Consider the following 113,715-nt stretch of genomic DNA (forward strand, 5'->3'; position numbering starts at 1 on the left):
GACTCCGGCCGACTTACCGGCCCGACCCGCCGACCTGAGCGACTCTCACCGGCGCGTCGAACCGGGTAGTGGGAATCGGCCGGCGGGTCGAGCCGGGAAGTTGCGGCCGCACCGGTGGGTCGGGCAGGGCAGCCGCACCGGCGAGTCGAGCAGGGCACTGGCAGCCGTACCGGCGAGTCGAGCAGGGAAGTGGCAGCGCGCACCGGCCAGTCGACCAGGGCACTCGCAGCAGCATCGGCGGGTCGAGGAGGGTAGTCGTTTTTGCGGCCGGCTAGGCAAGCACTACTAAGCCGGTTCTGCCTCGCGGATGCGTTGGGAGATGACCGCCGAGACGCCGTCGCCGCGCATGGTCACGCCGTACAGGGCGTCGGCGACCTCCATCGTGCGCTTCTGGTGGGTGATCACCAGCAGTTGGCTGTTCTCGCGCAGCTCCTCGTAGATCTCCAGCAGGCGGCCGAGGTTGGTGTCGTCCAGCGCGGCCTCGACCTCGTCGAGGATGTAGAACGGCGACGGGCGGGCCTTGAAGAGTGCGACCAGGAACGCCACCGCGACCAGCGACCGCTCGCCACCGGACAGCAGGGACAGCCGCTTGACCTTCTTGCCCGGCGGCCGGGCCTCCACGTCGATGCCCGTGCTCAGCATGTCGTCCGGGTCGGTCAGCACCAGCCGGCCCTCACCGCCCGGGAACAGCCGGCTGAACACGTGCTCGAAGGCGACCTCGACATCTCGGTAAGCCTCGGTGAACACCTGCTCGACCCGGTCGTCGACCTCCTTGACGATGTCCATCAGGTCGCGACGGGACTTCTTCAGGTCGTCGAGCTGCTCGGACAGGAAGCGGTGCCGCTCCTCCATCGCGTCGAACTCCTCCAGCGCGAGCGGGTTGATACGCCCCAGCTGGTTCAGCGCGCGCTCGGCGGTCTTCAGCCGCTTCTGCACCTTGGCCCGGTCGAACGGCTCGCCCTCGGGCTCCGGGCCGGGCTGGTCGGGAGCGGCGTCCAGCGAGGGCAGCGGCGGCACCGGTTGGTCCGGCCCGTACTCCGCGATCAGCGCGTCCACCTCGGTGCCGAGCTCGCCCAGCGCCTTCTCGTAGAGCGCCTCGAGCCGCATCTTCTGCTCGGCCCGGGCCAGCGCGTCCCGGTGCACGGTGTTGGTCAGCTGCTCCAACTCGCTGCTCAGGTTGCGGGTCGCGGATCGTGCCTGGGCCAGCGCCTGCTCGCGTTCCGCCCGCTCGGCCTGGATGGCCGCACGTTCAGACGCAGCCAACTGCAGGGAGTGCTCCAAGCGAGCCAGCACGTGGCCGGCCGCCAGATGCACGGCCTGCGCCGCCTCCGACTGACGTGCTCGCCGAGCCGCTCGCGCGATCGCCCTGGCGCGTGCCTCTCGCTCCTGCCGGACCGCACGCTCCAGCGAATCCGCCCGGCCGGACAGGGCGCGGGCGCGCTCCTCGGTGGTCCGCAGCGCCAGCCGCGCTTCCATCTCGGCGGCCCGTCCGCCCTTGGCCGCCTCGCCGAGCCGGTCGCGCTCCGTGGGGTCAGGCTCGTCGCCCTCGTCGTCGCCGTACTGCTCGACGTCGCTCAGGCGCTGCTCGAGGTCGGCGAGGCCGGAGAGGTTCCGGTCGCGCTCCTCCTCGGCCGCGGCGATCGCCTCGGCCATCCGCTGGGCCTCGCCCCGGGACGCCTTTGCCAGCGACCCGAACTGCGCCAACTGCTCGGCCACGGCCGCCATCGCCGCGTCCGACTCGTGCAGCCGGGCCAGGGTGATCTCGACGGACTGCTTCTGCTGCTCCCGCTCGCGCTCCATCGCCGCGAGCTCGAACCGCAGCCGCTCGCTCCGCGTGGTGGCTTCCGTGAGCTTCTCGGCGGCGTCGTCGACCGCGGACTGCACCTCGATGAGGCTTGGCGTCGCGTCCGACCCGCCGTACGCGAAATGGGCACCCAGTACGTCGCCGGCGCGGGTCGTCGCGGTCACGTCGGGCAGATGCTGCACCAGCGACTGCGCCGCGGGGACGTCGTCGACCACGGCGACCTTGCGAAGCAGGCGGCGGAGCGCCGGGCGAAGGGTCTCCGGGCACTCGACGACCTCGACCGCGTACGTCGCGCCGTACGGAAGCTGGGGCCACGAACCGAAGTCCTCCGCCGGGGCATCCCCCAGCAGCATTCCGGCGCGGCCGAGATCGTGCTCCTTCAGGTGCCCGACTGCCTCGACGGCGGCGGCGGTGTGCGTCACGGCGACGGCATCGGCGACCTCGCCCAGGGCAGCGGCGATGGCGGTCTCGTAGCCGACCCGGACGCTCAGCAGGGCGGCAACCGAGCCCATCAGGCCGTTCACCTGCTCGGAGGCGGCCAGCAGTGCGCCGGCGCCGTCCTTGCGATTCAGGCCGATCTCCAGGGCTTCCTTGCGGGCCGCCAGGCCGGTCCGCTCCCGCTCGGCGTCGCGCTCCTCCGCGCGGAGCTTCGCGAGCCGCTCCTCCAGCTCCTCGAAGACGCTCTGGGCTGCCTCGTACTCCTCGTCCAACCCCCGCTCGCCGGCGTCGAGGCCGGCCACCTGGGTCTCCAGCGCGGTGAAGTCGTGCTGCGCCTTCGCGGCCCTGGCCTCTGCTTCCCGCTGGTTCGCGGCGAGACGGCCGATCTCGGACTCGGCGGCGGACGCGCGGCTCTTCAGCGCGTTCACCTGACCGGTCAGCCGGGCCAGACCCTCACGACGGTCCGCGGCCGCCCGGATCAGGGCCGCGATCCGGCGCTCCTCCTCGGCGTGCTGCGCCTCCAACTGCTGGCGGTGCTCGACGGCGTCCGCGAGCAGCTCGGAGTGAGCCTCCACCTCGGCCTCGATCTGCGCCTCGGTCTCGCGGACCCGGGCGGCCTCCAGCTCGAGCTCCTCCGGGTCGCGCCCGGCGCGTGGCTCCTCGGCCTCGTCGTTCAGCGAGCGGATCCGGTCCGCGGCGATCCGGGCGGTGCCCTTGATCTTCTCGCTGAAGCCGGACAGCTGGTACCAGGTGTCCTGGGCGGCCTGCAGCGCCGGGGCGTCCGTGCGCAGGGCGTCCTCGAGGTCGGCCTCGAGGTCGCGCGCCTCCCGCAGCGCGGCCTCGATCTGGGCGCGCTTCTCGGTCAGTGCGGCCTCGTCCTTGAGCTCCGCCTCTAGCGCGGACTGGGCCTGGACGATGTCGTCGGCAAGCAGCCGGGACCGGCCGTCGCGGACCTCCGCCTGGATGGTCACCGCCCGGCGCGCCACCTCCGCCTGGCGGCCGAGCGGCTTCAACTGGCGACGGATCTCGGTGATCAGGTCCCCGAGCCGGTGCAGGTTGCCCTCGGTGGCCTCCAGCTTCCGGATCGCCTTTTCTCTGCGTTTGCGGTGCTTGAGGACTCCGGCGGCCTCCTCGACGAAGCCGCGGCGGCCCTCGGGGGTCGCGCGCAGGATCGAGTCGAGCTGGCCCTGGCCGACGATGACGTGCATCTCGCGACCGATACCGGAGTCGCTGAGCAGTTCCTGGACGTCGAGCAGCCGGCAGTTCTGGCCGTTGATCTGGTAGTCGGAGCCGCCGTTGCGGAACATCGTCCGCGAGATGGTGACCTCGGCGTAGTCGATCGGGAGCGCGCCGTCGGTGTTGTCGATGGTCAGCACCACCTCGGCGCGGCCCAGCGGGGCCCGGCCGGAGGTGCCGGCGAAGATGACGTCCTCCATCTTGCCGCCGCGCAGGGACTTGACCCCCTGCTCGCCCATCACCCAGGCGAGACCGTCGACGACGTTGGACTTTCCGGAGCCGTTCGGCCCGACGATGCAGGTGATGCCCGGTTCGAAATTCATCGTCGTGGCCGACGCGAAGGACTTGAAACCTCGGAGCGTCATGCTCTTCAGGTACAAAGCGAAGCTCCCAACCCGTGAAAGGACAGACGATACCGAAGGGAACCGTCGTAACTGCTCGTGACGCTGCCGCTACCCGGGGGAAGTAGTTCCAGTTCGCAGTCTACCGACTGCAGCCGGAGAACCGGCGGAGGACTACGGACATCCGCCGGGCTCCGCACGCAGGCTGTGCTGGACAATAGACGCGGCGGAGGCCCGGACGGGGGCCGCCGCCGTGGGTGGTGCGGACGGTGAATACCGCGGTGGTGAATACCGCGGTGGTGCTACCTCGGTGGTCAGACCGAAGCGGGGGCGCGCAGAGCCTCGTCTACGGTGAGCAGACGGCCGTCGTGTACGGCTGCGACCAGATGGTCATTCTCTGCCTGCAGGCGCATCACGTGCGCCTCCAGATCGGCGACACGCCGGTTGAGCAGACGAACCTGCTCGAGCATGCGCGGGTCAGTGCCTCCAAGGTGCCCTAAAAGAGCCTTGGCCATTGTGCTGTCCTCCGGAAGGGTTCTGGCAGGTAGCGCTCCTGGTCCGCGGAGCGCATGAAATGTGTGCCGTCTTTCAGGGTGACACCGGCTAAGCCAAGGGTCAACCTGGGGTCCGTCAATTAACAATATCTCGCTCACCACCGGGCGTGTCGTGGCACGGGCTGACACTTCGGGCAGCGATACGACGAACGGTTCATGAACGCTTCGCGCCGGATCGGCCGGCCGCAGCGCGGACAGGGCGAATTCTCTTGCCCATAAGTCGCCAGCCCTCGCTCGAAGTAACCGGATTCCCCGTTCACGTTGACATACAGCGCATCGAAGCTGGTCCCGCCGACCTCGAGCGCGGCCGCCATCACCTCACGGGCATGACGGAGAATCTCCCTTATCTGCAAGGGTTTCATGGTGTCAGTGGCACGAGCGTAGTGCAGCTTGGCGCGCCACAAAGCCTCATCGGCATAGATATTTCCGACTCCGCTGACCAGCGACTGATCGAGCAGCGCCCGCTTCAACCCCGTCTTGCGACGCCGTACGGCGGCCACGAAGAGGTCCTCGTCGAACAGAGGATCGAACGGGTCCCGGGCGATGTGAGCGATCTCGCCGGGTAACTCTGCGCCACCTTCGGAGTACGACAGACCACCGAACATCCGCTGGTCCACAAAACGGACCTCTCCGCCGTCGTCGGCGAACCGGAACCGGACCCGCAGGTGCTTCTCGTCCGGCGCCCCCACCGGCTGGACCCGGAACTGCCCGCTCATCCCAAGGTGGGTCAGGACGGCATCCCCGGACTCCAGCGGGAGCCAGAGGTACTTGCCCCGGCGAGCGGGCGTCGCGAAGACCTGGCCCTTGAGCCGGGCGACGAAATCGTCCGGCCCGGCGAGGTGGCGTCGTACCGGCCTGGGGTGCAGGACCTCGACCGCGTCGATCGTCCGCCCGGTGGTGAAATCCGTGAGCCCACGGCGTACGACCTCTACCTCGGGGAGCTCAGGCACCTCAGGACTGGGACGGGTCGGTGCTGTCCGGGTGAGCCGCGCGAAGGGCCTTCCAGGCCGTTTCGGCGGCCTGTTGCTCGGCTTCCTTCTTGCTCCGGCCGATGCCGTGCCCGTAGGTGTCCGACCCGATCCGCACCCGCGCCTCGAAAGTCTTGGCGTGGTCCGGTCCGGACTCGGCGATCACGTACTCCGGGACGCCGACGCCCAGTTGCGCCACCAGTTCCTGCAGGCTGGTCTTCCAGTCGAGGCCGGCGCCCAGTCGCGCGGACGACTCCATCAGTTCGTCGAACAACGTGTGCACCACCCGGCCAGCGACCTCGAAGCCGCGATCCAGGTAAACGGCACCGATCAGCGCCTCGACACAGTCCGCCAGGATCGACGACTTGTCCCGCCCGCCGGTCGCTTCCTCGCCCCGGCCCAGCCGCAGGTACTTACCGAGCTTGAGGTCGCGCGCAACTCCCGCCAAGGCGCGCATGTTGACCACAGCGGCGCGCAGCTTGGCGAGACGGCCCTCGGACAGCGCCGGATGGTTGCGGAACAGCGACTCCGTGACGATGACGCCCAGCACGGAGTCGCCGAGGAACTCGAGCCGCTCGTTGGTCGGCAGCCCACCGTTCTCGTACGCGTACGAACGGTGGGTGAAGGCGTGCTCCAGTAGTTCGTCAGCCAGCGATACGCCGAGCCGCTGGTTCAGCTCGGCGTAGAGCCCCCCGCCCTCTGGTGAAATCACTGAGCGTTGACCGAAATCACTGGGTGAACCGTTAGCTCTCGACGACCTGGCGACGCTCACCCTTGGCGCCGTACTGGCCGCACGTCGGGCAAACGGTGTGCTGCAGGTGCTTCGCGCGGCAGGCGGGGTTCACGCAGGTGACGAGCGACGGCGCAGTGGCCTTCCACTGGGCCCGACGGCTCCGGGTGTTGCTGCGCGACATCTTCCGCTTCGGAACGGCCACGGTTATGACTCCTCGGTTCGGCCGGGGGCTTGCGACCCGGCCGGCTGGCTGGCGTATGTGCAGTGCTGGATCAGTGCTGGTGGTGCGGTGCAGCTAGTTGTTGCGGCCCTGCTGGTTGTTGCGGTCCTGCTGTCCTGCTTCGTCCTGCTGGAGCAGGCCGGTCAGAGCGGTCCAGCGCGGGTCGACGCCGTCCTCGTGCTTGTGGCCGGGTTCGTCCGCCAGGCGTGTCCCGCAATCGGGGCACAGACCCGGACAGTCGTCCGTACACAAGGGCTGGAACGGCAGCGCGAGCACCACCTGGTCCCTCAATGCCGGCTCGAGGTCGATCAGATCGCCCTCCATCCGGCTGGCCTCGTCCGGCTCGGCTTCACTCTCCGGGTAGACGTACAGCTCCTGGACGTCAGCGAGGAAGTCCTCCTCGACATCGACCAGGCACCGCGCGCACTCCCCGACCAGACGGCCACTGGCCGTTCCGGTGACGAGCACCCCTTCGACAACCGACTCCAGCCGCAGATCGAACTGGATCAGGTCGCCCTCGGGGACGCCGATCACGTCGATACCGAGATCGGCCGGTGCCGGTGCCGTGAAGGAGACTTCGCGTTGGGACCCGGCGCGGCGGTTCAGCTCGTGCGTGTCGATGACGAGTGGGGACCGCGGGTCCAAGACGCTCAGGACATCCCTTTCAGGCGTGGGCAGGCAGAATCTCGGTCTCGTTGAGACCGGGGATCAACACTACCAACTCCCCGGCATTCAGCCCAATCCGGGGCTGCGTTACAGCTTTCTGAGCAACCGGTCGTGCACGCCGGCTGGGAGGAAGTCTGCCACCTCACCGCCGAGTCTGGCGATTTCTTTGACCAGACTGGAGGAGATGTAACCGTTTTCCGGCGCGGTCGGCAGGAAAAGGGTGTCGACCCCGGACATCTTCCGGTTCATCTGGGCCATCTGCAGCTCGTAGTCGTAGTCGCCGCCGGATCGCAGGCCCTTGACGATCACCCTGGCGCCCTCGGCCCGGCAGTAGTCGACCAGCAGCCCTTCGAAGGTCCCGATCCGGACGTTGCCGAACGGCGCGGCGATCTCGGTCAGCATCTCCACCCGTTCCTCGATGCTGAACAGGCGCTGTTTGGACTGGTTCACCCCGGCCGCGACGATCACCTCGTCGAAGGCTGCGGCCGCCCGGGTGATGACGTCGAGATGCCCGTTCGTCGGCGGGTCGAAGGTGCCCGGGAACACGGCCCTGCTCATCCGGCCTCGCTCATCCGGCCGCGGCTGCTCATCCGATCGGCCCGTTCACGTCCGTGCCCTGCTCATGGCGGTGACCGTACCAAAGCCGGGCCTCGCCGTACTTGCGATCGCGCAGCGCGGCGAACCCCGCCGGCCACTCCCACGGCTCCCGCTTGCCCCGCTCGATCACCACCAGCGCGTCGTCCGCGAGCCAGCCGCGCTCCTTGAGGTCGGCGAGAACCCCTTGCAGCTCAGCGGTTTCGAGCTTGTACGGCGGGTCGGCGAAGACCAGGTCGAACGGACCGGCAGGATTGTCGCCTGAGGCAACCTTCTCGGCCGGCCTGGTCAGCAGCGTCGCGCCGGGGAGCCCGACCGCCTTGATGTTGGCCGCGATCACGTCGGCGGCCTTACGATCCGCCTCCACCAGCACGGCTCGCGCCGCTCCCCTGGACAGCGCCTCCAGCCCGATCGCGCCCGACCCGGAGTACAGGTCCAGAACGGCCAGGCCCTGGAAGCCGCCGAACTCCGCCTCCAGCGACGAGAACAACGCCTCGCGGACGCGATCCGCCGTCGGTCTGGTCCCACTGCCGGCCGGTACTGCGATCCGCCGGCCGCCGGCTGCTCCCCCGACGATCCGGGTCACGTCTTCTCCAGGTAGTCGGTCGCCTCGGACTCCAGCGTGCTGCGGACGTACGACCTGAGCACCGGGTAGTCGGCCAGCTCGGAATCCACCGAGATCAGCGAGTTCGCCACGTGCCGGGCGGTCAGGATGATCTCCTCATCGCGCAGCACACTGAGCAGCTTGAGGCTGCTCCGGCGGCCCGACTGGGCGACGCCCAGGACATCGCCTTCGCGTCTGGTCTCCAGGTCGATCCGGGACAGCTCGAACCCGTCCGTGGTCGCGGCGACCGCCTCCAGCCGTTGGCGGGACTTCGAATCCGGCCAGCTGTCCGTGACGAGCAGGCAAAGGCCGGGCACCTTGCCGCGGCCGACCCGACCGCGCAACTGGTGCAACTGGGAGATGCCGAACCGGTCGGCATCCACGATCACCATGGTCGAGGCGTTCGGCACGTCCACACCGACCTCGATCACCGTGGTGGCGATCAGCACATCGATCTCGCCCGCGGCGAACCGGCTCATCACCGAGTCCTTCACGTCGGCCGGTAGCCGCCCGTGCAGGATCTCCACCCGCAATCCGGCGAGGATCTCGGCAAGCTTGTCGGCGATGAACACCACCGAGAGCGGCGGCCGCTGTTCCTTCCTCCCCGGCTTCCCGTTGTTGTCCGAGTCCATTTCCGCGAACTCGGCCTCCTCGTCCGCCGCGCCCTTCACCTCGTCACCGATCCGCGGGCACACGACGTACGCCTGGTGGCCCTTCTCGACCTCCTCGCGGACCCGCTGCCAGGCTCGTTCCAGCCAGGACGGCTTTTCCGCGGCGGGCACCACCGAGCTCGTGATCGGCGACCGGCCGGCAGGCAGTTCGGTCAACGTAGATACCGACAGGTCGCCGAACACGGTCATGGCCACGGTCCGGGGAATCGGCGTCGCCGTCATCACCAGCACGTGCGGTGTGTTTTCACCGGACTTCTGACTGAGCACCGCCCGCTGCTCGACGCCGAACCGGTGCTGCTCGTCGACGACCACCAGACCTAGGTCGGCGAACTGCACCTTGTCCTCTAGTAGGGCGTGTGTGCCGACCACGATGCCGGCCGACCCACTTGCCGCGTCCAACATCGCAGTACGACGGGACGCCGCGTTGAGGGAGCCCGTCAGCAGACCCACCCTGGTGGCCCGTTCGGCGCCGCCGAGCATGCCCTGCTCCGCGAGCTCGCCGAGCATTTTCGTCAGTGTTTTGTGGTGCTGGGTGGCGAGCACCTCGGTCGGGGCCAGCAGGACCGCCTGGCCGCCGGCGTCGACCACCGAGAGCATCGCCCGGAGCGCGACCACGGTCTTGCCGGAGCCGACCTCACCCTGGAGCAGCCGGTGCATCGGATGCGGCCGGGCCAGATCGGCGAAGATCTCGTCGCAGACCTCCTCCTGGCCATCGGTCAACTTGAACGGCAACCGGGCATCGAAGGCGTCCAGCAGACCGCCTGCCTGCTTTTGCCGTGGCACCGCCTTCAGGGCATCGGTGACGGCTCGCCGCTGGGCGAGGATTGTCTGCATCACCAGCGCCTCTTCGAACCGGAACCGCTTCTGCGCGATCTCCCAGTCCTGGGGCGATTCGGGCAGGTGCACCTTCTGCAGCGCATCCCGCAGGCCGGTCAGCCGCTCCTTGCGCAGGATCAGCTCTGGGATCGGGTCCTCGAGGTCTTCGAGGTTGTCCAGCACGATCTTGATGCTGCGCTCGATCGTCGCGGTCGTGAGCTTCGCGGTCGCCGGGTAGAGCGGGCGGAACGGGCGCGCCCGGCGCTCGATCTCCTCCTCGCTCAGGTCCTCCTCTTCGAGGATCTCGGTGCCCGGACCCTTCAGCTGCATGATGTCGCGGAACCTGGTCACCTCACCCCAGAACAGCGCCGCCGTTCCGGGTTGGAGCTTGTTCGCCAGCCAGGGCTGGTTGAAGAAGGCGAGCTCCAGGTCGTTCTGCCCGTCGGTGACGACGACCTTGGTGAGGGTCTTGCGCCGGGCCCACTTCTGCACTTCGGCGAGCGGGATCTCGAGCTTGGTGTCCAGCGACCGCACGTTGACCCGCTTCACCCGGCCGCTGACCGTGGCCTGGTCGCCGACCTCCAGCTCGTCGAACGGGGTCAGCTCGCCCTTCTTCAGGTAGCGCCGCGGGTAGTGCCGCAGCAACTCCCCCACGGTCTCGATCCCGAGCACGTCGGCGAAGGTCTTGGCCGTCTTCGCGCCGAGGAAGTCGCGAAGCTTGCGGTCGATGTCGGTCTTCATTCCACCCCGATCAGCAACGGGTACCTCTCCTGACCACCGTCGTACACCACGACATCGACATCTTTCCGGTTCCGCCGCACGTGCCGCACCAGCGCCTCGACCAGTTCGGGCGTCGCCTGCTCGCCACGAACCACCGTCATCAGCTCACCACCGCCGCCGAGCAGCCGGTCGACCACCCCGGTCGCGGCCGTCTCCAGATCGTCGGTGATCAAGGCGAAATCCCCGTCGACCACGCCCAGCGCGTCGCCGATCCGGCAGGTGCCGGCCATCGTCCACGCGTCCTTGACCGCGATCGTCACGGCCCCGTGACGAGTCTGCCCGGCCGCCGCGGACAGATGCACCACGTCGTCGTCGAAGCTCTGCGCCGGATCGTGTACCGCGATCGCCGCGAGCCCCTGCACCTGAGCCCTGGTCGGAATCACGGCCACCCTGATGCCGTCCTGCCGTGCCGCCGTCGCCGCGGCCTCGGCGACCGCGATGGAGTCCTTGTCGTTCGGCAGTATGACGATCTCCGGCGCGCCCGACCGCTCGATCGCCTTCAGCAGTTCACCGGTCGAGCACCGTCGGCCCGGGCCACCCTTCACAACCAGCGCGCCGGCCTCCGCGAACAGCTTCGCGAGCCCCTCTCCTGCCGCGACAGCGATCACGGCCCGACCCGGTATCGGCGCGTGCGGGACCATGTCGGCGAAATGGGTCACCCGGATCCGGTGCGGACGCCCTATGTCGATGCCGAGCTCGATCGCCGCGCCCACGTCATCCGTGTGGACATGCACGTTCCAGAGCTCGTCGCCGCCGACCACCACGACCGAGTCCCCGAGCTCCGCGAGCTGCCGGCGGTAGTCGCCGATCTTGTCGTCCGGCGCGTCCAGCAGATACATCACCTCGTACGCCGGGCCGCCGGGCTCCAGGTCGATCCCCGCGCCCGGCCCTGCCTGTCCCGCCTGTCCGCCCAGCCCGGCTTGTCCCGCCTGGCCGGCGTCCGCTTCTGCCTGATGGTCGGTCGGCGGCGGGAGCGGGATCCGGGCCGGGACACCGGTGGTCGCCGCGGGTCCTCGGCCCGAGAGCACCGACTCCATCGCACCAAGAATCACCACCAGCCCCGCGCCACCTGCATCCACGACTCCGGCCCGGCGGAGCGGTTCCAGCTGCTCGGTCGTCCTGGTCAACGCCTCCCGCGCGGCGGCCACCGCTGCCAGGCAGACCCCGGCGAGGGTCTCCCCGTCGTTGGCGGCATCCATCGCGGCGTTCGCGGCTTCCAGGGCGACCGTCAACATGGTCCCCTCAACCGGTTGCGCCACAGCGCCATACGCGGCATCAGCAGCGAACACCAGCGCATCCGCAAACGCCGCCGCCTCACTCATCCGCGGATCCGCCAAAACCGCCCGCCGCCCGCCTCCGTCGGCACCGCCCGCCTCGCCGCCAGGCTCAGCGCCCTGACCACCTGCCGGCACGCCTTCGACCTCGCGTCCGGAGACACCCTCCGGCACGCTCTCAAGCTCGCCTCTGGCGGCAGCTTCCGGAACGCTGTCAAGCGCGCCTCCGCCGGCACCTCCCGGAACGCTGTCAAGCGCGCCTCCGCCGCCACCTTCCGGCACGCTGTCCCCGGCGCCGCTCTGATACCGGGGCAGGTTCTCCGCGAGCCGCAGACCGCAGGCGCGGACCAGCTGCGACGCAATCACCCCGGAGTTGCCGCGAGCACCCAGCAGCGCACCCCGCCCGAACGCCTGAACAGCCTCCGCGAAAGTCAGCTCCCCCTCGGGCAGCGCATCACACGCCGCCTCCCAGGTCAGGTACAGGTTGGTCCCGGTATCCCCGTCCGGAACCGGATACACGTTGAGCTCATCGATCTCCAGGCGAGCCCGCCCCAGCTCGGCCAACGCCGTCCGAGCCCAGCTCCGCAACACCCCAACCGTCAGCTCTTCCACGCCCGGAAGGCTAACCGCTCCACCCCCGAACCGCCCCAACCCCCGGTACGCCGACCCACCCCGCGGGCCCCTCCGTCGGCCCTCGTACCCACGCCCGCGCCAGCGCCGAATCGTGGATCAACGTGCGCGGCAACCGATTTCCATGCACCAAGATCACGACCCGGGGGGCGTGGGGCTGGCGCGGGGCGGCGGGTTGCGCTGGGCGCGGACTTAGGATGCGGTGTGCGTGCTTTGTTGTTCTCGGTGGCTACCGACAGTTATGACCTGGCGGTTCGGGAGCTCCGGGACGTGTTCGGGACACGGGTACGGGTCGAGCGGGTCAGCGGGGATCTGGGCCGGATCACGGAGAACGCGCCCTCGGTTGAGGAGTTCGCCGAGGCCTGCGGGAGCGGGCGGATCATCTTCGTGCGGCATCTGACGATGGAGCTCGCGTCCTTCAAGCCGAACGAGGTGCCTGAGCCGCACGAGTTGGCCGAGCTGATTCTGGATGAGCTGCCGCGTCATCCGAAGGGGTTGTCGGTGCAAACCTGGACGGACGGCGCGGGGACCGGCGGGTCCTACTACCACCTGCTCGAGGAGGCCCTGGGCGCTCGCGGGATCGCGGTGAGCCGGGCTGGGCAGGACGTGGTGGTTTCGTGTTTCGTGTCGGCGAAGTCGGTGATCCTCGGGCTGAATCGGCTCGAGGACAGCTTGTCCGACTGGCCGGGTGGGCGGATGCGGCTGGCGCGGTCCGACGATCGGGTCTCGCGGTCGGAGTTCAAGCTGGAGGAGGCGATCCAGACGTTTGGGCTCGAGCTGCCTCACGGCGGCAAGGCGCTTGATCTGGGCGCGAGCCCGGGTGGATGGACGCGCATTCTGCGGCAGCAGGGCCTGGAGGTCTGGTCGGTCGATCCGGGCGATCTGGATCCGCGGGTGGCGGCCGACCGGCGAGTGCATCACGTCAAGGCGACGGCCGGGAACTTCTTCCGGACCAACCAGGTGAAGTTCGACGTGGTGGTGAACGACATGCGGATGGACCAGGTGATGAGCGCCCGGGTGATGCTCGACGCGGTGCCGCAGCTGCGCCGCGGAGCGCTCGCGATCGTGACGCTCAAAGGCGGCGGGAGGAACCCGCTGGACTCGGCCCGGCGTGGGCTGGAGGTGCTGAGCAAGGAGTACGACGTACTCCACGCCCGCCAACTCCACCACAACCGCCGCGAGATCACCGTCATCGCCAAGTGCCCGTAGATCCGCCCTGAGCTCAGGCGTCGAGCGCCCGGGCGGCCGAACGGCCGGGCGGCCGGGCGGCCGGGCGGCCGGGCGGCCGGGCGGCCGGGCGGCCGGGCGGCCGGGCGCGGCCGGCGGCCGAAGATGCTCCCCGGTCGGGACGTGCGCAAGCACCACTGCGGCCGGAAACGTCCCCGGTCGGGCGGGTGCCCGGAACGTCCGGACCGCCGACACTCACCAACCCCGGCGGCCTTGGCCTGGTCACGCCTGGACTGCCGGCCATCGACACCGGCAGCGCGACTTGGTGAGTGCGGGCGGTCCGCCCCACGCCTGTAATCCGGCAACACCCGCTCGACAGCGCCGGCATCTCGGAGGTCCTCAATGGGTGTTCGTACCAGCGCTCAGCCTATGAACACCAGTAGGCGCCCGGGATAGTCCCGGGCGCCTAGTGAGGCCCTACACGGAGTTGAGGCCCTGGGGGCCTGAGGGGTCCTAGCCGACGACGCGCTGAACCTTGCCTGCCTTGATGCAGGAGGTGCAGACCTTCATCTTGGTGGGCGTGCCCTTGATGATCGCGCGGATCGGCTGGATGTTGGGGTTGAACCGCCGCGGCGTACGAGCCTTGACCCGACGGATCATCGCGCCCTTACCCAGCCGCGCAACACTGTTGCCGAACGTCGGCTGCTTGCCACAAACATCGCACTTCTTAGACATGATTCTCCGTGTTTAGGGTCGAGACACCGACAGACCATGTTACACAGCGGTCAGAGCCTCCACCAATTCGGTCCGACGCCGCTCAGCCTTGCGTGAGCCACGCCACTTCGTCGTCCGTCAGCGATACCGACAGCCCCGGCAGCGAGGTCCTCGTCTCCGAGATGTGCCGCGGCCCGATCAAGGGGAACACCGGATACGGCTGGTGCAGCAACCACGCCAGCGCGATCGCCGTCGGTTCCACGCCACGAGCCGAGGCCAGTTCCCGGGCCCGACGCAGCCGCTCGAAGTTCTCGTCCGAGTAGAAGCAGCGAACCAGTTCCTCATCGGACCGGTCCTCGGGCCTGGCCCGACCGGTGAAGAACCCGCGCGCCTGGCTGGACCACGGGAAGAGCGCGACCTGCCGCTCCCGCAACCACGCCTGGGACTCGTCGTCGCTGACGTGCCGACAACCCTTCCACGGTACGTCGTACGCCCGCGCCAGGCTGAGGTGGTTGCTGAGCAGCGTGAGCGGCTGCTTCCCCTTCGCGGCGGCATAAGAGTTCGCCTCGTCGAACCGCTCGATCGACCAGTTCGACCCCCCGTACGCCTTGATCCGCCCGGCGCGGAAATGCTCGTCCATCACGTCGACGAACTCCCCGACCGGGATCTCCTCGTTGTCCCGGTGCATCAGGTAGAGATCGACGTGACCCGTCTGCAACCGATCCAGGCTCTCGCCCAACTGCCGGGTGATCGACTCCGGGTCACAGTGCGGCGTGTGCGCACCCTTGCCGATGACAACGACCTCGTCCCGGTTGCCGCGCGAGGTCATCCACTGGCCGAGCAGCTTCTCGCCGCGTCCACCGCCATAGATGTAGGCCGTGTCGAAGGTGGTTCCGCCGCGCTCGACGAAATCGTCGAACATGGTCGCGGCGTGCGTCAGCGTCTCCTGGTTGTCCACGCCCATCACGAGGCGGGAGACCTGCTTGTCCAGCCCGGGGACCTCGCCGTAGGTCATCGGAGCATCCGTACGACGCGTCAGCGGGCGGCCGGTCGCCGTCGGGATGATCGCGTCCTCCCGCTCACTTGCGTACTGCTGGCCGATCGCGTTGCGCCAGGCGTCCTGGACCTCGAGATTGCCCAGGGTGTCGGCCCACGACATCTCCGGCGCCTGCCGGGCTTCGATCGAGGCCGCGACGGCATCCGCCTCGGCCGCATAGATGAAGGCGGGCTCCGCGGAGACGTCCCGTGGCTCCTCCCCCACCTTGTGCACGGTGACGTGGGTCGGCTTGCCGTCGCCGCCGAACCACGGGTCGTCGATGACGAGGTATCCCTCGCTGCCGAGGACGCGGACCCGGTTCTCGTCGCTGAGCCGTACGCCGGTGCTGACCTGGGCGGTCATTCCGCTGTCGAAGAACAGCGTGGCCACCGCCCATTCGTCCGCGCCGGTCTCCCCGACCTGACCGACCGCGGTCACCGCCGCCGGATCGGCGTACGGGGCTCCGATCGCAGCGCCGGCGATCAGGCGGGCCATCGAGACCGGGTAGCCGCCGACGTCGAGGATGCCGCCGCCGGCCAGCTCGTCCGCGAAGATGCGGCTGTCCGCGCGGAAGGAGGCCTGGAAGGCGAACGACGCCTGGATCTGATGGACGGTGCCGATCGCGCCGTCGCGGATCAGCTGGGTGATCAGCTTCGTCTGCGGGAGGCAGCGGTACATGTACGCCTCCATCAGGAAGACGTCGTTGCGCACCGCCGCCTCGATCATCGCCTCGGCCAAGGCACGGTTGATCGCGAGCGGCTTCTCACAGAGGACGTGCTTGCCGGCCTCCGCGGCCTTGATCGCCCACTCCGGGTGCAGCGGGTGCGGAGTGGCGATGTAGACCGCGTCGACGGTCTCGTCGGCGAGGAGATCGGCGTACGACGCGTGCCGGTTCGGGATGGCGAACCGGTCCGCGAACTCGTTGGCCGAGTCGATGCTGCGACTGCCGACCGCGGCGAGTTCGCCGGTGGTGGAGGACGGAAGCTGGCCGGCGAACCGGGAGGCGATGTTGCCGGTGCCGAGAATTCCCCAGCGGAGCTTGCTTGATGGCACAGAGGTTCCCCTCGTCGAAGCGTGCGGGTCAGAACTTCATGGCGCCGGCGGCGATGTCGGCGATGAAGTGGCGGCCACCGATGATGAAGACACCGATCAAGGGGATCACGCTCATCAGCGCGCCCGCCATCACCATGCTGTAGTCGGTGCCGTACACACCGTTCAGCTGGTCCAGGGCGACCTGCAGGGTGAGCCTGTTCGGGTCTGTCATCACGATCAATGGCCACAGATAGTCGTTCCAGACATTGATGAAGGTGAAGATTCCCAGGAACGCCAGCCCGGGTCGCAGTACCGGCAGGCCGACGGAGAAGTACTGCCGGAAGAAGCCGGCACCGTCGACCTTGGCGGCGGAGATGAGCTCGTCTGGGATCGCGCCCCGCGCGTACTGGCGCATCCAGAAGATGCCGAACGCGTTCGCCGCCCCGGGGATGACCAGGGCCTTCAGCGAGCCGATCCAGCCGAACTCGGCCAACGTCACGAACTGCGGCACCAGCGACAACTGCGACGGGATCATGAAGGTTGCCAGCAGCACCCCGAAGAGCAGGTTGCGGCCCGGGAACTCGTACTTGGCGAACGCGAAGGCCGCCAGCGAGTCGAAGAACAACACCAGCACGGTGACGCTGAGGGACGCGATCAGGGTGAGCAGCATCGCGCCGAAGAAGTCGATGTTGTCCAGCACCTTGCCCATGTTCTCGAACAGGTGCGAGCCGACCAGCAGCTTGGGCGGGTAGGTGAAGATGTCCGGCGTGGTGTTCGAGGCCATCACCAGCATCCAGTAGAACGGGAAGATCGACAGCACGACGCCCAGCATCAGGACGACGTGACCGATCACGGTGCGGATCTGTTCAGTGCGCATCGGTTCAGTGCGGATCTGTTCAGTGCGCATCGGCGTGCTCCTTCCCAGCGCTGCTGGTTTCGCCGGTACTACGGTCGCCGGCGCTGCGGCTGCCTGCCCGGACGGCTCTGCGAGCGACCCGTTCGTCGCCACCGCCGATCAGCCGCCAGTTGATGATGGAGAACAGCACGATCAGGATGAACAGCGCCCAGCCGATCGCGGCGCCGTATCCGAACTGGTTGTTGATGAAGGCGCTCTGGTAGAGGTACGAGACGATCGTGGTGCCGGCACCGCCGGGCCCGCCGATGTTGTCGGTGTTGCCGAACAGGACTCGTGACTCGGTGAAGATCTGCAGTCCACCGATCGTCGACGTGACGGCGGTGAAGAGGATCACCGGCCGGAGCAGCGGCACCGTGATTCGCCAGAAGGTCTGCGACGGCGAGGCGCCGTCCACCTTTGCGGCCTCGTAGATGTCGGCGGAGATCGCCTGCAGGCCGGCCAGGAAGATGATCGCGTTGTAGCCGACCCAGCGCCAGGTGACGATGCTGGCGATCGCGATCTTGATTCCCCACGGCTGGCTGAGCCACTCGATCTTGGACAACCCGATCGACTGCAGGAAGGCGTTCAGCAGGCCGAAGTTGTTGCTGAAGATCGAGCCGAACACCATCGTGACGGCCACCAGCGAGGTGATGTTCGGGATGAAGTACGCGATCCGGTAGAAGCTGCGGAACCGGGTCGCGGTGTGCAGCGCGTTGGCGATCACCAGCGCGAGCAGCAGCATCGGCACGGTCGACAGCACCCAGATGATCAGGGTGTTGCTGATCGCGGTCCAGAACTGCGGATCCGTGAGCAGGTAGCTGTACTGCTCGAGCCCGACCCACTTCATCTGCCCGATCCCGTCCCAGGAGTGGAACGAGATGTAGATCGAGAACAGCACCGGGAACGCGCCGAACACCGCGAACAGGATGAAGAACGGCGAGACCGCTGCGTACTGCGGCAACGCCTGGCGGTACTTGCTCGGGGGTTTGTCCGGCGCCGGGTCCCTGGTGGTGGAGACCGACCTGCGGAGGGTGTCGCTGACTGCCATCTCAGATCGCCCCCACCCTGGTGAGTTCGCGCTTGATCTGTTGCTGGGCATCCTTCCAAGCCTGGTCGGACGACTTGCTGCCGACCTCCACGTTGACCAGCTCGGCCCCGAGCGGCGTACCGATGATCGTGTCGTACGGGCTGAAGTAGGCACCCGGGTACTTCTTCGCGGACTCGGCGAAGACGTCAACGATGCGCTGGCCGCCGAAGAACGGATCCGGCGCCGTCAGCCTGGAGTCCGTGTAGCTCGCGGGGGTGGACGGGAAGAGCACGGGGTCGAGGAAGGCCTCGGCCTGGTTCTTGGCGGACTCAAGCCAGGTGATGAACGCGAACGCGGCCTCCGGGTCCTTGCAGTACTTCGTGATCGCGAGGAAGGAGCCGCCGCGGTTGCCGGCGCCCCCGGGTGCTGTGGTGACCCGCCATTTGCCCTTGGTCCCCGGGGCGGCGTTCTTCGGTCCGAGCTGCGCCCACCAGACCGCAGCTACATACGCGACGAGACGACCGTTCGTGACCACCGCGTTCGCATCGGTCGTGCCTGCCTGCGCGTTGGCCGACAGGCCTTCCTTCACGACCCGGACGGACAGGTCCCAGACCTGGCGGACGTGGTCCTGGTCGCCGATGTAGGCGCCGTCGGCAGTCATGTAGCGCTTGGACTGCTGAGCCAGGCCGTAGCCGAAGATCCCGGTGATGTTGTCGGTGATCGCCGAGCCGGGGACCGCTTGGCGGACCTTCTTGCCGAGCTGGATGAAGCTGTCCCAGTCCGGGACGGCGGCCGCCACCTGGGCCGGGTCGATCTCGACGCCGGCCTTCTCGAAGATGTCCCGCCGGTAGAACAGTGCGGTGGGGCCGGTGTCCATCGGGAACGCGATCATCCGGTTCTCGGGCGTGATGCCGAGCTTCCACTTCCAGGGCAGGTAGTCGCCGGACACCTTGTCGGCGCCGAGCGCCTTCAGATCGTGGAACTGGTCCGCGTTCGGGAAGTAGGTGGCGACGTCGTCGTTGATCGCGACGATGTCGGGGACCAGCGACTTGCCGGCCAGGGCGGTCAGCACCTTGGTCTTGTAGTTGCTGCCGATCCGGGTCATCGAGAGCTTCTTGGCCGTTGCCCCGGGAATGGCCTTCTCGGCCGCACCGATCAGCGAGTCGTTCACCGAGCCGGTCCAGGACCACATACTCAGCTCGTCGGACGCCCCGAGCGAACCTCGCGACCCGCAGCCGGTGAGACCGGCCGCCGCGGCCGCACCTCCTGCCCCGAGAGCCAGAAAATTCCGTCTGGTCACTGACATGGCCTCACCCACACCTTCGCGTCGCTACCGGAGAAGTGGCATTTTCGATGGCATTTCGATGTTCATTTCCGCGAGAAGTTGTCTACAAATGTTCAGACATGGCTAAGGTAAGCGCATACCAACTGAACCGGTCAAGGGGTCGACCTGCCTCCTCGCATTCAGCCCTGCCCGCTCTGTGAGCAACCCACAGGCCGACCACAAGGTGCCGACCCGGGGCTGCGGACAGCGGGGAGCCGACGGGTCGGACCGACTGATTGGATGGTGGCATGACGATCGCTGCGATTCTCTTCGATGCCGATGGTGTGATCCAGCGGCCCACCATCGACTGGCGTGGCGCGCTGGCGACCTTCGTGCGGCCGGACCAGGCCGCCGATGAGTTCGTGCTCGACCTGATGGCCGCCGAGCAACCGTCGCTGGTAGGCAAGGGCGACTTCCGCGACGCCATCGCCGAAGTACTGGATCGCTGGGATTCGACGACGCCGGTCGACGGCGTGATGGAACTGTGGCGTCACTTCGAGGCGGAGCCGGAGGTGGTCGAGCTGATCCAGGATCTCCGCGCGGCCGGCATCGCGTGCCACCTGGCCACCAACCAGCAGTCGTACCGGCGCGCGATCATGCACGACGAGCGGCACTACGGCGACTGGTTCGACCAGACCTTCTACTCGTGCGACCTCGGCGTCGCCAAGCCGGACGGGGCGTACTTCACCTCAATCCTGCAGACGATCGACCAGCCTGCCTCGTCGGTGCTCTTCATCGACGACAACGAGAACAACGTGAAAGGCGCCCGCGGCGTCGGTCTGCACGCCGAGCTGTACGACCTGGTGGACGGCACGGATGCGCTCCGCTCACTGCTGAAGCGCTACGAACTGCCTACTTCCAACTGAGCTACCGCCCCTCATCCAGCTGATCTCCTGCCTTCTTCCAGCCGATCTCCTGCCTTCTTCCAGCTGATGTGCGGCCTTCTTCCAGCTGATGTGCGGCCTTTTCGAGTTGATCTGGAGGCGATCCGGGCCGAGGTCTTGTCGGCTGGTACCCACTTCCCGGATCGACGCGCCGCCACCTGTGCACTTACCGGCTCGACCCGCCCACTGACCCGATTCCCGCCAGCGCGTCGAGCCGGGTAGTGGCCCCCTGGCGGCGGGTCGGGCCGGGAAGTCGGGATCACGCAGGCGGGTCGAGCCGGGAAGTCGGGATCAAGTCGGCGGGTCAAGCCGGGAAGTCGGGATCAAGCAGACGGGTCGAGCCGGTAAGTCGGACGTGGTCACCCCTGTCAAGCCCTGCGAAGTTCCCGGGGGCGACTTGCCGTCACGTGTGCACTTGCCGGGGCGACTTGCCGTCACGTGTGCACTTGCCGGGGCGACTTGCCGTCACGCGTGCACTTACCGGGGCGACTTGCCGTCACGCGTGCACTTACCGGATCGAAGCGCCGCCACCTGTGCACTTACCGGCTCGACCCGCCCGCCGGGTCGATTCCCGCCAGCGCGTCGAGCCGGGTAGTGGCCCCCTGGCGGCGGGTCGGGCCGGGAAGTCGGGATCAAGTAGGCGGGTCGAGCCGGGAAGTCGGGATCAAGCAGACGGGTCGAGCCGGTAAGTCGGACGTGGTCGCCCCTGTCAAGCCCTGCGAAGTTCCCGGGGGCGACTTGCCGTCACGTGTGCACTTACCGGATCGAAGCGCCGTTACCTGTGCACTTACCGGATCGACCCGCCCGCCGGGTCGACTCCCGCCAGCGCGTCGAGCCGGGTAGTGGCCCACCAGCGGCGAGTCGGGCCGGGTAGTGGGCTTCTGGCGGCGGGTCGGGCCGGGTAGTGGGCTTCTGGCGGCGGGTCGGGCCGGGTAGTCGGGAGCTAGCAGGCGTGGCTGTACGCCCACCTGTAATCCCGCCTCAGGACGCGTGCGAGCGGGCTGAGGTGAGGGGACGGCTGATCGCGAAGAGGGCCATCAGCAGCGGAAGGGGAATGAGGAAGGCGGTTCTGAGCTCGACGACCGTGGCGAGCCCTGCCAAGACAGCCGGCGCCAGAAGAATCGCAGTACCGGATGCGAGGGCGCCTAGGGCAGCCAGTCGCGTCGGGCTGAGGCCGGGCGTCGCGACTAGTTCCGCGATGGTGATCGGGTAAAGCGGTGCGACACCCACGCCCGCCAACGTAAGTCCCGCGACCACCAGCACCGGTGTGCCCGACAAGCTCACCAGCAAGGTCCCGGCAGCTGCGAGTGCCCCGGCCGGCACCACCGGCGACCAGCCGCGAACCCGCAACGGCCCGATCGCCCGACCCACAGCCATCCCGATCGGAAACGCGCTTCCCAGCAAGGCCGCCGACGCAGTCGGCAATCCAGTTGCCTGCAGCCGCGCCACTGCCCAGACCACAAAACAAAACTCCACCGCCACCGCCAACACCACCCGGAACCACCCCCGCACAACTGCCCTGACGCCTTTAGCCCCCGCCCCCGCGGCACCCCCACCGGCAGACTCGCCGGCGGCTGAGCCCGCAGCGGGCAACAGCACCACACCGCTGTCCCCGGGCATCCCGATAACAGCCGAGCCCACAGCAGGCAGGGACGCGACAGCTGGGTCGAGGGCTCGCGTCTGGGCCGGGTGGGTGGCGGCCGGGCGGGCGAAGGCAGACAGGAGTAGGAGGGGTGGAATGGGCGCTAGGAGGGCGAGGCGGCCGGTGGGGCCGAGGGAGTCGATGCCGCCGATGGCCAGTGGGGCGAAGATTCCGGTGGCGCTCGCGACCGCGTTGACTCTCGTGAGCCGGGTCGCGGCTGCGGGGCCGTCCAGGAGGAGCGGCGCGATCAGTACGAGCAAGGCCCCACCGAGACCGACGAGCAGACCTCCGGCGACGGCGACCACGAAACTCGGCGCCAATGCGAGCAGCAGTGCCCCGACCGCACAGACGAATGCACCACCCCGAAGCACCTTGGTGATCGACCCGAGCCGCAGCAGGAGCGGTCCGATGGCGGCGACCACCAGCAGACCCACGGCGAACGCAGATGACAACACGGCCAACCGGTCGGGTGATTCGTGCAGATCCCTCACCAGCAACGCGATACAGGCCCCGAGCCCAGCCAGCAGGAAACCCATCGCCGACAGCGCCACACAGATCTGCAGGTCGGCCCGGCGCGAAGCGGATGCCGTTCCAGCCGTCGCCGACTGAGAATCACTCCGCGCCCCCGCCTGAGAACCCCTCTGCCCACCCACCGACTGAGAACCCCTCCGCGCATCGGCCGACTGAGACATCGCCGGCACACCCGCCGAGCGAGAACCTCTCCGCGCATCGGCCGACTGAGACTTCCCCGGCACACCCGCCGAGCGAGAACCTCTCCGCGCATCGGTCGACTGAGATCTCGTCCGCGCATCCGCCGGCTGAGAACCCCTCCGCAGGGCCGCTGACCGAGCACCTCCCCGCGCGACGGCTGACCGAATGCTCATCCGTGCGGCTGCAAAGCGAGCACTCAGTCGTGCGGCCGGGGACCAGCCAATGGTCCGTGAAGTCCTGGATCGAGGTTTCATTCCCGCGGCCGTGGGGCGATCAGCTCAGCCAACTGATGGAGGTCGGTCAGTTCGAGGTCACCTGACAATCCCTTGAGGGCTGCTGTTATCGCGCCGGCGGCGTGACCTGCCTGGATGCCGACGGAGGCGTCCTCAACGACGACGCACTGCTCGGGCGCGGTCTCCAGGAGTTCGGCGGCCCGCAGGTATCCCTGCGGGTCAGGCTTCCCGCGAGTGATGTCCTCGATGGTCACCAGCACGGGTGCGTCGATCCCCGCGGCACCGAGGCGCGCCTTCGCCAGTTGGCGGTCCGCGCTCGTCACCACTGCCCAGCGGATTCCCAAGCGCTCGATCACGGCGATCACCTCAGCCGCTCCCGGAGCCGCCTCGACGTCCGACAGATCGTCGTACTGGAGTTGTAGTTGGCGTGCGGCGGCGTTCGCCCGGGCGAGTTCGTCCAGGTGCGGCAGCACGCGATCGACGGTGGATTCGGCCGGGCTGCCGTGCGCGATGGCGAGCACCTCCGCGACGTCCACGCAGTACTCGTCGGACCAGGTTGCCCAGGCGCGCTCGACAGCGGCGTCCGACGTGACCAGGGTGCCGTCCATGTCGAACAACACGGCCCGCACCTGCGACAGATCCATCACGCCCTCCATTAAACTCGTTCTACGAGCATAAGGTAGAGGGGTGCTGTGACGACAAGAGATAGCGCGATCTCTTCTCGGCGCGGGCGCTGGCAGACCGCGGCCGACGTACTGGGGCTGCTCGGCAGGCAGCCCGGCATCACTCGCGCGGCAGTCGCCCACGAGCTACGGCTGAGCAGTAGCTCGGCGACAGAGGTCACTGCTCGGCTCAGGGATCTGCAGCTGCTCACGGAAGCGCCAGCGCCGAGTCATGGCCGTGGTAGGCCGACCACAGTGCTACTGCCGCATCCAAACGGCCCGCTGGTTCTCGCCATCGATCTGCGGCAGGGCAACTGGCGTAGTGCAGTGGTGTCGCTCGACGGATCCCTGCAGGACAATGCGTCCAAGCGCCACCGCAGCAGGCGACCGGCGTCCGTACTTACCAGCCTCAGGGAAGTCGTGGAGCACACGCGGGACCTGTACGGCGACCGCCTGCGCGCGGTGGGTCTTGCAGTCGCGGGAACCGTCCGGGACAACCACCTCACGCAGGCGACCACCCTCGGGTGGGCGCAGGTAGACCTCTCGCCACTCGTTGCCGGCACCGCACTACCGCTGCTCGCGGGGAACGACGCAACCCTGAGCGGAGTGGCCGAAGCTCGCACGGGAGCTGCTGCTGGAGCCGGTACGGCGCTGCACCTCATCGTCGAGGTCGGTATCGGCGGCACGCTCATCGTCGATGGCATCCCTGCTGCCGGTTCTACTGGGGCCGGCGGCGAGTACGGCCATATGCCGTTCGGCGATCGCGCCCTCCACTGTCCGTGCGGCGCCCGCGGCTGCTGGGACCTCGAGGTCGACGGCCGCGCGCTCGCCAGGCGCCTGGGGGAACCGGAGCCCGATGATCCCTACGCGTATGCCGAGACCGTATTGCAGCGGCAGGACAAGGAAGCCAGCGGTGCTGTCGCGACAGTCGCGGCTGCTCTCGGCTCAGGGATCGCGGGACTGGTCAACGCCCACGACCCTGACGTCGTCACGCTGGGCGGTCTGGCGATCCCGCTGCGAGCAGCCGCGCACATGTCCTTCGACGAGGCATACCGCGAAGGGCTGATGGCATTCCACCGCGCCGAACCGCCGCCGATCCTCGACTCCGCCCACCAGAAGGACGGCGCCCTTCGAGGCGCGGCCGCCCTCGGGCTGGACCACATCACCACCGACGCCGCCATCGCAACCTGGGCCGACCCGCACAGCTGACCTTGTTTGCCGACGCCGGCAAGCAGGGCGCCATGGACTCGACACTGCCGGCCGTAACGCAGCACCTGGTGATCTTCGCGCGAGTCAGGTCATTCGCGCGAGTCAGATCAATGGCTGCGGCGGGGACCAGTTCGCCGCTTTGGTGTGCCTGATCACCCTCATCAACACAGCCAACCGGCTGAACGTCATCGTGCGGCCGCCGCCGGCGACTATCAGCCCAGCCGTTCGGACAGCCAGAGATCGTCCGCGCCTGGGCCGGCGGCTGGCTCAAGGGCGACGGCCGGACCGCCCGCACTCACCAACTATCGCGTTCGCTGCCGATATCGGCGGGGTCAAGCGTGAACCACCCGGACCGCAGGGCCTTGGTGAGTGCTGGCGGTCCGGCTGCGACCGGGTCTGGCGCCGGCGGCGGCTCAGGGCTTCTTAGGGCAGCTTAGGGCGGCTGGCTCAAGGGCGACGGCCGGACCGCCCGCACTCACCAACCATCGCGTCCGCTGCCGATATCGGCGGGGTCAAGCGTGAACCACCCGAACCGCAGGGCCTTGGTGAGTGCTGGCGGTCCGGCTGCGACCGGGTCTGGCGCCGGCGGCGACTCAGGGCTTCTTAGGGCAGCTTAGGGCGGCTGGCTCAAGGGCGACGGCCGGACCGCCCGCACTCACCAACCATCGCGTCCGCTCCCGACATCGGCGGGGTCAAGCGTGAACCACCCGGACCGCGGGGCCTTGGTGAGTGCTGGCGGTCCGGCTGCGACCGGGTCTGGCGCCGGCCGCGGCTCAGGGCTTAGGGCAGCTGGCTTCAGGGGTGGGCGGTTGGCGGGTTGGACTCTGAGGCGGATTCGGTGGTCGGCACGGCGGCGGGATTGGGCTGGGCGGGATTGGGCTGGGCAGGATTGGGCTGGGCAGGATTGGGCTGGGCAGGATTGGGCTGGGCGGGATTGGGCTGGGCGGGATTCGGCTCGGCGGGATTGGCGTCGGGGGGATTCGGCTCGGCGGAGTTGAGCTCGGCGCGACTCGGCTCGGCGGGACTCGGCTCGGCGGAGTTGAGCTCGGCGGAGTTGAGCTCGGCGGAGTTGAGCTCGGCGGCGTTGAGCTCGGCGGGGTTGGGCTCGGCAGGGGCGGGGGTTGGTTTGGGGGGTGCGGGGATGATCGGGGGTTCGAGTTTGGCGAGGATGGTGATGATGTCGTGGCGGTGGTGCTGGATCTCGTGGGCGGTGTGGCGGATCAGCCAGCCTAGGGAGCGCGGCGCTCGGACCGGGTAGTTGTAGAGGCCGAGCTTCCCGAGCTGGGGAGGCGTCAGCACCCGCGCCGCCGCCCCGAACTCGCGCGCCAACTTCACCAGGGCGGCGGCGACCACCATCGGGTCCTGGTCCTCGTACTTCTGCTCCTTCACCCGCCCGGTCCGGTCCATCGGCGCGTACACCGGCCGGTCCTCGGCCAGGCACTGCGCGATCCGGAACCGCTGCACCTCCAGGAGGTCGCGCACGTGGCAGGCGTACTCGATCGCGGACCAGACCTCGGGCTCCGGCCGGAGTCGGACAACGTCCGGGTCACGTCCGGCCGCGGCCTTCGTCAGTGCCATGCTGGACTCGGCGGCTTGCCGGACCAGTGTGGTCACCGTGCCCTGCAGGTCACCCGTCTCGTAGTTGAAGCCGCACTCGTTGCAAAGTCCGTCCACCGGTGGGCGGCTCTTGTTCACGTGTCACTCCTGGTTCGGAACTGCCATGCGTGGTCCACCGGGCCGATCCCGCCGCCGAGCGCGAATCCGGCGGCAACCGCCCCGCTGATGTAGTCCTTGGCGGCACCAACGGCTGTAGGTACGTCGTACCCGCGGGCCAGGTACGACGCGATCGCGCTCGCCAGGGTGCATCCGGTGCCGTGCGTGTGCCGGTTGTCCGCTCGCGGCGCACTGAACTCCCGCCGTACCGCGGGCCCGTGCAGGACGTCCACAGCAACCGGGCCCGGGTCGTGGCCGCCCTTCACCAAGACCCAGTCGGCGCCGGCTTCGAGCAGAATCTTCGCGGCGGTCTCACGATCAGCAGGTCCAGCCAGCTCGATTCCGGCAACGGGCCCGAGTTCGGTCAGATTCGGCGTCAACACTGTCGCCAGCGGCACGATCTCCGACCGAACCGCCTCCATCGCGTCAGCGGCGAGCAGCGCGTCACCGTGCTTCGACACCGACACCGGATCGACCACGACCGGCACGCCGACAGGCAGCGTCCGCAGCAGCGAGGCGACGACGCGAACCATCGGCGCGGAGGCGAGCATGCCGGTCTTCACCGCGTCGACGCCGATGTCGTCCACCACACTGCGGAACTGGGCCCGGACCTGCTCCTCGGGCAGCTCCCAAGCACCCTGTACGCCGAGGCTGTTCTGCGCGGTGATCGCGGTCAGCACGCTCATCCCGTGCACCCCGTTGGCCAGCATCGACTTGAGATCGGCCTGGATCCCGGCACCACCCCCGGAGTCGGACCCGGCGATGGTCAGCACCCGCGGCGGCGCGGCATTCATGTCAACCCCTCGATCCGCGGCGCGGCCTTCATGTCGAATCCCTCGATTCCCGGCGTCGGGCACCACGATTCCGGTCGCGCCGGTGCCGGACCCCGACGGTCCCACCTGATCAGCTGATCGACGAAGGCGTGAAGCAGCATGATCAGCTCCTGAAGTGGGCGTGGCCGGTGGCGCCGGTGTAGGTAGCACCGTCGACGGTGACGGTGCCGGCCGGCAGGCTTTCGTTGCCCTCAGCAACTGAGCCGATCACGGTCCAGCCGTCCGGTACGTCGGCCGGCTCGAAGGTGGCGACCAGGGCGTGGTCCTCGCCACCGGTGAGCACGAACGTCAGCGCGTCCGCGCCGGTGGCCGCGGCGACCGCCTGGAGCGGTTCGGGGATCGCCAGCGCCTGCGAGCGGATGTCGATCACCACCTCGCTGGCAACGGCGATGTGTCCGAGATCCGCGATCAGTCCGTCGCTCACGTCGCACATCGAGGACGCTCCCGCGAGCGCGGCACGCGGCCCCTCGGCGTACGGGGGTTGCGGACGGCGGTGCGCGTCGACGACCGTGCGGGGTGAGCGGAAGCCACGGTTCAGTACGGCGTACCCGGCCTCGGCCCAGCCCAGCCGTCCGGCCACGGCCACCTCGTCGCCGGGGCGCGCGCCGGAGCGAAGCACTGGTGAGCGGCCGTCGAGGGAACCGAAGGCCGTCACCGAGACGACGATCTTGTCGGACTGGACCGTGTCGCCGCCGACGATGCTCACGTCGAGCAGCTCGGCCTCGTCGGCCAGGCCCTGGTTCAGCTCGAGCGCCCAGGCGGTCGGCAGGTCGGCCGGCCCACCGAACCCGACCACCAGCGCGGTCGGCCGGGCGCCCATCGCGACGATGTCGGCCAGGTTCTGCGCGGCGGCCTTGCGGCCCACGTCGTACGCCGACGACCAGTCCTGGCGGAAATGCCGGCCCTCCACCAGCAGGTCGGTCGTGATCACCATCCGGCCGTCCGGCACCGCCAGGACGGCCGCGTCGTCGCCCGGTCCCACCAGGACGTCCTCACCTCGGGGAAGGCTCCGGGTGACGGCCTCGATCAGGCCGAACTCGCCCGTGCTTCCCAACGTCTCTGTCACGTCAACAGACCTCCCATATCGCCACCGGGAGTCTAGGCGGTACGGTGACCGAGCAACGAAGAGTACGCCCGGCCGCTTCGCAGTACCGTGGCCGCAGCCAGCTGAGGACGACTGAGTGGAGAACGACGTGGTGGTCCAGGCCTACATCCTGATCCAGACCGAGGTCGGCAAGGCCGCCGATGTGGCAGCCCAGATCGCCGAGGTCCAGGGCGTCACACTCGCCGAGGACGTCACCGGCCCGTACGACGTGATCGTGCGCGCCGAGGCCCGCAACGTCGACGAGCTCGGCAAGCTGGTCGTTGCGAAGGTGCAGAACGTTCCGGGTATCACCCGCACGCTGACGTGCCCCGTCGTCCACATCTGAAGCCGATCAACCGGTCCACCGCGCTCGGCGTGGTAGCGCTGCTGGCCGTGCTCGCGGGCTGCAGCCCCGGCCCGGTCGAGATCGCCGTCCCGAACCCCGCGCCGGAAGTCGCCGACGCCTGCAAATCTCTGGTGCAGGCGCTGCCGGAGAAGGTGCTCGACGCGAAACGCCGCAAGACGCAGCCGGCGAGCCCGCTGACCACTGCGTACGGCGATCCACCGATCGAGGTGACCTGCGGCGTGGCACCTCCGGCCGGGATGGCCGAGGCCCAGTCACAGTGCTTCGAGGTGAACGGCGTCGGCTGGTTCGCCAAGGAAGTCACCAACGGCTTCATCTTCACCACCATCGGCCGCAAGGTCTACCTGGAGTTGGCCGTGCCCGACAAGTACGCCCCCGAGGCCAACGCCCTCACCGACGTCTCCGACGCCATCAAGGCTCACAACACTCTCATCACCCCCTGCACCTGAGCCCTCCGTCGGCCCCGGCTGGGCCGCCTGCACCCAGCGTCGCACTCGAGACTGTCGCCCTGGGCCGGAGTGCAGTGAAAGTTCCCGGCGAGTGCGTGTCCGGTTCAGCGTGGGGGCGTCGACGTAGCGGGTGAGAGGCACCAGAGTGGTGTCGCGACGACGGGAGAATCCGATGAAATACATGATCCTGACCTACGCCTCGCAGCAGGACTACGACGGGATGGGCGGCAAGGAGACCGGGAAACCGGCCTGGACCGGCGAGGACTTCGCCGCGATGGGCGCGTTCATGGACAAGTTCAACAACGACCTGGCCGAGTCCGGCGAACTGGTCGAGACGCGCGCCCTGGCCGCACCGGTGCTGACCCGACGGCTCGGCTCGAAGGACGGCGCCTCGGTCGTGACGGACGGCCCGTACGCCGAGACGCAGGAGGTGCTGGCCGGCTACTGGATCGTCGAGTGTGACAGCTTCGACCGCGCCACCGAGATCGCCGCCAGGCTGGGCGACACCCCGGCACCCGACTTCGTCCGGGCCACCGCGTACGCCGACATCCGGCCGATCGTGGAGGGTGGCCAGGAGGACCTGGTCGGCTGATGTCCGAGCCGGCACTCGAGGACCTGTTACGCCAGTTGGCGCCGCAGGTTCTCGGTGCGCTGGTCCGGCGGTACGGCCACTTCGACACCGCGGAGGACGCTGTCCAGGAGGCACTGCTCGCGGCCGCCCAACAGTGGCCCGGGGAGGGGCAACCGGACAACCCCCGGGCGTGGCTGATCACCGTCGCGTCCCGCCGGCTGACCGATCTGCTGCGCAGCGAGCAGGCCCGACGACGTCGCGAGGACACGGTGATCCAGTGGACCCTGGCCCCGGACGAACCGGTCGCCGACTCCGACGACACCCTGATCCTGCTGTTCATGTGCTGCCACCGGTCGCTGTCCGCGGCGTCGCAGATAGCGCTCACGCTGCGGGCAGTCGGCGGCCTGACCACTTCGGAGATCGCCCGCGCCTTTCTGGTGCCGGAGGCAACGATGACCCGGCGGATCACCCGGGCCAAGCGGAGCGTGAAGACCAGCGGCGCCCGCTTCTCGCTCCCGCCCGACCAGGCCGAGCGCCTGGACGCGGTGCTGAAGGTCATCTACCTGATCTTCAACGAGGGCTACTCCAGTACTGCGGGGCCGAACCTGCAGCGGGTCGAGTTGGCGGCCGAGGGGATCCGCCTGGCCCGATTGGTGCACCGACTGCTCCCGGACGACGGCGAGGTGACTGGGCTACTCGCGCTGATGTTGCTCACCGACGCGCGTCGTCCAGCGCGAACAGGCCAGCACGGCGAGCTCGTCCCGATGGCCGAGCAGGACCGGTCCCTCTGGCTCGCCGACGCCATAGCCGAGGGGGTCGCGCTGATCACTGAGGCTTTGCCGCGCGGGCACGTGGGGCCGTACCAGTTGCAGGCGGCGATCGCCGCAGTGCATGACGAAGCGCCTTCCGCCGAGGAGACGGACTGGCCGCAGATCGTGGCGCTGTATGAGGTGCTGCTGCAACTGACGGACAACCCGATGGTCGCGCTGAACCACGTGGTGGCCGTGGCAATGGCCCGGGGCGCACCGGACGGGTTGGACCTGCTGAGCCGGATCGAGGGTGACGAACGGATCGCCGCGGACCACCGACTGTTCGCAGTACGGGCTCATCTCTTGGAGATGTCCGGTGACCTGGCGGCGGCGCGAGCGGCGTACGAGGAGGCGGCGGAGAGGGCGAGCAGCCTGCCGCAGCAGCGCTACCTCAACGCCAAGGCCGCCCGGCTGCCCGCCGGACCAGTTACCCGCTAACGTCCGAAGAAGTGCGGGGCACGCCCCGCACTCGTTCGGACGCAAGCGGTCAGCGCAAGCCGGTGGGGCGGGTCATCGCCAGGGAGAGAAGGCGGTCGACGAGGGCTGGGTAGTCGACGCCGCTGGCGGCCCACAGGCGGGGGAACATGCTGGTCGGCGTGAAGCCGGGCATGGTGTTGATCTCGTTGATGATCACCCGCTGGTCCGCATCCAGGAAGAAGTCGACACGGGCCAGCCCCTCGCCCTCGATCGCGTCGAACGCGGTCAGCGCCTTGGCCCGGATCTCCGCCGCGATCTCGTCCGGCAGATCCGCCGGCACCGAGAGCGCGGTGTACTCCTCGCCCTCCGGCAGGTACTTGGTCTCGAAGTCGTAGAAGTCGTGGCCGCCGCCGGAGACCGCGATCTCGCCGCAGACGCTGACCTCGGCGTTGCCGCCGTTCAGCCCGCCGAGCACGCCGACCTCGATCTCGCGCGGGCCCTTCGCACTCGCCTCGACGATCACCTTCGGGTCGTGCGCGCGGGCCTCGGCGACCGCGTCGTCCAGCTCGTCGAGGCTGTTCACCTTTCTGATGCCGAGGCTGGAACCGCCCCGGGCCGGCTTGACGAACACCGGATAGCCGAGCTGGTCGACGGCTTCCCGGGACGCCTGCGGGTCGCGGGTCCAGTCGCGGTCGCGGATCACGACGTACGGAGTGACCTCGAGGCCGGCCGCCGCGAAGACGACCTTCATGTAGTGCTTGTCCATCCCGACCGCGCTCGCCAGCACGCCGGACCCGACGTACCGGATGTCCGACATCTCCAGCAGGCCCTGCAGCGTTCCGTCCTCACCCCATGGGCCGTGCAGCAGGGGAAAGACCACGTCGACCTCGCCCAGCGTGCTCGGCACCTGGTCCGGTTCGGTGACGATCAGCTCGCGGTCGGCGCCGAACAACACCGGCAGCGCGGTCACATCGACCTCCGGGAGCTTCCCGTCGGTGATCGACAGCCGCTCCGGATCACCACTCTCCAGCACCCAGTGGCCGCTGGTGGTGATGCCGACCGGGACCACGTCGTACTTGTCCCGGTCGATGACCTGGAGAACGTTCGCCGCGGTGACGCAGGAGATGGCATGCTCGCTCGACCGGCCGCCGAAAACGACGGCGACGCGGGGCTTGCTTTTTTCTTCCCTCGAGTACTCACTCACCGGCTCGACGATAGCGGCACTCAGCTTCAGGTTTGACCAGGGTTTCGTTAAGACCTGTTCATATTGCTGTCAGTAGCGACCTCGCCTGCCGCGTTTCCCGGGGCATGTTCCAGCCCAGTACTGCGCTCAATCGCCCGCCGCTGAGGTAGTGCGCGACGAACTTCCGCTCGGCCGGATTCCCCTGCGTCATCACCACCCGCGCGTCCGGTGGGATCACGCCGTACACCTGGATCTTGGCGTCGTACTGGTCCGTCCAGAAGTACGGGACCGGGTCGAACGGTTGGTCTTTGCCGAGGATTCGGCGGGCCACGGCAACCGCTTGCTCAGTGGCGTTGAAGCGGTGTTCCAGCCGGAGATCCTGGTCGAACCGCCTGCTCCTCCACCGCGCGACATCGCCCGCCGCGTAGACGTTGTCCGGCGCCGCATCACAGAGCACACCGTCACCGCACGGCAGTCCGGAGCCGTCCAACCACGCTGTTGCGGGCTTGGAGCCGACGGCAATCAGTACGACGTCCGCCTTGAGGCTCGTGCCGTCCTCGAGCTCCACAGCCTCCACACTGCCTGTGCCGCAGAGGCGGGTGACCTTGCTGCCACCGACCACACGCACGCCGTTGCTCGTATGGAGCTGGGCGATCATGCTGCCCAACTCGGCGCCCAACTGGAGGGCCATGGGAAACGGGGCGGTGTCCACCATGGTCACCTCACAGCCGAGCTGCCGTGCGGCCGCAGCCGTCTCCGAGCCCAGAAAGCCGGCTCCGACGACCACGACCGACGCTGCGTGCAACAGGGCTTCGCGGAGAGCTACGGCGTCATCGAGCGTCCTCAGCATGTAGACGCCCTCCAGCTCGTGGCCCTGTCGGAGCCGGACCGGCTGGACTCCGGTGGCGATCACCAGCCGGTCGTAGTGGACCTGCTCCCCCGTCGCCAGGTCCACTCTTCTGCTGGCCAGATCCAGCCGTTCTGCCCGCGCGTTGAGCCTGAGATCGATGCCCTGATCCGCGTACGCCGTACTGGGGCCGAAGGTGGTTCGATCAGGTGCCCAGGCGCCGAGTAGTACTTGCTTGGACAGCGGCGGGCGGTCGTACGGCAGGTGCGGCTCCTCCCCGACCACCGTGAGGGCTCCGGTGAAGCCCTCACGGCGCAAGGTCTGCGCGGTGGTCGAGCCGGCGGCGGAGGCGCCGACTATGACGACGTGCTCCATCACTCGCTCAGGTGGATCGCCCTGGCCGGGCAGAGGAGCGCCGCCTCGCGGGTGGCGTCGTACTGGTCGGACGAGGGCTTCCCCAGCAGCACGGCGACGCCGTCCTCGTCGCGCTGGTCGAACACGTCCGGCGCCGCCAGTACGCACTGCCCGGCCGCCACGCAGCCCTCCTGATCGATCTTGACGTCCATCGCCAGCCCCTTGTCTCAGCGGTCCCAGGTGACCGGCAGGGCGGTCACGCCATACACGAGGGTGTTGTCCTTGAACCGGAGCTCCTCGAAGGGCACGGCCAGCCGCAGGCTCGGGATCCGCCGGTACAGGCGGGTGTAGACCTCGTGCAGCTCGACCCGGGCGAGTTGTTGCCCCAGGCATTGGTGAGGGCCGAAGCCGAAGGCGAGATGCGCGGACGCCTTGCGGGACAGGTCGATCCGATCGGGATCCGGGAACACCATCTCGTCGCGGTTTCCGGATGAGAGCGCCGCGATCAGGTACTCCCCCGCCTTGATCGTCTCGTCGCCCAGCGGGAGGTCCTCCATCACGTGCCGGAACAGCCCGAACTGCACGACCGACAGATAGCGCAGCAACTCCTCGACCGCGGTCGGTGCGAGCCCTGGATCGTTGCGCAGGGCATCCAGCTGGTCGGGATTGCGGAGCAGGGCGAGGGTGCTCAAGCCGATCATGTTCGCGGTCGTCTCGTGCCCGGCGATCAGCAGGGTGATGCCGATCGACACCAGCTCGGGCAGCGTCAGCGGCTGCCCCTGCTCCTCCGCGCGAGTGATCAGCCGGGACAGCAGGTCGTCCTCGCGCTTGTCCTGCTTGGAGATCACCAGGCCGGCCATGTATTGCTGGAGTTCCTCGTTGACCCGCATCACTTCTTCCTCGTCGCGGTCGACCGAGACCAGGACGGCGCTGCGCTGCTGGAACTCGTCGCGGTCCGCGTACGGCACCCCGAGCAGTTCGCAGATCACCAGGGACGGGATCGGCAGGGCGAAGGCCTGGACCAGGTCGACCGGCCCGTCGGATGCGAGCATCGCGTCGATGTGGTCCTCGATCAGCCGCTCGATCCTCGGCCGGAGCGCCTGCACCCGCTTGACGGTGAACTCGCTCGTCAGCAACCGCCGGAGGTGGGCGTGCCGCTCGCCGTCGTTCTGCAGGATCGATCCGGACATGACCTCACGCTGCAGATCAGCCCCCGGGACGACGTGGGCCGAAGGCGCCGAACGTGAGCTCAACCGGGAATCGGTCAACACCGCGCGGACGTCGTCGTACCGGCTGAAGACCCAGGCATCGACGCCGGCCGGAGTGGAGACCTTCGTGATCCCGTCGGCCCGCCGGAGCGCGGTGTAGCCGGAGGCTGGGTCGAACGGGCAGCCGCTCGGCCGCTGCTCGGGAAAGGAAGTCGTCGGTGTCTCGGTCGTCTCGGTCATCGGCACGTCCCCAGAAGGCTGGATTGAAATCTTGGTTGTGACTACCATATGACTGCTAATGTCGAATGAAATCAACTTCCGGCGCGTCGCCGTGTAGGCTGCCCGGCACGCCCGAGCGTTGGGGGTCAAATGGGGCTGCGCGAGCTGAAGCGGGAACGGACCCGCCGGCTGATCTCGGACAAGGCGTTCGAGTTGTTCATCGACCACGGGTTCGGCCGGACCACGGTCGAGCAGATCGCCGCGGCCGCCGAGGTCGGGCCGAGCACGCTGTACCGGTACTTCCCGACCAAGGAGACGCTGGTCCTGGAGTTCGTCGAGGACAGCCTGTTCGGTGCGCTGGACTGGTTCCGGGAGCAACCGCCGATCGACCTGCCGGACGGCCTGCAGAGCGTGATCGAGCGGGTGCTGGACCAGCTGGAGGGCAACCCCGACCGGGTCCGCACCGTGTACGAGCTGGCCCGGCAGACGCCGTCCGTGAGCGCGCATCTGACCGAGGCGATCTGGCGCTGGCGCAACGAGCTGACCGTCGAGCTGTCCCGCCGGTTGGCCGCTGACTCCCCCGACCAGCCGCTGGCCGGGGAATCCGTCGAGTTCACCGCGGCATTGGCGGCCGGGATCACCATGAACATCATCGAGATCACCGTGCAGATGTGGGTGGACAACCCGGCGGGCACGGATGTGAAGGAGCTGGCGCGCGAGGCGATGTGCCTGCTGCGCGGTGGCGGTATCCCGCTCCCAGCCGTCGGGCGATGATTCGGTCGGGCGGTGAGTTGGCCGGCGGACAGTGATTCGGCCCGCGGGCGGTGATTGGGGAGAATCCGGGTATGACCCCTGACCTGGATCCCGCCACCGTCGTCGTGCACGCCGGGCGGCCGGCCCGCGTACCGGATGCGCCCCTGGGCGAGTCGCCCGTCTTCAGCTCGACCTACATCGCCGGTGGCGACCGTGGATACGGGCGGTTCGACAACGACGCGTGGGCGGCCCTCGAGACGACGCTCGGCCAGCTCGAGGGCGGACGCGGGCTCACCTTCGCATCGGGGATGGCCGCGGCTGCTGCCGTCTGCGATCTCGTTCCGGTCGGGGGCCGCGTGGTTGCCCCTCAGCACGCTTACAGCGGCGTACTGGCTCTGCTCGACCAGCAAGCCTCGACCGGTCGGCTGGTTGTCGAGCGGGTCGACATCGCGGACACGGGTGTCGTGTCAGCCGCTGTGGTCGATGCCGACCTGCTGTGGATCGAGTCTCCGACCAACCCGGCAATGGAGGTCGCTGAGCTGCCCGCGCTCTGTGCCGCCGGTCGCGCTGCGGGTGCTCGCGTCGTCGTCGACAACACGTTCGCGACACCTCTGCTGCAGCAGCCGCTGGCGATGGGCGCGGACCTCGTGATGCATTCGGCGACGAAGTTCATCGCGGGTCACTCGGACGTGGTGCTGGGCGCTGTCATCACCGCGGACGATTCGTTGTGGGAGGCACTCGAACTCCGACGCCGTAGCCTCGGCGCGATCCCTGGACCGATGGAGGCCTGGCTGGCTTTGCGCGGCCTGCGGACTCTCGCCCTCCGGCTCGAGCGCGCGCAGTCCAACGCGGCCTTCCTGGCTTCGAAGCTGCTCGAGCACCCGCGCGTCAGCCGGGTCCGTTACCCGGGGCTGCCGGACGATCCCGGTCACGCCCGGGCCGCTGCACAGATGTCCGGCTTCGGCGCGATCCTGGCCATCGAGCTGGGCGGAGATGCCGAAGGCGCGCAGCGCGTCTGCGAGAGCACGTCGCTGTGGGTGCACGCGACCAGTCTCGGCGGAGTCGAGTCGATGCTCGAACGCCGCCGCCGCTGGCCGAGCGAAGTACCGACGATCCCCGGCGACCTGATCCGCCTCTCCGTCGGCATCGAACACCCGGACGACCTGTGGGCGGACCTCGACCAAGCGCTCAAAGCCTGAGGCCTACCCGGCGTCTTCCTTGGGCTGAGCTGCTATCGGCCTCAGGACCGGGGCAGCCAGAACGGTCAGGACGCAGAGGATGACCGGGAGCGCGAATGCGACATTGAGCGGCATCCAGTGCGTCAGGGCGCCGATCAACGCCGGCCCGGCAAGCAGCCCGACATAACCGAGGCCGACGACCTTCGCCATCAGCGCACCGGACGCCCGGGGATCGAGGTTCCCGGCCGCGGTGAACAGTTGCGGCACACCACCGGACAAGCCCAGGCCGAAGAGTGCCCAGCCGACGAGGCCGACCGGCACCCACGGCACGAGGATCACCGTGGTCAGGCCGATCGCGGCTAGCGCCGCGCCGTACCGGACGATCGCGGCGGGCCCGATCAGCGCAGCCACTCGGTCCGTGGCGAACCGCCCGACTGTCATCGCGACCGCGAACGACCCGTACGCGTAGGCCGCAGTACTGGTCGAGGTCCCGAGGATGTCCCGGAACTGCAGCGCGGCCCAGTCGTTCGCGACTCCTTCGGCGAGCATGAGACCGAACGCGAGGCCGCCGAGCGCCCAGACCAACCTGGCCGGCGGGGCCACCTGCTCGGTATCGGCGCTTTGCTCGGGTTCATCCTGATCGGCCTCGACCAGGAAGCGGCTGGCGATCAGCGAGACCACGATGCAGATGACGCCGCAGACGCTGAGCGAGACGGCGGTGTGGATTCCGGCATGCAGGGCCGCCGCACCGATCAATGCCGCGAATGCACCACCGATCGACCACATCGCGTGGAACGCGGCCATGATCGGGCGCGGGTACGCCCGCTCGACGACCACCGCGTGAGTGTTCATCGCGACATCGATCGAGCCGTTGCTGAAGCCGAACACCGCCAGCGCGAGTCCGAGGGTCCACCAGTTGCCGGCGAGACCCGGGCCGAACAGTGACAGCCCGAGCAGCACCCCGGCGGCGGGCACGAGCCGGCGTTGCCCAAGGCGGTCGGCGAGCGGACCGGCGACCTGCATGCCGGTGAAGGCGGCACCGCCCAGGATGAGGAGCAGCAGACCAAGGGTGCTGTGGGAGATGCCGGTGGCTCGCTCGACGTTGGGGATGTGCACGACCCACATCCCGACCGCGAAGCCGTTCAGGCCGAAGTAGGCCCAGGTCGCAACCCGCGCGGCGCGGGGAGGTGCGAGCGCGGTGGCGGGCGCAGTCGTCAAGAGACACTCTCAGTCTGTACGTCGGGTTGTGGTGCGGGTCGTCCGTCGGCGATCTGGATGAGGACGCCGCGTTGGGCCAGGACAGCGCGATCGTCCTCGGGGGCACTGGAATCGGTGATGATCAGGTCGGGTCGGTCCGCCGGGCAGATGTAGGCCAGCGCGGCGCGATCCCACTTGGCGCCATCCACCAGCACCATCGACCGGGTCGAAACGGCGAGCGCCTGCTGCTTGACCTCGGCATCACCCAGATCGAAGGCTGTCATCCCGGCTTCAAGGCTGAACGCACACGGACTGAGCACCGCCACGTCGAACCGCAGCGAACGCAACGACGCCAACGTCAGCGGACCCACCATCGCCAGTTCACCCGGCCGCGGTTCACCACCCGGCATCAACAACCGGATCCCCGGCGCGCCCATCAATTCCTGCGCGACGTGCAGCGAGAGCGGCATCACCGTGACCGTGCGGTCGCGCAGCAGCCGAGCGACCTCCAGGGCAGTCGTACCGCTGTCGAGGACCACGGTCTCGCCGTCCCGGATCTGCTCGGCGGCCAACTTCGCGATCGCCTGCTTGGCGGCGGTCGCCGCCGTCGCCCGCGCCGCGAACGGCGGCTCGAGTCCCGACGGCATCGCGGACACCGCCCCGCCGTGGACCCGCTTCAGAACCCCTTGCGCGGCAAGATAGTCCAGGTCACGCCGAACGGTCATGTCCGAGGCGCCGGTCGCCGCCACCAAGTCAGTGACCGCCACCCTGCCCGCGTCCTGTAGGTGCTCCACGATGACCCGCTGCCGATCCGCACTCTTCACCGTGGAAAACTAACACCGGCTTGATCGTTCAAACAAACCAGATGTGCGTATGTTCGTGGAATGTGCGCTCGTGCAGGCTCAGTGAGGAGTCTCTTCTCGTGGTCGAAGATCTACAGGCGGTTCGACGGGCCCGGATCGCGGTAGCGACGATCTTCTGTGTCCATGGGGCAGTGACCGGGTCCTTCGCGACCCGCGTGCCCTGGATCCAGGAGCACGCCGGAGTCAGTGCGGGCCAACTCGGCCTGGCGCTCGCCTTCCCCGCGATCGGCGCCTCGCTGTTCATGCCGCTCGCCGCCCGGGTGACCCATCGCTTCGGCACCCGTGCTGCCCAGCGCATCCTGATCGCCCTCTGGACGCTCGCCCTGGCGCTGCCTTCGCTCGCCTCGAATCTGCTGCTGCTCTGCGCGGCCCTGTTCGTGTACGGCGCGACCGCGGGCATGGCCGATGTCGCGATGAACGCCCTGGGCGTCGAGATCGAACACCGGCTGGAGAAATCGATCATGTCCGGCCTGCACGGCCTGTGGAGTGTCGGCGCCCTGATCGGTTCAGGCATCGGCACGATCGCCGCCCATCTCGACGTCAGCGCCCAGGTGCACCATGCGGCGATGGCGCTGGTTCTCACGGTGCTCGGCGTACTGGCCTCGCAGTACGTGCTGAATCTGCATCCGGCAGAGGACGAGGAGGCTCCGCCGAGGTTCGCGCTGCCGCCGAAGTCGGCGCTGCTGATCGGCGCGATCGGCTTCTGTGCCGTCTTCGCCGAAGGCGCGAGCCTCGACTGGTCGGCCGTCTACCTGCGCGACATCCTGACCAGCTCGCCCGGTGTGGCCGCCGGTGCCACCACCGGATTCGCGCTCACGATGGCGGTCGCCCGGATCGCCGGGGACGCGATCGTGAATCGCTGGGGCCCGGTCCGGACCGTGCGGGTCAGCGGCGTCGTCGCGACTCTTGGCGGTCTGCTGGTGGTGCTCGCACCGAACCCACCCATCGCCATGATCGGCTTCGGCCTGCTGGGACTGGGCATCGCCGTCGTGGTCCCGCTCGCCTTCGCGGCCGCCGGCCACAGCGGCCCCAACAAGAGCCAGGCCATCGCGGGCGTCGCCACCGTCACCTACGCCTCAGGCCTGGTAGCACCCTCGATCATCGGCGGTATCGCCGAAGCCACCAATCTGACGGTCTCCTTCCTTGTCGTAACCGTCCTGACCTGCGGCCTTGCGGCCTTCGCCCCCGTACTACGAACCCGCACCAAGGTGACCCCGACCGCCTAGGCGAGGTAGCGCGTCAGGGGTGCCCGGAGTGAGGGGCGGGGGCTGCGGTGGTGAGAAGGTGGCCGGTGCGTTCGTCGCTGAGCATGTTCTCGAAGCCGCGCCATTCGGCGGCGAGGATGAAGAGCGTGGTCCCGTCAGGGCCGCCGAGCATGCACGCGAAGGCACCTCGATCGAGGTCGACCGTCTGCAGGACCTCACCTCCTTCAGCTACCCGGACGCACTGCTTGTTCGGCACATCCGCGTACCAGACGGCGCCTTCGGCATCCAGACAAATTCCATCCGGGTGCTGCCCTTCGCCAAGATCCGCCCACACCCGCCGGTTCGCGAGGCTGCCGTCCTCCGCGATGTCGAACGCAGTCAGCCGACAACCGAACGACTCCGCCACGATCAAGGTCGAGCCGTCCGCCGTCACCGCCATACCATTGCCAAAGGCAATCTCCCCCGCAACCTGCTGGGCCTCGGCTGAGAGTTGGTGACCCGGCTGGCCATCGGCAGTCAGCAGAGCGATCACGCCAGGCCGGAATCCGCCGGTCTCGTCGAGGTCTGCACCGTTCACATAGACGTTCCCCCGGCCGTCCACGACGAGCTCGTTGAACACGGTAGCGATCCCGCTCAGATCAGCGTGCGGAACCAGCGACCCATCCGGCTCCTGGCGCAGCAGCTTCGAACCGGCGACGACGAGCAGCCGCCCATCAGGCAACCAGTCGATCGAGAACGGAATGGTCTCGGCCGGCACGCTCGCCATCAACTCGCTCTTCCCATCGGAGTCGACCGCGAGCACCTCCCCGGTCCCCCAGTTCGCAAACCACAGCCGCCCGCCATGCCACCGCGGCGACTCCCCGAACCCCAACCCATCCACCAACAACTCCGTCATCGCAACCCCTCAGCCGGGATCCCCACTGGACCCCTCACCCCTTGTACGAACCGAGCCACCCCATTTCGACATCGCCACCCGACCGCCACACCCATACGCCCACACCAACCGGTCGGCTGGCGGGGCATTCGTCGACTGGCGCCCTTTGAAGCCGCTATCGGTCGAAGAACCCGGCATCGGGCCTAGCGGATTCGACGGCGCCAACAAACACCGACCGGGCGCGGGGCTACTTGTCCGTGGCGAAGGCGGCGTCGAACGACGCCTCGGGCTTGTCGAACGCCAGCGCGCGGATCACGTTCACGGCTTCCGCGGCGCCGACCTTCCGCTCCATCCCGGCGTCTTCCCACTCCACCGAGATAGGACCGTCGTACCCGATGGAGTTGAGCACCCGGAAGCAGTCCTCCCAGTGCACATCGCCGTGCCCGGTCGACACGAAGTCCCAGCCGCGCCGGGGATCGCCCCACGGCAGGTGTGACCCCATCCGGCCGTTCCGCCCGCCGCCGACCCGCTTGCGGGTGTCCTTGCAGTCGACGTGGTAGATCCGGTCCTTGAAGTCCCACAGGAACGCCACCGGGTCGATGTCCTGCCAGACCATGTGGCTCGGGTCCCAGTTGAGCCCGAACGCCTCCCGGTGCCCGATCGCCTCCAGCGTGAGCACGGTGGTCCAGTAGTCGTACGCGATCTCGGACGGGTGCACCTCGTGTGCGAACCGCACGCCGACCTCGTCGAACACGTCGAGAATCGGGTTCCACCGGTCCGCGAAGTCCTTGTACCCGGCCTCGATCCGCGCGGCCGGCACCGGCGGGAACATCGCGACGTACTGCCAGATCGACGATCCGGTGAATCCGATCACGGTCTTGACCCCGAGCTTGGCCGCCGCGCGGGCGGTGTTCGCGAGCTCGGCTGCGGCGCGCTGCCGGACGCCCTCGGGATCACCGTCGCCCCAGACTCGGGACGGCAGGATCGCCTGGTGGCGGAAGTCGATCGGGTCGTCGCAGACCGCCTGGCCGACCAGGTGGTTCGAGATCGCCCAGACCTGCAGCCCGTGCCGCTCGAGGATCTCCTTCCGGCCGGCGATGTAGTTCTCGTCGTCGAGCGCCTGCTGGACGTCGAAGTGGTCACCGGAGCAGGCGATCTCGACGCCGTCGTAACCCCACGAGGAGGCGAGGCTGCAGACCTCTTCGAACGGCAGGTCGGCCCACTGGCCGGTGAACAGGGTGATCGGGCGTGGCATGCGCGGACTCCTAGGGTTCAGTTCTCGACAGTGGTCCAGGCGCCGTCGGCCGCGGCAGAGCGCAGTACGGCGTCGACGATGCGGGCGGAACGGGCGCCGGCGGCGAAGTCGGGCAGGCCGTCCGGGCGATCACCGAGGGCTGCCGCGTAGCTGTCGGCGACGAATGAGTCGAAGGCGTCCTGGTAGCCCTGGGCGTGGCCGGCCGGCAGCCGGTTCACCCGGGCCGCCGGTGGACTCAGGGTCTCGGGGTCGCGGGTCAGCAGCTCATTGGCCACCCGGCGACCGACCCACAACCGGTCGGGGTTCTCCTGGTCGAACCCGAAGCTCGACTCGGTCCCGGAAACCTCCAGATACAAGCGGTTCTTTCGTCCGGCGGCGACCTGGCTCACGACCACCGTGCCGACCACGCCGGCCGCTGTCCGGAACTGCGCCGTCGCCAGATCCTCGGTCCGTACTGCGACTCCGCCGCGCGTCGCGCGCACGGTGCGGGTCTGGGCGCTGACGTCGGCGAGGTGGTCACCGGTGACGAACTCGGTCAGGTCGCACCAGTGCGAACCGATGTCCGCGAACGCTCGCGACGGACCGCCCGCCTGGTCGTCCACGCGCCAGTTGTCGTCGTCCGCCTCGGCCAGCCAGTCCTGCAGATAGCTTCCGTGCAGGCTGGTGATCTGCCCGGCGTCTCCCGCGGCGATCCTGGTCCGCAACTCCCGGACCATCGGGTGATACCGGTAGACGAACGGCACCGTCCCGATCCGCCCCGCCTCCTGCGCCGCGGCCAGCAATCCCGTCGCGTCCTTGGCGGACGTCGCCAGCGGCTTCTCGCAGACGACGTGCTTGCCGGCCTCGAGGGCTTGCAGGGTCACCTGTAGATGCGTGTTGTTCGGCGTACAGACGTGGACCAGATCGATGTCCGCGGCGAGCAGTTCGTCGAGGGTCGCGAAGCCCTGCTCGGCGCCGGTGGCCTCAGCCGCGGCGGCCGCGCGGTCCGGGCTCGAACCGACAGCGCCGACCACCTGCGCGCCCGCGACCAGGGCAGAACGACCGTGCACGCGACCCATGAACCCGCCGCCGACGATCCCGACCCGAAGCCTCTTCCGCGCACTGGTGGACATGACCGCGACGCTATGTGACACTTTTGATCCCTGTCAAGCAAAAGTCCGGCGCCCCCCGACGAAAGTAACCTGCCATGACCGACCTCAGGACGACGGCCGCGGATGCGGGCCCGCTGCTGCGCCTGCTGCTGGACGGGCAACCCCGCACTCGCGCCGAATTGATCGACCTCAGCGGTCTGGCCAGATCGACCGTCACCGGTCGGATCGAGGCGTTGCTGGAGAGCGGCCTGGTCGTGCCGTCTGGCGAAGCGGCATCGACCGGCGGGCGACCACCGGCACGCTTCCGGTTCAATCCGGGAGCGCGGCTGATCCTGGCGGCGGATGTCGGCGCGACTCACTTGACGGTCGCCCTCACGGATCTGACCGGCGAGATCCTCGACAGCATCACAACGCCGCTGAACATCGCCGACGGCCCTGAGGTCGTGCTTGCCGCGATCGTCGAGCACGGGATCTCCCTGTTCGTCCGCGCCGGGCGCAGCATGTCCGACCTGATCGGCACCGGCGTCGGACTCCCCGGCCCGGTCGACCACCGCACCGGCCGCCCGAACCACCCGCCGATCATGCCCGGCTGGGACTCCTACGACGTGGTCGGCCACCTGTCCGGGGAGCTCGAAGGCATCGTGCTGGTGGACAACGACGTCAACATCATGGCGCTGGGCGAACACGCCGGCCAGTACGCCGGGGTCGAGCACCTGTTGTTCGTCAAAGTGGCCACCGGCATCGGTGCCGGCGTGATCAGCGGCGGCCGGCTGCATCGCGGCGCGCAGGGCGCGGCAGGAGACATCGGCCATATCCAAGCCCCAGGTCATACCGAGCTGTGCAGGTGCGGCAACACCGGCTGCCTCGAGGCGGTCGCCTCCGCCGCGGCCGTCGCGGCGCAACTCCGCGATCTCGGCTTGGTGGCGAAGACGAGTCTCGATGTGGTGGAACTGGTCCGGGGCGGAAACACGGCCGCGACTCAGGCGGTCCGCCAGGCAGGGCGCGAGATCGGCGCCGTCCTGGCAGGCTGCGTCAGCCTGCTGAACCCGTCCGTCATCATGATCGGCGGATCGCTGTCCCAAGCGGGCGACAGCCTCCTGGCCGGAATCCGCGAGGCGATCTACGCAAGATCGTTGCCCCTGGCCACCACCGAGCTCCAGGTGGTCGCGTCGCGGGCGGGTCAGCAGTCCGCCGTCCGGGGCGCCGCCACGATGGTCCTGCAGCACACGCTGGTGTGGTGAGTGCCTGGATGACCTCCGCGCCCGGCCAGGGTGCCACCGTGGCCGAGACCGGGGTGTGAGGCAGCGGCCTGCCGGCTATCCCCAGCGTTCGGATTTGGCGGAGCGGGAGACGAGGCTGAAGAGCATGTCCTTGGGGGTCAGCTGGCCCGCCACGACCTTGGTGACGTGTTCGGCGATCGGCATCTCGACGTCGTGGTGGTGTGCCAGTTCGGAGATCGACGCGCAGGACTTGACCCCCTCGGCTACCTGGCGAGTCGCGCCGGCGATCTCGGCGACGGTCATCCCCTGACCGAGCTTCTCCCCGAAGGTCCGGTTCCGCGACAGAGGCGACGAGCAGGTCGCGACGAGGTCGCCCAGGCCCGCCAATCCGGAGAACGTGTGCTCGTCGGCCCCCAGCGCAGTACCGAGTCTCGCTGTTTCGACCAGCCCGCGCGTGATCACGGAGGCGCGGGCGTTGTCGCCGAAGCCGAGTCCGATCGCCATGCCTACCGCGAGGGCGATGACGTTCTTGGTCGCGCCGCCGAGCTCGCAGCCGATCACGTCGGTGTTCGTGTAGGGCCGGAACGTCGACGAGTGGCAGAGCTTCTGCAGGCGCGCGGCAGTTCCCTCGTCGGCACAGGCGACCACCGCGGCGGCGGGTTGGCCCTCGGCGATCTCGCGGGCGAGGTTCGGGCCGGAGACCACGGCGATCCGCTCGGGGCCGGCTCCGGTCAGTTCGGCGATCACCTCGCTCATGCGTTTCGTCGTACCGACCTCGACGCCCTTCATCAGGCTGACCAGCGGTACTGCGGACGGCAGGACGCCGGCCCAGTCCTTCAGGTTGGCGCGCAGGGATTGGCTGGGGACGGCCAGGACGATCGCCTCGGCGCCGTCGGCCGCGGCGGCCGGGTCGTGCGTTGCGGTGATGGCGTCCGGAAGGCGGAGACCGGGCAGGTAGTCCGGGTTCTCGTGCCGGGTGTTGATCGCGTCGCAGAGCGACTCACGACGGCCCCAGACCGACACCTGGTTCCCGGCCTGCGCCAGCACAGTGGCGAACGCGGTCCCCCAGGAACCGGCACCGAACACCGCAACTTTCGTCATCGAGTCTCCTCATCCTCACGCTTGTCGTTCATTGCCCCGTTCTCGCCCGCGCCGCTTCCCGAACCAGCGTTGCCCCAAGCGGCGTTGCCCCCGGTGTCGTCTTCCATGGCGCGGTGCTTCTTCAGGTCGAACAGTTCCTTGGGCGGGGTCTGGCCACGCAGCTCGCCGAGCTCCGCCGCGACCCGGTGCATGATCACCTCGGTTGCCTGGTGCAACAGCTCGTTGGTGATCGGCTTGCCCTCGAACGCGCTCAGGTCGACCGGCTCCCCGGCCTGCACCCGCATCGTCTTGCGCGGCAGCAACCCGATGTGCAGACCCTTCACGTACGACGGGAAGACCTCCTGGGCACCCCAGTTCGCGACCGGGATCACCGGGCAGCCGGTCATCAGCGCGATCCTGGCGGCACCGGTCTTCCCGGTCATCGGCCACAGGTCGGGATCTCGGGTGATGGTCCCCTCGGGGTACACGCCGACACACTCGCCCCGCTCCACCGCGGCCACCGCCGCCCGGAACGCGTCCGCGGCCTCCGCCGAGTCGCGGTACACCGGGATCTGCCCGGCACTGGACAGGATCCGCCCGGCGATCGGCAGCTTGAACACTGATGCCTTGCCGAGGAACCGCGGGATCCGCCGGCACTCCCAGATGTAGAAGCCGAGCACGAACGGGTCGAACTGCGAGAGGTGGTTCGTGACGAACACCACGCCGCCGGTCCGCGGCATGTTCTCCCGGCCGCGGAAGTCCTGCTTGGTCCAGATGAGCATGAAGGGTTTGACGATGGCGACCACCAGGCCGAACCAGAAACCCGGACGCGGCCGGGGTCCCTCGGCGGTGTGCCGGCCGTCCACGTCAGCCTCCTGGTCATCGTGCGTGCCGTCGGTCATGGGAGAATCCTGCCTGATGTCTGACCTACAGGTCGCGCCCTGGATCCTCGTGATCCCGGTGAAGCGCACGGCGATCGCGAAGAGCCGGCTCGCTGCCGCCTACCCCCAGCACCGTCCGGAGCTGGCTCGTGCCTTCGCAGTCGACACTACTGCGGCCGCGCTCGCCTCTCCCCTGGTCCGCGCCGTCCTGGTCGTCACGGACGATCCGGTGGTCTCCGCGGACATCACCGCTGTCGGTGCGTACGCCGTTCCGGACCTTCCCGGGGTGGGCCTCAACGAAGCGCTGGAGCACGGCGCCGCCGTTGCGGCCGCCGAGTTCCCGGACGTAGGTGTCGCCGCGTTGTCGGCCGATCTCCCAGCGCTGCGGCCTGCCGAACTGACCGCCGCTCTGAAGGCCTGCGTCGCGGACCGGAACTTCGTGATCGACCTGCCAGGAACCGGTACGACGCTGCTGGCCGCCAGTCCGGGTACTCCGCTGGACCCGCGCTTCGGCGTGGGTTCCGCCCTCGCCCACCAGGCGTCCGGCGCGGTACCGGTTGAGCTGACCACGATCGATTCGCTCCGCCGTGATGTCGACACTGCCGCGGATCTGGCCCACGCCGTACAGCTGGGTGTCGGACCGCGGACAGCCGATGTGATGTCCTTGGTCCTCGGCGCCGCCACCGGCACCGAAGGCCTCGCATGCTGATGACGCGCTACCGTGGCGCTATGCAAGCCACCGTCAGCCGCTACGACACCGAGACCCGCTCGGGCACGGTGTTGACCGACCGAGGCATTGAACTCCCTTTCACAGCAGAGGCCGTCGCCCACACACCGGTCAGGCTGCTCCGCCTCGGCCAGCGGGTCCGCCTCGCCACCACCGGCTCGGGCGCATCCCTCGCCGTCACCGAGGTCCACTTCATCACCCTGCCCTGACGATCGCCTGCCCTGACGATCGCCGGGCCCGAACTACCGCCTGGCCCGAACGATCCGCCCTTCCCTGAACGGCAGCCCCGCAGTACGGGAGACGTTGCCGCAGGCACCTGCCGACCGGAGAACGCCAACCAGGGAACGTCAACCAGCCCTGAGGATCCGCTGAGCCGGACACGGCGAAGGCCGGTCGCCCCTGGGGTGGGGTGACCGGCCTTCGCTGGTGTTGCTGTGCCGCGGTTTGGTGAAGGTCAGCGGGCGGCTGCGCGCTTCGCCGGAGCCTTCTTGGCGGGGGCCTTCTTGGCCGGCGCCTTCTTGGCAACGGTCGCCTTCTTGGCGGGAGCCTTCTTGGCAACCGTCTTGGTGGCCGGAGCCTTCTTGGCCGGGGCCTTCTTGGCAACCGTCTTGGTGGCGGTCGCCTTGGCCGGGGCCTTCTTGGCGGCGGTCTTGGTCGCGGCGGCCTTCGCCGGCGCGGCCTTCTTGGCCGGAGCAGCCGTCTTGGTGGCGGCGGCCGGCTTCGGCGTCGTCAGCTTCGGCAGCTTCTTGGCACCGGAGACAACGGCCTTCAGCTCCGCACCTGCGCGGAACTTCGGAACCGTGGTCTTCTTGGCACGCTTGGTCTCGCCGGTCCGCGGGTTGCGGACCATGCGGGCACCGCGCTCGATGGCCTCGAAGGCACCGAACCCGGTGATGGCGACCTTGCCGCCCTTCTTGGTCAGCTCGCGCTGGACGGTGTCGATCACCGACTCCAGGGCGTGCTGGGCCGAACGGCGATTTCCGTCGAAGTGCACTGCGAGCGCTTCGACCAACTGGCTCTTGTTCACTGCTTCCCTCCGTGAACGTAGGCGTCGAGCACAGCGCTCGATCTTCCGTGAACGTTATGGACTCAAGTGGAAGTTCACAAACACCAACGCGGCAATTCGGCCTTGTTTTAGGCGATTCGTGCCATAAAACGCCCTGATTCGGCCTCTGAATCCCTTGGGAGCAACGAACCGGCGACCTTCGGTGACACCTGCCACAGTGCCGAAGCGCCACTTCCGCGGGCACTTCGGCACCTTCTTCAGCGCCGTTTACCGCGCAGGGTCCGAACCCCCGACCGAGCCGTGTCCAGCCCCCGGGTCACCACGCTGTCACCCTTGCGGGCCCGGAGCTCCCGGCTCACTTTGCCCAGCAGCCAATCCAGCAACGGCACCGCGATCGCCAGCACCGCCCACATGATCAGCCGTCGACGCAGGAACAACCACATCGCTTCCGCCTCCTTGGATCTGTTGCTTCGAACACTAGTGCCCGAGACGCAAACAGACTCAGAGCCAGCCGCGGCGTTTGAAGATCAGGTGCAGACCGCCGCACACCAAGGCCATCAACCCGACCGCGAACGGATAGCCGTACTGCCAGTGCAGTTCCGGCATCTTGTCGAAGTTCATCCCGTAGACGGTGCCGATCAGCGTCGGCGCGAACAGGATCGCCGCCCAGGCGGAGATCCGCTTCACCTCTTCGTTCTGCGCGTTGCTGGCGACAGTGAGGGACTTCATCTCCTCGTTCTGCTGCTGGGCGACCAGCGTCGCGTTCACCGTCAGGATGTCCCGCAGCAGCTCGCGGAAGGCATCCACCCGCTCGACCACCTGGGTGACGTGGTCGGCGACATCACGCAGGGAGCGCTGCAGTTCCTCGTCCACGCCGTACTTGTCGAAGCCGGCCCGCAACGAGTCGAGCATGCCGGCGAGCGGCCTGGTCGCGCGCTGGAACTCGATCACCTCGCGGGACAGTTCGTAGATGCGCCGCGACACCTTCGGGTCGCCGCGGAACACCTCGGTCTCGATCTCGTCGATGTCGTTCTCGAGCCCGGCGACCACCGGCGCGTATCCGTCGACGACCTTGTCCATGATCGCGTAGAGCACCGCTTCGGTCCCCCTGCGGAGCAGCTCGGGATCGCGTTCCACCCGGCGTCGTACGGCGGCCAGGTTCGGCGCCTCGGCGTGCCGGACCGTGACCACGAAGTCCGGACCGACGAATAGGTGCACCTCGCCGAACTCGACCTCCTCTGTCACGTCCCGGTAGCGGGCGGCCTTCAGTACGACGAACAGGGTGTCGCCGTAGCGCTCCAGCTTCGGCCGCTGGTGGGCCTGGATGGCGTCCTCGATCGCGAGCTCGTGCAGGTCGAACTCCTTGGCCAGCGAGGCCAGCTCACGCCGGTCCGGGCGGTACAAGCCGATCCAGGCAAGACTCTTCGGCGACTTGTGCAGCACCTGGTAGGTCTCCGCCAGCGACTCCGGCGACGCGACCCGGCTGCCGTCGCAATAGATCGCGCTGTCCACGACGCTGTGGCCCTTGGGTTTCGGGCTCGCCAGGTTGACCGGCGCCTGCTCGAGCGGAGCAGGAGCGGCGACGCCGGCGGCGTAACGGCGGGCGGCAGCGCGGAGTGAAGGGGTGCGGCCGAACCGACGGAGCGTACGGATGCGCAGATCGGACATGAGTCCTCCAGGAGCGAGGTGCGGAAGAGATGGGCATCATCTGCCCGACCCCCGCGACCCGATCGGTCGCGCACTGCGCCCCAGGTCACCCCTCGCACTGTGCGTCGGGGTGACCTGACCTGGAAGAGGATTCAGCGCCTCAAGGTCGAGCGAGATCGGTATGTCTGGAGGGTTCGCTGCTCATGGCGCGCCTCACCTCCAGAATCTCGCCAGCCTTGTCAGGACAACGCCGCAAGGGTAACACCGGAGTTATCGGCCCCGATGTGCTTTTCGTTACGCACCGGTTTCCAGCACCGGTCCAGTGGGTATGCCGATCCGCCCGTGGTTGCTGCGGGCGCGGACGCGCGAGAGCAGCTGTCGTCCGGCGCAGTGCCAGGCGACAGCCGCTCTCAGAAGAAGCTCAGGCCTTGGCAGGCAGCGTGGCCGGCTTGAAGGACGGGCGGGTTGCTTCGTAGGTGGTGATGTCGTCCTCGTGCGACAAGGTGATGCCGACGTCGTCGAGGCCGTTCAGCAGCCGGTAGCGGGTGTAGTCGTCGATCTCGAACGGCGCCGACACCGCGCCCGCCGAGATCGTCTTGTTCTCCAGGTCGACCGTCACCTTGGTGCCCGGGTCGGCCTCGATCGTCGACCACAGCTTGTCGACCACGTCCTGCTCGACGAGTGCCGCGAGCAGTCCGGACTTGCCCGAGTTGCCGCGGAAGATGTCGCCGAACCGCGACGACACGACCACCCGGAACCCGTAGTCCAGCAACGCCCAGACGGCGTGCTCGCGCGACGACCCGGTGCCGAAGTCGGGGCCGGCCACCAGCACCGAGACCCCGCCGTACTCGGGCTGGTTCAGCACGAAGGAGGGATCGTTGCGCCAGGCAGCGAACAAGCCGTCCTCGAAGCCGGTCCGGGTGACCCGCTTGAGGTAGACCGCGGGGATGATCTGGTCGGTGTCGACGTTGCTGCGCCGCAGCGGGACCGCGGTGCCGATGTGCTGGGTGAAGGCTTCCATGATTCCTTTGTCCTCAGACGTTCTCGGGTACGGCGACGGCTACCGGCGGCAGATCCGCGGGGGCGGCGAGGGTTCCGGTGACGGCGGTGGCGGCGGCGACCAGCGGCGAGACCAGGTGCGTGCGGCCGCCCTTGCCCTGGCGTCCTTCGAAGTTGCGGTTGGAGGTGGAGGCGCTCCGCTCGCCCGGCGCCAGTTGGTCGGGGTTCATGCCCAGACACATCGAGCACCCCGCGCCTCGCCATTCGGCCCCGGCGTCCTTGAAGATCACGTCCAGGCCCTCGGACTCGGCCTGCAGCCGGACCCGGCCGGAGCCCGGTACGACGAGCATCCGGGTGCCCTCGGCAACCTTCCGCCCGGCCAGCACGCCGGCGGCCGCGCGCAGGTCCTCGATCCGGCCGTTCGTGCAGGAGCCGAGGAAGACGGTGTCGACCTTGACCTCGCGCAGCGGCGTACCGGCGGTGAGGCCCATGTATTCCAGGGCCCGCTCGGCCGCGACCTTGTCGTTCTCGTTCTCGAAGTCGTCCGGCGAGGGGACGTTCGCCGACAGCGGCACGCCCTGGCCCGGGTTGGTTCCCCAGGTGACGAACGGCGCGATGTCCTCGGCCCGCAGGACGACCTCGCGGTCGAAGTCGGCGTCCTCGTCGGTGGCGAGGCTCTTCCAGTACTCGACCGCGGCCTCCCAGTCGACACCCTGCGGAGCGTGCGGCTTGTCCTTCAGGTACGCGAAGGTGGTCTCGTCCGGCGCGATCATGCCGGCCTTGGCACCCCACTCGATCGACATGTTGCAGATCGTCATCCGGGCTTCCATCGTCAGCGCGCGGATCGCCTCACCGCGGTACTCCACGATGTAGCCCTGGCCGCCGCCGGTGCCGACCTGCGCGATCAACGCGAGCACCAGATCCTTGGCCGAGACGCCGTCGGGCAGGACGCCGTCGACGGTGACCGCCATCGTCTTCGGGCGGGCCTGCATCAGGGTCTGGGTGGCGAGCACGTGCTCGACCTCGCTGGTCCCGATGCCGAAGGCGATCGCACCGAACGCACCGTGGGTGGAGGTGTGGCTGTCACCGCAGACCACGGTCATGCCGGGCTGGGTCAGGCCGAGCTGCGGGCCGATGACGTGCACGACGCCCTGGTCCGGGTCGCCGAGGGTGTGGATGCGGATGCCGAAGTCCTCGGCGTTCTTGCGCAGCGTGTCCACCTGCGTGCGCGAGACCGGGTCGGCGATCGGCTTGTCGACGTCGAAGGTCGGGACGTTGTGGTCCTCGGTCGCGATCGTCAGGTCCGGGCGGCGCACCTGGCGGCCGGCCAGCCGGAGTCCGTCGAACGCCTGCGGACTGGTCACCTCGTGCACCAGGTGGAGGTCGATGTAGAGGAGGTCGGGCTCTCCGTCGGCATGGCGCACGACATGCGCATCCCAGACCTTTTCCGACAACGTCCGACCCATCAGACTTCTCCTTTAGGTTTGCAAAGTGTTCGACTCAGTCGCCATACCACCCTCACAGTGCTCCGGTGGTGTCCGATTTTGCGACTTGCGTTCCACGATTCGAGACGGCAATATCGTCTCATGGACAACTCTAGCGGAGTCGGCGTTCTCGACAAAGCAGCCCTCGTTCTGTCCGCGCTCGAGTCCGGACCGGCGACCCTGGCCGGCCTGGTGGCAGCCACGGGACTGGCCCGGCCGACGGCTCACCGGCTCGCGGTGGCCCTCGAGCACCACCGGTTGGTGGGGCGCGACATGCAGGGACGCTTCGTGCTCGGACCGCGACTGAGCGAGTTGGCCTCCGCGGCCGGCGAGGACCGCCTGCTGGCGACCGCCGGCCCGGTCCTGGCCCGGCTGCGTGACATCACCGGCGAATCGGCCCAACTCTTCCGCCGCCAAGGTGAGTACCGCGTCTGCGTCGCCGCCGCCGAGCGTCCCTCCGGCCTTCGCGACACCGTGCCGGTCGGCAGCCAGCTCACGATGGCAGCGGGCTCGGCCGCGCAAATACTGCTGGCCTGGGAGGACCCGGAGCGGATGCACCGCGGCCTTCACAACGCCACCTTCAACGCGGCAGCCCTGGCCGGCGTACGCCGTCGCGGCTGGGCACATTCGGTCGGCGAACGCGAGCAGGGCGTCGCCTCGGTCTCGGCTCCGGTGCGCTCCCCCTCCGGCAAGGTGATCGCCGCGGTCTCCGTCTCCGGCCCGATCGAGCGCCTCTCCCGCCAGCCCGGCCGGATGCACGCGCCCGCCGTGATGGCCGCCGCCGAACGCCTCTCCGAAGCCCTCCGCCGCGCCTCGGAATAGCCCGCGCAATAGAAGGGCCCGCCATACACCCGGCGGGCCTTTCTTTTACCCGACAGAAACAGTGGGCAGGCGGGCTGGACGCCGGGCCTAGAGTGGGGCTGTGGTGTTGCGAGTCGTCTTTGCGGATGACAACTTTCTCGTGCGCGAAGGCATCTCCGCACTACTCAGCGAGGCCGAAGAGGTCGAACTCGTCGACGTGGTCACTGATCCGGCGGCACTGCTGGAATCCGTTGCCCTGCACCGGCCGGACGCCGTACTCACCGACATCCGGATGCCGCCGACCTTCACGACCGAAGGCATCGACGCCGCCAAACGGATCCGGGCCGATCATCCGGCGATCGGAGTCGTCGTGTTGTCCCAGTACGTCGAGGAGGACTACGCGTTCGACCTGCTGTCCGAGGGCGTCGCCGGCCTCGGGTATCTGCTGAAGGAACGGGTATCGCAGCGAGACGAACTGGTCCGGGCCCTGTACGACGTCGCGCGCGGCGGCTCCGTCCTCGATCCCAGGGTTGTCGAGGGCCTGCTCGCGCGCAAGGCGCAGGAGTCGCTGTCACCCTTGCCCGGTCTGACCGATCGCGAGCGCGAGGTGCTCCAGGAACTCGCCGCCGGCCGCAGCAACGAAGCCACGGCCAAAGCGCTCTTCATGAGCACGCGCGCCGTGGAGAAGCACATCAGTTCGCTCTTCCAGAAACTCGGCCTGACCGATGAGTCCGACGTCAACCGTCGCGTGATGGCAGTCCTCGCCTTCCTCGAAGCCACCGGTGGACCGGCCGGCCGGTGACGACGGTGGGGTCAGCCGCACCGCTCCAGGTGGACAGCACCATGTCGCCGCCGGTGACTTATCCCCCACGATGGTTGTCAGGAGGTGAACAAGTGGCCGAGGTACGCGTTCTGATCGTGGATGACCAGGAGCAGTTCCGCCGCGCGATCGCCGCCGTCGTGGCGGAGACGGACGGTTTCGCCGTCGTCGCGTCCACCGCGTCCGGCGAGGAGGCGCTGCTCGCAGTCGCCAGGCTGCGCCCGAACCTCGTGCTGATGGACGTCAACCTGCCCGGCATCGACGGTATAGAGGCCACCCGACGGATCACCGGGGACCCCGACCCACCGGTCGTCATACTGCTCTCGACCTACGACCAGGACGAGTTCGACGTCTCCACCTGCGGAGCTGCTATGTACCTGGCCAAGGCCGCGTTCGGCCCGGACCAACTCACAGCCGCGTGGGCCTCCGCCACGACTCAGCCGACCCACCCCGTAGCGCCGACCAACCCGGCTACACCGCCACCGGCTCCGGCTCGCCGGCACCGACCGGAATGCTGACGGACAACAGGCCCTTGTCATCAAGCCACGGCCGTCCGCCTGCCGCCTCAACCCGATCCACGATCGCCTGTACGTCGATCTGGTCGCGGGCGAAGCCACGGATCTGCACGACCAGCTCCTCCGCCACGATCTGCAGGTCGATCCGGGCGGCTGCGGATCCGGCGCGCAAGGCCTCGACACAGCAGAAGTAGACCGCCGCCTCGACCCTGGCCGGGAACCGCCGGTCAGCCGGCGTCTCGACATGAAGGGTGGCATCCAGGCCGTTCCTCGCCAGGTGCGACCTCAGCGCGCGGGAGAGACCGGTCCGGGCCAGCTGGGTGGGAAACACCCCGCGGGTCAGTTCCCGCAACGACTCGAGTGCGGCGTTCGTCTCGTCCACGAGTTGCTCGAGCTCGCTCGTCGCAGCGATCCCCGATCTGGCCACGCTGAGGCCACTCAACCGCTCCGGTATCGACTCGAGCTGCAGCAGCACGTCCCGCGAGATCGCGGACTCCAACTGGCAGCGAGCGGCGTCGTCGGCCGCGATGATCCTTCGCCGGGACTCGGCGAGCGCTTCGGTGGTGCGATCGAGGGCGGCCACGTGCGCTGCCAGCTCGGACTCCATCGCAGCGTTGCGGAACGCCAGCGCGGTCTGGTCGGCCAGATCCTGCAGCAGTTGTTCGTCCGCGGCCCGGAGTCCGCGCCCCTTCGGCATCGTGACGCCGATGCTGCCGAGGGTGTCGCCATCCTGGCGGACGAGCACCTGGTACTCCGGTGTTCCGTCGGCGGGGCCAGGCCAGACATCGGAGATTCCCACCGAGCCGGGAACCTGCAGGACCGCCGTCGAGGATCGGGCAGACACCGCGCGCGCAGCCGCTTCTGCGACAGCCGGCAGCAGCGATCTCGGCGACGGGGTCTCCGCGAGGCGACGGCTGAAGTCCGACAGCGCCTCGTAAGGCAGTGCCCTGGCCCCGTAGGCGAGCCGGTTCGCGAACCGGACGACCTGCCGGCGGAGCGGCTGGAACGCGAGGGCGACCAGCGAGGTGGCGAGCAGCGACAGCCAGAATCCGCTCGTCCGCGTGTTGACGAGGGCTGCGACCGCCAGCACCAGGCCGGCGTAGCCGATGCCGGCGAAGATGGTGCCCAAGGCAAGGACAACGGCCCGGTTGATGATCAGGTCAATGTCGAACAGCCGGTAGCGCAGCACTGCGATGGCGAACAGCAGCGGCAGGCAGAAGTAGGAGACGAACAGGGGGAGGCTCGCGATCCAGGTCTGCTGCCCACCGTTGAACAGCTGGACGACGATCAGGTAGACGAAGCTCAGCGCGACGAACACCGCCCCCACGGCGATCAGCCGCAATTGCTGCCGCTGCTCGCCCTGACTACGACGCAGCCGACGGACCATGGACACCATGGCGGCGACCAGGCCGCCGGCGATGAGAGGTAAACCGAACAGGGAGAGCAGACTGCCGAGCGGCCCGACGGCATGGCTGTCGATGTCGAACTCGGTTGGCGACAGGGTGAGCAGGGTCGCGGCGTACGAGCCGTACCCCACCAACGCCACAACGGCCGCAGCGCGCCAGCGACGGGACAGAAGGTGGCCGTCCGGCGCAATCAGGAACACGATGGCCAACCCGGCGAGTGAGAGCTGTCCGCCGAGCAGGGCGGAGATCCAGCCCGCCACCCCGCCCAGGCTCCGCGATCCAGGCCCGTCGGCCGTCACCACCCAAACGCTGTAGGCCTCGGTCAGCAACGAGATCGAGGCGAGGAAACCGGTCAGACAGAGCAGCCAGCCGATCGGGTGGCGCGCCCATCGCGCCACGATCAGCGCGCCCATCGCCGCGCACCCCACGACCGCGCCGGTGACGAACGGGAAACCGTGCACGGCGACGGCCTCCTCGGACAGCAGCGGCCGGTAGGCCGAGGTCACCCAGACGTCTGCGCCGGCGATCAGCAAGGTGAGCGCCGTCAGCACCCAAGCCACGCGCGCGTACATCTCAGGTTCCCTGCCGGCGGACACCGGGCAGCCTCGCTGCTACCAGCGTGCCGCGCGACGGTGTCGTCTCGATCGTCAGCGTTCCGCCGGCCGACTCGACCCGGTCACGCATGTTGACCAGACCGGCGCCCGCATGCGCCGCCCCGAGATCGAACCCGGCACCGTCGTCCTGGACGAGCACCTCCAGGACGCCGGGACCGCCCCGCAGCTCCACGCGGATCGCCTTCGCCGAGGAGTGCTTGGCCGAGTTCTGCAGCGCCTCCAGTGCGCAGAAGTACGCCGCGGCCTCGACGCCGGCCGGGTATCGGCCCAGGTCAACCGCGACCAGTTCGGCCGTGAGAGGGCTCCGGGAGATCTCCGTCCGCAGCGCGCCCGCCAGCCCTTCGTCGACGAGCAAGCTCGGGTAGATGCCCCGCGAGAGGCTGGTGATCGTCTCGATGGTCACGGTGGCCGCCTTGCACTGCTCCGCGACCAGTCGATCCGCCCGTTCAGGCGACCGTTCGGCCAGGGTGTGGGCGAGCCTAAGATTCACTGCCAGCGCGACAAGATGCTGTTGGGCGCCGTCGTGGATGTCGCGCTCCAGCCGTCTCCGCTCGGCGTCCTGCGCGTCGACGAGTCGTTGCCGGGATATCCGCAGCTCCTCCGCCAAGGCGGACAGCTCCGCGAGGCGATGCACGAGTTCGGCCCGCAACCGGGCGCCTCGCAGTACGAGCCCGGCCTGATTCGCCAGGCCTGCGAAGAGCCGTACCTCGACGGGAGTGAGCGGCACGTTCTCGTGTTCCTGAACGGCCAGGACACCCAGCAGCTCCCCGCCCTGGCGCACCGGGAGCTCCCGCCGGCCGGGCAGATCGCCGAGTGCGGCCGATCTGTCGGCAGCCGGCGGCCAGGTTGCGGCGAGCCGCAACTGGCCGTCCACCATCAGCCACACCTGCGCTGCCTTCGCGCCCGTCCCCTCGGCCAGTACTTCGGCCATTCGAGCCGGCAGGTCATCTGTCGAGTGACTGCCGGTCACAGCTGGTGAGAATCGGCTCAAGACCTCGTACGGCGACCGCGAGCCTCCGTGCACCAGCCGCGACATGGTGACCGCGAGCCATGACTGCACCCGCCCGAAGGCCAGGGCGACCACCGCAGTGGCCAGCACCGAGAGTCCTGCGTGCGGCGACGACGTGTGGCCGATGAGCGCCCCGCCGCCCAGGACGATGAGGACGTAGACCAGCACCACGAACACCGCGAGCCCGCCCAACACCAGCAGAGCAGCGAGTTGTTCACGGCCGGTCCGCCGTCGCCCCCACAACCTCACGTCTGCAGTCTGCGCCCACCCACGCCGGTATGGGAGTGCCCGAACCCTCTGGGTGGGGTCAGCCGCACGATCGTCCGCTGATTGCACACGGCCAGCGCCCGGATGCCGTGCGCCCAGCCCGATGGGAGCGAGCAGCCGGAACGCCTTAGCTGGGATCACACCGCTCGACCGGGGGGTCGAACCCAGGCAAACCGAAACCAGGCACAGGGAGAATCACACATGTCTGCCACCACCAGCATGACCGGCAGCACCACCGCTCCGACCACAGCTGCGGCTCGGGCCGAGGGCGTCAGCAAGTTCTACGGCACCGGCGACGCAACCGTCGCCGCGCTCAAAGATGTTCACGTCAGCCTCGAGGCCGGCCAGTTCACCGCGATCATGGGCCCGTCCGGCTCGGGCAAGTCGACGCTGCTGCACATGCTCGCCGGCCTCGACCGGCCGTCGTCGGGCGAGGTCTACCTCGGGGACACCCAGATCAGCTCGCTCAACGACAAGGCGCTCACGCTGCTACGCCGGGATCAGATCGGGTTCATCTTCCAGTCGTTCAACCTGCTCCCGACGATGAGCGCAGCGGAGAACATCGTGCTGCCGATCCGCATCGCCGGCCGCAAACCGGACGAGCTCTGGGTCAACTCGATCGTCGACAAGCTCGGGCTCGCCGACCGGCTGACCCATCGCCCCACCGAACTGTCCGGTGGGCAACAGCAACGAGTGGCCGCGGCCCGCGCCCTGGCCTCGCGCCCACAGATCGTCTTCGCGGACGAGCCCACCGGCGCGCTCGACTCGGCATCGGGCACCGAGCTGCTCGGCTTCCTGCGCAAGGCGGTCAAGGAGCTCGGCCAGACGGTCGTCATGGTCACCCACGACCCGACGGCAGCCAGCTACGCCGACCGGGTCCTGTTCCTGGCCGATGGGCACGTCGTCGACGAGATGTTCGAGCCGACTGCCGACGCCGTTCTCGACTTCATGAAGCACCTAGGAGCCTGAGCCATGTTCACCGCAACTCTCCGCGGCATGCTCGCACACAAGGTGCGACTCGCCCTGACCGTAGCCTCGATCGCGCTCGGGGTCGCGTTCCTGGCCGGCACTCTTGTCCTGACCGACACCATGCACCTGGCTTTCGACCAGCTGTTCGGCAAGCTCTCCGCCGGCACCGACGCGGTCGTCCGCACCGAGGCCGCCTACAGCCAGTCCCAGGGCATCAGCACCAGCCGGGCGCCCATCCCCGCCTCCGTCCTCAATCAAGTACGCAAGGCCGACGGCGTCCGAACCGCCGAAGGCGCGGTGAGCGGCTACGCGCTGCTGACCGACAACGGCGGTAAGGCCGTGCTGACCAGCGGTGGAGCTCCCACCATGGGCTACAGCCTGCCGGCAGACCCGGCGCTGCGCGGCGACGTCAAGCTCCTCAGCGGCAGCGCGCCTTCGGGACCGCGTCAGGTGGCGATCGACGCCACCAGCGCCGAGGAACACCACATCGCGCTCGGCTCCAAGATCAAGGTGTTGTTCCGTGGCCCGACGCAGGAGTTCACTGTGGTCGGCACTGTCGGCTTCGGCGGGGAGAAGAACCTCGGCGGTACGACCGGGGCGTACTTCGACTCCGCCACCGCCCAGCAGGTGCTAGGAGCGCCGGGCTTCTTCGACGCGATCAACGCCAGCGCCGACGCCGGGGTGAAGCCGGCCGAGCTCGTGCAGCGGATCAACGCGGTCCTGCCCGACGGAGTGGAGGCAGTCACCGGCGCGACCGTGGTGAAGGAGTCCGCGGACGCGGTGAACGAGGACCTCAAGTTCGTCACCGTCCTGTTCATGATCTTCGCCGGGATCGCCTTGTTCGTCGGTTCCTTCATCATCTGGAACACGTTCACCATGACAATCACCCAGCGGTCCCGCGAGATCGCCCTGCTGCGGGCCATCGGCGCCACCCGGCGCCAGGTGAACCGGAGTCTGATCGTCGAGGCGCTGCTGCTCGGCGCCCTCGCCTCAGCGGTGGGTATCGGTCTGGGTCTGCTCGTCGCCAAGGGGCTCAAGGTGCTGATGGATCTGGTCGGCTTCAGCCTGCCCAGTACGTCGATGCAGGTGGAGCCCCGCACCATCTGGGTATCCCTCCTGGTCGGCACATTGGTCACCGTCGTGGCGGCCCTCGTCCCGGCGTACCGGGCCACCAAGGTGCTGCCGGTGGAGGCTCTGCGTGAGGCAGTGCCTGGCTCCGGAAACCCGACGAAGAAGCGCATCATCGCCGGTGGCATCGTGACCAGCCTCGGCCTGGCCGGGCTGTTCTCGACCCTGTACGGCGACCTGAGCATGAAGCTGTTCGGCCCCAGCCTGCTGGCCATCATCGTCGGCGTCCTGATGCTGCTGCCAGCTGCAGCCCGACCGCTCGCATCGCTGATCGGCGTACCGCTGCGACTGCGCGGCATGCCCGGCGAACTGGCCAGGCAGAACGCGATGCGCAACCCCCGCCGTACGTCGTCCACGGCTGCCGCCCTGATGGTCGGACTGACGCTGGTCGTCAGCATGGGCGTGTTCGCCTCCTCGCTGAAGGCCTCGTTCGGCGACGTCATCGCGGACTCGGTCAATGCCGAGCTGTTCGTGACTCCTTCGAGCACCCAGGGCCCAGGCTTCAGCCCCGAGGTCATCAACGTGGTCAAGGGGGTCCCCGGTGTCGGTGCGGTGGCTGCCAGCGGCTGGGGCGAGGCACGCTTCGACGGAGCGGACTCGAGCTACTCCGCCGTCGACCCGGCGACCGCGGCGGAAGGGCTGAACCTCCGGCTGTCAGCCGGCTCTGTCGCGGCACTCGGCACCAACGGAGTCGTGGTGGCGCAGTCCGCCGCTACCTCCCACGGGTGGAAGGTCGGCACCGTCATCCACAGCGAGTTCGCTGAGACGGGCAAGCACGACCTGCGCGTCGTCGGCATCTACAACAGCAAGGGCTGGATCGGCGACAACTTCATCATCAGCATCGCTGCCCAGACGGCCGCCTCCGGTCAGCAGCTGACCGCCTCTGGCCTGGTCAAGCTGGCACCGGGCGCTGACCGGTCGACGGTGCAACGGGCCATCACCGCGGCCCTGGCCAACCACCCCGACGCGAAGGTGCTCGACCGCAAGGGGTTCGAGAAGGAGGCCAGCGGCTTCATCGACAAGCTGCTCACCTTCGTCACGGTGATGCTGTTGCTGGCGGTCCTGATCGCTCTGCTGGGCATCGTCAACACCCTGGTGCTGTCGGTCTACGAGCGGACCCGTGAGCTGGGCCTGCTCCGAGCGGTCGGCATGACGCGGGCTCAGGTCAGGGCGATGGTGCGCTGGGAGTCCGTGGTGATCTCCCTGATCGGCGCGCTGGCCGGCGCGGCCCTCGGCATCGGCTTGGGTCTCGCACTCTCCCAGGCACTCGCTGACGAAGGCATCAAGGCCATCTCGATCCCGGGCGTGCAGGTGACGCTCTACGTGGTGCTGGCCGCAGTGGCCGGTGTGCTGGCGGCCATCGGGCCGGCCAGGTCTGCCGCCAAGGTCGACGTGTTGAAGGCGGTGGTCGCGGACTGACCTCCGCTCCGAATAAGTCCGAACGCAACACGGCCTTCGTCCGTAACCACCCGGTACGGACGGAGGCCGCTGTTGGTGTCAGCCATAGCGCGGGTCAGCGACCGGCTCCGGTCGCCAGACGATCGTGTAAGTCATGCTGGGTCTGAGTTGTCCATCTCCAGCATCGCGACCACTTCAGCGTGCGGGATCCAACGGCCACCCTTCGCCTTGATCGCTTCGGCCTCAGCGATGTCAGCCTCGTCCGCCGCCCGCTGGAGCTCTTGGAACTCTGCGAGCGGAACGATGACAGCGATCGTTGTGTCGTCGTCAGTCAGGTTGACCTGCTCGTGCCTGCGGCTGGCCTGAGTGACGAGTTCCTCCAGCTCGGCCGGGCCCTGCGCCAACGAGTAGCTTTCGCTCATGGGAAGACTGTAGCGACCGCACCCCCGAAAACCGGCAGATGCGGGGATCTGTGGATAACGCGGAGCGCCCCTCACCGGTAGGTGAGGGGCGCTCCGGCTCTGGTAGCCCCGACGGGATTCGAACCCGCGCTACCGCCTTGAGAGGGCGGCGTGCTAGGCCGCTACACAACGGGGCCAGAGGGTTGTTGCTCGGTCCTTGCGGACCAGGCAACGAGGATGAACTCTACCGATTTCCACCGGTGCGGTCCAATCGCTCGCTGGGGTACTAGGACTCGAACCTAGACTAACTGAACCAGAATCAGACGGGCTGCCAATTACCCCATACCCCAAGGCATTTCTCTGCGATTGTGAGTTTGTTTCCGCCCTCACAACCTGGCCCGCTGAGCCTACCCGAGCAAGGTGCCAGACACCAAAACGGGGTGCGGCTCACCGGCTGTCACTCCCGTCACACCAGCCTCGTCCCCGGACCCACACCGGGCCCCGGCGGAACCACCAGCGGCAGGTCGCAGGTCGTCTGCAACCGCTGCTTACGGGCCAGCAGCAACGCGACCGCCCCGAAGGCGGCGAACTTCGCCACATCGAGCGCCACCAGCGACCAGGGCGCGTCCTTGGCCCCAAGGCTGGCGCCGACGGAATTGGTCAACGCCGCGAACACGAAGGTCACCACGTTGTTCGCCGCGTGCGCCGCGATCGACGCCTCCAGCCCACCGGTCCGGATGACGAGGAACCCGGCCACGAGGCCGAACGCGAACCTGTCCAGGAACAACGCCGGGCTCTGCCACGGCCAGATCCCGTGCGCCATGGTGAACAGCACCGTGGTCGCCAGCACCGCGGCCAGCGGGCTGCGCACGAAAGTGCCGACGGCCTGCATCAGGTAGCCGCGGAAGAAGTACTCCTCCCCCGCGGCCTGGAACGTCGAGGTCAGCAAGGTCACCGCGATCACGGCCGCCGCGTCCTTAGCGACCCCGCCCCCCGAGCCGAGCACGTCCACACCGAACGCCTGGACGATCCCGATCATCACCAGCTCTAGCGCCAGCGCGGCCGCCGCGAACCACGCCAGCGCCCGCCAGCGGATCTTGCCGACCACAGACGAGAGCAACCCGGGCGTCTGGTGGTTCAGCCTCGTCGCGACCAGCATGCTCAGCGGGATCAGCACGATCAGCGACAGGTTCGTGGCGAGCAGCCCCAGCCACGAGACCGTCCCCTCGGGGTCCTTCCGGATCCCCATCTGGATCGTCAGGATCACCAAGCTCGCGAAGATCCACCCGGCGAAGATGGCGAACGCGCCGAGCACGACGGTCCACCCCTGCGTCACCGGGGTCCGCAGCAACCGGTGGTACGGCTGCGGACCGGCGTCGCGTACGTCGGCGGTGGACCCGGGGCGGGGCGTCGCGTCGTACGACATCTGGTCAGTCCGTCGACAGCGAGGCGCGGGCGCGCTCCAGCCTGCTGAGCGAGCGCTCCCGGCCGAGCAGTTCCAGCGACTCGAACAACGGCGGCGAGATCCGCCGCCCCGAGATCGCCACCCGGACCGGGCCGAACGCGTTCTTCGGCTTCAGCCCGAGCCCGTCGATCAGCGACTCACGCAGCGCGGCCTCGATCGCCTCGGTCTTCCACTCACTGAGCCCCTCGAGCGCCTTCGAGGTCGCCTCCAGTACGGCGGCGGCGTCCCCGGTCAGCACCTTCGCGGCCGAGTCGGGGTCGATCGAGAAAGCGGACTCGTCGACGAACAGGAAGCCGAGCATCTCGACCGACTCCGAGAGCGTGTTCATCCGCTCCTGCACCAGCGGCACCGCCGCCTGGAGGACGGAAAGCTGCTCCGCGGACGGCTCGGCCGGCAGCAGCCCGGCCTTGGCCAGGTAGGGGATCACGCGTTTGGCGAACTCGTCGGGAGCCAGCAGACGCATGTGCGACGCGTTGATCGCCTCGGCCTTCTTCGGGTCGAACCGGGCCGCGTTCGCATTCACCTTGCGGATGTCGAACGCCTTGATCATCTCGTCCATGGTGAAGACGTCACGGTCGTCCGCGATCGACCAGCCGAGCAGGGCCAGGTAGTTCAGCAGGCCCTCGGGCAGGAACCCGCGCTGCATGTACTCGTCGAGACCGGAGCTCGGGTCGCGCTTCGACAGCTTCTTGTTGCCCTCGCCCATCACGAACGGCAGGTGCCCGAACAGCGGCGTACGCCCATTGCCGACGCCGATCTCCGCCAGCGCCTCATACAGCGCGATCTGCCGGGGCGTCGAGGACAGCAGGTCCTCGCCACGCAGCACGTGGGTGATCTCCATCAGGGCGTCGTCCACCGGGTTCACCAGTGGGTAGAGCGGGTGACCGTTGGCTCGGACCAGCACGTAGTCGCCCAGGTTCTCGGGCAGGAACGTGATCTCCCCTCGGACCAGGTCGTTGAACCTGATGGGCCGGTCCGGCATTCGGAGGCGAACCACCGGCCGGCGGCCCTCGTCGACGTACGCCTGCACCTGCTCAGCGGTCAGCGCGCGGCAGTGGCCGTCGTACCCACTGTGCTGGCCGGCAGAGCGAGCGGCCTCGCGGCGCTGGTCGAGCTCTTCCTGCGAGCAGTAGCAGTAGTACGCCTTGCCCGCTGCCAGCAGCCTCTCGACCACGTCGCGGTAGATGTCGAGCCGCTCGGACTGCAGGTACGGACCGTACTCGCCGCCGACCTCGGGTCCCTCGTCCCAGTCGATGCCCAGCCAGTGCAGCGAATCGAGGGTGTACTGCAGCGCCTCGGGGCTGTTACGGGCGGTGTCGGTGTCCTCGATCCGGAGCACCAGCTTGCCACCGAAGTGGCGGGCGAATGCCCAGTTGAACAGGGCGCTCCGGATGTTGCCGACATGCATGTTGCCCGTCGGTGACGGTGGGAAGCGCACTCGCACCTGGCTCGGTTCCAAGGTGCCCAGGACGCTGACGGCACCGTCGTCGGTCGGGGCAGGCCTGTCAGTCACGCACGATCACCTTGTTCGTCAGAGTTCCGAGTCCTTCGATGCTGATCGCGACCTCGTCGCCGGGCAGCATCGGGCCGACTCCCGCGGGGGTGCCGGTGAGCACCACGTCGCCGGGCAGCAGCGTGGTGAAAGAGGTGATGTAGGCCAGCACCTCCGGGATGTCGAAGATGAACTGCGAGGTCCGTCCGTTCTGCTTCTCCTCGCCGTTCAGCGTCGTGGTGACCTGTACGTCGGAGACGTCCAGCTCGGTGCTGATCCACGGGCCCAGCGGGCAGAACGTGTCATACCCCTTAGCGCGTGCCCACTGACCGTCGGTCTTCTGCAGGTCCCGCGCGGTCACGTCGTTGGCGATCGTGTACCCGAAGATGACCTCCTGCACGCGTTCCTTCGGCAGATCGCGGCAGATCCGTCCGATCACGATCGCCAGCTCGCCCTCGAAGTGCAGGTCGTTGGTCTGCTCGGGGTAGACGATGCCGTCCCGCGGGCCGATCACCGAGGTGTTCGGCTTCAGGAAGATCAGCGGCTCCTTCGGCACCTCGTTGCCCAGCTCCTCCGCGTGCGCGAGGTAGTTCCGTCCGACGCAGACCACCTTGCTGCGCGGGATCACCGGAGCCAGCAGCCGGACGTCCGCCAGTTGCAGCTGCTCGCCGGTGAACTGGACGGGCCGGTACAACGGGTCCGAGTCGAGGACGGCGACTGTGCCGACGAGCCCCTCGGGGTCGTCGGTCTCGACGACGCCGTACTTCGGCTCGTCGTCCACGGAGAATCTGGCGATACGCACTTCAGGCCTTTGCTCAAGGTAGGGATGAACGGCCACGAGCCTACCGCCGCGCCGGAGTGAGACAGTTACATGGTGACGACTGACATCCGGCTCGCCCTGCCCGCCGAGTACGACGAGGTCGGCGAGCTGACCGCCGATGCCTACGCGAACGACGACTTCATCCCCGCGGGATCCGACTACGGGCAGACGCTGCGCTCGGCGGCGGACCGGGCGGCCAAGGCCGAGCTCTGGGTCGCGGCGAACGCCACGGAACTGCTCGGCACCGTCACCTACTGTGCGCCCGGCTCGGTCTATCGCGAGATCGGGCAGGACGACGAGGGCGAGTTCCGGATGCTCGGGGTCTCCCCGAAGGCGCGCGGCCTGGGCGTCGGGACGGCACTCAGCCGGCACTGCATCGACCGCTCGCGCGAGCTCGGCTTCAACCGGGTCGTGCTGTCCAGCGCCACCAATATGACCGCGGCCCACCGGATCTACGGGCGGCTCGGCTTCACCCGTCTCCCCGACCGCGACTGGTCCCCCCGTCCCGGCGTCGACCTGTTCGCCTTCTCCCTGGACCTGTGACCGTGATCGAAGCCCACCCTGGATCGGCAACCGTGGTCGAAGCCGATTCCCTGACGACCCTTCGACCCGCTGAGTGGGAGCCCTTGCAGGCTGCCCACGTTGCTCGCGTGGACCTGTTGCTTGCCGACCACCTGGACCGCCGTCGGCGCCGCGAACCACATCCGGTCGAGGACTTCCTCTTCACCTATTACCCGACCCGGCCCAACCAGCTCCGCGTCTGGCACCCCGGGCCCGGAATCCGGCTGCTCGGCGCCCCGCAGTACGAGGGAAAGCGCGGCTACCTGTACGCCGGGGGCGCGGCGCAGCTGGATCCGGACGAGATCGCGCGCCGGACCGAGTCGATCAGCTGGATCCGGGCGTTGCTGACGGCAACGGTCGGGCGTCCGGCACAGTTCGGCTGCTTCGGTCTGCACGAATGGGCGATGGTCTACCGGCAGCAGTCTGAGGAGGTCCGCCACTCGTGGCCGCTCCGGCTGGGAGCCGAGGGCACTGATCGGGTGGTCGAGTCGCACAAGATCGCCTGCTCCCACTTCGACGCCTTCCGGTTCTTCACCGAACCGGCTCGGCCATTGAACGTCCTGCAGCCCACCCGCGAGGCCCAGCCCGCGCTGGAACAGGGCGGTTGCCTCCACGCCAACATGGACCTCTACAAATGGGCCTCGAAGCTGATGCCGTTCACCCCCAGCTCCTTGGTGCTGGACTGCTTCGAGCTAGCGCGCGACATCCGGGCTCTCGACATGCGAGCGTCGCCGTACGACTTCGCGGACCTCGGCTACGACCCGATCCCGATCGAGACTGCTGCCGGCAAGGCGACGTACGCCGCAGCCCAGCGATCCTTCGCCGAAAGAGCGCGCCATCTCCGGGTACGCCTGGTGGACCTCTGCAACCAACTCCTTCCGCTCTGACCGCCGGCGCTCCAAGCGCTTGCATTCCCTGCCTGTACGGCGGCGCGGCGCGGCGACCGGCGGCTTGTTCAAGGTTGTCTATTAACCTTGAATAAGTGAGACTCGGAGTCATGGCGCGAGTGGAGTTGCATCGGTGGCCGGGGCATCCGGACGGATTCACCCGGGCTGAGCGGCTGGGCGGGTCGTACGAGTTGTACTTCCCGGACGGGTTGATCGGACGGCAGTTCGACCTGAGCGATGACGTGCTGGCGGCTTTGGAGGATGCGGCTGGAGATCTGGCCAGGCTTGATGCGACAGCCGCGGTGCTGACCAACAGTGAGGCGTTGGCGCGGTTGTTGTTGCGGGCCGAGGCTGTCGGGTCGTCGCAGATCGAGGGGCTGGTGGTGGGGGCGCGGCGGCTGTTGAAGGCCGAGGCGCTCAGGGACAACGCCCGCCATCACGACGTCACCGCGGAGGAAGTGCTCGGTGCGGTCGACGCGATGACCTGGGTGACCGAGTCTGTGCACGCCGGCGACAAGCTCGAGGTGGAGCATCTACTCGAGGCGCATCGGCGGCTGATGGCGCACTCGCCGGATCCGGAGTTCGGCGGCGAGGTGCGGCATCTGCAGAACTGGATCGGTGGCCGCTCCCCCGCCGAGGCGTACTATGTGCCGCCGCCGGCGCAGCTGGTCCCCGATCTGCTGGCGGATCTGATGGCGTTCGTGCGCGAGTCTGCCCTGCCGGTGCTGGCGAAAGCCGGGATCGCGCACGCGCAGTTCGAGACCATCCACCCCTTTGCCGATGGCAACGGTCGAACCGGCCGCGCGCTGATCCACCTGATCCTGCGGGCGGAGGGACTCGTCGAACGGACCGTCCCGCCGGTGTCGCTATCACTGGCCACGCACGCCACGCAGTACGTCGAAGCGCTGACGGCGTTCAGGTATACGGGCAAACCGACCAGTCCTCGTGCTCGCAGCGCGGCCAACGAGTGGCTCCTCATGTTTGCGACTGCCTGCACTCATGCAACGGCCGAGGCGGCTCGCTTCGAACGGACCGCCGCCGAGCTCAAGGCAACCTGGCGCGAACGGGCGACCCCGCTTCGAGCCGGTTCCGCGGTCGAACTGCTCATCGAGACCTTGCCTGCGGCTCCCGTGCTCACCCTCGCGGCCGCGGCCCGGCTGATCGGCAGATCACAGCAGGCCGCCAACCAGGCCCTCGCCCGGCTGGTCGAGGTCGGCGTGCTCCGCGAGATCACCGACGCCCGCAGGAACCGCGTCTACGAGGCGCCCGAGCTCATCGAGGCCTTCACCCTGCTCGAACGCCGCTTCGCCAGCCCGGCCGCGGATACCCGGATCGAGCCGCCTAGCAGACCGGTTCCGTCATTGCCGCGACCGACACACCGGTGAGTTGACTTCTACTCGATGCCCGAGGTTCAATTCGAACATACGTTCGAGCCGTGAATCAACGGGGAGTGTGAGGGACTGTGATGCCGGAGCCGTTCGACTGGGACATCCTGCAACGACCATCGGCGATGGCGATGGTGCGGGGTCAGCTCGGCTTCAGCTGGATGGTGTTGTCGGGGCGGCTCGCGGCGCTGACCGACGAGGAGTATTTCTGGCGGCCGAGCAGCGAGGCCCTGACCGTCGTACGCCGTCAGTACGCGGGACGGTTCAGGTCACTCGGCTCGGGTGAGTGGGTCGCCCAGTGGCCCGACGAGCCGGACCACCGGGGTCCACGGACGATCGCCTGGCTGATCGCCCACCTGACGGAGACCTTCTTCGAGCGCTGGGAGTGGACGTTCGGCGGGAAGCGGCAAGGGCGCGCGGACATCACCCTGCACGGCAACGCGAGCGACGCGGTGGCGTGGTTGGCGCACTGGGTCGACTCGTGGCAGGAGTCGATCGCGGCGCTCGACGAGGAGCAGGTGATGGCGGTCGGGCTGAGCCAGGCGACCGAGCTCGACGCGGCCGAGCCGTTCGGCCACGTGGTGCTCCGACTCAACCGGGAGCTCATCCACCACGGCTCCGAGATCATGACGCTGCAGGACCTCCATGCCCTGGCCGCCTGAGTCCCGAGCCCGGAGCGCAAGGTCAGGAGAAGGCTTTGGTGGCCAGGTCGTAGACCTGTTCGAAGGCGTTAGGCCGTCCGCAGACACAAGATGTGCGACCGCCGGGCCGAGCAGCTCGGCCTGGCCCCGATCTACGGCGAGACCCGCAACCCGTTCGGCTGGATGTCGGAGGTGATGGACCTGAAGAAGGAGAAGAACTTCTTCGAGACCCGCGTCATCGAGTACCAGTCCGGCGGCGGCCTCAGCTGGGACTGACGGACCCGGGAATGACCGGGCTCACCTGTGATCGACCGGTTTGGGACGGATCACCTCGCCGAGCGGTAGGTCGTCGAGGAAGACAAGCAACTCGGTGAGGGAGTCGTAGACCCGGGCGGCGCCGGCGGACTTGAGTTCGTCGGCGCCGAAACCGCCGGCCCGCAACGCCACACAGGGCACGTTGATTCGCTTCGCCGCCTCGCAGTCCCAGACCGAGTCGCCGATCATCACCGCGCGCCCGTCGTCGAATCCGTCGAGCGCGACCAGCAACAGTTGCGGATCGGGCTTCGTCGCCGGGGCGTCGTCGCCGCTGATCCAACGGTCCCCGATCTTCTCGAACCCGAGCATCTCCACGTAGTGCTCGACGTGCTCCCGGGCGCCTGAACTGGCCAGCACCAACCGATGACCGAGGTCCTTCACGGCGACCAGTACGTCGCGAGCTCCATCGAACGGCTCGACCTCCCCGAGCATCGGGTCGAACTCCTCCTTCCAGGCCGTCCGGACCTGGTCGCCGTACTGGGCCTCGACATGCTCGCCCGCCACGGCCGAGACCAGGCGGTCTCCACCCATGCCGATGGCCCGGTGGATCCGCCAGACCGGCACGGTCACGTCGTACCGACGGAAGGCGCGGAACCACGCGACGGCGTGGTGGTAGTTCGTGTCCACGAGCGTGCCGTCGATGTCGAAGAGAATCGTGTCGGTCATCTGAGCCAGGTACCCGATGGCCGCTGCTGGAATCGCGGTCCGGCGCAAGGGTGATGGCTCAGAGCCGGGCGTCGACCGCGGCCGGGGAGTAGACCTCGTCGACCACGAGGCGGGCCATACCCTGCAGGGCGGCACGTTCGGCGAGGCGGCCCGTCACGACTTCCAGGTGCCGGGTCGCCCGCGGCAGCGTCGCCTGATAGAGCACCTCGTGGACGCCGGTGACGAAGTGGTTGCCGGCCAGATCCCCCGCAATCATCAGCACCCCGGGGTTCAGCACGCTCACCACTGTCGCCAGCACCTCACCCACCCGCCGGCCGGCCTCACGCGCCAACCGCAAGGCGTCCGGCTGACCCGCCGCAAGCAACGCCCGTACGTCGGCGCCGGAGCGCGCGGTGACCCCCAGGTCGGTCAACGCGGCGGCGACTGCTCCACCACTCGCCACCGCGGCGAGACAGCCGAGCGAGCCGCACTGGCACTTCGCATCACCCGCATCCCGCACCCGGATGTGCCCGATATCCCCCGCTCCGCCGTCGATCCCGCGGAAGACCGAGTCGTCGATCACCACCCCGGCACCGATTCCTGTGGACACCTTCACCAGCACGAAGGCCGGACAGTCCGCAAATCCCGCCGCCTGCTCCCCCAGTGCCATCGCGTTCGCGTCGTTGTCCACCAGCACCGGCACGTCGAACCGCCGCCGCAGGTGATCCCGGATCGGGTACTCGTCCCAGCCCGGCATGATCGGCGGCCGGATCACCAGCCCGGTGTCGAACTCCACCGGCCCGGGCACCGACAACCCGATCCCGGCGACCTGGTCGACCGGCCGCCCGGCCTCCGCCAGCAGGGCACCGAACCAATCCCCCAGCGTGTCGAGCACCACCGAGGGCCCGTCCGCGACCACCAGCTCGCCCGACTTCTCCGCGACCAACGATCCGGCGAGGTCCAGCACAGCGGCACGGGCATGCCGGGTGTCCAGATCCGCGGTCAGCACGACGGCGTGGTCCGGGTCGAAGCGCAGTGCGGTCGGCGGCCGCCCACCGGTCGAGGCCGTCGAGCCGGCCTCACCCAACCAGCCACGGCGAAGCAACGGCTCGAGCCGCAGCCCAAGAGTTGAGCGGGACAGGCCGGTCAGCTGCTGCAACTCGCCCCGGGTCCCGGCCTGACCGCTCCGGACCAGTTGCAGCAGGTGACCCGCGGAAGTTGCCCCGTCAGCCCTTGTCTGCCCCACTCGTCAATCCCTCCGTCAGCAACCGCTCGGCGCCGTAGAACATGAGTACCACCGGCAGCGTCAGCACCACCGACCCAGCCATCAGCACAGTCTTCGGCACCTCGACCCCGTTCGCGAGCTGTTGCAGCCCGAGGGACACGGTCCAATGGTCCGGCTCCGCTGCCAGGAAGAGGAGCGCGAACAGAAACTCGTTCCACGCGATCATGAAAACGTACAGCCCGGTCGCCATCACCGACGGCGCCGCCAGCGGCAGCACGATCCGCCGTACGATCGACAGCCGGGACAGGCCGTCCAGCGCCGCGGCCTCCTCGACGCTGATCGGCACGGTGGTGAAGTAGCTGCGCAGCATGTAGATCGCCACCGGCACGGTCTGCGCGATGTAGACGATGACCAGCCCGACCAGGCTGCCCTGCAGCCCCGCCTTCGCGAACATCACGAACAGCGGTACGGCGAGCAGCGTCGCCGGGAACAGGTAGACCCCGAGGAAGAGCGCGCTGACCTTGCGCTGCCCGGTGAACCGCAACCGGCTGACCGCGTACGCGCCGGGGATCGCGACCAGCAGAGTCAGGATCACCGCGCCGATCGAGACCAGCGCCGAGTTCCGCAGCATCACCAGGAATCCTTGGCCGCCGTTCTCGACCGAGGTCAGCACGGACCGGTAGGAGTCGATGGTGAACTCGCTCGCGGTCACCCAGATCTGGCCCGGGTCCAGCAGCAGGTTGTCGATCGGCTTCACCGACAACAACAGCATGTAATAGAAGGGGAAGAGCGTCGCCACCACCAGGACGGCGATCACCACCCAGCGCATGATGCCGAAGAACTTCTCCTGGAACGCGGCCCTGCTCACGACTGCTCCTCCTGCACCCGACGGCCGAAGAACTTGAAGTAGAGGCCTAGCAGCACGATCAACACGACCGCGAGCACGACGGCCTGCGCCGACGCGAGCCCGACGTCGAACCGTGCCGTCAGGAAGCGATAGACCCGTACTGCGACCACGTCGGTGCCGGCGCCACCCCCGGTCAGCAGGTAGACGTCGTCGAACTTGTTGAACGTCATGATGAAGCGCAACACCGACAACAATGCGATCACCGGCAGCAACTGCGGCAGCAGGATGAACCTGAACCGCTGCCACGGTGTGGTCCCGTCCACTACCGCGGCCTCCTCGAGCACCGCCGGCACCGCCTGTAGCCGGGCCAGCAGGAAGAGGAACGCGAACGGGAAGTACCGCCAGGTCTCGAACGCGATCACGGTGAACAGCGCCATCGGGATCGGCACGCCCCAGACGTCATAGGAGCGCTGCGTCAGGAACGCGATCGGCCGGTCCCAGCCGAACACGTTCACGCCCCAGTGGTTCACCACCCCGAGGTCGGGACTGAGCAGGACCTGCCACACGAACGCGACGGCCACCACCGGAGCGACGTACGGCAGGAGCATCGCGCCACGGATCAGCGCGCGGCCGCGGAACGGCTTGCGCAGCGCGAGCGCGGCGATCAGGCCGACCGCGATCGAGCCGAGCGTCGAGCCGATCGTGTAGACGACCGTTGTCCACAGCGACGACCAGAAGCCGGGCGAGCTGAAGACCCGTTGGAAGTTGTGCAGAGTCCAGTTGCCCCACAGTCCCTGGCTCTGGATATCCACCAGCCGGACGTTCTGGAACGCCAGCACCACCGTCCAGAGGATCGGCAGCACCACGACGACCAGCACGATCACGAAGGTCGGTGAGACCAGCACCAGGCCGGCCCGGTTCTCCTGCCCGCGCAGGGTGTTCTTCCGCTGCGGCTTCTGAACCGGCGGCTCGGTGGCCGGCGGTCGTTCTGTCACGGTTGTCATTTCCGCCTCACCCGAGGGAATCCTGGATCGAGGTGACGTCGGCGGTCGCCTGCTGGGCGGCCTCGTCGGCTGTCACCTGTCCACTGGCCAGCGCGCTGATCGCCTTCGGCACCGGGAGTTCGCCGAGGGTCGCGCCGACCAGGGCACCCTGCCCCTCGGTGATACCCCAGCGCTGCATCTTGCCGAGCCCGTCCCGCAGTTCGTTGATCACGGGCGCGGAGTAGATGGACGCGAGCGGCTTGCGCGTGTCCACGCCGATGTCCGCCTTGTCCCAAGCCTTCTCGAACACGTCGGGCTCCGCGGCCGTGCCGCGGCGGACCGGGAACTTGCCTTCGGCAGCCATACCGAACCACTGCTCGTAGCCCTGATCCATCATGTACTCGATGAACTGCCGGGCGGCATCGGCTTTCGCCGTCTTGGTCACCGCCCAGCTGCCCACCTCGCCGAACTGCGCAGGCGCCTTGCCGTCCGGACCCTGGACCGCGGTGACCACGCCCGTGTTACGAGCCAGCCAGCCCTTGTCCTTCGCGCACTGCTCGCAGCTCGGCAATGCGTCCTCCCGCAGGCCCGCGAGCTCGTCCAGCAGGAACGAGGACCAGACGACCATCGCCGACTTGCCCGCGAAGTACGTCGCCCTGGTGGAGTCGACCGTCTGGGTGCCGGCCGCGGAGTACTTCGTGGCCAGGTCGCCGTAGAACCTGAACGTGTTTTGGCAAGCGGGGCTGTCGAGTGCGACCTTGCCGTCGGACCCGACCAGCTGGCAGCCGTTCGCGAGCGCGAGATGCTCGAAGCTCTGCTGAGTGAACGGGTCCGATGGATCGGTCGCCAGCGAGATCCCCTCGACTCCGCCCTTGTTCAGCGTCTGGGCCGCCTGCTGGATCGCGTCGTACGTCGTCGGCTCGGCCAACCCGGCCGCAGCGAACAGGTCCTTGCGGTAGAACAGCAACTGCGTCCAGCCGTCCGACGGTACTGCGAGCTGCTGGTCGCCGTTGCGGGTCAATTGGAGCGCCTGCGCATTGAACGTGTTCTCACCGAGATCGCCGACCACCTGCTTCGCGACATCCGGGTTGAGCAGGCCGTTGCTGGACATCTGCTGAACCGCGGCGAGCGGGACCGCGCCGATCACGTCGGGCAGCTTGCCGGCAGCCGCGGCGGCCATCACCAGCTGCGGCAGCTGCGGCTCGTCGACACCGACCAGCTTGACCTGGATGCCGGTGTCAGCGGTGAACTTCTGCAGGATCGCGCGGGTGGTCTCCAGTCGGCCGGAGACGTTCTCGAGCGACCACACCGTGATGCTGCGCTGGTCTGCGGCACCGGAGTCGTTGCCGCAGGACACGGCCAGACCGGAGATCACCAGGAGAGAGCTCAGTGTCGCGAGCGCCCTGATCCACCGGGAGCGTGACATACATCCTCCTCATCAGGCTTACATCACGCATAACATCAGGACTATTGTATTTTGACAAGACCTAAGTTCACCGTTCGTGGAGGTTCCCGTGGCTCGCGTCGTCCAATTCACCGCGCCCCGCCAGGCAGAGGTGGTGGAGTTCAAGCCCGAGGAGGTACCGCCCGGGCACATCAGAGTGAAGACGGCGTACTCCGGCATCTCTGCCGGCACCGAGCTGACCGCCTACCGCGGCACGAACCCGTACCTGACCAGGACCTGGGATCCCGACGCGCGGCTGTTCCGCGACTCCAGCGCCGGGGTCTCCTTCCCCGTCGTCGGCTGGGGCTACTCCGAGACCGGCGAGGTGACCGAACTCGGCGACGGCGTCGAGGGCTTGTCGGTCGGCGACCAGGTCTGGGGCATCTGGGGCCACCGCAGCGAAGCGATCGTCCCGGCCGAGAAGCTCATCGGCCACCAGCTCCCCGCCGGCGTGGATCTGGCCGCGGCGGCCTTCGCCCGGGTCGGCGCGATCGCGTTCAACGCGGTCCTGTCCGCTCGGATCAACCTCGGCGAACTGGTCGCGATCTTCGGCCAGGGCGTGATCGGGCTGCTCGCCACCCGGCTCGCCACCTTGAGCGGAGCCCGGGTGGTCACGGTCGACGCGGTCGAGTCGCGGCGCAAAGAGTCCCTCCGCTTTGGCGCAGTCGAATCCTTCGCACCCGGTACTGCGGCTGAGGCGATCCGTGGCCTGGGCAGAGCCGACACGGCGATCGAGCTCAGTGGCGTGTACGCCGCGCTGCACGAGGCGATCCGTTCCGTGGGGGTATCCGGCCGGGTGGTTGCCTCGGGCTTCTACCAGGGCGAGGGCGACGGCCTCCGGCTCGGCGAGGAGTTCCACCACAACCGGGTCGAGCTGGTCAGCTCGCAGATCGGCGGAGTACCGCCCGAGCTGGCCGGCCGGTGGTCGGTCGACCGCCTCCAGACCACCTTCCTCAGCCTCGTCGGCAAGGGCGCCGTCGACGTCGAACCACTGATCAGTCACCGCGTCCCGATCGAGGATGCGGCCGACGCCTACACCCTGCTCGACACGCGTCCTGGTGACGCCCTGCAGATCCTGCTGGAGTTCTGATGCCTGCTGGAATTTCGATGAAGATCGCATGCCAGGAGCAACTGTTGCCAGGGGGAACGTTGCAGCAGAAGTGGGACTTCGCCGTCGCGGCCGGCTACGACGCGATCGAGCTGCGCGGCAAGGGCGATCTCTCGTTCCGCGACCGACTGCCCGAGCTCCGCAAGGCCCAGGCGGACGGCGTGGTGATGCCGACCGTCTGTGTGGACATGCTGCACTTCTTCGGGGCGTTCGACCCTGACCAGCGCGCGGATGCCCTGGAGCAGCTGAAGTCCCAGCTCTCGGTGATCGCCGAGCTCGGCGGACTCGGCGCGCAGACGCCCGCGTCGTACGGGATGTTCTCCAGGCGGCTGCCTCCCTTCGAGCCGCCGCGCGACGAGGCGGGCGATCGCGAGGTGCTGCTGGACGGGCTCCGTCAGCTCGGTGAGCACGCGGCGTCCGAAGGGGTCGAGCTGTTCCTGGAGCCGCTCAACCGCTACGAGGACCACATGGTCAACCGGCTCGAGCAGGCCGCTGACCTGATTCGCGAGGTCGGACTGGACTCGGTCCGGATCGGCATCGACAGCTATCACATGAACATCGAGCAGGCCGATCCGCCCGGCTCGATCGTTGCCGCCGCCCCCTACATCGGTCACGTCCAGTTGAGCGACTCGAACCGGTTGCAGCCGGGCGCCGGGCACCTCGACTGGGCCGCGTTCCTCGGTGCGCTCGACGCGATCGGCTACGACCGGTACCTCGCGGTCGAGTGCCGGCTCAGTGGAGATCCGGTCGAGGCCGTTCGCTCGATCCCCTCCGTCGTCCGGCGGTATGTGTGACGGCATCGATCAGGCAACAGGCCGCCCGGGTCCTGCTCGGCAACTGGACCGGGCACTCGACCGTGCCGTCGCATTCGCTCTACCCGCATCAGTGGAGCTGGGACTCGGCGTTCATCGCGATCGGCCTGCGGCACCTGTCCCCGCGCCGCGCCCAGGTGGAGTTGGAGTCGTTGCTCGGCTCCCAGTGGGCCGACGGGCGGATCCCGCACATCAGCTTCTCCCCTGCCGTCGCCCGCGACGCCTACTTCCCCGGCCCCGACTTCTGGCAGGCCGTCACTCAGGGCGGCGTGGAGACCTCGGGCATCATCCAGCCGCCAGTGCACGCACTCGCCGCCTGGCTCACCCACCTCGCCGACTCCGACGAGTCGGTACGCCGGAACTTCCTGGCCCGGGTCTACCCGAAACTGGTCGCCTGGCACGCCTATCTCCGCGACCGCAGGGATCTGGGTGGACGCGGGCTGGTCGCGATCGTGCACCCGTGGGAGTCCGGGATGGACAACAGCCCGGCGTGGGATGCCGCGCTGGCACGGGTCGAGCCGGCGCCGCTGGAGTCCTTCACCCGGCGCGACACCGACCACGCGAGCGACTCCGACCGTCCGACCGACCTGGACTACGGGCGCTACGTCCAGCTCGCCGCGACCTACCGCGACCACGGCTACGACGACGGCCGGACGCCCTTCGCCTTCGCGCTGGAAGATCCGTGCTTCAACGCGTTGCTGATCGCCTCGGAACACGCGCTCGCCGAGATCGCTTCGGCGCTTTCGCTCGACCCGGTCCCGCACCTGAAGGCTGCTGCCGCGCTGACCTCATCCCTGAGCACCCTGTTCGCCGACGGCATCTTCGAAGCCCGCGACCTGGAGAGCGAACGATTGGTTGCTGCTGGCACCATCTCCGGGCTGGTACCGCTGATCGTGCCTGGCCTGGTGGAGGCCGAGGAGCTCTTGGCGACTGCGTGTGGGCCGCGGTTCCGGTTCGGTGAAGTGCGGATGGTGCCGAGCTACGACCTGACCGGGCCCGCGTTCGAGCCCGGCCGATACTGGCGTGGGCCCAGCTGGTTCAACACCGCCTGGCTGATCCACCGCGGTCTGGTAGGCCTCGGCCGTACGGATCTCGCCGCGACGCTGCGTACCGACGTACTGGAACTGGCCGCGACCACAGGATTCGCCGAGTACGTGGATCCCCACACCGGCGAGCCCCGCGGCGCCCGCGACTTCAGCTGGACAGCGGCGCTCGCCCTCGACCTCGAGCAGCCCTGACCGCCGCCGCGCCCGCCGCGCCGGCCGCGCCGGCCGCTGACGCGCTGCCCGCTACCCGTTGCGTCCGAAGACCCGCGGGTCCTGCCCCGCACCCCTTCGGACACAAGGACGCCAGCGCGACGCCCCCCACGCCGACGCGCTCCGCGCTACCCGCTGCGTCCGAAGACCCAGGGGTCCTGCCCCGCACCCCTTCGGACACAAGGCGCCAACACGACGCCCTCCACGCCGGCCGCTAACGCGCTGCCCGCTACCCGCTGCGTCCGAAGACCCAGGGGTCCTGCCCCGCACCCCTTCGGACACAAGGCGCCAACACGACGCCCCCCACGCCGGCCGCTAACGCGCTCCGCCCCACCCGCTGCGTCCGAAGACCCAGGGGTCCTGCCCCGCACCCCTTCGGACACAAGGCGCCAACACGACGCCCTCCACGCCGACGCGCTCCGCGCTACCCGTTGCGTCCGAAGACCCGCGGGTCCTGCCCCGCACCCCTTCGGACGCAAGGCGTCAACGCAAGGTGTCAGCGCGGAGCGTGGAGCACGAGCGCGGAGCGCGGCTGCGCTGGTTCGGACGGCGTGTGAGGGGTACCGCACGTCGGAGCCGTTCAGAGGAGGCAGGCATGGCCACGACCACCCGCACGGATGAGGACGTCGTCGCGCTGCTGGTCAGGCAACACGGTGAGATCCGGTCGCTGTTCATCACCCTCGAGGTCGCGACCGGCAAACTGCGGGAGGACACATTCCGCGATCTCGTCCGGCTGCTCGCCATCCACGAGACCGCCGAGGAGGAAATCGTCCACCCGGCCGTGCGGAAGGCATCCGGTGGTCAGGAGGTCGTCGAGGCGCGGCTCGCCGAGGAGCACTCGGCCAAGGAGATCCTCGCCGAGCTCGACGAGCTCGGCCCGGATGCCGAGGCCTTCGACGCGAAGCTGGCCCAGTTGCGCGAAGCAGTGGAGGCGCACGCCGAGCACGAGGAGCAGGAGGAGTTCCCTCGGCTGCGCGCGGAGTACGACGAGAAGAAGCTGCGCACCATGGCCAAGGCGGCCCGGGCGGCTGAGGCCATCGCCCCGACGCACCCGCACCCGGGCGTCGAGACCGCCGCGGAGAACCTGCTGCTCGGACCACCCGCGGCGATCATGGACCGCGCCCGGGACCTGATCCGCGAGGTCCTCCGGCGGTGACCTCGGGTTCGGCCAGCTGATGAGGCGATTGGTTCTGTGCGGCCGGGGTACCGCGCGCCCGACAGACGATCACCTGACCGGGGTGCGGCCAGCATTGGAGGAATGACATGAACGCCAAGGACGACGAGGACGTCATCGAGCTGTTGCTTCGGCAGCACCTCGAGATCCGCGGGCTCTTCACCGACCTGGAGACCGCGACGGGCGACGAACGGCGAGACACCTTCCGAAACCTGGTGCGACTGCTGGCCGTCCACGAGACCGCCGAAGAGGAGATCGTGCACCCAGCGGCCCGCAGCGGGGAGAACGGAAACGCTATCGTCGACGCCCGCCTGTCGGAGGAGCACGACGCAAAGGAGATGCTCTCGGAGCTGGACGACCTAGGCCCTGACGGCGAAGGCTTCGACACCCTGCTGAGGAAACTGCGCGACGCCGTACTGGCCCATGCCAGGCACGAGGAAGGCGAGGAGTTCCCACGGCTGCGGGCGATGTACGACCCCGAGCAGTTGCACACGATGGCGAAGGCCGCGCGAGTCGCCGAGGCGACAGCACCCACCCGGCCTCACCCGGGCGTCGAAACCGCTGCCGAGAACCTGCTGGCAGGACCGCCCGCCGCGATCATGGACCGCGCCCGCGACCTCATCCGCTCAGCCCTCAACAAATGAGCTCCTGGCTGTGATTGACGCGCACAGGCGCAGGTGGCCGTTCAGCTGTAGGTGACGTCGAGGACGCCGATGACCTTGTCCAGGCGGGCCGCTACCCGGCCGGCGTCGAAGCCCGCACCTTCGACGACCACTCGCAGCGTGCACGTCTCGAGGCACAACTTCAGCTCGCGCACGTCGTACGGGTTCAGCAGGACGGCGATCCGTGCGAGCATCCCGCGCGTCTCGACCACCTCCGCGGTGAACACAGTGAGGACCCGCTCGGCCGGTTCGGGTGCGAGATACGCGGGCGCGGCGTCCGCAGTACTGGCTGCAGCCGTACTGCGTGCGGCAGCTGGGCTTGGGGCGAGGAGCGTCATCGGGCCACCTCCTTGTGGCGGAGGAGGCCGTAGGTGACGCCGTCGACCAGCGCCTCCCAGGATGCCTCCACGATGTTGTGCCCGACGCCGACCGTGACCCAGGAACCTTCCCCGTCGGCCGTCTCGATCAGGACTCTGATCACCGCATCGGTGCCGTGCCCCTGGTCCAGGATCCGCACCTTGTAGTCGACCAGGTCGAACTTGTTCACCACCGGGTAGGCACGCTCGATCGCGGCCCGCAGTGCGTGGTCCAGGGCGTTGACCGGGCCGTTGCCCTCACCGGTGACGACCTCGCGCTCACCACCGGCGACCAGCTTCACCGTGGACTCCGAGACGGCCTCACCGTCTGCGCGCGACTCGGTGATCACCCGCCACGACTCGACGTCGAAGAAGCTGGCCCGGGCGCCGGTGACCTCCTCGGTCAGCAGCAGCTCAAACGACGCGTCCGCGGCCTCGAAGGTGTAGCCGCGGGACTCCATCTCCTTGACCCGGTCGGTCACCCGGCTGACCAGTTCGCGGTCGCTGCCCAGGTCGAAGCCGAGCTCGCGGCCCTTCAGTTCGACGCTCGCCCGGCCGGCCATCTCCGAGACGAGCATGCGCATGTCGTTGCCGACCAGGGCCGGATCCGTGTGCTGGTAGAGGTCGGGATCCACCTTGATGGCGCTGGCGTGCAGCCCCGCCTTGTGGGCGAAGGCAGACACTCCGACGTACGGCTGCCGGGTCGACGGCGGCACGTTCGTCACTTCGGCGATCGCGTGCGCGATCCGGAACGACTCGGCCAGGCGGCCGGCCGGGAGAAGGGTCATCTCGCGCTTGAGCTCGAGGTTCGCCACGACCGCGAGGAGATCCGCGTTGCCGGTGCGCTCGCCGTACCCGTTGATCGTGCCCTGCACGTGCGTGCAGCCGGCCTCGACGGCGGCGATCGAATTGGCGACCGCACAACCGGCATCGTTGTGGCAGTGGATGCCGAGCCGCGCACCCGTGTTCTCCAGCACGTCGCGGACGATGTCCTGCAGTTCGCGCGGGAGCGTGCCGCCGTTGGTGTCGCACAAGGCGACTACGTCCGCCCCGGCTTCAGCCGCTACTCGTACTACCTCCAACGCATACGCACGGTTGGCGCGGTAGCCGTCGAAGAAGTGCTCGGTGTCGAGGAAGACCCGCTGACCGTTCTCCCGAAGATGCTGAACCGTGTCGGCGACCATCCTCAGGTTCTCGTCGAGATTCGTGCGGAGCGCGCGCTCGACGTGTGCGTCATGGCTCTTGGCAACCAAGGTGACGACGTCGGCGCCGGAGTCCCGCAACGCGGCGACCTGCGGGTCGTCGGCCGCCTTGCCGCCGGGCTTGCGGGTCGCCCCGAAGGCCGCGAAGGTCGCGTTCCGCAGGTGCAGCTCGGTCCGGGCCCGCGCGAAGAACTCGGTGTCCTTGGGCACCGCGCCCGGCCAGCCGCCCTCGATGAATCCGACGCCCAAGTCGTCCAGGTGCTGCGCGATGGCGATCTTGTCGGCCACGGACAGCGCCAGACCCTCCTGCTGCGCGCCGTCGCGCAGAGTCGTGTCGTAGACATGGAAATCGTCGGCTGTGCTCACGATCGTTGCCTTCCGTGGTGGCTGACTGGCGGTGCGCCGGGGTCGTCTGGGGCAAACAAAAAACCTCCCGCAAGGTGCGAGAGGTCTGCGCGCTCAGGTACTGCTTGCTGAGCGCGCCTAGCTAATGATGACCCGGTAGATCTTCATGACAGCTCACACTCTGCCACACGAGGTCCAAACCGCGGCGAATTGTCTCGAAACGCGAACATCCAGTACTGCGACCAGTACTGCGGCGTGCGGCAGAGTCCAGGTTGTTGCCGGCTCAGGCGGTAAGGGACCAGCCCGGGTCGTCCCACGCGGCGTAGAAGTCGTCCCGGCTGAGCGGGCGGAGCTGCCACTCGTCGCGGTCCAGCGCCTGGTCGGTGAGCATCCCCTCGTCGTCCTCCAGGCGCTGCCACCAGTACCGGGTGATCGTGCCGTCCTCGGCGGCGCCGAGCTGCCGGACCACTACCCACTCGCGCTCGTGCCAGACCGCCTCGTATAGCCAGTCCGTGTTGTCCTCATCCGCCCGCGCCCCGAACGTGCGCGGCGCAGTACCGCGGTCGAGGTCGCGGATCAGCTCGACCGTCGAGCGGATCGCGCGCACAGTCTCGGTCGGCCAGTCGCGACCGCGCGCAAGCTCCGCGTAGTAGGCCTCGGCGTCGTCCGGGAAGCTGCTCATGCCCTCGCCCTCGGGTCGGAAACGTGGCCCCGACCCTACCCAACGCGACTGACACTGCGCGAACGATTGCCCACAGCCCGCACCTGAGAAGTTCCTATGAATAGCGCTGTCCACAGCCTCGGTTGACCCCCGGCACCGCAGGCCGGTAGCGTGCCCCACCCCTTGCGACGCCCTACCCGGAACGGATGCTCGGCCGGGTCAACGCCACCCTGCGATTCCTGATGATGAGCCTGTTCCCGCTCGGCGCTCTGCTGGGTGGGCACTCGGCTCCGCGGCACCCGCGACGTCGAGGACCTGCCGCCCTGGACGAGTTGAGACGAGCTGGGACGAGCTGAGATGGCAGGGTCCGGTCAGGCGGGGTCATGGTCATTGCTGTCGGCAAATACTCGTGGCTGCACCGTTCCAGAAGGAGGTCTCCGATGAAGGCCCGCACGCTACTCACCGCCGTACTGGTGCTTGTACCGTCAGCGATCATGCTCGGCCCGGCATCCGGCGCCGTACCGGCCGGCACGTCTGAGGGCACGCCGGCCGGCGTACTGGAGCTGACGAACTGGAAGCTCACCCTGCCGACCGGATCCGAAGGCAAACCGGCCGAGGTCAAGCAGCCTGAGCTCGCCGACTACGCCGAGGACCCGTACTTCGTTATCGAAGGCAAGGGAGTACGGTTCCGCGCGCCGGTCGACGGCGTCACCACGAGCGGCTCCAGCTACCCGCGATCGGAGCTTCGCGAGATGACGGACAACGGGCAGGAGAAGGCCGACTGGTCCTCGACCTCGGGCACGCACACGCTGATCGTCGACGAGGCTGTGACCAGGTTGCCTGCCGAGAAACCGCATCTGGTGACGGCGCAGATCCACGATGCCGACGACGACGTGTCGGTGTTCCGGCTGGAGGGCACGAAGCTCTACCTGACCGACGGCGACGCCCCGCACCACAAGCTGATCACCAGCACCTACGCGCTCGGCACCCGGTTCCAGGCGAAGTTCGTGGTCGGCGACGGCAAGATCGAGGCGTACTACAACGGCGTCCTGGTGAGCACGATCTCCAAGGACTTCTCCGGCGGGTACTTCAAGGCTGGCGCCTACACCCAGGCCAACTGCGACAACTCGTCCCCCTGCAGCGCGACCAACTACGGCGAAGCGGTCATCTACTCGCTCACCGTCCAGCACACCTGACCCCCTAACGCGCTTGCGTCCGAAGAACCGTGGGGCAGGACCCCGGGTTCTTCGGACGCAAGCAATGGGTTGGGCGGGGAGTCAGCAGATCTTGGTCATCCAGCCGTGGGGGTCGGACGCCCGGCCGTACTGGACGTCGAGCAGGGCGGTGCGGACCGCGCTGGTGACGGGGCCGGACTCGCCGTCGGCGACCTGGACCTCGCCACCGTTCCACTTCAGCGAGGCGACCGGGGTGATCACGGCCGCCGTGCCGCAGGCGAACACCTCGCGGATCTTGCCCGAGGCGGCACCATCGCGCCACTCGTCGATGGAGATCTTCCGCTCGGTGACGTGGTACCCGAGGTCGGTGACGAGCTTGAGGATCGAGTCGCGGGTGACGCCCTCGAGGATCGTGCCGGACAACTCAGGGGTGACCACCGAGTTGTCGTCGAGCACGAAGTACAGGTTCATCCCGCCGAGCTCTTCGACCCATTTCTTCTCGACCGCATCGAGGAAGGCGACCTGGTCGCAGCCCTGCTCGATGGCCTCGGCCTGGGCGATCAGCGACGAGGCGTAGTTGCCGCCCGTCTTGGCCGCGCCGGTGCCACCGGGGGCCGCCCGCGTGTACTCCTCGCTCAGCCAGATCCGGACCGGCTTGACGCCCTTGGCGAAGTACGAGCCGGCCGGGGACGCGATCACGCAGTACGTCACCTGGGCCGACGGGCGGACGCCGAGGAACGGGTCCGAGCCGAACATGAACGGCCGCAGGTAGAGGGAGGTCTCACCGCCGGCGGGGACCCAGGCCTTGTCGAGCTCGACCAGCTTGCGCAGGGAGTCCAGGAACGCGGCCTCAGGCAGCTCCGGCAGCGCGAGCCGCTTCGCGGACCGGGCGAACCGGGCCGCGTTGGCCTCGGGCCGGAACATGTGGATCGAGTCGTCGGGGTGCCGGTAGGCCTTCATCCCCTCGAAGATGGTCTGGGCGTAGTGGAACACCGCGGTGGCCGGAGACAGCTCCAGCGGACCGAAGGCGGTGATCCTCGCGTCGTGCCAGCCGTTCTCGCGAGTCCAGGTGGCGATCGCCATGTGGTCGGAGAAGTACTGCCCGAATCCCGGGTTCGCCAGGATCTGGGCGCGCTGGTCGTCGCTGGCCGGTTGGGTGTTTGGCTCAACGGTGAACTGCAGATCGGCGCTCATAGCCGCACCGTACCTCTTGCCGAAGTGGTCAGGCGAGCGTGCCGCGGCGTCGCAACGCCGCGCGAACAGGCGTCGTACATCGGATCACCCGGCCGCGCGCTTGGCGATCGCGTCACCGATCTCGGCCGTGGTCCGCGGCGCTGAGGTGCGCTCCTCGATGTCGGCCGTCACGGCGGCCTCGATCGCGGCGGCGGCCTCGGTCAGGCCGAGGTGGTCGCACAGCAGAGCGGTGGACAGGATCGCCGCCGTCGGGTCCGCCTTCTGCTGACCGGCGATGTCCGGGGCGGAGCCGTGCACCGGCTCGAACATGCTCGGCGAGGTCTGGTCCGGGTTGATGTTGCCGCTCGCGGCCAGCCCGATCCCCCCGCTGATCGCGGCGGCCAGGTCGGTGATGATGTCACCGAACAGGTTGTCGGTGACGATCACGTCGAACCGGGCGGGGTCGGTGACCAGGAAGATCGTCGCCGCGTCCACGTGCAGGTAGTCGACCGCGATCTCCGGGAACTCGGTCGCGACAGCGTCGACGGTCCGCTTCCACAGGTGACCCGCGTACACGAGCACGTTGTTCTTGTGCACGAGCGTCACCTTCTTGCGGGGCCGCGCCTGCGCCCGGGCGAACGCGTCGCGGACGACCCGCTCGACGCCGTAGGCGGTGTTGACGGAGACCTCGGTCGCGATCTCGGCCGGTGTCCCGACGCGCAGGGCGCCACCGTTGCCGACGTACGGGCCCTCGGTGCCCTCGCGGACGACGACGAAGTCGACCTCGCCCGGGTTCGCCAGCGGCGACCCGACCGACGGGTACACCTTCGACGGGCGGAGGTTCACGTAGTGGTCCAGCGCGAAGCGGAGCTTCAGCAGCAGGCCGCGCTCGAGCACGCCGGACGGCACCGTCGGGTCGCCGACCGCACCGAGCAGGATCGCGTCGTGCTTGCGGATCTCCTCGAGCTCGGCGTCCGGCAGGGTCTCGCCCGTCGCGTGCCAGCGCTTCGCGCCGAGGTCGTACTCCGTGCGCTCGAAGGTGACTCCGTAGTTCGCGCTGACCGCGTCGAGGACCTTGAGGGCCTCCGCCGTGACCTCTGGTCCGATCCCGTCGCCCCCGACGACAGCCAGCTTGAACGAGTTCTGGGTGCTCACTTCTTGGGTTCTCCCCCGTTGTCGCGGCGGTTCATGGCCTCTTGGACTGGTTGGGTCTCGGCCTGGCGTGGTGCGGGGCGCCGACGGCGGGCTGCCTTGCGCTCGCGTCCGTCGACGACCTTCCAGTTGGCCGGATACATGTCATACATGCTGCTCTCCCGTTGGTCTCGCTGTTTGTCCAAACGGCCGACGGTGGCGCTACCGGGCGGGAGGTACGCCGGAACCCGCGCCGGGGGGTCGGCCTTAGCGAACCCCGGCGCGGCAGCAAATAAGGCGTACCGCGAACTGCATGATGGGTCCGAAGATACTCTGGCGTGCGACTAATTCGCCACAATGCGGGCACGTTGTCCCGGGATATGAGATGCCGGTGACAACGCTGGCCCGATGCTGTGCAACTCTCAACCGGTGAGCGCTCCTCCAGAACTTCCGCCGCTGGTTTCAGCGGCCCTGAGCCTGTCCGGCCGACGCGGATTCGTCAGCGCGACCCGGAACGAGACGGGCCGTCTACTGGCCACTCTCGCGGCCTCGCGGAGCGGCATCCTCGGCGAGCTCGGCACGGGCTGCGGAGTTGGTTCCGCCTGGCTGCGCAGTGGCGCTGCCGAGGGCACGAAGATCGTCACCGCCGAGAGCGATCCGCAACTCGCGAAGGCGGTCGCCGAACTGTTCGCCAACGACGAGCGGATCGAGGTGCTGGAGGCGGACTGGACCGCGCTGATCGAACGCGGACCGTTCTCGCTGCTGTTCGTGGACGCCCGCGAGGCGAAGCTCTCGGCGCGGGACGTGGTCGCGGAGGCGGTCGAGCCCGGCGGGTTCGTCGTACTGGACGACTTCACCCCGTCGATGGTTTGGCCGCCGATGTACGAGGGACGCGTCGACCGGTTGCGGCAGGAGTGGCTCCAGGACGAACGCTTCACCACCGTCGAGGTGATGGTCGCCCCCGACGCCGCAGTACTGCTCGCCACCAAGCGCTGACCCGTACTGCGTTCCGCTGGCTGAGGCCGGCGTCCGATCGGGCAAGTTCCGCCGGCTGAGGCCGGCCTGCGGATCGGGCAAAAGGTGGGCCCAGGTCCTCCCGGCGGGAGGAACCTGGGCCCTGGCCGGCCGCCATGCGCCTGCGGGCGGCAGGCCGGTCCTTGTCTTCCAGTTTGACCTGTACCCCGGGTCAACCGCTCCCCCGGGGTGTTGTTGCGTCCGAACGACCGTGGGGCGGGACCCCCGGTACTTCGGACGCAACACCGTGGGCCGGGACCCCCGGTACTTCGGACGCAACAGCTAGGTGGGTCAGGCCTCGAGGTCGACCGCGCGGGCGGTGTCGGCCTGGACGGCGGTGGCGATGTCGTCGAGGACCGCGGGGGGGATGCTGGAGTCGACGCTCAGCGCGACGAGCGCCTTGCCGCCCTTGCGGTCACGGCTGACCTGCATGCCGGCGATGTTGATGTCGGACTCACCAAGGATCCGGCCGACCGCGCCGACGATGCCCGGCCGGTCCTCGTAGCTGAGGAACGCCAGGTGTGCGGCCAGCTCGACCTCCAGGTCGAACCCGTCGATCTCGACCAGCCGCTCGGACTGCTTCACGCCGACCAGGGTGCCGGACACGGAGACCTGCTCGCCGTCCGCGAGGGTGCCCCGCAGGGTGATCAGGTTGCGGTGCTCCGGGCTGTCGTGGTCGGTGACGAGCCGCACCTCGAGGCCACGCTCGGCCGCGAGCAGCGGGGCGTTCACGTAGGACACGTTGTCCTCGACGACGTCCGCGAACACACCCTTCAGCGCGGCCAGCTCCAGCACCTTCACGTCGTACTGGGTGATCTCGCCGCGGACCTCGACGTCGAGCTGCTGGGCCACGCCGCCGGCGAGGGCGGTGAAGATGCGGCCGAGCTTCTCGGTCAGGGCGATCCCCGGCCGGACGTCCTCGGCGATCACGCCGCCCTGGACGTTGACCGCGTCCGGGACGAGCTCACCGGACAGCGCGAGCCGGACGGACTTGGCCACGGCGATGCCGGCCTTCTCCTGCGCCTCGTCGGTGGAGGCGCCCAGGTGCGGGGTGGCGACGACGTTCTCGAACTCGAACAGCGGGGAGTCGGTGCACGGCTCGGTGGCGAACACGTCGAGCCCGGCGCCGGCGACCCGGCCTTCCTTGAGCGCGGAGTACAGGGCCTGCTCGTCGACGATGCCGCCGCGGGCGGCGTTGACGATGATGACCTCGGGCTTGACCTTGTGCAGCTGCTCGTCGCCGATCAGGCCGATCGTCTCGGGCGTCTTGGGCAGGTGCACGGAGATGAAGTCGCTGGCGCTCAGCAGCTCGTCGAGGGAGGCGAGCCGGACGCCCATCTGCGCGGCGCGGCCGGCCTGGACGTACGGGTCGTAGGCGATCACGTTCATGCCGAAAGCGGCCAGCCGCTGCGCGACCAGGACGCCGATCTTGCCGAGGCCGACGATGCCGACGGTCTTCTCGAAGAGCTCGACGCCGGTGTACTTGCTGCGCTTCCACTCGCCGTTCTTCAGCGACTGGTCGGCGGCCGGGACGCGGCGCGCGGCGGCCAGCAGCAGGGCCACGGCGAGCTCGGCGGCGCTGACGATGTTGGACGTCGGCGCGTTGACGACCATCACGCCGGCCTGGGTGGCGGCCTTCACATCGACGTTGTCGAGGCCGACACCGGCGCGGGCGACGACCTTCAGCCGCTTGGCGGCGGCGAGCGCCTCGGCGTCCACCTTGGTGGCGCTGCGGATCAGGATGGCGTCGACGTCGGCGATGGCCGGGATCAGCTCGGCACGGTCGGCGCCGTTGGTGTGCCGGATCTCGAAGTCGGGGCCGAGCGCCTCGACGGTGGCCGGGGAGAGTTCTTCGGCGATCAGGACGACAGGTCGGGCTGCGACAGTCATGGAGACATCTCCTGCAGAAGCGGTTGGGGGCTCGAAGAGTCAGAGCACCGCGCTGTGCCCGCTGGTCCCTGATGCTACCAGCCGCCCGGCCCACCCCCTCGGCCCCGTGTCACGCCTCAGGCAGCAGCCTGGGTCGGTCAGCAGCGTGGGGTCAGTCGGTGTCGCAGCTCTGGTCGGTGGCCATGCTGGCCGCCTGGTCGATCCGCAGCCTGTCCTGCTCCCGCACCAACCGGTATCTCAGGTCCAGCCGGCTGCAGGTCTGCCCGTTGGCCCCGGTGCTCTTCGGCGAGAACAGCACCGTGAAGGTCATCCGGGCGGTCGCCCCGTTGCCCGCCCCTGCCGCCACGTCGGTGATGGTGGCGTCGAACGCGTACGACGTGCCGTGTGTGTTCGCGAAGTCCTTTTCGGTGCCGTTCGCCGCCAACTGCGCGGAGTAGGTCGCCTGCATGGCGAGGTAGTCGTGCCGGTTCAGCGCGTCGAGATAGTCCCCGAGCACCTGCTGGACCTCGCCTGCCAACGGGGTGTTGGCCACACTGAGGTCCGGTTTCACCGGCGCCTGCGGTCCCCGCGCCAGGCAGGTCCCCAGTGGTTCCGGGGTGATCGGCAGCGCGGCCGGACCGGCGTACTGGCGGAGCTCGTCGAGGCCGATCACCTTGCTCGAGGCAACGGTTTCCCCCGCCACCAGACCGATCGCCTGGCCGCTCTTGTCGAACATGGGAGCGCCGAGTGAGCCCGGGTCGAGGATGTCGCGCAACGCTCGCGGCTGCAGCGCAGTACCGGCTTGCTCGACTGATTGGTCACCGGCCTGGTTGTAGCCGATGATCGCGCGGTCCGCCTTGGCGTCGGGCAGCTTCAGCGCGAGCTTCGCGGTCGGGTTGTCCAACCGGCTCAGCAGCTGGAGGACGGCGATCCCGTCGGCGTTGACGCCAAGCACGTTGGCCCGGCGCACTCGCCCGTCGGCGGTGAGGATGCCGATGGAGACGGGTTGCCGGATCGCCGAGGCAGTGGTGATGACCCGGCCGTTGGCCAGCAGCAGGCCGCTTGCCTGACCGGTCCCGTTGCACGTGGTCGCGAGCACCCGTACGACGGTGGGTCCGCTCGCCTGCAGGACCTTGTCGGTGTCGAGGCTCAGGCTGTACGCACGGACGAGCCAGCCCGCACCCGCACCGATCACCAGCACGAACACGATCAACGGAAGCAGGAAGCGGAACCGTGGCGGCTTCGGCGGCTTCGTGGTCTGGGCGGCGTTCGGCCGCGGCTGGATCGTGGTGCGCGCGGTCGGGGCTACCGTGGGCGACGCTCCGGCCGGGATACGGCGGGGTGGCTTCGGCAGCTCGCGCCGGCCGTCGTCCATCCCCTACCTCCCCGATCCGTTTGTGCCCCGATTCTGTCAGAGAACAGCGCGATGCCCAGGTCACCGCTCGGCGACCTGGGCATCGGTACTGCGGACTCAGCGGGCGGAGCTGCCCTCGACGTAGTCGTCGTCGTGCGACTTGACCCACGCCATCAGACCGCGGAGCTCCTTGCCGACGGCCTCGATCGGGTGCGCCTCGCTCTGCTTGCGGAACTCGGCGAACTCCGGCGCGCCGGCGTCCTGGTCCGCGATGAAGCGGGCCGCGAAGGTGCCGTCGGTGATGTCGCCGAGAACCTCCTTCATCCGGGCCTTCACCGACGCGTCGATGATCCGCGGGCCGGACACGTAGTCGCCGTACTCGGCGGTGTCGGACACGGACCAGCGCTGCTTGGCGATGCCGCCTTCGTAGATCAGGTCGACGATCAGCTTCAGCTCGTGCAGGCACTCGAAGTACGCGACCTCCGGCTGGTAGCCGGCCTCGGTGAGCACCTCGAAGCCGGACTGGATCAAAGCGGAGACACCACCGCAGAGGACGGCCTGCTCGCCGAACAGGTCGGTCTCGGTCTCCTCGGTGAAGGTGGTCTTGATACCGCCGGCGCGGAGGCCGCCGATGCCCTTGGCGTAGGACAGCGCGAGGTCCCAGGCCTTGCCGGTCGCGTCCTGCTCGACCGCGACGAGCACCGGGACGCCGCGACCCTCGCTGAACTCACGGCGGACCAGGTGACCCGGTCCCTTCGGGGCGACCATGAAGACGTCGACACCGGCCGGCGGCTTGATGTAGCCGAAGCGGATGTTGAAGCCGTGGCCGAACACCAGCGCGTCGCCGTCGACCAGGTTCGGCTCGATGGCCTCCTTGTAGAGGCTGCGCTGGGCCGGGTCCGGCGCCAGCACGACGATCACGTCGGCCTCCTCGCAGGCCTCGTACGGGGTCAGCACCCGCAGGCCCTGGGCCTCGGCCTTGGCGCGGCTCTTCGAGCCCTCCGGCAGGCCGACGCGGACGTCGACGCCGGAGTCGCGCAGGGACAGCGCGTGGGCGTGGCCCTGGCTGCCGAAGCCGAGCACGGCCACGTTGCGGCCCTGGATCACCGACAGGTCGGCGTTGTCGTCGTAGAACATTTCTGCTGCCACTTGGAGCTCGTCTCCTTGAATTCTGTTGGGAGGGTCGACTGACGGTCTGTACGTCGCTGCCGGCCGCGAGTGGTTCGCCTGGTACTGGCCTGGTGGTCGCCTCAGCCCTGGCGGGCGGGGGCGGCGGGGCGGTGACCCGGCGGCGGCGCCGGCACCGGGTGTGATGGTGGGTTGTCGGCGGAGCGGGTCGGGTTCGCGGGGCGGGCCTGCAGAGCGGGAGCACCGGTCGCCACGTGCGGCGGCGGCACCGGGACCGGGCGCAGCGTGCGGTCGGAGATGGAGCGGCTGCCCCGGCCGATCGCGACCATGCCGGACTGGACCAGCTCGCGGACGCCGAAGGGTTCCAGCACCCGGAGCATGGCCTCGAGCTTCTCGGGATTGCCGGTTGCCTCGATGGTGATCGCGTCCGGAGCCACGTCGACCACTTTCGCACGGAACAGCTGGACGGTCTCCAGCACCTGTCCACGAGTGAGGGTGTCCGCCTTCACCTTGACCAGCAGCAATTCGCGCTGGACGGTCGCGCTGGGCTCGAGCTCGACGATCTTGATCACGTTCACCAGCTTGTTGAGCTGCTTGGTGATCTGCTCCAAAGGCTGCTCGTCCACGCTGACCGCGATGGTCATCCGGGACACCTCGGGGTGCTCGGTCGGGCCGACCGCGAGGGAATCGATGTTGAACCCGCGCCGGGAGATCAGAGCGGCCACCCGGGCAAGCACGCCGTGCTTGTTCTCGACGAGGATCGACAGGGTGTGCTTGCTCATCGACGTCCTCGCTTCGCTGCGGGCACCGATGAGGCGCCAGTCGGACTGTGGTGGATTGTTGCCTCGCGCTGCTCGGTCATCAAAGCTCCTGTGAGTCCCAGTTAGGCGCCATGTCGCGGGCGATCTGGATGTCGTCGTTGCTGGTGCCGGCGGCAACCATCGGCCACACCATCGCGTCGCGGTGCACGACGAAGTCGACCACCACCGGCATGTCGTTGACCGCCATCGCCTTCTCGATCGTGGCGTCCACGGACTCCCGGTCCGAGCATCGCAGCCCGACGCCGCCCATCGCCTCGGCCAGTTTGGCGAAGTCGGGAATCCGCGCGGAGTGCAGGTCGGTGTTGGAGTAGCGCTTGTCGTAGAACAGCGTCTGCCACTGCCGGACCATGCCCAGCGACTGGTTGTTGATCACCGCGACCTTGATCGGGATGCCCTCCAGCGCGCAGGTGACGAGCTCCTGGTTCGTCATCTGGAAGCAGCCGTCACCGTCGATCGCCCACACGGTCTTGTCCGGCCGGGCCACCTTCGCACCCATCGCGGCCGGCACGGAGTACCCCATCGTGCCGAGGCCGCCGGAGTTCAGCCAGTGCAGCGGCTTCTCGAACGGCAGGTAGTGCGCGGCCCACATCTGGTGCTGGCCGACGCCGCTGGTGTAGATCGCGTCCGGCCCGGCGAGCTGACCGATCCGCTGGATCACGTACTGCGGGGAGAGGCTGCCGTCCTCCGGCTCGTCGTACCCGAGCGGGTACTTCGCCCGGACGGACTCCAGCAGGCCCCGCCAGGCGGAGTAGTCCGGGGTCCGGCCGTTGCTTGCGATCTCGGTCTTCAGCGCGGCGATCAGGTCGCCGATGACCTCCTTGCAGTCACCCACGATCGGCACGTCGGCGGCTCGGTTCTTGCCGATCTCGGCCGGGTCGATGTCCGCGTGGATCACCTTCGCCTCGGGCGCGAAGGACTCCAGCTTGCCGGTCACCCGGTCGTCGAACCGCGCACCGAGACAGATCAGCAGATCAGACCTTTGGAGTGCGCCGACGGCCGAGACCGTGCCGTGCATGCCGGGCATCCCGAAGTGCAGGTCGTGCGTGTCGGGCAGGGCGCCGCGGGCCATCAGGGTGGTGACCACCGGGATGCCGAGCAGCTCGGCGAGCTCCTTGAGCTCGGCGCTCGCCTTGGCGCGGATCACGCCGCCCCCGACGTACAGGACCGGCTTCTCGGCGGCGGCGATCAGGCGGGCCGCCTCGCGCACCTGCTTGGGGTGCGGGCGGGTCACCGGGCGGTATCCGGGCAGCGAGAGCTCGGTCGGCCAGACGAAGTCGACCTTCGCCTGCATCGCGTCCTTGGTGACGTCGACGAGCACGGGGCCGGGGCGGCCGGTGCTGGCGATGTGGAAGGCCTCCGCGATCGTGCTGGCGATGTCATTCGGGTTGTTCACCAGGAAGTTGTGCTTGGTGATCGGCATCGTGATACCGCGGATGTCCGCCTCCTGGAAGGCGTCCGTGCCGATTGCGGCGCTGGCGACCTGCCCGGTGATCGCCACCAGCGGCACCGAGTCCATGTACGCGTCGGCGATCGGGGTCACCAGGTTGGTCGCGCCCGGCCCGGAGGTCGCCATACAGACGCCGGTCTTGCCGGTCGCCGAGGCGTAGCCCTGGGCCGCGTGGCCGGCGCCCTGCTCGTGACGTACCAGGATGTGGCGGATCTGGGTCGAGTCGAGCATCGGGTCGTATGCCGGGAGGATCGCGCCGCCCGGGATGCCGAAGACGGTGTCGACGCCGGCATGTTCCAGTGCGCGGATCAGAGCTTGTGCCCCGGTCATCTGCTCACTCATGAGTGCCTTCCCTAGGTCTGTCACGGTGGATCTGTTGTGCATTTGTTGCGATCGATCGTCCTCGGCCCTGGGGCCGGTGGACAGGTCCTGGATCACAGGACGGTGCCCTGGCAAACAAAAACCCCCTCCGCCGGGTGGGCTGAAGGGGGCGCGCTCGACTCGGTGGTCGCGTCAGTCGGCGCGCCGCACAAGTACGAGGAGAATCGATCGCATGCAGTCACCTTTGCCGACTTCCCTCGATCCGGTCAAGCCTGGCGCCCGACGGTCTCATTTACTGAGATACCTGTCTTAGATCCGAAACCTTCCGACCGGCCCCACGAGACATCGCTCGCGACGCCCGCCAGCCGCCCTGCTGCTCACCATGCGCTCGGCCCGGGTGCTTCGCGGCGGGTACCGCCTGGGCTGGTTGGCTACTCCAGGTTGTACCGGTGAGGGAACCCGCCGCAACTGGGGTAGCCCTGGTTGCGGCGGGCGGACGGGCTAGATGCAGACGGCGCCTTCGGAGGCTGAGCGGACGAGGCGGACGTACTTGCCGAGGACGCCCTTGGTGATGGCGGGCGTCTTCGGGGTCCAGCCCTCGCGGCGGCGTTCCAGCTCCTCGGGGTCGACGTGCAACTCGAGGGTGCGGTTCTTCACGTCCAGGCTGATCCGGTCTCCGTCGCGGACGAAGGCGATCGGCCCGCCGTCGACGGCCTCCGGGGCGACATGGCCGACGCACAGACCCGTAGTACCGCCGGAGAAGCGTCCGTCGGTGAGCAGCAGGACGTCCTTGCCGAGGCCCGCGCCCTTGATCGCACCCGTGACTGCGAGCATCTCGCGCATCCCCGGTCCGCCCTTCGGGCCCTCGTAGCGGATCACCACCACGTCGCCGGCCTTCATCGACCCGTCCTCGACCGCGTCCATCGCGCCGCGCTCGCCGTCGAAGACCCTCGCGGTCCCCTCGAACACGTCCGAATCGAAGCCAGCGCTCTTCACGACAGCGCCCTCGGGAGCCAGCGTCCCGTTCAGGATCGTGATGCCGCCGGTGCCGTGGATCGGCCGGTCCAGCGCCCGGATGATCGTACCGTCCACGTCCGGCGGCGCGATGTCGGCGAGGTTCTCGGCCATCGTCTTGCCGGTCACCGTCAGGCAGTCACCGTGCAGCAGCCCCGCATCGAGCAGTGCCCGCATGATCACCGGGATGCCGCCCACCCGGTCGACGTCTGTCATCACGTACTTCCCGAAGGGTTTCAGGTCGCCCAGGTGCGGGACCTTGTCGCCGATCCGGTTGAAGTCTTCGAGGCTGAGGTCGACCTCGGCCTCGCGCGCGATCGCGAGCAGATGCAGTACCGCGTTGGTGGAACCACCCAGGGCCATCACCACGGCGATCGCGTTCTCGAACGCCTCCTTCGTCAGGATCTGCCGGGCCGTGATGCCCTTGGCCAGCAGGTTCACCACCGCCTCACCCGACTTGCGGGCGAACCCGTCGCGGCGACGGTCCACCGCGGGCGGCGCGGCCGAGCCCGGCAGCGACATGCCGAGTGCCTCCGCCGCCGACGCCATCGTGTTGGCGGTGTACATGCCGCCACAGGCGCCTTCGCCGGGGCAGATCGCGCGCTCGACCGCGTCCACGTCCTCCCGGCTGATCAGGCCGCGGGCACAGGCACCGACCGCCTCGAAGGCGTCGATGATCGTGACGTCCTTGTCGCCGAGCCTGCCGGGCATGATCGACCCGGCGTACAGGAAGACGGACGCGAGGTCGAGCCGGGCGGCGGCCATCAGCATGCCGGGCAGCGACTTGTCGCAACCGGCCAGCAGTACCGAGCCGTCGAGGCGCTCGGCCTCCATCACGGTCTCCACCGAATCGGCGATGATCTCGCGGCTCACCAGCGAGTAGTGCATACCGACGTGACCCATCGAGATGCCGTCGGACACGCTGATGGTGCCGAACTCCAGCGGGTACCCACTGGCCGCGTGCACCCCGTCCTTGACCGCCTTCGCGAGCCGGTCGAGGGAGAGGTTGCACGGGGTGATCTCGTTCCAGCTCGACGCCACCCCGATCTGCGGCTTGACCCAGTCGTCGTCGCCCATCCCGACCGCGCGCAACATCCCGCGCGAGGCAGTCGCCTCCAGGCCATCGGTGACGGTACGGCTCCGAGGTTTGATGTCGGGCTTGCTCTGCGCAGCATCACTGCTATCCACGGACATGCATCTCACTGTATGACCGTCCACCCCTCGGTCACCCCCGCCCTCCCGATCCCCGTTCAGCCACAGGCGTCTTCTCGGGATCAGCGGCGGCCCGGCGGGAACACCTCGGCGAACTCCTCCAGCGGGAGCCTGTGGAGGTCGCGGGGTCCTCAGCGTTTGCCGGGCGGGAAGGCTTTGCCGAAAGTCTTCAGCGGGTCGCCGCGGTAACACCACGGGACGAAGCTCACCCGACCGAACATGGATGCGGCGTGTGCCCGGGCGAGCTCGGGACGGGTGTTGCGAAGGAAGTAGGCGTAGAAGTTGTGCGCGATGAGATCTCCTGGCTCGCGGTAGCGATCCGGATCCAGCCACTTCTCCCGGCTGGCCAGAACCGCGTCCCGCCACTGATCGTCCAGCCGACTCGACGCCATGATCCGCTTCCCGATGTTCCCTTCGTCGCCCGTCAACACATTCAGGCCGGCCTCGACCACTGCTTCGACGAGCACAGTGTTCAGCACCCGGCCGGTCGCTGCCTTGGCCGCGGTCTCCGCACCGAAACTCAGCAAGTCCTCCACCGGCCGTCCGCTCCATTTGGGTGCGATCGCCTGAACGCGGTTGGAGTGGGCCATATGACTGTCCGGCTGACGAGCAAGCGCGGACTCGAAGATCTTGCCCTGGACGTCCTGTGGGGCCTGTAGGCCGATCGCGATCCACTGGTACACCAGCCACGGCGTCGGATCGTCGGGCGCCGCCTCGATCGCGGCGTCGATCACCTCGTGGGCGACCTCGAGAATCTGGTGAAAGGTCTTGAACTGCTCGTCGGAGACATGCTTCGCTCGCAGGGCCGACCGAGCCTCCCAGGCCTCGCGGACCAGCGTCTGGGCGAGCCAGACGAGCAACTCAGGGTCGCCCGGAGCGGCATCGAGGCGAGACTGCAGCTGATCACTGCGACCAACGGCGGCCAGCCCCAGGCCGCCGACCCAGGTGGCGCGACGATCGGGATCGAAGGTCTGACCCTTGAGCAATTCGAGCGGCTTGTCGAGATCGCCGCCCTCGAGCGCGGCGATCGCCGCGTCCAGCTCCTGGTCCGCCCAGGTGCGGTCGAGGACCAACCCCTCCATCACTCCACCTGACTTACGCCCGAAGATTCCCATCAGCGGATCCTAGGGCCGCAGGCCGCCTTCCGAGCCCCAACTGCAACAAGCTGCAAAGAACCCCGGGCTGGTCTCAAACCGAGCGAGAGCTCCACTACCGGCAGCCATCCCCTGCGCCAGCACCTGGTCCGACCCAACCATCGCCGCCTTCGGGGTGCAGGACCTCGGCATCCACTGCCCGCCAAACCAGCCCCCAAGCCCTTGACTTTGTGCATGGCCCAGCCATTTCTCGGACCTTGAAACGGCTGAGCGGTGCACAAAGATTCGTTCGCGGAGGCTTGGAACCATCAGCGCGACGCCCCGTTACGGCACCAACTCTTCTGGGGTGGGGCGGCACTCGCCGGGTCTGCTCGGCAGCTTGGGGACGCCGTTGAGGTGATCGTGCGTGCTGGGGTCTGGGCGATTCGCGGGTGGTCGCGGCAGGTGGTCGTGCCCGCTGGGGGTCTGAGCGAATCGCGGTGGTCGCGGCAGGTGGTCGTGGATGCTGGGGTCTGGGGTTCGCGGTGGGTGGAAGTGGGTGCTGGTCGGTGGCATGCTCGCTGGATGGTTGAGTTCAGCGGGCAGAATCTGAGAGGCGCCCGGTTCGAGGACGTCTACCTCACCGGCGCCCGGTTCGAGGATGTCGACCTGAGCGGGGCTCGCTTCCGCCTCGTCGACCTGACGGGCGTCAGCATCCGCGGCGCCCTGCTGGCGGACGTCGAGATCGACGGCGACCTCGACAACGTACGCATCAACGGGGTCGACGTCGGCCCGCTGATCGAAGCTGAACTCAACCGCCGCTACCCCGAGCGGACCAAGCTCCACCCGTCCGACGCCAAGGGTTTCCGCGAAGCGTGGGCCGTGGTCGAGCACTCGTGGGAGCCCACCATCGAGCGCGCCCGCCGGCTGCCGCCCGAACTCCTCCACGAGCGCGTCGACGACGAGTGGTCCTTCATCGAGACTCTTCGCCACGTCGTCTTCGGCATCGACGCGTGGGTCAAGCGGGCGATCCTCGGCGATCCGTCGCCTTACGATCCGCTCGACCTGCCGCACGCTGACATGCCCCACGACTCGAGCGTCCCCAACGACTCGGCCGCACGCCCGACCCTCGACGAGGTCCTCGCTCTACGCGCGGACCGCCTGGCCGTCGTACGCAAGGTGCTCGCCGACCTCACCGACGACGTCCTGGCCGGCACCACCACCCCGATCCCGCCGCCCGGCTACCCGGAAGCAGGCACCTACGCCGTACGCCGCTGCCTCCAGGCCGTGGTCAACGAGGGCTGGTCCCACCGCCTGTACGCCGAGCGCGACCTGACCAGCCTCGAGTCCCGCCCCCAACCGACCGCCACTTAGTCCACCGAACCGCCGGACCATCCCGCCGCCGCATCAGCCGGGGTCTTGATCACCTGACCGGGCTCAGCCGCCGGCGACGCTGGGGAGGATCAGGAGTTCGGCGCCGTCGTCGAGGGAGGTGCCGAGGCCCTGGAGGTCTCGGATGTTGTCGTTTTCCAGGAAGACGTTGACGTGCCGGCGTAGGGCGCCTTGTTCGTCGGTCAGGCGACGCCGGAGCGCCGGATGGTCAGCCTCCAGGGCGGCGAAGACCCCGCCCACGTTCGGCTCGTCCGGCTCGACTTCGACCCGCTCGATCCCTCCCGCGAACGGCCTCAGCACCGTCGGCAGTTTCACCCCGACCTTCATCGCATCACCCCGCGCTCGCAGTCCGTAGTACAGGTCAGATGAGTGCGGCGCGGACGGTGAGGACGTCCGGGAGATGCCGGGCGACCTCGGTCCAGCTGTCGCCCGCGTCGGCGCTCGCGTAGACACACCCGTCGCGCGTGCCGACATAAACCCCGGCCGGCGTCCCCTGGTCCGTGCACAGCGCGTCCCGGAGGACAGGCGCGTACGACGGGACGTCGGGCAGGCCGTTCGTCAGGGCCTCCCAGGTGGACCCGGCGTCGCGCGAGCGATAGACCCGGCACTTCGCGTCGGTAGGGATCCTGTTCCCGTCGGCGATCAGCGGGAAGACATAGACGGTGTCGGGCTCGTGCGGGTGAACCACGATCGGGAAGCCGAAGTCAGAAGGCAGGCCGTCCGCGATCGACTTCCAGATCGCGCCTCCGTCGTCGGACCGGTAGACGCCGTGGTGGTTCTGCGCAAACATCCGCTCCGGCTGCTCGGGATGGCCGGCCAGCTTGTGCACGCACTGCCCGAACTCGGGGTAGGGATCCGGCCTGTAGGGCGCCTTGATGCCCTGATTGGCCGGCTCCCAGGATTTGCCACCGTCCTCGGTCCGGTAGACGCCGCCGGTCGACATGGCGACCCACACTCGCTCCGGATCGGTCGCATGAGGCAGCACTGTGTGGACCGCCTGGCCGCCGAACCCTGCTCCCCAGTCCTTGCGATGCGGGTGGTCCCACAGCCCACGAACCAGCTCGAAGTTGACTCCCCCGTCGATCGACTTCCACAGCGCGGAAGGCTGCGAACCGGCGTACACGACGCCCGGCTGGTCGGCCGGGCCGGGCTGGATCTGCCAAACGCGCTCGAGTGACGCCTCGGCGTCCGAAGGAAACCCGATCGAGCCCTCCGGGGGCTCGGCCCAGCTCTGGCCGAGGTCGTCCGAGTGGAAGACAGCGGGTCCCCAGTGCTCGCTGGTCCCACCCGCGAACAGGCGTGGCCGATCGCCTCGGGTGTCGATGCCGACCGAGTAGACGCCCTGCATCTCGAACTTCGGCCCATCGAGCGTCCAGGTCTGCCGATCAGCGTCACTGCGGCCGATCCAAAGACCCTTCTTGGTCCCGATCAGCAGTACTGCCTCGGACATCTTTGTCCTCCCTTACCTGAACGCCCTTGCGGCTGTTCCTACCCAAGCCGACCCCACCGACAGTTTCCGATCAAACGCCTAGCGCGGCGGTCCCGCAACCACATTGATCAGCGGCTCGCCCCGGGTATAGCGCTCGAGCTGAGCGCGCACCAACCGGGCCACCCGCGGCTCGAAGGCCGTCGAGGCACCACCCCGGTGCGGATTGATCAGCACGTTCGGAGCAGACCACAGCGGATGCCCCGCGGGCAACGGCTCAGGATCGGTCACGTCCAGCGCCGCGCTGATCCGGCCGGCGCCGAGCTCGGCGAGCAACGCGTCCGTGTCCACGATGACACCGCGAGCGACATTGACCAGCAGAGCTCCGTCCTTCAGTGCGCCGAGGAACTTCGCGTCGACCATGCCGCGCGTCTCGTCCGTCGCCGGGGTCAGCAGCACGACGACGTCCGCCTTCGGCAGCAGGTCGGACAGGTCCGTGATCGCGAAGACACCCTCGCGGGGCCGGCGCGCCACCCGGATCACCTCGCACTCGAAGCCGCCGAGCCGCCGCTCCAGCGCCTCCCCGATCGAGCCATACCCGAGGATCAGCACGGTCCGGTCCGCCAGCGAGTCGTCCATCTCGACGTACGACGACGGCCACTCACCGCGCTCCTGATTCTTCACCGCGCGCGGCAACCGCCGGTACGACGCGAGAATCAGCGCGACCGCCAACTCCGCGGTGGAGGCATCGTGGACACCCCGCGCATTGCACAAGGTGACTCCCTCGCCGAGATGCGGCAGGAAGTTCTCGAAGCCCGCGGTCTGGGTCTGCACCACCTTGAGCGCCGGCATTTCCTTGATGAGGGCGAGCCCGGAAGTGCCCATATAACCGGGGACATAGAACTCCACCGAGTCCAGCGACGGCGGCAGGTCGCCCCCCGCGTAGTAGTCGACCTCGATTCCCGCCGGCACCCCGCCCAGGAAGCTGTCCGGGTCCTCCCACGGCAGCCACGTCTTCACCACATCAGCCATGACCAGAAACCTACTCGCTCCCCCGGACGGATTTCGAGCAGCCGTTCGCCGGTAGGACCACTGGACCGAGTGGTTCTCAAGTGCACTCGAACCTACCGGAATCTTGTGCCGGAACCGGCGTCAGCGTCGTACTCTGGATCGGTGCCTTCGACATCGGATCTGGCCTCGACCCTCGATCACGATCAGGCGGTTGGGCGGCTGCGGTCGTCCTACCAGCGCATCCCGGCGGGACAACCTGTTCGCCTGGCCAAGCGCAGCTCCAACCTGTTCCGCCCTCGAACGGCCGTGGAGACACCCGGCCTCGACGTCTCCGGGCTGACCGGCGTCATCAGTGTCGATCCAGCCGCGCGCACAGCCGACGTACAGGGCATGTGTACGTATGAGGACCTGGTTGCCGCGACCCTCCCGCACGGCCTGATGCCGATGGTCGTGCCGCAACTGCGCACGATCACGCTCGGCGGCGCGGTGACCGGGCTCGGGATCGAGTCATCGTCGTACCGGAACGGGCTGCCGCACGAGTCCGTGCTGGAGCTCGACATCCTGACCGGCTCCGGCGACCTCGTCACCGCTCGGCCGAAGGGCGAGCACGCCGAGTTGTTCAGGACATTCCCGAACTCCTACGGATCACTCGGCTACGCGACCCGGTTGCGGATCGAGCTCGACCCGATCTCGCCGTACGTCGCGCTGCGGCACGTGCGGCTCGGCCTGGACGAACTGGCTCCGGCGATCGAGTCGATCGTTGCCGGCGGCACGTACGACGACCAGCCCGTGCACTTCGTCGACGGCGTTGCCTTCAGCCCCGATGAGGCCTACCTCACGCTGGGACGGAACAGCGACGCCGCGGTGGAGACCAGCGATTACACGGGCCAGCAGATCTTCTACAAGTCGATCCAGCAGCGGACGACCGACTTCCTCACGGCCGAGGACTACCTGTGGCGCTGGGACACCGACTGGTTCTGGTGCTCGGCCGCCTTCGGGGCTCAGAACCCTTATATACGGCGGATCTGGCCCCGGCGCCTGAGGCGCAGCGACGTCTACCACAAGATCATCGGCTTCGAGAACCGCCATCAAGTTGCCGCGCGCATCAATCGGCGAAAGGGACACCCGGATCGCGAGAGGGTCGTCCAGGACGTAGAGATCCCGGCCTCGCAGCTGGCCGGATTCCTGCGCTGGTTCGACGCCGAGGTCGGCATGCGCCCGGTCTGGCTGTGTCCGCTCCGGCTGCGCGACCCCGCCGGCGAGGCCTGGCCGCTTTATCCACTGAAGCCCGGCGAGACCTACATCAACGTGGGCTTCTGGGGTACCGTCCCGATCGCCCCGGGCGCCGCCGACGGTGACGTCAACCGGCGCATCGAAGCAGCCGTCGCGGACTTCGACGGGCACAAGTCCCTGTACTCCGACGCCTACTACGACCGAGACACCTTCGACCAGCTCTACAACGTCCCGGCCCTGCAAGAGGTCAAAGATCGCTACGACCCTGACGCCCGGCTGACCGGGCTCTACGAGAAGGCGGTGACGCGCCGATGACGGCAACACTCCCGACGCAGGTTTCGATCGCAGCAGCGCTCACGACGGTGGCGCCTGATGGACTCCCCTTCCGGTTCACCGCGTACGACGGCAGTGCGACCGGGCCCGAGGACTCCCCCATTCACATGCATCTGGCCACCGAGCGCGGATTGTCGTATGTCCTGACCGCGCCGGGTGACCTAGGCATGGTTCGCGCCTACGTGCAGGGTGACCTGGAGATCTCCGGCGTCCATCCGGGCAACCCGTACGACCTGATGAAGATGATGCTCAACCACCTGCACTTCGAGCGTCCCACGCCTTCGGAGGCGCTGCGGATCGTGCGCGGCCTCGGCTGGAGCCACCTGAAGCCGCCACCACCTCCGCCGCAGGAGCACCTGCCGAAGTGGCGACGTACCTTCGAGGGTCTGCGGCATTCCCGCACCCGCGACAAGGCCGCGATCCATCACCACTACGACGTGTCGAACACGTTCTACGAGTACATCCTCGGACCGTCGATGACGTACACCTGCGCCGTCTTCCCGACGGAGGACGCGACGCTGGAGGAAGCGCAGTACGAGAAGTACGACCTGGTCGCGCGCAAGCTGGATCTCAAGCCCGGCCAGCGGTTGCTCGACGTCGGTTGCGGCTGGGGTGGGATGGTCCGGCACGCGGCTCGCGAGTACGGCGTGAAGGCGCTCGGCGTGACGCTTTCCGCCGCCCAGGCCGAGTGGGCGCAGGCTGCGATCAAGCGTGAGGGGCTCGAAGACCTGGCGGAGGTGCGCTTCTCCGACTATCGCGATGTGGCCGAGCGCGACTTCGACGCGATCAGCTCGATCGGCCTGACCGAACACATCGGCGTACGGAACTACCCGTCGTACTTCGGCTTCCTGCTGGATCGGTTGAAGCCCGGCGGCCGGCTGCTGAACCACACCATCACCCGGCCGGACAACCGCTTCCGCTCGACCGGCGCGTTCATCGACCGCTACATCTTCCCCGACGGCGAACTGATCGGCTCCGGCCGCATCATCGCCGACGCCCAGGACGCCGGCTTCGAGGTCCGCCACGAGGAGAACCTCCGCGAGCACTACGCCCTCACCCTGCGCGGCTGGTCCGAAAACCTCGTCACCCACTGGGACGAAGCAGTGGCCGAGGTCGGCTACCCCACCGCCAAAGTCTGGGGCCTCTACCTAGCCGCCTGCCGAGTCGGCTTCGAACGCAACAACACCCAACTCCACCAGGTCCTCGCCGTAAAGCTAGACGACGAAGCCAACGCCCATTTCCCCCTCCGCCCCACCTGGGGAAGCTGAACTGACGCGAGGCGGTTGACCGCCCGGGGCTCGGGTGGTCAACCGCCTCGAACTAGAGCCGGAGTTTGTGATGTTGCGGGGGACAGCGCCCGGACTGCCGGCACTCACAACCTGGGGGTCCTGGTCGCGAGCAGGCCTACGCACGCTCGGCTGGAGGCAATCGGCCGCGGTTGATCAGCGTTGGCGCTGCGGGGCTCACGAACCCGCCGAAACCACGCCGCCCTTGATCAGCACCCGACTCGGTGGCCGCGCAGCCGCCAAGAAGTGGTGGCCTTGAACACCAACCCGGGACCGCGGACACGAAATAGCCTGTTCAAGGACCCGACTACCTGTCCCAGGTCCCCACTCTTGGTCAGGGCCGCACCCACCCAGCCGTCCGCGGCCCCCTACCGAAAGCATCATCACGAACCACGGCCGTCGTACTAGACAATCACGGGAAGACTTCAGTTGAGCTCGACGCAGGTCGCCGACAAGAAATTCCGCGACTCATCCAGTCAGTTCCCGCGCCTTAGCCATCGCCTGTGTGAACTGCGTCATAAAGTCGCCGGCCTCAGCCTTGCTGATTCCGTCACTGTGACCGCCGGACGTCGTTGTATTCTCCACCTACGAAGTGCCTTCCCTCTCGGGCCATTCTGAGCTCTAGACAAGTCCAGAATCCCTTGCAGGTAAGGCACTTCTCTACATGTACGACGCGTGTCGACCCCGCGATCACATCGTTACTGCAAGTCCAGGGCTAAGCGAATGACCGAACTCACCCGCAATGCCCTAGACGCGCTAATACCAGGAAAGGCGACATCGCTTCGTCGCTTCTTGGCAATCCATAGCCAGTCGAAACCCGGCAATGGGCACGCGCCCTTACGACAAGACAATCTAGTCAGACACCGGCTCGTCGGCCGTTCTCCGCTGCACTTCCGACCAAAATATTTCCAGCGCGGCGGGCTTGAGCTCTGAGAGAGCGTCATGATGGTCAGGGTCCTGGATAAGTGCCGAGTAGCCCCAGATCGCCTTAACCATGTCGGTGGGCTCCCCCATATCAAACTCCCAGTCCGCCGGAACTCGGTGGTCTGCGACTGTGAACAGCTCCACAGGCTGCCAGCCCGGCCGGCCTGTGTCGTCCACGAGGAGGGTGACCAGCCCAGACTCCCACAGAGCCATCGCGTGTACGGCGTACGTTTGGCCCACCGTGAGGTGAAACTCTGTCGCTGGCGTGTACCCCTCCTCGAAGCGCTGAGGTACGAGCTGGTCACCCTTATTGAATCTGCATATGAGCTGCATCGTCTAACCCGGGAATTTGAAGTCGTCGACTTGGCCAGTACCGCGGTTCATCACGTAGTGGATCTCCGTGCCGTTCACGTTCTGGGTCATCTTGACCCACCCATCGGATCCGGGCCAGCGAGGGTCAGTCATACCCTTCTTCAAAGGTACAACCCGGCCGCACCAGGATTGGACATCGCAGACTCCATCGCGAGTTTCTCGCTCAGGCTGTTCGGAGCAGTCCGCCCAGTAGAGCCACGACCCAACCGCTTCAAGTCAGTTGCAATGCCGTTCGAATCGACCTCGAATCGAGCACCGCCGCAGTTGTGGACCAGTAGCGGAGTGTTACCGGCGAGCACATAGTACGTGTGCACGGCGTGGATGGTGAGGTTGTGGACGCTGTGGCGTCGTAGCGGCTGATGCCGGTGACGCGACTCCGGTCGTTGGGTTGGAGGGGTTGGAGGGTGTCGTCGACGGAGAGGTCGGTAGCACCGGCCCAGCGGCGCCTCGTCGGCAGGTAGAACGGGTGACCGTCAGTGGCGACCAGATGGCCAGTCTTGATTGAGCCATCCGCCGCAGTCGTGGTGACTCCTAGGTCTCAGGAGCCGTTGTGTGTGAAGGCATCCTTCACCGAGTCGATCACCGAGCTGCCCTACGGTGTGCGCACGACGCTGCGGTTGCGAGCGGGCGATCGCGGCTGCCATTGGGAAGGCGAACCGGGCGGTCAGCGAGGTCGCGGAGGCGTTCGGGGTTGTCGTGGCCGACCGCGCACACGGCGCTCGTCGAGGTCGCCGACCGGGTGCTCGGCTCGCCGGCGCCGGTGCTGATCCTCGGCGTCGACGAGACCCGCCGCGGGAAGCCGCGCTGGGAACACGACGCGAGCATCGGCAAGTGGCGACGATGGCACTCGGGGTTCTGCGACCTATCTGGTGACCAGGGCCTGCTCGGGCAGGTCCTGGGAGGTCCAGCCGCGACGTGAGCGGCTGGCAGAACGCTCAAAGCGAGGAGTTTCGTGCTGGGATCGAGTTCGTCGCGATCGACCCGTGCGCGGCCTACGGAAGTGCCGTCATCGACAGTGCCCGGTCAAGTTTGAAGAGCCCCTATGTAGTAGTCGACCTCCTCAAACAGGTCCACCATCAAGAACCTCCAGCAGCTCCGTCGCCAGTCGCGTCTCGGTGCGGCCTCATCCGAAGCCGGCGACCAGCTGCGTCTATCCCGGACCGTGGGCGCCCAGACCGTCCTGCGCCGCAGATCGCTTCGAGCGGTGATTGCCACAGTCCGGCGACGAGCTTGGAGACATAGCCGCTGACCTCGACCGCCATCGTCGTCCCCCGCCAACCTGGCTCAGCGGACTGCCGATCCGTCTGACCGCCCGCACCGGCAGGCGGTCAGACGCCTCACACATATCTAATAGAGCCGATCCAAGCACCTTGCCGCAATGCGAGCCGATTACGGGAACGACTTCAGCTGGGCTCGATGCCGCCCGGATATAGCAGATTCTCGCAGCCCGATTTCATGCCGCTCTTTAGCCTCGATCAGCCGTGAGCGAAGCTCGGCGTAGTCAGTCTCGGGTTTGACATCCAGAGCGAAATGGGAATTTCTATTTGCCGTCTCCCACATTAGACCGAAGCGCGACAAGAGCCGCTCCAAGTCAGGCACACTTCCAGGCTGCGGGACAAAAATTTGAACCGACACCAATTGGTCAAACAGAATTTCTCGACGATCATTGTCCGGATATACCGATATAATGTCGCCGCACGCGATTCCCTTTGCATAGAAGGGGACACTCCGCACCGCCAATTGCCGCCCTGTCTGGGTTTTCGCTCGCAAGCAACTGGGGGCCAGTGCGGGGCTCCTCAGGCAAATCAAAGACCACTTGAAGCAATTGCTCATCTGAAGCCTGGTCAGTCATCAGTCACCCAATATTCGAAGCTCAGCATCCCATACAGGCAAGCGGATGAAATGTCCAGCCATCCGGAGAATACGCAATATATGCCGCTATTCAGTCGCCCTGGATAAACATATAGCCACTCAAACCTCTTGCCTGGATCGCGGCATCCCGGACTGTGACAACCTTCGACCGCTGCGCATCCGAAAGCCACGAATCGCCTAGCACAGCATCCAATTCCTCAATGAGGCGTTCGAGTTGAATGAAATTGAACATAGTGTCCGTGTATGGATCCATGACGTCCATAACCCTGCTTCCGAGATCCGTCGACCGACGCGCAACCTGCAGGAACGAATTCTGCGGGTCGTCGGAGAAGAGCCGAACACGCCGTGCGCCTGATCTTCAACGTAAAAGGTAAGCACAAGCCATTCCTCGCAGCCGCTTCAGTTAGGTAGGCCGGGATGCATCGTTACAACTCGGCCATTCTGTTCCGTAATTACTGTATAATTCTTTGTTGGCAGGCCGCCCTGATCGACGCCCACGATGCCGGGGGAAGTACAGATTCGCTCGCAGCGAGTCGACCCCGTCTGCTGCCGTGCTGGGACGTCCGCTGCGTCGTCGACCAGATCGTACGGATCGAGATCGTCCTAGAAAGTTGACTTACCTTCGACGTTGTCCTTTCCGCCCGAATAGTGCGTATCGCGCATGTGCTTCTCGCCAATATGGTCCATCCATGGTGTACCACAACTGCTGTTATGTACCAGCACCGTAGTGTGACCAACCAGCACATAATACGTATGCAGTGCATCAATGGTTAGGTTGTGGGCAGATATTGCCGCGTCGTCGCGGACAACGGATGTCACGCGGCTGAGGGTGCGTGGCTGCGAAGGTTGGATCAGGTCACCGACATCGAGGTCGGTTGCTCGTGCCCAGCCACATTCCGACGGGAGATAGAACGGGTGGCCGTCAGTAGCAACGACGTGCGCCGCGCCAGTCGAACCGTCCGGACTGGTCGTCGTTACCTTGAGGTCTACGAGATGTTTGGTGCCTTGGCCGATGATCGTAGCGACCACGGGTTCGGCTGTGGTTTTGCCTGTTGCTGGGTCGGTGGCCTTGACCTTGTCGCCCAACTTCAGCTGTTCGATTGGTTTGCTGGTGCCGTCGGCCCGAAGAACCTTGGTGCCTGGGACAAACGAGTTGCACTTCCCAGCGCCCTTCTCCGTAGCCCTGTGGACCGCATCCGCCCTGAGCCGTCTCTGACGAGGTCTGTCGACGTTGGCCACGCGCGGCATGACTCCCGACGAACGGGGGGCCCGGAGCGTGAGAAGGGTGCGGGCGGCATCTGATCGGTTACAACTGGCAGGAGCCGCAACTCCCGCGCGGGAATGGTCGCTACCTTTGGTGCCAGTCGAGCGGAGGAGACGATGGTGCTCAACGCAAGGAATGGTCGGGGACACGCGCCGGCGGGGCGCGGTCGGCCGCGTAGTACCGCCGCTGCTGCTGTTGCCGCCTTCGCCTTGGTGACGGCCAGCTGCTCGGATGGGGCGGGTGACGCGGAGCCGTCGGTTTCGACCGCCTCGCCGTCGGCCAGTACTACGGGGTCGACCGGCTCGGGTGGCACCCAGGTCGGGCCGGTGAAGCTCACGGTGGCGGGGACCGTGGCGACCGGGCTCCAGGTGCCGTGGGGATTGGCGTTCCTGCCGGACAAGTCGGCTTTGGTGGCGGAGCGGGATTCCGCCAAGCTCAAGCGGATCGCGGGCGGGCAGGTCACTGAGGTCGGGACCGTGCCGGGCGTGGATCCGTCGGCCGAAGGTGGGCTGCTCGGGATCGCCGTAGACCCGCAGTACCCGACGAGGCCCTATGTTTACGCCTATTACAGCAGCGGGAGCGACAACCGGATCGCCAGGTTGACCTACAGCAACAACAGCATCGGCAGTCCTGAGGTGATTCTGCAGGGGATCCCGATGTCCCCGATCCACAACGGCGGGCGGCTCCGCTTCGGGCCTGATGGATATCTGTACGCCGGGACGGGCGACGGCTCCGACCGTCCGAATTCGCAGAACGACGACTCCCTCGGCGGCAAGATCCTGCGCATCACCACGGACGGCGAGCCCGCACCCGGAAACCCCGACAACCGGCTCTGGTACTCCAAGGGCCATCGCAACGTCCAGGGAATCGCGTTCGGCGGCGACCAGCTCTACGCGGCGGAGTTCGGCCAGAGCACCTGGGACGAGTTGAACGCGATCGAGCCGGGTGCGAACTACGGGTGGCCAGCTGCCGAGGGGATCAGCGAGCTTGATGGCATGGTGGATCCGATCGCCCAGTGGCGACCGTCCGACGCGTCGCCGTCGGGCATAGCGTTTGCCCAGGGCCACATCTTCATGGCGGGCCTGCGGGGTGGCCGGCTCTGGGCGATTCCGGTTGCCAACGGCAAGCGAACTGGTGAGCCGATCGCCTTCTTCACCCGGCAGTTCGGCCGACTTCGTACGGTGGAGGCGGCGCCCGACGGATCACTGTGGCTCACCACGTCGAACACCGACGGCCGCGGCACCCCGAAGCCCGGCGATGACCGCATCCTGCGGTTGACTATCAGCCGCTAGCTCCCGGCAAACAGCGGTGCCCCCGGCAACTACACCAGGGGCACCGCAAATCCCTCAGATGCCGAGCTTGGCGTTCACCAGCTCACGAACCTTGGCGGCGTCCGCCTGGCCCCTCATGTCCTTCATCACGGCACCGATCAGAGCACCGGCCGCCGCGGGCTTGCCGGACTGGACCTTCTCGACCACATCCGGGTTCGCCGCGATCGCACGGTCGACAGCCTCGCCCAGGGCGGAGTCGTCCGACACCAGGGCAAGACCACGAGCAGCCATGATCTCGGCCGGGGTCCCCTCCCCCTTGACGAGCCCGTCGAAGACCTCGCGGGCCAGCTTGTCGTTCAGCGCACCTTCGTCGACGAGCTTCTGCACCTCGGCGACCTGCTCGGCACCGACCCCGAGGGCGTCCAGGTCCTTGCCGGCCTCGTTGGCGGCACGGGCCAACTCGCCCAGCCACCACTTCCTGGCCGCGTCGGGTGTTACCCCCAAGGCGACCGTCTGCTCGATCAGGTTCTGGGCGCCGCCGTTGACGACGTCGCGCATCACGAGGTCGGTGAAGCCCCACTCGGCCTGCAGCCGCGCACGACGAGCGGGCGGCGGCTCGGGCAGGGTCTTGCGCAGTTCCTCGACCCAGTCGCGCGACGGCGCGATCGGGACCAGGTCAGGCTCCGGGAAGTACCGGTAGTCCTCGGCGTCCGACTTCTCCCGGCCGGAGGTGGTGATCCCGGTGTCCTCGTGCCAGTGCCGCGTCTCCTGGATGACCTTGCCACCCGAAGCCAGTACTGCGGCCTGCCGGGTGATCTCGTAGGTCACGGCACGCTCGATCGAACGGAACGAGTTGACGTTCTTGGTCTCCGTCCGAGTGCCCAGCACGGGAGAACCCTTGGGCTTCAGCGACACATTCGCATCGCAGCGCAACGACCCCTGGTCCATCCTTACGTCGGAGACGTCCAGGGCGAGCAGGAGATCCCGCAGCATGCTGACGTAGGCACGAGCAACGGCAGCGGCCTTCTCCCCCGGCACCTCGATCGTCTTCGTGACGATCTCGATCAGGGGGATCCCGGCCCGGTTGTAGTCCACCAGGGAGTGCGAAGCGCCGTGGATCCGGCCGGTCGCGCCACCCACGTGAGTGGACTTGCCGGTGTCCTCCTCCATGTGGGCGCGCTCGATCTCGATCCGGTAGGTCTCACCGTCCACGACCACTTCGGTCCACCCGTTGAAGGCGATCGGCTCGTCGTACTGGGAGGTCTGGAAGTTCTTCGGCATGTCCGGGTAGAAGTAGTTCTTCCGGGCGAACCGGCACCATTCGGCGATCTCGCAGTTCAGCGCGAGGCCGATCTTGATCGCGGACTCGACAGCGCGCTCGTTCACCACCGGCAGTGCACCGGGCAGACCGAGGCAGACCGGGCAGGTCTGGGTGTTCGGCGGCGCGCCGAACACGGTCCCGCAGCCGCAGAACATCTTCGACCTGGTGTTCAGCTCGACGTGGACCTCCAGGCCCAGCACCGGGTCGAACTGCTCCAGCGCGGACTCGAGGTCCATCACGTCAGCGACGACAGTCATCGGGCGACCTCCAGCTCCGGAACCTTCGACATCAGCACGCCACCCCACTGCTCGGCCTGCGCGGCCTCCAACGCGGAGCCGACCTGGTAGAGCAGGTCGTCGCGCATCACCGGGGCCATCACGTGGAAGCCGACCGGCAGCCCGTCCTCGTCGGCCAGGCCCACCGGGAACGAGGCCGCCGCGTTGCCGGCCAGGTTCGACGGGATCGTGCAGAGGTCGTTCTTGTACATGGCGATCGGGTCGTCGATCCGGTCACCGATCGCGAACGCGGTCGTCGGTGTTGCCGGGGACACCAGCACGTCGACCTGCTCGTAGGCCCTGGCGAAGTCCCGCGCGATCAGCGTGCGGACCTTCTGCGCCTGGCCGTAGTACGCGTCGTAGTACCCGCTCGACAGCGCGTGCGTGCCGAGCATGATGCGTCGCTTGACCTCGTCGCCGAAGCCGGCCTCGCGGGTCAGGCTCATCACCTTCTCCGCGTCGTTCACGCCGTCGTCCCCGACCCGCAGGCCGAAGCGCATCCCGTCGAACTTGGCCAGGTTGGACGAGGCCTCGCTCGGCAGGATCAGGTAGTACGCGGGCAGTGCGTACTGGAAGTGCGGGCAGGACACCTCGACCACCTCGGCGCCGAGCTTGGTGAGCAGCTCGACCGCCTCGTGGAACCGGGCCTCGACGCCGGGCTGGTACCCCTCGCCGCCGAGTTCCTTCACCACGCCGATCCGCAGCCCGGTCACGTCGCCCTTGCGAGCCGCCGCGACGACCGGCGGGACCGGCGCGTCGATCGAGGTGGAGTCCATCGGGTCGTACCCGGCGATCACCTCGTGCAGCAAGGCCGCGTCGAGGGTGGTCCGCGCGCACGGGCCGGGGGTGTCCAGGCTGCTGGCCAGCGCGATCAACCCGTACCGCGAGGTCCCGCCGTACGTGGGCTTGACGCCGACCGTGCCGGTGAAGGCGCCGGGCTGACGGATCGACCCGCCGGTGTCGGTGCCGATCGCGAGCGGTGCCTCGTACGCCGCGAGCGCGGCCGAGGAGCCACCACCGGAGCCGCCGGGGATCCGGTTCAGGTCCCACGGGTTGTGGGTGGTTCCGTACGCCGAGTTCTCGGTCGAGGAGCCCATCGCGAACTCGTCCATGTTGGTCTTGCCGAGGATCACGATGCCGGCCGCCTTCAACCGCTGCACGACCGTCGAGTCGTACGGCGGCTTCCAGCCCTCGAGGATCTTCGACCCGGCGGTCGTCGGTACGCCCTCCTGGGTGAGGACGTCCTTCAGGGCCAGCGGGACACCGGCCAGCGGGCCGAGCTCGTCGCCGGCGGCGCGCTTGGCGTCCACTGCGGCGGCCTGGGCCAGCGCACCCTCGGTGTCCACGTGCAGGAACGCGTGTACTGCGTTGTCCACCGCGCCGATCCGGTCCAGATGAGCCTGGGTGATCTCGACGGAGCTGGTCTCGCCGGAGCTCATCAGGTCCGCGAGCTCGACCGCGGTCTTGCGCGTCAAATCACTCATCACGCCTCCTCGGTCAGGATCCGCGGCACCCGGAAACGCTGCTCCTCCGCGGCCGGCGCGCCGGACAGCGCCTGCTCCGGCGTCAGGCACGGCCGGTTCTCGTCCTGGCGCATCACGTTGGTGATGGGCAGGGCGTGCGAGGTCGGCGGGATGTCGTCGGCGGCCACGTCACTGACCTGCGCGACCAGGCCGATGATCTGGTCGAGCTGAGGAGCGAGGTGGTCGAGCTCTTCGTCGGTGAGCTCGATCCGCGCCAGTCGCGCGAGGTGCGCGACCTCTTCGCGGGTAATCGATGGCATGAAAGGGATCCAATGGTCTCGCAGGATGGCCGGAGCTGTTCAGTCCGGACCTCGGCCATCTTAGTGGCCCCACCACCGCGCGCTTTCGCCCTGTCACCTGGATCGCCGCTGCCGGCATCAGAACACCTGGCGAGGCTTGTGATCGGGTGAATATCGTTCACAAATTGAGAGGCTCGGCGTGTCACTTTGTTTCGCTCTGTAACATTGGTCGCGACAGGGCGTAACTTGCACGGTAATCGGCTGGGAGATGATCGTTCGGTGTTCCTGCTGCGACTGATCCTCCCGGACCGCCCCGGTTCGCTCGGCACCGTGGCGACGGCACTCGGCGAGGTCAACGCCGATATCCACGCGATCGAGATCGTCGAGCACCGCCGCGAGAACGGCACCGCCGTGGACGACGTCGTGGTCGACCTGCCGCCGGGTGTGCTGCCCGACCGGCTGGTTTCCGCCTGCAACAGCGTGCCCGACGTCGAGGTGATCTGGTTCTCCCGGTACGGCGCGGGCGGCGGGCTGCACATGGACCTCGAAGCCGTCGAGCAGATGACTTCGGCACCGTCCGAAGCGGTCGACATCCTCGTCGAGCAGGCGCCTTCAGTGCTGCACGCCGACTGGGCCGCGTTGCTGGACGGCACCGGCAGCGAGATCAAGGTCGCACTGGAGACGAGCGCGACGCCGGAGTTCGGCGACCTGGTGAACCAGTGGTTGCCGTTGGAGAAGGCGTCGACGCTGGCAGCCCCGAGCCACAAGGGCCTGTCGGAGTCCGTGCTGGTCGCGGCGCCGTTGGAGTCGAACCGCCGCGTGCTGGTGATCGGCCGTCGCGGCGGCCCCGAGTTCCTCGGCTCCGAGGTGGCCCGGCTGAGCTACCTCGCCAGCCTCGCCGTCACCATCCACGCCACGGCCTGACCCCTTCCACTGGGGTCCGAAGTACCGGCTAGGCGCTCCGGACCCCAGCGGGTGGGGAAGCTCAGAAGAACTTGAAGTAGGCGAGGGTCCAGAGGCCGGCGATCACCAGCAGGATGACCACGCCGAGCAGCGCCACGATCGCGATCGCCTGCTTGTCGCTGCCGTTGCGCTCGGGCAGGTCGAACTGGGTCGGTCCCCAAGGACCTCCCCCGTCCACCCGGTGCACCGCCTCTGGCGGCGGCTTGGTCACCTGGCGCGCTTCGCGCTTCTCCGGCTCGAACTTCATCAGACCTCAGGCTTCGTCGGACCGGCCGTCACACGTAGAAC

Annotated in this window: 109 protein-coding genes and 2 tRNA genes (1 of these 111 running past the window's edge); 37 read left to right on the plus strand and 74 right to left on the minus strand. The window is 68.2% G+C overall.

Going from position 1 to position 113,715, the window contains the following annotated elements:
• Positions 1–285 precede the first annotated feature (285 nt).
• Positions 286–3,858, minus strand: a complete 3,573-nt coding sequence (gene smc, locus ABD210_RS02660) for a chromosome segregation protein SMC (RefSeq protein WP_425552611.1) — start codon at positions 3,856–3,858, stop codon at positions 286–288.
• A gap of 230 nt (positions 3,859–4,088) precedes the next feature.
• On the opposite strand from smc, the gene ABD210_RS02665 reads away from it, so the two are divergent.
• Positions 4,089–4,319 (plus strand): hypothetical protein, encoded by a 231-nt coding sequence (locus ABD210_RS02665; protein ID WP_344108246.1) that lies wholly within the window; start codon positions 4,089–4,091, stop codon positions 4,317–4,319.
• Positions 4,320–4,468: 149 nt separating this feature from the next.
• Here ABD210_RS02665 and mutM read toward each other — a convergent pair whose 3' ends face one another.
• The 8 genes from mutM to ABD210_RS02705 form a co-directional block, all read right to left on the minus strand.
• Positions 4,469–5,323, minus strand: a complete 855-nt coding sequence (mutM, locus tag ABD210_RS02670) for a bifunctional DNA-formamidopyrimidine glycosylase/DNA-(apurinic or apyrimidinic site) lyase (protein ID WP_344108248.1) — start codon at positions 5,321–5,323, stop codon at positions 4,469–4,471.
• A gap of 1 nt (position 5,324) precedes the next feature.
• The gene (gene rnc / locus ABD210_RS02675; RefSeq protein ID WP_344108250.1) at positions 5,325–6,053 is read right to left on the minus strand and encodes a ribonuclease III; all 729 of its coding nucleotides are present in this window, start codon (positions 6,051–6,053) and stop codon (positions 5,325–5,327) included.
• A gap of 31 nt (positions 6,054–6,084) precedes the next feature.
• Positions 6,085–6,276: a 50S ribosomal protein L32 gene (rpmF, locus tag ABD210_RS02680; RefSeq protein ID WP_164600366.1), complete on the minus strand. Its 192-nt coding sequence runs from the start codon at positions 6,274–6,276 to the stop codon at positions 6,085–6,087.
• A gap of 93 nt (positions 6,277–6,369) precedes the next feature.
• Positions 6,370–6,939, minus strand: a complete 570-nt coding sequence (locus ABD210_RS02685; RefSeq protein WP_344108252.1) for a YceD family protein — start codon at positions 6,937–6,939, stop codon at positions 6,370–6,372.
• A gap of 108 nt (positions 6,940–7,047) precedes the next feature.
• Complete coding sequence (gene coaD, locus ABD210_RS02690; RefSeq protein ID WP_344108254.1) at positions 7,048–7,518, minus strand: pantetheine-phosphate adenylyltransferase; 471 nt, start codon at positions 7,516–7,518, stop codon at positions 7,048–7,050.
• 28 nt (positions 7,519–7,546) lie between these two features.
• On the minus strand, positions 7,547–8,140 hold the full coding sequence (gene rsmD / locus ABD210_RS02695; protein WP_344108256.1) for a 16S rRNA (guanine(966)-N(2))-methyltransferase RsmD: 594 nt from the start codon (positions 8,138–8,140) through the stop codon (positions 7,547–7,549).
• The gene (gene recG / locus ABD210_RS02700) at positions 8,137–10,386 is read right to left on the minus strand and encodes an ATP-dependent DNA helicase RecG (RefSeq protein ID WP_344108258.1); all 2,250 of its coding nucleotides are present in this window, start codon (positions 10,384–10,386) and stop codon (positions 8,137–8,139) included. Before recG ends, rsmD begins: the two co-directional genes overlap by 4 nt.
• The gene (locus ABD210_RS02705; protein ID WP_344108260.1) at positions 10,383–12,311 is read right to left on the minus strand and encodes a DAK2 domain-containing protein; all 1,929 of its coding nucleotides are present in this window, start codon (positions 12,309–12,311) and stop codon (positions 10,383–10,385) included. The genes recG and ABD210_RS02705 overlap by 4 nt, the downstream gene beginning before the upstream one ends.
• A gap of 222 nt (positions 12,312–12,533) precedes the next feature.
• On the opposite strand from ABD210_RS02705, the gene ABD210_RS02710 reads away from it, so the two are divergent.
• Positions 12,534–13,538, plus strand: coding sequence for an SAM-dependent methyltransferase (locus ABD210_RS02710; protein WP_344108262.1), 1,005 nt, complete (start codon positions 12,534–12,536; stop codon positions 13,536–13,538).
• A 471-nt stretch (positions 13,539–14,009) separates the two neighbouring features.
• Here the strand turns inward: ABD210_RS02710 and rpmB are convergent, their stop codons facing one another.
• The 5 genes from rpmB to ABD210_RS02735 form a co-directional block, all read right to left on the minus strand.
• Positions 14,010–14,231, minus strand: coding sequence for a 50S ribosomal protein L28 (rpmB, locus tag ABD210_RS02715; RefSeq protein ID WP_012922384.1), 222 nt, complete (start codon positions 14,229–14,231; stop codon positions 14,010–14,012).
• Positions 14,232–14,313: 82 nt separating this feature from the next.
• Positions 14,314–16,299: an aldo/keto reductase gene (locus ABD210_RS02720; RefSeq protein ID WP_344108265.1), complete on the minus strand. Its 1,986-nt coding sequence runs from the start codon at positions 16,297–16,299 to the stop codon at positions 14,314–14,316.
• Positions 16,300–16,327: 28 nt separating this feature from the next.
• Positions 16,328–17,155, minus strand: a complete 828-nt coding sequence (locus ABD210_RS02725) for a carbohydrate ABC transporter permease (protein ID WP_344108953.1) — start codon at positions 17,153–17,155, stop codon at positions 16,328–16,330.
• Positions 17,156–17,174: 19 nt separating this feature from the next.
• On the minus strand, positions 17,175–18,221 hold the full coding sequence (locus tag ABD210_RS02730) for a carbohydrate ABC transporter permease (RefSeq protein ID WP_344108268.1): 1,047 nt from the start codon (positions 18,219–18,221) through the stop codon (positions 17,175–17,177).
• Position 18,222: 1 nt separating this feature from the next.
• Positions 18,223–19,506, minus strand: coding sequence for an ABC transporter substrate-binding protein (locus tag ABD210_RS02735; RefSeq protein ID WP_344108270.1), 1,284 nt, complete (start codon positions 19,504–19,506; stop codon positions 18,223–18,225).
• Between the two features lie 266 nt (positions 19,507–19,772).
• On the opposite strand from ABD210_RS02735, the gene ABD210_RS02740 reads away from it, so the two are divergent.
• Entirely contained in the window at positions 19,773–20,390 is a 618-nt protein-coding gene (locus ABD210_RS02740) for an HAD family hydrolase (protein WP_344108272.1), read from the plus strand.
• 999 nt (positions 20,391–21,389) lie between these two features.
• Here the strand turns inward: ABD210_RS02740 and ABD210_RS02745 are convergent.
• Positions 21,390–22,586, minus strand: a complete 1,197-nt coding sequence (locus ABD210_RS02745) for an MFS transporter (protein ID WP_344108275.1) — start codon at positions 22,584–22,586, stop codon at positions 21,390–21,392.
• A gap of 425 nt (positions 22,587–23,011) precedes the next feature.
• Positions 23,012–23,638 (minus strand): HAD-IA family hydrolase, encoded by a 627-nt coding sequence (locus ABD210_RS02750; protein WP_344108278.1) that lies wholly within the window; start codon positions 23,636–23,638, stop codon positions 23,012–23,014.
• 48 nt (positions 23,639–23,686) lie between these two features.
• On the opposite strand from ABD210_RS02750, the gene ABD210_RS02755 reads away from it, so the two are divergent.
• Positions 23,687–24,865: an ROK family transcriptional regulator gene (locus tag ABD210_RS02755; RefSeq protein WP_344108280.1), complete on the plus strand. Its 1,179-nt coding sequence runs from the start codon at positions 23,687–23,689 to the stop codon at positions 24,863–24,865.
• 795 nt (positions 24,866–25,660) lie between these two features.
• On the opposite strand, the gene ABD210_RS02760 is transcribed toward ABD210_RS02755, so the two are convergent.
• The 4 genes from ABD210_RS02760 to ABD210_RS02775 are packed head-to-tail and all read right to left on the minus strand — an operon-like array spanning position 25,661 to position 28,477.
• Positions 25,661–26,560 carry a DinB family protein gene (locus ABD210_RS02760; protein ID WP_344108282.1) on the minus strand — a complete coding sequence of 300 codons (900 nt, stop codon included), beginning with the start codon at positions 26,558–26,560 and terminating at the stop codon, positions 25,661–25,663.
• Positions 26,557–27,372, minus strand: coding sequence for a bifunctional hydroxymethylpyrimidine kinase/phosphomethylpyrimidine kinase (thiD, locus tag ABD210_RS02765; protein ID WP_344108285.1), 816 nt, complete (start codon positions 27,370–27,372; stop codon positions 26,557–26,559). Before thiD ends, ABD210_RS02760 begins: the two co-directional genes overlap by 4 nt.
• A complete protein-coding gene (locus tag ABD210_RS02770; RefSeq protein WP_344108287.1) occupies positions 27,369–27,512 on the minus strand; it encodes a hypothetical protein in 144 nt (47 codons plus the stop codon). The genes thiD and ABD210_RS02770 overlap by 4 nt, the downstream gene beginning before the upstream one ends.
• A gap of 2 nt (positions 27,513–27,514) precedes the next feature.
• Complete coding sequence (locus ABD210_RS02775; RefSeq protein ID WP_344108290.1) at positions 27,515–28,477, minus strand: thiamine-phosphate kinase; 963 nt, start codon at positions 28,475–28,477, stop codon at positions 27,515–27,517.
• Positions 28,478–28,604: 127 nt separating this feature from the next.
• Between ABD210_RS02775 and ABD210_RS02780 the strand changes: the two genes are divergently transcribed.
• The 4 genes from ABD210_RS02780 to ABD210_RS02795 all read left to right on the plus strand — a co-directional run bounded on the left by ABD210_RS02780 (position 28,605) and on the right by ABD210_RS02795 (position 31,126).
• Positions 28,605–28,841, plus strand: coding sequence for an Lrp/AsnC family transcriptional regulator (locus tag ABD210_RS02780; protein WP_026163142.1), 237 nt, complete (start codon positions 28,605–28,607; stop codon positions 28,839–28,841).
• Entirely contained in the window at positions 28,820–29,308 is a 489-nt protein-coding gene (locus ABD210_RS02785; protein ID WP_344108292.1) for a DUF3515 domain-containing protein, read from the plus strand. The genes ABD210_RS02780 and ABD210_RS02785 overlap by 22 nt, the downstream gene beginning before the upstream one ends.
• A gap of 172 nt (positions 29,309–29,480) precedes the next feature.
• A complete protein-coding gene (locus ABD210_RS02790; RefSeq protein WP_344108294.1) occupies positions 29,481–29,900 on the plus strand; it encodes a YciI family protein in 420 nt (139 codons plus the stop codon).
• Positions 29,900–31,126, plus strand: coding sequence for an RNA polymerase sigma factor (locus ABD210_RS02795; protein ID WP_344108296.1), 1,227 nt, complete (start codon positions 29,900–29,902; stop codon positions 31,124–31,126). Before ABD210_RS02790 ends, ABD210_RS02795 begins: the two co-directional genes overlap by 1 nt.
• Positions 31,127–31,175: 49 nt before the next feature.
• Here the strand turns inward: ABD210_RS02795 and ABD210_RS02800 are convergent, their stop codons facing one another.
• From ABD210_RS02800 to ABD210_RS02815, 4 genes are read right to left on the minus strand one after another with little or no spacing between them, the layout of a single operon-like run.
• Positions 31,176–32,309 (minus strand): D-alanine--D-alanine ligase family protein, encoded by a 1,134-nt coding sequence (locus ABD210_RS02800; protein WP_344108298.1) that lies wholly within the window; start codon positions 32,307–32,309, stop codon positions 31,176–31,178.
• A 58-nt stretch (positions 32,310–32,367) separates the two neighbouring features.
• Complete coding sequence (locus ABD210_RS02805; protein WP_344108300.1) at positions 32,368–33,510, minus strand: NAD(P)/FAD-dependent oxidoreductase; 1,143 nt, start codon at positions 33,508–33,510, stop codon at positions 32,368–32,370.
• Positions 33,510–33,701, minus strand: coding sequence for a ferredoxin (locus tag ABD210_RS02810; RefSeq protein WP_344108302.1), 192 nt, complete (start codon positions 33,699–33,701; stop codon positions 33,510–33,512). Before ABD210_RS02810 ends, ABD210_RS02805 begins: the two co-directional genes overlap by 1 nt.
• A 15-nt stretch (positions 33,702–33,716) precedes the next feature.
• Entirely contained in the window at positions 33,717–34,937 is a 1,221-nt protein-coding gene (locus ABD210_RS02815; protein ID WP_344108304.1) for a cytochrome P450, read from the minus strand.
• A 129-nt stretch (positions 34,938–35,066) separates the two neighbouring features.
• Between ABD210_RS02815 and ABD210_RS02820 the strand changes: the two genes are divergently transcribed.
• Both ABD210_RS02820 and ABD210_RS02825 read left to right on the plus strand, forming a co-directional pair.
• On the plus strand, positions 35,067–35,690 hold the full coding sequence (locus ABD210_RS02820) for a TetR/AcrR family transcriptional regulator (protein ID WP_344108307.1): 624 nt from the start codon (positions 35,067–35,069) through the stop codon (positions 35,688–35,690).
• 71 nt (positions 35,691–35,761) lie between these two features.
• Positions 35,762–36,868 carry a trans-sulfuration enzyme family protein gene (locus ABD210_RS02825; RefSeq protein WP_344108310.1) on the plus strand — a complete coding sequence of 369 codons (1,107 nt, stop codon included), beginning with the start codon at positions 35,762–35,764 and terminating at the stop codon, positions 36,866–36,868.
• A gap of 3 nt (positions 36,869–36,871) precedes the next feature.
• Here ABD210_RS02825 and ABD210_RS02830 read toward each other — a convergent pair whose 3' ends face one another.
• Entirely contained in the window at positions 36,872–38,065 is a 1,194-nt protein-coding gene (locus ABD210_RS02830; RefSeq protein ID WP_344108313.1) for an MFS transporter, read from the minus strand.
• On the minus strand, positions 38,062–38,868 hold the full coding sequence (locus ABD210_RS02835) for a DeoR/GlpR family DNA-binding transcription regulator (RefSeq protein ID WP_344108316.1): 807 nt from the start codon (positions 38,866–38,868) through the stop codon (positions 38,062–38,064). Before ABD210_RS02835 ends, ABD210_RS02830 begins: the two co-directional genes overlap by 4 nt.
• A 98-nt stretch (positions 38,869–38,966) precedes the next feature.
• Between ABD210_RS02835 and ABD210_RS02840 the strand changes: the two genes are divergently transcribed.
• Positions 38,967–40,133 (plus strand): MFS transporter, encoded by a 1,167-nt coding sequence (locus ABD210_RS02840; protein WP_344108318.1) that lies wholly within the window; start codon positions 38,967–38,969, stop codon positions 40,131–40,133.
• A gap of 13 nt (positions 40,134–40,146) precedes the next feature.
• Here ABD210_RS02840 and ABD210_RS02845 read toward each other — a convergent pair whose 3' ends face one another.
• The 3 genes from ABD210_RS02845 to ABD210_RS02855 all read right to left on the minus strand — a co-directional run bounded on the left by ABD210_RS02845 (position 40,147) and on the right by ABD210_RS02855 (position 43,353).
• Entirely contained in the window at positions 40,147–41,007 is an 861-nt protein-coding gene (locus ABD210_RS02845) for an SMP-30/gluconolactonase/LRE family protein (protein ID WP_344108321.1), read from the minus strand.
• 226 nt (positions 41,008–41,233) lie between these two features.
• A complete protein-coding gene (locus ABD210_RS02850; RefSeq protein ID WP_344108324.1) occupies positions 41,234–42,241 on the minus strand; it encodes a sugar phosphate isomerase/epimerase family protein in 1,008 nt (335 codons plus the stop codon).
• A 17-nt stretch (positions 42,242–42,258) separates the two neighbouring features.
• A complete protein-coding gene (locus ABD210_RS02855; RefSeq protein WP_344108327.1) occupies positions 42,259–43,353 on the minus strand; it encodes a Gfo/Idh/MocA family protein in 1,095 nt (364 codons plus the stop codon).
• A gap of 74 nt (positions 43,354–43,427) precedes the next feature.
• Here ABD210_RS02855 and ABD210_RS02860 point away from each other — a divergent pair, with 74 nt between their 5' ends.
• On the plus strand, positions 43,428–44,573 hold the full coding sequence (locus tag ABD210_RS02860) for an ROK family transcriptional regulator (RefSeq protein ID WP_344108330.1): 1,146 nt from the start codon (positions 43,428–43,430) through the stop codon (positions 44,571–44,573).
• Between the two features lie 75 nt (positions 44,574–44,648).
• Here ABD210_RS02860 and ABD210_RS02865 read toward each other — a convergent pair whose 3' ends face one another.
• Positions 44,649–45,653, minus strand: a complete 1,005-nt coding sequence (locus ABD210_RS02865; protein ID WP_344108333.1) for an NAD(P)H-dependent glycerol-3-phosphate dehydrogenase — start codon at positions 45,651–45,653, stop codon at positions 44,649–44,651.
• Positions 45,650–46,534: a lysophospholipid acyltransferase family protein gene (locus tag ABD210_RS02870; protein ID WP_344108336.1), complete on the minus strand. Its 885-nt coding sequence runs from the start codon at positions 46,532–46,534 to the stop codon at positions 45,650–45,652. Before ABD210_RS02870 ends, ABD210_RS02865 begins: the two co-directional genes overlap by 4 nt.
• Positions 46,535–46,550: 16 nt before the next feature.
• Between ABD210_RS02870 and cofC the strand changes: the two genes are divergently transcribed.
• Entirely contained in the window at positions 46,551–47,222 is a 672-nt protein-coding gene (gene cofC, locus ABD210_RS02875; RefSeq protein ID WP_344108338.1) for a 2-phospho-L-lactate guanylyltransferase, read from the plus strand.
• Between the two features lie 20 nt (positions 47,223–47,242).
• Positions 47,243–47,449: a hypothetical protein gene (locus ABD210_RS02880; protein WP_344108340.1), complete on the plus strand. Its 207-nt coding sequence runs from the start codon at positions 47,243–47,245 to the stop codon at positions 47,447–47,449.
• Positions 47,450–47,694: 245 nt separating this feature from the next.
• Here the strand turns inward: ABD210_RS02880 and ABD210_RS02885 are convergent, their stop codons facing one another.
• The 5 genes from ABD210_RS02885 to leuC form a co-directional block, all read right to left on the minus strand.
• Positions 47,695–48,267, minus strand: a complete 573-nt coding sequence (locus ABD210_RS02885) for an HU family DNA-binding protein (RefSeq protein ID WP_344108342.1) — start codon at positions 48,265–48,267, stop codon at positions 47,695–47,697.
• Between the two features lie 236 nt (positions 48,268–48,503).
• Positions 48,504–48,689 (minus strand): hypothetical protein, encoded by a 186-nt coding sequence (locus tag ABD210_RS02890; RefSeq protein ID WP_344108344.1) that lies wholly within the window; start codon positions 48,687–48,689, stop codon positions 48,504–48,506.
• Between the two features lie 58 nt (positions 48,690–48,747).
• Complete coding sequence (gene corA, locus ABD210_RS02895) at positions 48,748–49,914, minus strand: magnesium/cobalt transporter CorA (RefSeq protein WP_344108346.1); 1,167 nt, start codon at positions 49,912–49,914, stop codon at positions 48,748–48,750.
• Positions 49,915–50,314: 400 nt separating this feature from the next.
• Positions 50,315–50,914, minus strand: a complete 600-nt coding sequence (gene leuD / locus ABD210_RS02900) for a 3-isopropylmalate dehydratase small subunit (protein ID WP_344108348.1) — start codon at positions 50,912–50,914, stop codon at positions 50,315–50,317.
• A gap of 13 nt (positions 50,915–50,927) precedes the next feature.
• Positions 50,928–52,358: a 3-isopropylmalate dehydratase large subunit gene (leuC, locus tag ABD210_RS02905; protein ID WP_344108350.1), complete on the minus strand. Its 1,431-nt coding sequence runs from the start codon at positions 52,356–52,358 to the stop codon at positions 50,928–50,930.
• 120 nt (positions 52,359–52,478) lie between these two features.
• Between leuC and ABD210_RS02910 the strand changes: the two genes are divergently transcribed.
• The 3 genes from ABD210_RS02910 (at position 52,479) to ABD210_RS02920 (ending at position 54,515) form a co-directional block, all read left to right on the plus strand.
• On the plus strand, positions 52,479–53,198 hold the full coding sequence (locus tag ABD210_RS02910) for an IclR family transcriptional regulator (protein WP_012922430.1): 720 nt from the start codon (positions 52,479–52,481) through the stop codon (positions 53,196–53,198).
• Positions 53,199–53,298: 100 nt separating this feature from the next.
• On the plus strand, positions 53,299–53,979 hold the full coding sequence (locus ABD210_RS02915; protein ID WP_344108352.1) for a response regulator transcription factor: 681 nt from the start codon (positions 53,299–53,301) through the stop codon (positions 53,977–53,979).
• Between the two features lie 92 nt (positions 53,980–54,071).
• A complete protein-coding gene (locus ABD210_RS02920; protein ID WP_344108354.1) occupies positions 54,072–54,515 on the plus strand; it encodes a response regulator in 444 nt (147 codons plus the stop codon).
• Here the strand turns inward: ABD210_RS02920 and ABD210_RS02925 are convergent.
• Entirely contained in the window at positions 54,469–56,490 is a 2,022-nt protein-coding gene (locus tag ABD210_RS02925) for a hypothetical protein (protein ID WP_344108356.1), read from the minus strand. The genes ABD210_RS02920 and ABD210_RS02925 overlap by 47 nt on opposite strands.
• 1 nt (position 56,491) lies before the next feature.
• Positions 56,492–57,790 carry a GAF domain-containing sensor histidine kinase gene (locus ABD210_RS02930; RefSeq protein ID WP_344108358.1) on the minus strand — a complete coding sequence of 433 codons (1,299 nt, stop codon included), beginning with the start codon at positions 57,788–57,790 and terminating at the stop codon, positions 56,492–56,494.
• 219 nt (positions 57,791–58,009) lie between these two features.
• On the opposite strand from ABD210_RS02930, the gene ABD210_RS02935 reads away from it, so the two are divergent.
• Both ABD210_RS02935 and ABD210_RS02940 read left to right on the plus strand, forming a co-directional pair.
• Entirely contained in the window at positions 58,010–58,777 is a 768-nt protein-coding gene (locus tag ABD210_RS02935; protein WP_344108361.1) for an ABC transporter ATP-binding protein, read from the plus strand.
• Between the two features lie 3 nt (positions 58,778–58,780).
• Complete coding sequence (locus ABD210_RS02940) at positions 58,781–61,324, plus strand: ABC transporter permease (protein WP_344108363.1); 2,544 nt, start codon at positions 58,781–58,783, stop codon at positions 61,322–61,324.
• Positions 61,325–61,455: 131 nt separating this feature from the next.
• Here ABD210_RS02940 and ABD210_RS02945 read toward each other — a convergent pair whose 3' ends face one another.
• The 6 genes from ABD210_RS02945 to ABD210_RS02970 form a co-directional block, all read right to left on the minus strand.
• On the minus strand, positions 61,456–61,725 hold the full coding sequence (locus ABD210_RS02945) for a hypothetical protein (protein WP_344108365.1): 270 nt from the start codon (positions 61,723–61,725) through the stop codon (positions 61,456–61,458).
• A gap of 100 nt (positions 61,726–61,825) precedes the next feature.
• A tRNA-Glu gene (locus tag ABD210_RS02950) sits at positions 61,826–61,901 on the minus strand.
• An 81-nt stretch (positions 61,902–61,982) separates the two neighbouring features.
• A tRNA-Gln gene (locus ABD210_RS02955) sits at positions 61,983–62,054 on the minus strand.
• 116 nt (positions 62,055–62,170) lie between these two features.
• On the minus strand, positions 62,171–63,130 hold the full coding sequence (locus tag ABD210_RS02960; RefSeq protein WP_344108367.1) for a CPBP family intramembrane glutamic endopeptidase: 960 nt from the start codon (positions 63,128–63,130) through the stop codon (positions 62,171–62,173).
• A 4-nt stretch (positions 63,131–63,134) separates the two neighbouring features.
• Positions 63,135–64,682, minus strand: coding sequence for a glutamate--tRNA ligase (gene gltX, locus ABD210_RS02965; RefSeq protein ID WP_344108370.1), 1,548 nt, complete (start codon positions 64,680–64,682; stop codon positions 63,135–63,137).
• Positions 64,675–65,463, minus strand: coding sequence for a fumarylacetoacetate hydrolase family protein (locus ABD210_RS02970; RefSeq protein WP_344108373.1), 789 nt, complete (start codon positions 65,461–65,463; stop codon positions 64,675–64,677). The genes gltX and ABD210_RS02970 overlap by 8 nt, the downstream gene beginning before the upstream one ends.
• A 69-nt stretch (positions 65,464–65,532) precedes the next feature.
• Here ABD210_RS02970 and ABD210_RS02975 point away from each other — a divergent pair, with 69 nt between their 5' ends.
• The 5 genes from ABD210_RS02975 to ABD210_RS02995 all read left to right on the plus strand — a co-directional run bounded on the left by ABD210_RS02975 (position 65,533) and on the right by ABD210_RS02995 (position 69,231).
• Entirely contained in the window at positions 65,533–66,024 is a 492-nt protein-coding gene (locus ABD210_RS02975; protein WP_344108375.1) for a GNAT family N-acetyltransferase, read from the plus strand.
• Positions 66,025–66,131: 107 nt separating this feature from the next.
• Entirely contained in the window at positions 66,132–66,929 is a 798-nt protein-coding gene (locus ABD210_RS02980; RefSeq protein WP_344108377.1) for a 3-methyladenine DNA glycosylase, read from the plus strand.
• Between the two features lie 95 nt (positions 66,930–67,024).
• Complete coding sequence (locus tag ABD210_RS02985) at positions 67,025–68,314, plus strand: Fic family protein (RefSeq protein ID WP_344108379.1); 1,290 nt, start codon at positions 67,025–67,027, stop codon at positions 68,312–68,314.
• 80 nt (positions 68,315–68,394) lie between these two features.
• The gene (locus ABD210_RS02990; protein WP_344108381.1) at positions 68,395–68,976 is read left to right on the plus strand and encodes a DinB family protein; all 582 of its coding nucleotides are present in this window, start codon (positions 68,395–68,397) and stop codon (positions 68,974–68,976) included.
• A gap of 90 nt (positions 68,977–69,066) precedes the next feature.
• Positions 69,067–69,231, plus strand: coding sequence for a hypothetical protein (locus tag ABD210_RS02995; protein ID WP_425552612.1), 165 nt, complete (start codon positions 69,067–69,069; stop codon positions 69,229–69,231).
• 21 nt (positions 69,232–69,252) lie between these two features.
• On the opposite strand, the gene ABD210_RS03000 is transcribed toward ABD210_RS02995, so the two are convergent.
• Genes ABD210_RS03000 through ABD210_RS03020 form a run of 5 tightly spaced genes read right to left on the minus strand, consistent with a single transcriptional unit; the run spans position 69,253 to position 74,396 of the window.
• Positions 69,253–69,936 carry an HAD family hydrolase gene (locus ABD210_RS03000; protein WP_344108383.1) on the minus strand — a complete coding sequence of 228 codons (684 nt, stop codon included), beginning with the start codon at positions 69,934–69,936 and terminating at the stop codon, positions 69,253–69,255.
• Between the two features lie 58 nt (positions 69,937–69,994).
• Positions 69,995–71,161, minus strand: coding sequence for an ROK family protein (locus ABD210_RS03005; RefSeq protein WP_344108385.1), 1,167 nt, complete (start codon positions 71,159–71,161; stop codon positions 69,995–69,997).
• Positions 71,142–72,008: a carbohydrate ABC transporter permease gene (locus tag ABD210_RS03010; RefSeq protein ID WP_344108387.1), complete on the minus strand. Its 867-nt coding sequence runs from the start codon at positions 72,006–72,008 to the stop codon at positions 71,142–71,144. The genes ABD210_RS03005 and ABD210_RS03010 overlap by 20 nt, the downstream gene beginning before the upstream one ends.
• Complete coding sequence (locus tag ABD210_RS03015) at positions 72,005–72,991, minus strand: carbohydrate ABC transporter permease (RefSeq protein ID WP_344108389.1); 987 nt, start codon at positions 72,989–72,991, stop codon at positions 72,005–72,007. Before ABD210_RS03015 ends, ABD210_RS03010 begins: the two co-directional genes overlap by 4 nt.
• 7 nt (positions 72,992–72,998) lie before the next feature.
• Positions 72,999–74,396: an ABC transporter substrate-binding protein gene (locus tag ABD210_RS03020; RefSeq protein ID WP_344108391.1), complete on the minus strand. Its 1,398-nt coding sequence runs from the start codon at positions 74,394–74,396 to the stop codon at positions 72,999–73,001.
• Between the two features lie 88 nt (positions 74,397–74,484).
• On the opposite strand from ABD210_RS03020, the gene ABD210_RS03025 reads away from it, so the two are divergent.
• From ABD210_RS03025 to ABD210_RS03045, 5 genes are all read left to right on the plus strand, one after another.
• Positions 74,485–75,504 carry a zinc-binding dehydrogenase gene (locus ABD210_RS03025; protein ID WP_344108393.1) on the plus strand — a complete coding sequence of 340 codons (1,020 nt, stop codon included), beginning with the start codon at positions 74,485–74,487 and terminating at the stop codon, positions 75,502–75,504.
• Positions 75,504–76,316, plus strand: coding sequence for a sugar phosphate isomerase/epimerase family protein (locus ABD210_RS03030; protein ID WP_344108395.1), 813 nt, complete (start codon positions 75,504–75,506; stop codon positions 76,314–76,316). The genes ABD210_RS03025 and ABD210_RS03030 overlap by 1 nt, the downstream gene beginning before the upstream one ends.
• Positions 76,313–77,572 (plus strand): MGH1-like glycoside hydrolase domain-containing protein, encoded by a 1,260-nt coding sequence (locus tag ABD210_RS03035; protein WP_344108397.1) that lies wholly within the window; start codon positions 76,313–76,315, stop codon positions 77,570–77,572. The genes ABD210_RS03030 and ABD210_RS03035 overlap by 4 nt, the downstream gene beginning before the upstream one ends.
• 613 nt (positions 77,573–78,185) lie before the next feature.
• Complete coding sequence (locus tag ABD210_RS03040) at positions 78,186–78,746, plus strand: hemerythrin domain-containing protein (protein ID WP_344108401.1); 561 nt, start codon at positions 78,186–78,188, stop codon at positions 78,744–78,746.
• A 107-nt stretch (positions 78,747–78,853) separates the two neighbouring features.
• Positions 78,854–79,408 carry a hemerythrin domain-containing protein gene (locus ABD210_RS03045; protein WP_344108404.1) on the plus strand — a complete coding sequence of 185 codons (555 nt, stop codon included), beginning with the start codon at positions 78,854–78,856 and terminating at the stop codon, positions 79,406–79,408.
• 41 nt (positions 79,409–79,449) lie between these two features.
• Here ABD210_RS03045 and ABD210_RS03050 read toward each other — a convergent pair whose 3' ends face one another.
• From ABD210_RS03050 to ABD210_RS03060, 3 genes are all read right to left on the minus strand, one after another.
• Positions 79,450–79,764, minus strand: a complete 315-nt coding sequence (locus tag ABD210_RS03050; RefSeq protein WP_344108406.1) for a hypothetical protein — start codon at positions 79,762–79,764, stop codon at positions 79,450–79,452.
• Complete coding sequence (cimA, locus tag ABD210_RS03055; protein WP_344108409.1) at positions 79,761–81,350, minus strand: citramalate synthase; 1,590 nt, start codon at positions 81,348–81,350, stop codon at positions 79,761–79,763. Before cimA ends, ABD210_RS03050 begins: the two co-directional genes overlap by 4 nt.
• A gap of 262 nt (positions 81,351–81,612) precedes the next feature.
• Positions 81,613–82,011: a hypothetical protein gene (locus tag ABD210_RS03060; RefSeq protein WP_344108411.1), complete on the minus strand. Its 399-nt coding sequence runs from the start codon at positions 82,009–82,011 to the stop codon at positions 81,613–81,615.
• Between the two features lie 419 nt (positions 82,012–82,430).
• On the opposite strand from ABD210_RS03060, the gene ABD210_RS03065 reads away from it, so the two are divergent.
• Complete coding sequence (locus tag ABD210_RS03065) at positions 82,431–83,186, plus strand: polysaccharide lyase family 7 protein (protein WP_344108413.1); 756 nt, start codon at positions 82,431–82,433, stop codon at positions 83,184–83,186.
• Positions 83,187–83,267: 81 nt separating this feature from the next.
• Here ABD210_RS03065 and ABD210_RS03070 read toward each other — a convergent pair whose 3' ends face one another.
• The 3 genes from ABD210_RS03070 to ABD210_RS03080 form a co-directional block, all read right to left on the minus strand.
• Positions 83,268–84,359 carry a branched-chain amino acid aminotransferase gene (locus ABD210_RS03070; RefSeq protein WP_344108415.1) on the minus strand — a complete coding sequence of 364 codons (1,092 nt, stop codon included), beginning with the start codon at positions 84,357–84,359 and terminating at the stop codon, positions 83,268–83,270.
• An 84-nt stretch (positions 84,360–84,443) separates the two neighbouring features.
• The gene (locus tag ABD210_RS03075) at positions 84,444–85,493 is read right to left on the minus strand and encodes a 3-isopropylmalate dehydrogenase (protein WP_344108417.1); all 1,050 of its coding nucleotides are present in this window, start codon (positions 85,491–85,493) and stop codon (positions 84,444–84,446) included.
• The gene (locus ABD210_RS03080) at positions 85,490–85,642 is read right to left on the minus strand and encodes a hypothetical protein (protein ID WP_020392829.1); all 153 of its coding nucleotides are present in this window, start codon (positions 85,640–85,642) and stop codon (positions 85,490–85,492) included. Before ABD210_RS03080 ends, ABD210_RS03075 begins: the two co-directional genes overlap by 4 nt.
• 256 nt (positions 85,643–85,898) lie before the next feature.
• Between ABD210_RS03080 and ABD210_RS03085 the strand changes: the two genes are divergently transcribed.
• Positions 85,899–86,465, plus strand: coding sequence for an O-methyltransferase (locus ABD210_RS03085; RefSeq protein WP_344108419.1), 567 nt, complete (start codon positions 85,899–85,901; stop codon positions 86,463–86,465).
• A gap of 309 nt (positions 86,466–86,774) precedes the next feature.
• On the opposite strand, the gene serA is transcribed toward ABD210_RS03085, so the two are convergent.
• From serA to ABD210_RS03120, 7 genes are all read right to left on the minus strand, one after another.
• Positions 86,775–88,373, minus strand: coding sequence for a phosphoglycerate dehydrogenase (serA, locus tag ABD210_RS03090; RefSeq protein WP_344108421.1), 1,599 nt, complete (start codon positions 88,371–88,373; stop codon positions 86,775–86,777).
• A 151-nt stretch (positions 88,374–88,524) separates the two neighbouring features.
• On the minus strand, positions 88,525–89,727 hold the full coding sequence (locus ABD210_RS03095) for a S1 family peptidase (protein ID WP_344108423.1): 1,203 nt from the start codon (positions 89,725–89,727) through the stop codon (positions 88,525–88,527).
• Between the two features lie 96 nt (positions 89,728–89,823).
• Positions 89,824–90,843, minus strand: a complete 1,020-nt coding sequence (gene ilvC, locus ABD210_RS03100) for a ketol-acid reductoisomerase (protein ID WP_344108955.1) — start codon at positions 90,841–90,843, stop codon at positions 89,824–89,826.
• A gap of 113 nt (positions 90,844–90,956) precedes the next feature.
• Positions 90,957–91,616: an acetolactate synthase small subunit gene (ilvN, locus tag ABD210_RS03105; protein ID WP_425552613.1), complete on the minus strand. Its 660-nt coding sequence runs from the start codon at positions 91,614–91,616 to the stop codon at positions 90,957–90,959.
• 79 nt (positions 91,617–91,695) lie between these two features.
• Positions 91,696–93,444 (minus strand): acetolactate synthase large subunit, encoded by a 1,749-nt coding sequence (locus ABD210_RS03110; RefSeq protein WP_425552614.1) that lies wholly within the window; start codon positions 93,442–93,444, stop codon positions 91,696–91,698.
• Between the two features lie 480 nt (positions 93,445–93,924).
• Positions 93,925–95,631, minus strand: coding sequence for a dihydroxy-acid dehydratase (gene ilvD, locus ABD210_RS03115; RefSeq protein ID WP_344108428.1), 1,707 nt, complete (start codon positions 95,629–95,631; stop codon positions 93,925–93,927).
• A 149-nt stretch (positions 95,632–95,780) separates the two neighbouring features.
• Positions 95,781–96,764, minus strand: a complete 984-nt coding sequence (locus tag ABD210_RS03120; RefSeq protein WP_344108430.1) for a hypothetical protein — start codon at positions 96,762–96,764, stop codon at positions 95,781–95,783.
• 543 nt (positions 96,765–97,307) lie between these two features.
• Here ABD210_RS03120 and ABD210_RS03125 point away from each other — a divergent pair.
• Positions 97,308–98,096 (plus strand): DinB family protein, encoded by a 789-nt coding sequence (locus ABD210_RS03125; protein ID WP_344108432.1) that lies wholly within the window; start codon positions 97,308–97,310, stop codon positions 98,094–98,096.
• A gap of 63 nt (positions 98,097–98,159) precedes the next feature.
• On the opposite strand, the gene ABD210_RS03130 is transcribed toward ABD210_RS03125, so the two are convergent.
• From ABD210_RS03130 to ABD210_RS03140, 3 genes are all read right to left on the minus strand, one after another.
• Positions 98,160–98,441 (minus strand): ubiquitin-like small modifier protein 1, encoded by a 282-nt coding sequence (locus tag ABD210_RS03130; protein WP_344108435.1) that lies wholly within the window; start codon positions 98,439–98,441, stop codon positions 98,160–98,162.
• A gap of 34 nt (positions 98,442–98,475) precedes the next feature.
• Complete coding sequence (locus ABD210_RS03135; protein WP_344108437.1) at positions 98,476–99,564, minus strand: WD40/YVTN/BNR-like repeat-containing protein; 1,089 nt, start codon at positions 99,562–99,564, stop codon at positions 98,476–98,478.
• 78 nt (positions 99,565–99,642) lie between these two features.
• Positions 99,643–100,572, minus strand: a complete 930-nt coding sequence (locus ABD210_RS03140; RefSeq protein ID WP_344108439.1) for a 2-hydroxyacid dehydrogenase — start codon at positions 100,570–100,572, stop codon at positions 99,643–99,645.
• A 141-nt stretch (positions 100,573–100,713) separates the two neighbouring features.
• Between ABD210_RS03140 and ABD210_RS03145 the strand changes: the two genes are divergently transcribed.
• The gene (locus ABD210_RS03145; protein WP_344108441.1) at positions 100,714–102,099 is read left to right on the plus strand and encodes an FAD-binding oxidoreductase; all 1,386 of its coding nucleotides are present in this window, start codon (positions 100,714–100,716) and stop codon (positions 102,097–102,099) included.
• On the plus strand, positions 102,096–103,385 hold the full coding sequence (locus ABD210_RS03150; RefSeq protein ID WP_344108443.1) for a class I SAM-dependent methyltransferase: 1,290 nt from the start codon (positions 102,096–102,098) through the stop codon (positions 103,383–103,385). The genes ABD210_RS03145 and ABD210_RS03150 overlap by 4 nt, the downstream gene beginning before the upstream one ends.
• An 870-nt stretch (positions 103,386–104,255) precedes the next feature.
• On the opposite strand, the gene ABD210_RS03155 is transcribed toward ABD210_RS03150, so the two are convergent.
• Positions 104,256–104,660 carry a hypothetical protein gene (locus ABD210_RS03155; RefSeq protein WP_344108445.1) on the minus strand — a complete coding sequence of 135 codons (405 nt, stop codon included), beginning with the start codon at positions 104,658–104,660 and terminating at the stop codon, positions 104,256–104,258.
• Between the two features lie 3 nt (positions 104,661–104,663).
• A complete protein-coding gene (locus tag ABD210_RS03160; protein ID WP_344108447.1) occupies positions 104,664–104,792 on the minus strand; it encodes a hypothetical protein in 129 nt (42 codons plus the stop codon).
• Between the two features lie 598 nt (positions 104,793–105,390).
• Between ABD210_RS03160 and ABD210_RS03165 the strand changes: the two genes are divergently transcribed.
• Positions 105,391–105,618 carry a hypothetical protein gene (locus ABD210_RS03165; RefSeq protein WP_344108449.1) on the plus strand — a complete coding sequence of 76 codons (228 nt, stop codon included), beginning with the start codon at positions 105,391–105,393 and terminating at the stop codon, positions 105,616–105,618.
• Positions 105,619–106,088: 470 nt separating this feature from the next.
• Here ABD210_RS03165 and ABD210_RS32380 read toward each other — a convergent pair whose 3' ends face one another.
• Both ABD210_RS32380 and ABD210_RS03170 read right to left on the minus strand, forming a co-directional pair.
• Positions 106,089–106,532 carry a DUF4265 domain-containing protein gene (locus ABD210_RS32380; protein WP_425552615.1) on the minus strand — a complete coding sequence of 148 codons (444 nt, stop codon included), beginning with the start codon at positions 106,530–106,532 and terminating at the stop codon, positions 106,089–106,091.
• Between the two features lie 642 nt (positions 106,533–107,174).
• Positions 107,175–107,810, minus strand: a complete 636-nt coding sequence (locus ABD210_RS03170) for a polymorphic toxin-type HINT domain-containing protein (RefSeq protein ID WP_344108452.1) — start codon at positions 107,808–107,810, stop codon at positions 107,175–107,177.
• 141 nt (positions 107,811–107,951) lie between these two features.
• Between ABD210_RS03170 and ABD210_RS03175 the strand changes: the two genes are divergently transcribed.
• The gene (locus ABD210_RS03175) at positions 107,952–109,127 is read left to right on the plus strand and encodes a PQQ-dependent sugar dehydrogenase (protein WP_344108454.1); all 1,176 of its coding nucleotides are present in this window, start codon (positions 107,952–107,954) and stop codon (positions 109,125–109,127) included.
• A 54-nt stretch (positions 109,128–109,181) separates the two neighbouring features.
• Here ABD210_RS03175 and gatB read toward each other — a convergent pair whose 3' ends face one another.
• The 3 genes from gatB to gatC are packed head-to-tail and all read right to left on the minus strand — an operon-like array spanning position 109,182 to position 112,485.
• Entirely contained in the window at positions 109,182–110,684 is a 1,503-nt protein-coding gene (gene gatB, locus ABD210_RS03180) for an Asp-tRNA(Asn)/Glu-tRNA(Gln) amidotransferase subunit GatB (protein WP_344108458.1), read from the minus strand.
• Positions 110,681–112,186, minus strand: a complete 1,506-nt coding sequence (gene gatA, locus ABD210_RS03185) for an Asp-tRNA(Asn)/Glu-tRNA(Gln) amidotransferase subunit GatA (RefSeq protein ID WP_344108461.1) — start codon at positions 112,184–112,186, stop codon at positions 110,681–110,683. Before gatA ends, gatB begins: the two co-directional genes overlap by 4 nt.
• Positions 112,186–112,485 carry an Asp-tRNA(Asn)/Glu-tRNA(Gln) amidotransferase subunit GatC gene (gatC, locus tag ABD210_RS03190; protein ID WP_344108463.1) on the minus strand — a complete coding sequence of 100 codons (300 nt, stop codon included), beginning with the start codon at positions 112,483–112,485 and terminating at the stop codon, positions 112,186–112,188. Before gatC ends, gatA begins: the two co-directional genes overlap by 1 nt.
• Positions 112,486–112,743: 258 nt before the next feature.
• Between gatC and ABD210_RS03195 the strand changes: the two genes are divergently transcribed.
• Entirely contained in the window at positions 112,744–113,388 is a 645-nt protein-coding gene (locus ABD210_RS03195; protein ID WP_344108466.1) for an ACT domain-containing protein, read from the plus strand.
• A 61-nt stretch (positions 113,389–113,449) separates the two neighbouring features.
• On the opposite strand, the gene ABD210_RS03200 is transcribed toward ABD210_RS03195, so the two are convergent.
• Together ABD210_RS03200 and ABD210_RS03205 are read right to left on the minus strand one after the other, a co-directional pair.
• Complete coding sequence (locus ABD210_RS03200) at positions 113,450–113,674, minus strand: hypothetical protein (protein ID WP_344108469.1); 225 nt, start codon at positions 113,672–113,674, stop codon at positions 113,450–113,452.
• A gap of 28 nt (positions 113,675–113,702) precedes the next feature.
• Positions 113,703–113,715: the 3' portion of a hypothetical protein gene (locus tag ABD210_RS03205; RefSeq protein WP_344108471.1), read on the minus strand. Its footprint extends 986 nt past the window's final position; 13 of the gene's 999 nt are visible here — the last part of the coding sequence; its start codon lies beyond the right edge, outside the window; the stop codon is at positions 113,703–113,705.

Origin of the sequence: Kribbella alba (genome assembly GCF_039529635.1) — a bacterium.
Lineage (GTDB): Bacteria > Actinomycetota > Actinomycetes > Propionibacteriales > Kribbellaceae > Kribbella > Kribbella alba.

Excerpts from the sequence above, each read along its gene's own strand:
- coaD (WP_344108254.1), bottom strand. The coding sequence starts at position 7,518 with ATGAGCAGGGCCGTGTTCCCGGGCACCTTCGACCCGCCGACGAACGGG.
- recG (WP_344108258.1), bottom strand. The coding sequence starts at position 10,386 with ATGAAGACCGACATCGACCGCAAGCTTCGCGACTTCCTCGGCGCGAAG.
- rpmB (WP_012922384.1), bottom strand. The coding sequence starts at position 14,231 with ATGTCTAAGAAGTGCGATGTTTGTGGCAAGCAGCCGACGTTCGGCAAC.
- ABD210_RS02725 (WP_344108953.1), bottom strand. The coding sequence starts at position 17,155 with ATGCGCACTGAACAGATCCGCACCGTGATCGGTCACGTCGTCCTGATG.
- ABD210_RS02730 (WP_344108268.1), bottom strand. The coding sequence starts at position 18,221 with ATGGCAGTCAGCGACACCCTCCGCAGGTCGGTCTCCACCACCAGGGAC.
- ABD210_RS02735 (WP_344108270.1), bottom strand. The coding sequence starts at position 19,506 with ATGTCAGTGACCAGACGGAATTTTCTGGCTCTCGGGGCAGGAGGTGCG.
- ABD210_RS02740 (WP_344108272.1), top strand. The coding sequence starts at position 19,773 with ATGACGATCGCTGCGATTCTCTTCGATGCCGATGGTGTGATCCAGCGG.
- ABD210_RS02745 (WP_344108275.1), bottom strand. The coding sequence starts at position 22,586 with ATGGGTTTCCTGCTGGCTGGGCTCGGGGCCTGTATCGCGTTGCTGGTG.
- ABD210_RS02750 (WP_344108278.1), bottom strand. The coding sequence starts at position 23,638 with ATGGATCTGTCGCAGGTGCGGGCCGTGTTGTTCGACATGGACGGCACC.
- thiD (WP_344108285.1), bottom strand. The coding sequence starts at position 27,372 with ATGAATGCCGCGCCGCCGCGGGTGCTGACCATCGCCGGGTCCGACTCC.
- ABD210_RS02770 (WP_344108287.1), bottom strand. The coding sequence starts at position 27,512 with ATGCTGCTTCACGCCTTCGTCGATCAGCTGATCAGGTGGGACCGTCGG.
- ABD210_RS02790 (WP_344108294.1), top strand. The coding sequence starts at position 29,481 with ATGAAATACATGATCCTGACCTACGCCTCGCAGCAGGACTACGACGGG.
- ABD210_RS02795 (WP_344108296.1), top strand. The coding sequence starts at position 29,900 with ATGTCCGAGCCGGCACTCGAGGACCTGTTACGCCAGTTGGCGCCGCAG.
- ABD210_RS02805 (WP_344108300.1), bottom strand. The coding sequence starts at position 33,510 with ATGGAGCACGTCGTCATAGTCGGCGCCTCCGCCGCCGGCTCGACCACC.
- ABD210_RS02810 (WP_344108302.1), bottom strand. The coding sequence starts at position 33,701 with ATGGACGTCAAGATCGATCAGGAGGGCTGCGTGGCGGCCGGGCAGTGC.
- ABD210_RS02815 (WP_344108304.1), bottom strand. The coding sequence starts at position 34,937 with ATGACCGAGACGACCGAGACACCGACGACTTCCTTTCCCGAGCAGCGG.
- ABD210_RS02820 (WP_344108307.1), top strand. The coding sequence starts at position 35,067 with ATGGGGCTGCGCGAGCTGAAGCGGGAACGGACCCGCCGGCTGATCTCG.
- ABD210_RS02825 (WP_344108310.1), top strand. The coding sequence starts at position 35,762 with ATGACCCCTGACCTGGATCCCGCCACCGTCGTCGTGCACGCCGGGCGG.
- ABD210_RS02845 (WP_344108321.1), bottom strand. The coding sequence starts at position 41,007 with ATGACGGAGTTGTTGGTGGATGGGTTGGGGTTCGGGGAGTCGCCGCGG.
- ABD210_RS02850 (WP_344108324.1), bottom strand. The coding sequence starts at position 42,241 with ATGCCACGCCCGATCACCCTGTTCACCGGCCAGTGGGCCGACCTGCCG.
- ABD210_RS02855 (WP_344108327.1), bottom strand. The coding sequence starts at position 43,353 with ATGTCCACCAGTGCGCGGAAGAGGCTTCGGGTCGGGATCGTCGGCGGC.
- ABD210_RS02860 (WP_344108330.1), top strand. The coding sequence starts at position 43,428 with ATGACCGACCTCAGGACGACGGCCGCGGATGCGGGCCCGCTGCTGCGC.
- ABD210_RS02865 (WP_344108333.1), bottom strand. The coding sequence starts at position 45,653 with ATGACGAAAGTTGCGGTGTTCGGTGCCGGTTCCTGGGGGACCGCGTTC.
- ABD210_RS02870 (WP_344108336.1), bottom strand. The coding sequence starts at position 46,534 with ATGACCGACGGCACGCACGATGACCAGGAGGCTGACGTGGACGGCCGG.
- cofC (WP_344108338.1), top strand. The coding sequence starts at position 46,551 with ATGTCTGACCTACAGGTCGCGCCCTGGATCCTCGTGATCCCGGTGAAG.
- ABD210_RS02880 (WP_344108340.1), top strand. The coding sequence starts at position 47,243 with ATGCAAGCCACCGTCAGCCGCTACGACACCGAGACCCGCTCGGGCACG.
- ABD210_RS02890 (WP_344108344.1), bottom strand. The coding sequence starts at position 48,689 with ATGTGGTTGTTCCTGCGTCGACGGCTGATCATGTGGGCGGTGCTGGCG.
- corA (WP_344108346.1), bottom strand. The coding sequence starts at position 49,914 with ATGTCCGATCTGCGCATCCGTACGCTCCGTCGGTTCGGCCGCACCCCT.
- leuD (WP_344108348.1), bottom strand. The coding sequence starts at position 50,914 with ATGGAAGCCTTCACCCAGCACATCGGCACCGCGGTCCCGCTGCGGCGC.
- leuC (WP_344108350.1), bottom strand. The coding sequence starts at position 52,358 with ATGGGTCGGACGTTGTCGGAAAAGGTCTGGGATGCGCATGTCGTGCGC.
- ABD210_RS02910 (WP_012922430.1), top strand. The coding sequence starts at position 52,479 with ATGGACAACTCTAGCGGAGTCGGCGTTCTCGACAAAGCAGCCCTCGTT.
- ABD210_RS02925 (WP_344108356.1), bottom strand. The coding sequence starts at position 56,490 with ATGTACGCGCGCGTGGCTTGGGTGCTGACGGCGCTCACCTTGCTGATC.
- ABD210_RS02935 (WP_344108361.1), top strand. The coding sequence starts at position 58,010 with ATGTCTGCCACCACCAGCATGACCGGCAGCACCACCGCTCCGACCACA.
- ABD210_RS02940 (WP_344108363.1), top strand. The coding sequence starts at position 58,781 with ATGTTCACCGCAACTCTCCGCGGCATGCTCGCACACAAGGTGCGACTC.
- ABD210_RS02945 (WP_344108365.1), bottom strand. The coding sequence starts at position 61,725 with ATGAGCGAAAGCTACTCGTTGGCGCAGGGCCCGGCCGAGCTGGAGGAA.
- ABD210_RS02960 (WP_344108367.1), bottom strand. The coding sequence starts at position 63,130 with ATGTCGTACGACGCGACGCCCCGCCCCGGGTCCACCGCCGACGTACGC.
- ABD210_RS02975 (WP_344108375.1), top strand. The coding sequence starts at position 65,533 with ATGGTGACGACTGACATCCGGCTCGCCCTGCCCGCCGAGTACGACGAG.
- ABD210_RS02990 (WP_344108381.1), top strand. The coding sequence starts at position 68,395 with ATGCCGGAGCCGTTCGACTGGGACATCCTGCAACGACCATCGGCGATG.
- ABD210_RS02995 (WP_425552612.1), top strand. The coding sequence starts at position 69,067 with ATGTGCGACCGCCGGGCCGAGCAGCTCGGCCTGGCCCCGATCTACGGC.
- ABD210_RS03000 (WP_344108383.1), bottom strand. The coding sequence starts at position 69,936 with ATGACCGACACGATTCTCTTCGACATCGACGGCACGCTCGTGGACACG.
- ABD210_RS03015 (WP_344108389.1), bottom strand. The coding sequence starts at position 72,991 with ATGACAACCGTGACAGAACGACCGCCGGCCACCGAGCCGCCGGTTCAG.
- ABD210_RS03020 (WP_344108391.1), bottom strand. The coding sequence starts at position 74,396 with ATGTCACGCTCCCGGTGGATCAGGGCGCTCGCGACACTGAGCTCTCTC.
- ABD210_RS03030 (WP_344108395.1), top strand. The coding sequence starts at position 75,504 with ATGCCTGCTGGAATTTCGATGAAGATCGCATGCCAGGAGCAACTGTTG.
- ABD210_RS03040 (WP_344108401.1), top strand. The coding sequence starts at position 78,186 with ATGGCCACGACCACCCGCACGGATGAGGACGTCGTCGCGCTGCTGGTC.
- ABD210_RS03045 (WP_344108404.1), top strand. The coding sequence starts at position 78,854 with ATGAACGCCAAGGACGACGAGGACGTCATCGAGCTGTTGCTTCGGCAG.
- ABD210_RS03050 (WP_344108406.1), bottom strand. The coding sequence starts at position 79,764 with ATGACGCTCCTCGCCCCAAGCCCAGCTGCCGCACGCAGTACGGCTGCA.
- ABD210_RS03060 (WP_344108411.1), bottom strand. The coding sequence starts at position 82,011 with ATGAGCAGCTTCCCGGACGACGCCGAGGCCTACTACGCGGAGCTTGCG.
- ABD210_RS03065 (WP_344108413.1), top strand. The coding sequence starts at position 82,431 with ATGAAGGCCCGCACGCTACTCACCGCCGTACTGGTGCTTGTACCGTCA.
- ABD210_RS03070 (WP_344108415.1), bottom strand. The coding sequence starts at position 84,359 with ATGAGCGCCGATCTGCAGTTCACCGTTGAGCCAAACACCCAACCGGCC.
- ABD210_RS03080 (WP_020392829.1), bottom strand. The coding sequence starts at position 85,642 with ATGTATGACATGTATCCGGCCAACTGGAAGGTCGTCGACGGACGCGAG.
- serA (WP_344108421.1), bottom strand. The coding sequence starts at position 88,373 with ATGACTGTCGCAGCCCGACCTGTCGTCCTGATCGCCGAAGAACTCTCC.
- ABD210_RS03095 (WP_344108423.1), bottom strand. The coding sequence starts at position 89,727 with ATGGACGACGGCCGGCGCGAGCTGCCGAAGCCACCCCGCCGTATCCCG.
- ilvC (WP_344108955.1), bottom strand. The coding sequence starts at position 90,843 with ATGTTCTACGACGACAACGCCGACCTGTCGGTGATCCAGGGCCGCAAC.
- ilvN (WP_425552613.1), bottom strand. The coding sequence starts at position 91,616 with ATGAGCAAGCACACCCTGTCGATCCTCGTCGAGAACAAGCACGGCGTG.
- ABD210_RS03110 (WP_425552614.1), bottom strand. The coding sequence starts at position 93,444 with ATGAGTGAGCAGATGACCGGGGCACAAGCTCTGATCCGCGCACTGGAA.
- ilvD (WP_344108428.1), bottom strand. The coding sequence starts at position 95,631 with ATGTCCGTGGATAGCAGTGATGCTGCGCAGAGCAAGCCCGACATCAAA.
- ABD210_RS03120 (WP_344108430.1), bottom strand. The coding sequence starts at position 96,764 with ATGGGAATCTTCGGGCGTAAGTCAGGTGGAGTGATGGAGGGGTTGGTC.
- ABD210_RS03125 (WP_344108432.1), top strand. The coding sequence starts at position 97,308 with ATGGTTGAGTTCAGCGGGCAGAATCTGAGAGGCGCCCGGTTCGAGGAC.
- ABD210_RS03130 (WP_344108435.1), bottom strand. The coding sequence starts at position 98,441 with ATGAAGGTCGGGGTGAAACTGCCGACGGTGCTGAGGCCGTTCGCGGGA.
- ABD210_RS03135 (WP_344108437.1), bottom strand. The coding sequence starts at position 99,564 with ATGTCCGAGGCAGTACTGCTGATCGGGACCAAGAAGGGTCTTTGGATC.
- ABD210_RS03140 (WP_344108439.1), bottom strand. The coding sequence starts at position 100,572 with ATGGCTGATGTGGTGAAGACGTGGCTGCCGTGGGAGGACCCGGACAGC.
- ABD210_RS03150 (WP_344108443.1), top strand. The coding sequence starts at position 102,096 with ATGACGGCAACACTCCCGACGCAGGTTTCGATCGCAGCAGCGCTCACG.
- ABD210_RS03155 (WP_344108445.1), bottom strand. The coding sequence starts at position 104,660 with ATGCAGCTCATATGCAGATTCAATAAGGGTGACCAGCTCGTACCTCAG.
- ABD210_RS03160 (WP_344108447.1), bottom strand. The coding sequence starts at position 104,792 with ATGACTGACCCTCGCTGGCCCGGATCCGATGGGTGGGTCAAGATGACC.
- ABD210_RS32380 (WP_425552615.1), bottom strand. The coding sequence starts at position 106,532 with ATGAGCAATTGCTTCAAGTGGTCTTTGATTTGCCTGAGGAGCCCCGCA.
- ABD210_RS03175 (WP_344108454.1), top strand. The coding sequence starts at position 107,952 with ATGGTGCTCAACGCAAGGAATGGTCGGGGACACGCGCCGGCGGGGCGC.
- gatB (WP_344108458.1), bottom strand. The coding sequence starts at position 110,684 with ATGACTGTCGTCGCTGACGTGATGGACCTCGAGTCCGCGCTGGAGCAG.
- gatA (WP_344108461.1), bottom strand. The coding sequence starts at position 112,186 with ATGAGTGATTTGACGCGCAAGACCGCGGTCGAGCTCGCGGACCTGATG.
- gatC (WP_344108463.1), bottom strand. The coding sequence starts at position 112,485 with ATGCCATCGATTACCCGCGAAGAGGTCGCGCACCTCGCGCGACTGGCG.
- ABD210_RS03200 (WP_344108469.1), bottom strand. The coding sequence starts at position 113,674 with ATGAAGTTCGAGCCGGAGAAGCGCGAAGCGCGCCAGGTGACCAAGCCG.